Origin of the sequence: Calidifontibacillus oryziterrae, assembly GCF_000331575.1 — a bacterium.
Taxonomy (GTDB): Bacteria; Bacillota; Bacilli; order Bacillales; family Bacillaceae_J; genus Calidifontibacillus_A; species Calidifontibacillus_A oryziterrae.
The window spans coordinates 967,241-1,082,583 of sequence record NZ_KB223527.1; the positions used below are offsets into that span (position 1 = coordinate 967,241).

Genomic DNA, 115,343 nt, shown 5'->3' on the forward strand with positions numbered 1-115,343 from the left:
CTTGGCTATTAAAAAACTTTTTATTCAATTAAAAAGTTATCTAACTAGATTTTCCATTTCTTCTTTGTATTGTTTTTGTACTAACGTACGATTTACAGCGTTTATATATGCTTTTGCAGATGCTTCTAAAACATCTTGGGCTGTGCCTCTACCACTAGATGTCATCTCGTTGAAATTAATTTTCACAAATACTTCAGCAAGAGCATCTCTTCCGCCTGTATTAGCCTGAATTCGGTAATCTTCAAGGTGTACTTTTGAGCCAATGATTCTTTCTAACGTATTATAGATTGCTTCTACACTGCCAGATCCAGTACATGCCTCATGAACTTCTTCGCCGTCTGGAGTTGTCATTGAAATGGTTGATGTTGTTACTTGATGGGTAACATATTGCACTTGGAGCGACTTAAGCTCGTAAAACTTAACGGCACTTCCTAATTTTTCTTCATACAATAAAGAAAGTAGATCATCATCCGTAATTTCTTTCTTTTTGTCTGCTAATTCTTTAAAGGAAACAAATAGATTATTAATTTCTTCTGTAGTAAGAGTATATCCAAGCTCTTCCATGCGATTGCGGAAAGCATGACGGCCTGAATGTTTACCAAGTACCATATCATTCGATGGAACGCCAACTAACTCAGGTGAAATGATTTCATAAGTTGTCTTTTCTTTAAGAACACCATCCTGATGAATACCTGACTCGTGTGCAAATGCATTTTTGCCGACAACCGCTTTATTTGGTGGTACAACGACCCCCGTTAGCTTGCTTACTAAAGTGCTAGTCTTTTTAATTTGTTGTAGGTTCAATCCTGTCTTTGCTTGATAAAAATCATTACGAATATGAAGTGCAACAGAAATTTCCTCAAGTGCTGCATTACCAGCACGTTCACCGATTCCATTAATTGTACATTCCACTTGGCTTGCACCATGTTCAATTGCTGCCAATGAGTTCGCAACAGCCATTCCTAAATCATCATGGCAGTGACAAGATAATTGAGCTTGCCCGATGTTTGGGACATTATCTTTTAAATAAGTAAAGATTTGTCCATACTCTTTAGGTGTGATATAGCCGACTGTATCAGGAATATTAATGACTGTTGCTCCTGCATCAATCACTTCTTTTACAACTTTTGCAAGAAACGGCAAGTCACTTCGAGTAGCATCCTCAGCAGAAAATTGAACAATCGAAAATTTCTTCTTTGCATACTTTACTGCCTCTACAGCAGCTTCAAGCACTTGTTCTGGAGTCATTTTAAGTTTATAGGTCATATGGATAGGCGAGGTTGCAAGAAACAAATGAAGTCTTGGCTCTGCTCCACCTTTTAATGCGTCCCAGGAAGTATCTATATCTTTCATGTTAGAACGGGATAATCCTGTCACAGAACAATTTCTAATTGTATTGGCAATCTCTTGAACCGCTCGAAAATCTCCCTTTGAAGAAGCCGGAAATCCGGCCTCGATTATATCAACACCTAATCTTTCTAACTGACGTGCTACTTCCATTTTTTCTGAGTGATTTAAGTTAATCCCTGCTGATTGCTCACCATCACGAAGAGTTGTATCAAAAATATTAATTTTTCGCACTAGCGACCACTTCCTTTGGTTTTCTTGGCTTTACAAACGGCATCATTTCACGAAGCTCCGCGCCAACCTTTTCAATTAAATGTTCATTTTCGGCTCTCTTAATCGCATTATACTCTGGACGACCTAATTGGTTTTCCAAGATCCAGCCTTTTGCAAACCGACCCTTTTGAATATCTGTTAATACGTCTTTCATACGAGCTTTCACGCTTGCATCAATCACGCGTGGACCTGATACGAAGTCACCCCATTCTGCTGTGTCAGAGATTGAATAGCGCATATTTGCAAGACCGCCTTCGTACATTAAGTCAACAATCAATTTTAATTCATGCAAACACTCGAAATAAGCAACTTCTGGTTGATAACCAGCCTCAACTAATGTTTCAAACCCAGCTTTTACTAATGCTGTTGTACCACCGCAAAGAACTGCTTGCTCACCGAATAGGTCAGTTTCAGTTTCTTCTTTAAATGTTGTTTCTAGAACACCCGCGCGAGCTGCGCCAATTTGTTTTGCATAAGCTAAAGCAAGCTCTCTTGCATTACCTGTTGCATCTTGATAGATTGCGAATAAAGCTGGAACGCCTGCCCCTTCTGTGTAAGTACGACGAACTAGGTGACCTGGTCCTTTTGGTGCTACTAAAAATACGTTAACGTCTGCAGGTGGTGTGATTTGGCCAAAGTGAATGTTAAATCCATGAGCAAATACTAGTGATTTCCCTGCTGTTAAGCCCGGTTTAATTTCATTATTATAAACTTTTGGTTGGTGCTCATCTGGTAAAAGAATCATGATAATATCAGCTACTTCAGCTGCTTCTTTTACTGTCATAACTTGATGTCCGTCAGCTTTCGCTTGTTCTGCTGATTTCCCTGGACGAATACCAACAACTACATCAACACCGCTTTCTTTTAAGTTAAGAGCATGTGCATGACCTTGTGATCCATATCCGATAATAGCTACTTTCTTCCCATTTAATACTGCTTCGTTTGCATCTCCGTTATAATATACCTTTGCCATATAAAACATCTCCCTTTTTTCAATTAATAAATTTATTTAAAAATAAATTAACACCCTTGTTGATTCTTCGTTTTCGTAAGTTTAATTGTTACTATTTTGACTTTTCACAAGTCCTCTTGTAAAAGCTGTTGTTCCTGTTCTTGCAATTTCTTTTATGCCGTATGGGCGTAGTAGCTCGATTAATGCTTCTATTTTTGCACAATCCCCAGTGACTTGAATTACTAAAGAATCGCGACTTACATCAACAATTGTTGCCCTGAAAGGATTTATTAAGCCTGAAAGCTCCCCGCGCGTTTGTGGGTTGCTAATAACCTTAATTAAAGCAAGCTCCCGTTCAATTTTCGGCTGATCTGTGATGTCTTGTACCTTAATAACATCAATTTGTTTGTTAAGTTGCTTTGTTAGCTGTTCAGCTTTTGCTTCGTCATCCACAATGACTACAAATGTCATTCGAGATATAGAGGGATTATCTGTAACGCCAACAGTAATACTTTCAATATTGTAATCTCTTCTAGTAAATAATCCTGTAATTCGATTAAGTACGCCTGGATGATTATTAACAGTAGCTGTTACAATTCTTTTCATGGTTTTACCCCCACCATTTCATGAAGTCCTTTTCCTGGAGCAACCATAGGATATACCTTTTCCTTTGGTGCAACGTGGAAATCAAGAAGAACTGGACCATTATATTCCATTGCTTCTTTTAATACTGATTCGGCCTCTTCTTCATTCGTAGCTCTGTAGGCTTTCATTCCATAAGCTTCGGCCAGTTTAACAAAATCAGGTTGATTAGGAACTAAAGAATGAGAATATCGTTCTTCATAAAATAACTCCTGCCATTGTCGAACCATTCCTAATGCTTGGTTATTTACAATAACAACCTTTATATTTAGATTTTTTTCTTGTAGAACGGATAGCTCTTGTAATGTCATTTGAAAACCCGCATCACCTACAAAGCTGACAACTGTTTCATTTGGTTGTGCAAGCGCTGCACCAATTGAAGCCGGTAAACCAAAGCCCATTGTACCAAGTCCACCAGATGTAACCCATTTATTCGGATTTTCTAATGAGTAATATTGTGCTGCCCACATTTGATGCTGCCCAACATCTGTTGTTACAATTGCATTTCCGTTTGTATATTGATGCACTAGCTCAACTAAACGTTGTGGTTTTAATACATTGATTTCTTTCTTATAAGCTAGTGGATATTCTTGCTGCCAATTACGTAATTTTTTCAACCAAATTGAGAAATCTCCACGTGCTCCGTCCTCCGCAATTAAAGCCTTCAATGCCTCGCGAGCATCGGCAACTACTGGTATATGCGTTTGAACATTCTTACCGATTTCAGCCGGATCGATATCGATGTGTACGACTTTTGCATTTGGTGCAAAAGTTGATAAATTTCCTGTTACTCGGTCATCAAAGCGCGAACCAATATTGATGAGTAAATCACATTCGTAGATCGCCATGTTTGCTGTATACGTTCCATGCATTCCAGCCATACCTAGGAATAGCTCGTGATTTCCAGGAATTCCACCTAATCCTAACAAGGTACTCACTACCGGGATACTTTGTTGTTCAGCGTATACCCTTAACTCTTCATTGGCGTTGGCATGAAGAACACCGGCACCAGCCAAAATAATTGGTTTCTTAGCTGAACTAACAGCTTCAACAACTTTACGAATCTGAAAATGATTAGGAGTATAATTTGGTTGATAGCTAGGGATATTTACTTCAATTTCATCATAATTAAATTCATCTTCAGAAATAGCCATATCTTTTGGAATATCGATTAACACTGGGCCTTTGCGTCCGGAATTTGCAATATGGAATGCTTCCTTAATTATTTTCGGAAACTCCTTTGTTTCCCTAACTTGGTAGCTATACTTTGTAATTGGCATTGTGATCCCCATTACGTCAGCCTCTTGAAAGGCATCAGACCCAATCACCCCTGTTGCTACTTGGCCAGTAAACACGACAAGCGGTAGTGAATCCATCATCGCATCAGCTAATCCGGTTATAATATTTGTTGCACCAGGTCCTGATGTTGCGATTACGACACCTGGTTTACCCGAAATACGAGCATACCCTTCCGCCGCGTGAATCGCACCTTGCTCATGCCTAGTCAGAACATGATGAATTCCGGAGTCATAAATTTCATCGTAGATCGGTAATACCGATCCACCCGGATATCCAAAAATCACTTCAACTCCCTCTGCCTTTAAAGCTTCAATAAGCATTCTCCCACCGTTCATCTTATGATGAACAGACTTTGCTTCCTGCGTTTTAACATTTCCCGCCATCTCAAAGCCTCCTAATTTGTTAATTTTAAGTTAGCTCCCAATAAATTATTTTGCTATAAAGTTTGTCACTGAAATGAATATTTTTAACAGAGCCTTTATGATAAAAATAAAAAAGCCTTCACACCCCATAACAGCCCGAAGGCAAAGGGGTGAAAAGACTTGTCTTTCCACGGTACCACCCTAGTTTCAATTTTTCTTTCGAAAAATATCCTCATGAACGATAAATGATATTCAAATCCCTTTCTGGACTATTCTATCACTTTAAGCCGTTCTTTTTTATAACGAGTGATGTAAACACTCGACCAATCTTACTATCAAGGAGTTCAGATTGATACTCAGAGGGGAGTTCATCGTCAGGAGTATCACCGGCTTCCAGCAACCCGGCTCTCTGTTGATACCTTAACTGAGATTACTTATCCTCTTCATTGATTTACCTTTATTTTATTTTGGATGTGAGTTTATTAATAATTAAAAATTATCTTACTCTGGATTTCCGTTACAGTCAACCACTTTTTTTCAAATAATTAGACTATTTAAACACTTGATATACGTTGTATCCGCTTTCATGTTTGTTATATCAATGTTTTAGAAATTTGAATTATTAAAAAATTACCATTTTTAAAAAACCTACCTTGGTGTATTTCCCAAGGTAGATAACTACTAGTGAATCACATTATTAACTGAGCCACCCATCAACGGAATAAGGGCTTCTTTTGGTAAATCCTCTAATCTTCCTGACCAGTTTAACCATTGCTCCATTAATTGCTGGATTGTCATTCTTTTGCTCTTTCCGCCAACTTGTTCAAGCAAAAAATAATCATCGGCTAACTGTGCAGACCATTTTTCCTTTATTCCTTTTTGCTTAACAGAAAAAGAAACAACAGCACCAGACATCGCAAGGGAAACTAAACCTTGGATAATTTTTGCATCCTTTTGATCAACATGCTCATGCATAAACTGACCAAAGCCGATTCCCCACACCCATTGAGTTGCTGCTTCTTGAGTGAGTTCTTCAATATCCTCAATCATTCGTTGGTAATCCTCATTAGAGAATAAACGCAGAAAAAATGTATCCATAATTTCTCCAACCGTTTTTTTATGTACTTGTCCTTTATAATTAAACGAAAATTCTACATCTAATTGCACACCCTTCAAGTGTAACGCTTTTAATAAATCATCCTGATACATAAATGGTCATCCTTTCAAAGGTTATGTAAAAAATCGATTTCAACGGTTAGTTTAGCACATAATTATATTAAAAACATAAAGATATATCACACTGATACTATTTTGTCATATTTTGTGTAAAATCTAATATATCCAAATAAAAAAACACTCTTAAATATTGATAATCAATATTTCAAGAGTGTTTTGGTAGCGTCCCAGGAGAGATTCGAACTCCCGACCGACGGCTTAGAAGGCCGTTGCTCTATCCTGCTGAGCTACTGGGACACAATATTAAATTTGTTTGTTTAATAAAACCTTTGCATGAGTTTTTTACTCATGTTATCCTGTACCTTCCTCTTCAAGCATATTCATGGATGTTTATGCGTCGGTACAACTTGTAGCATACTCTTGATGATTTACTCGTTGCTGAGCTACTGGGACATAGTATTAAATTTGTTTGTTTAATAAAACCTTTGCATGAGTTTTTTACTCATGTTATCCTGTACCTTCCTCTTCAAGCATATTCATGGATGTTTATGCGTCGGTACAACTTGTAGCATACTCTTGATGATTTACTCGTTGCTGAGCTACTGGGACACAATATTAAATTTAAAATTAGACACAAAATGGAGCGGGTGATGGGAATCGAACCCACGACATCAGCTTGGAAGGCTGGAGTTTTACCATTAAACTACACCCGCATTACATAGAAAAATATTAAGTTTATTTACTAGCGACATTTTCTAATATACATTACAACAAATAAAAAGTCAATATTTACTGACCGCACTTTTTTACAAATAAAACGATAAGAAATATTATAATCTCAGGTGAGGAAAAAGAGTAAGGAGCAGGATTAGCCCACTCCATCCTACCCTATTTTACATTTTACCATCATTGACGGTAATTCAAAACCATCAACTGTATAAAATTTTACAATCGCTTCCTTGCCTTCATCATTGGCTACTATTTCTAAAAGTGCATACGTTTTCTCTTTCCGAATCCGCGGTAAACGAATGCTTCCTGGATTTAAAAATAAAACACCGTCTATTACTTCTGCACCTGAGATATGGGAATGCCCAAAGCAAACGACATCAGCTCCAATTTCGAGTGCACGATATGACAACGGCATGAGCGACATTTTTACATTATACAAATGGCCGTGCGTAATATAGTATCGAATACCTTTCACTTGTTTAAGCTGTTCAGTTGGAAACCCTTGATCAAAATCACAATTCCCACGAACAACGGTGAAATTGTCTAGTTCAGCTGCCGCCGATGCCAATTCTGAGTCGCCACAATGAAACATCGCATCAACTTCATGTATATGCCTAGTTTGAATTTCTTCAAGCTCCTTTGTCAACCCATGACTATCACTAACAACAAGAACCTTCATATTTTGGTATTCCCCATTCATATTAAAAAATTTCATTCCAAGGATCTACAAGTTTTTTCATTGCAATTGCCCGATGACTTATTTCATTTTTTTCATCCTTCGATAACTGTGCCATCGTTTTCTTTTTTTCAGGAATATAAAAGATCGGATCATAGCCAAAACCGTTTTCGCCTAATGGTTTCTCTGTAATATATCCATCACATGTACCGTCGACTAGGACTGTTTCCTGATTTGGACGAGCTATTGCTAAAACACAATGAAAACTTGCGGTTCGCTCTTCAAACGGAACTCCCTTTAACTCCTCAAGTACCTTTTCTAAGTTTGCTTGATCATCCTTCCCTTCGCCTGCGTACCTTGCCGAAAAAACACCTGGTCTTCCATCGAGGGCATCAACTATAAGTCCTGAATCATCGGCAATCACAATCTTCGAGAATTGCTTCGAAATCGCTTCTGCTTTAATTGCTGCATTTTCTGCAAACGTATGACCTGTTTCCTCGACATCTAGGTCTTCCGAAAAATCTAATAATGATTTAACCGTTATTCCCTTTTTGGCAAATAGAGCCTCGAATTCAATCACTTTACCTTTATTTTTAGTTGCAATAATAACTTCCTTCATTGCTTCTCTCTCCTATTTGCGTATGTTTGCAATAATTAGTTTTAGAAAATGTGTACTCCAACGAAATAATAAACTTAACTTCTCCTATTTCAGGTAGTTGTTTGCTTTAATATGCTCAGCCAAGCTTCCTAATGCTACTTGTTGTTTTGATATAAGCTCTTTAATCCCTTTCTCACCGAGTCCTAATAAACTCTGCAATTGCGCCTGTGAAAATGTCGCTTCTTCCCCTGTTCCTTGAAGCTCCACAAACTCGCCAGATCCAGTCATGACAATATTCATATCTACGTTTGCTTTCGAATCTTCAATATAATTTAAATCTAATATTTCACCTAATTCAGGGTCTATGCCAACAGAAGTAGCAGCAAGATAATCTTTAACTGGTAATTCCTTCAACGTTTTCTTTTCAACGATTCGCCCTAAAGCTAACGTCATTGCAATAAACGCACCAGTGATAGATGCCGTTCTTGTTCCGCCATCCGCTTGAATCACATCACAATCGATCCAAATTGTCCGTTCTCCAACTTTTTCTAGATCTACTACTGAGCGTAACGCTCGACCAATTAATCGTTGAATCTCCATCGTCCGCCCTGAAACTTTTCCTCGACTTGATTCTCGGATTGTACGTTGCTCTGTTGCCCTAGGCAACATTGAATATTCAGCCGTAATCCAGCCTTTACCCTGTCCCCGTAAAAAAGGTGGTACCTTCTCTTCTATACTAGCTGTACAAATAACCTTAGTATCCCCAACCGTAATTAATACAGAGCCTTCAGGGTGCTTCAAATAATTAGTTTCTATCATAACTGCTCTTAATTCATCATGTTTTCTTCCATCAACTCTCACCAAAACCCCTCCTAAATTATTTGCTTTTTATTCCATTTTACTTTGTTCATTTTTTACATTTGTTAAACAAAATACAAGATTAAAAAAGTGATGCCGGTGTGAATTCTCTCCACCCACTGCATGAAAAAAGGCGGCAAATTATGCCAGCCTTCCATTCGCAAGTATATTATAACAAAAATGTTGCGTTAAAAACTACCTGTATTCACCGATTTTGGTCTTGATACTGGCGCAGCAATCTCTTCCCCAAGTTCATTCATGACCTTTTCTTCACCATTAACCTTTATTGCTACACTTTCAATACCTTCTTGTTCAGTTAACGAAAATACAACTTCATTTAATAAGCTTTGGGACAAAGCTGTACCTTGTTTACTACTAAGGATAGCTTCATTAAAATTTAATGTTACAACTCCATTTTCATATGTTGGTTCTTCTAATAAACGGATATCATTATTGAACTCACTAAATAAACCAGATATAAGCATAGGACCTTTTATTAATTCATTTATAGTCGCCACAATTGAATTCTCTTCAGTTTTATCAATTCGTCTTGTCACAGGAACATAGTAAGTGTTGTCCCCATTTTGAGCTTGAAAGTAAAGCGTGACCGCTTTACTGTTCATAAAGTCTACTACTTCTCCATTTTCAAAGTTAATTCCGTGTGTACGGCTTATCCCCTCATTAATAGGGGTACCATTAACAGGCATGAAAGGCTGATCATATCCGTTGATTTTAATTTTCACCTTTTTCACAGTATCAAATTGAGTTAACGTTCTTGAAATAGCTTGGAGAATTTTCATCTCATCATCCGCATGATAATTAGCAAATTCCTTTGAAAAATCTACTACAATTGTTCCATCCTTTTGAAGATTAACTCCATTCACCATTGTTCCTTGTGGTAATACTGCTCGAAAACCGTTTGGAAGCTTTTCAGTAATGGGGCCACCATCAACTAAGTATTCCATGGCTTGTTTTGCTACCTCTACTGTTTTTGGTAATGCAATTGTTTGTGGGACAACAAACCCGTTTTTATCTAATAAATATAATTCTCTCATTACAGTTTGTTCGGCTTCTTTATCTACCACTGCCGCTTCACCAGTGTCAACAGAGGAAGTATTATGCTGGAGCTCCCCTTCCTCTACATATGTAACCTCCTGAGGCGGAGTCTCCTCCATTTGACGTATAGCCTGTTCACCACCTATTGCACACCCGGTTAACAAAGTTGTCAAAGTTAAAGCCGCTGCTAGTAACCCAGTTTTTTTATTTTTTAACATGAAAATTCCCTCCCAAGGCAGTTTGTACTACTATGTATACGAGCAGTTATACGTTTTAGACCGATTTTTTTCAAAACAAAAACCTTCCACATAAAATGGAAGGTTAGTTTACTTCTATAATACAATTGATTTAATATTATGAATCGGGTGTTCAAACCACTTAGACGCTATTTGCTGAAAAATTTCTTTTGGGCCTGTAGTTAAAAATAAGTGATTTGGACTTCTTTTTTCTGTAACTAACATAGCGGAATGATAAAGAAGCGTACTTACCTCTCTAGCTGTTTCGTCTCCGGAGCTTATTAATTTAACCTCATTCCCCATCACTTGCTGTATGACCGGACGAAGGAGAGGATAATGAGTACAACCTAAAATAAGCGTATCTATATCAAAATTTTTAAGTGGTTCTAGTGACTTTTCAACTATTTCTAATGCCTCTTCTCCTTCATAATTACCACTTTCAACAATCGGTACAAACTGAGGGCATGCAAGACTTTCCACCTTTACATTATGATTAATGCTATGAAGTGCTGTTTCATATGCTCCGCTTTGAATGGTACCAATAGTCCCAATAACGCCAACATGGTTATTTTTTGTTACTTTTAATGCTGTTCGTGCACCGGGATTAACAACACCAACAACCGGAATATCTACATTTGCTCGAATGTCTTCTAGTACAAGGGCAGTTGCTGTATTACACGCAATCACCAGCATTTTGATATTATGGTTTAATAAATATCTTGTTAATTCCCATGTAAATTGCTTGACTTCACCAACTGGTCTTGGACCATAAGGGCAGCGGGCCGTATCTCCTAAATAAATAATCTCTTCCTTTGGGAGCTGTCTCATCATTTCTTTAGCTACTGTAAGACCACCAACACCTGAATCAATTACTCCTATTGGCCTGTTCAATGGAAAATCGCCTCATTCTTTGACGTTTTAAAAAGTTTGATACCATTATATATGCCATACTTCAACTGGCGAAAATAAAATAGTAATAAAAACAGTATACACTATAACTCTTAAAAATTATTAATGTATATTTTTAGTAATCTTTTATCAAACTATTTCCTTATTGATATTATGGTTCTTATTGATATCTTTCTTTTTCCCTAATAGTTCTTTTCCGGCAATTCCTGGATGAGTCATCTCCATCGGATGTAGAATTGCATCAAGCTCTTCCACCGTCAATACTCCTTTTTCAAGAACGATTTCCCTAACTGACCGATTGGTTAAAATTGCTTCTCTTGCAATTGCTGCTGCAGTCTCATAGCCAACGTGTGGATTGATTGCAGTAATAATACCAACACTATTATTTACATATTCCAGCATTTTTTCCTTATTGGCTGTAATTCCACTTAAACAATGGATTCGGAAAACAGTAAAAACATTGGTCATGATTTTAATAGATTGTAATAAATTATAAATAATTACTGGTTCCATCACGTTTAATTCAAATTGCCCAGCTTCACAAGCCATACTTATTGTTAAATCATTCCCAGCAACTTGAAACGCGCTTTGATTTAACACTTCAGCCATAACAGGATTAACTTTACCTGGCATAATTGATGAACCCGGTTGGCGTGGTGGCAAATTAATTTCACCTAGGCCACATCTTGGTCCGGATGTCATTAGTCGCAAATCATTTGCTACTTTCGACATGTTTAGCATACAAATTTTAAGAGCAGATGATACCTCAAGATAGCAATCCGTATTTTGGGTGCCATCAACAAGATTTTGTGTACCTTTTATTGGTAGTCCACTAAATTTAGCGATATATTCGTCTGTTTTTAATATATATTCTGGATCGGCATTCAATCCAGTCCCAACGGCTGTTGCACCCATGTTTACTTCATATAAATTTTCACGAGTTTGTTTTACGCGGTTAATATCTCTTCTTAAAACACGTGCATAAGCTTCAAATTCTTGACCTAAGCGGATTGGTACTGCATCTTGAAGGTGTGTACGCCCCATTTTAATAATGCCATCAAACTCTTGTGCCTTTCTCATAAACTCTGCGTGTAACTCTTCCATTACATCAATCAATTTATTTAATGTAGTTAGTGTTGCTAAATGTATCGCAGTAGGAAAAGCGTCATTCGTGGATTGCGCCATATTTACATGTGAATTCGGGCTAATAAGTTTATAATTCCCTTTCTCTTCTCCTAATATTTCTAATGCTCGATTAGCAATTACCTCATTTGTATTCATATTTATTGAAGTTCCTGCACCACCTTGGATGGGATCTACAATAAATTGATCATGGAATTTACCCTCGATAATTTCATCGGCAGCTTGTACAATAGCCATAGTGACTTTTTCATCTAACTGCCCAATTGAAAAGTTGGCAAGTGCGGAGCTTTTTTTTACAATTGCCATTGCCCTTATTAAGGATTCATCAATTTGATACCCTGTTATCGGAAAATTTTCCACTGCTCGCAAAGTTTGAATACCATAATACGCATCTCTTGGAATTTCTTTTTCCCCAAGAAAATCCTTTTCAATTCTATGAAGATTAACTACGTTCATCTGAGCCTCTCTCCTTAAGGAATAATAATAGACATAAAAACGATTATTCATTTTAATTTTTACGTCTCTACTAATATTATCTTATTAACATTAATTATGATAGATAAATAATCACCATTTATTCTTTTAAAGCGCTTACACAGTTCGGGCTATTTACAACAGTAAAATTTTGGGATATAGTGAGTTTAATAGAAGGGTGGGATCGATTTGAAACAATTTCAAAATAAGTTAATTGAAACTTTTGTTCCAAAAGATAATGAAGCTTTCGAAAATATCGAGCAGCTAATTATGATTGACTCCCTGACTAAACTACCAAATTATTATTATTTTAAAGATGTTTTTGATCGAAAATGGAGAAGTGCTGTTCGTAAACAAGAGCCAATTTCTTTAATTATTTTTGATTTTGACCATTTAGGACTTTTTAATGACCAATATGGCTTCGCAGCAGGAGACGAAACCCTTAAGAAAATTGCCAATAAAATTAAGTCTATGTTACATCGACCAGACGACTTTCTTGCCCACTATGAAGGTGGAAAGTTTATTCTCATTCTTCCTGAAACAAATATGAATGGTGCTTTGCAAGTTGGTGAACGATTAAGATTAGGTATTGAGAATATGAAAATTCCACACAGCTTATCAAGTACTTCAAAATACGTAACATTAAGCTTTGGTATAGGAACAAAATCTCCTTATGTTTGGGAGGATCCTCAGTTATTCATAAAAGCAGTAGAACAAGCGATGCACACCGCAAAGCAAAATGGCAGAAATCAAGTAATATGGAGTAACGTGTTTATTCACCAAACTGAGAGTGATTAATATAATTTATTATTACTACATAAAGACAAGGTTCTATAAAACTCACCTTGTCTTTTTCTATTTTTCTCAAAAAGATTTTTTATCCCAGTGCACATAGCAAACTTACACAGCCTAGTTATTGAACAAATCAGACATACAACAAGACCGGCTTCCTTTTATGAAAGCCGGCAAGTATTATAGTTCTAGTTCCCCCATTCGAAGGAGTTCCACGACAGCTTGAGAACGCCCCTTTACTCCAAGCTTTTGCATGGCATTCGAAATGTGGTTTGAAAAGCACAAACTATTCATTATTCCCCTTTTAGTATATCTACATACATGAGTACCTTCTTACTTACCATTATATACAATTCATTTGGCTTCTTACACGGCTGAACTGTGTAATTCTTTTGTAATGCATACTTTTATAAAGTTGTATATAGGCATATGTTTGAAGTGAATGAAGCTTTAAACTAAAAAGTCAATCAATAAAAACAAACAGTATACAAAGGAGATGACTACAAATTGTCTAACAAATTTTTATTAACCATGTTAACCGTAATTATTTTTTGTACTTTCCTATTTCAAGCGAATTCTGCATTTGCCAAAGATTATGATGCTGATTATGATTTTGAAACATTTGTAAGTCCTAATTTATGTAGTAATCCACTTCCAATATCGAATCAAAAGAAATTGACTGATTATGATGTTGTTGCATATCAACAAGAAAAGATAGATATTGATCTTTATGTAGTAGACGTTAAAAGAAGTGATTATTATGGAAAAGAAATTTTATCATTAATTCAAGCAGATTTATTAGATACAAATCAATATAATAAATTTGCCCCAACACATTTTACAACTAGGTCTGAAGCAGCTGAAATGTTTACGCAATCTTTAAAATTAAAACCTAATCCAGATAATCCTTTTAATAAAAATGGAAAACCTTCATTTAAAGATCCAGACCTTTATCCCCAAGATTTCCTCGCTGTTGAAGCGGTAAAGGATAATTGTGTTTTTAGTGGATATAGTGAGTCAATGTTTGGACCTAATGATTATTTGACAAGGGAACAAATGGCATCTATCTTTGTTCGTGCTTTTGATTTAAAGCCAACAGAGGAAGAAGTTCCTTTAACTGATTTTGATAAAGCTGAATCTTATCATATTAATGATATTAAAACTTTGTACCAAAATGGAATTACCCGAGGGGTATCAGCAACAGAATTTGGTCCAAAAGAACGAATTAAAAGAGGGGATTTTGCGGTATTTTTATATCGTGCTTTAAAACAATCAAATCATATAAACTTGTATCATGAATCCCAGCAAATTAAACTTTTAGCGTCAGATCTTCCTATTGAATAGGGTTAATCAACCTTTAATAAATTTGAGATTATTGGAGTGAAAATAATTTGAATAAGTTCAAAATGTTCTTATTTTTATCATTATTAGTAATTGCTGTTGGTTGTTCATCAAAAGAAAGTGAGGTATCAACAGCAACCGAAAACAACGAAACCGAGCAGAAACAATCTGTTGAAACTGTAGCTACTGAAACTAGTAATAATGAAGAAAAATCAGAATTTGAAATACAATTAGAAAAAGCTGCTTCTGAAAATACAATGAGTGAAGAAGAAATGTTAACAGAAGGGCGAAAATTATTAGAATTAATGAATAAAGCATACACTGCCCCTACTGAAGAAGAATCCATAAAACTTATTGAACAAACATATGCTAATCTTGAAGTTTGGACACCAGCCGTTTTAAGTTATTATGGAACTGTAAAAGAATTAACATTTGATATAAAAAAAGAAGAAGTATCTAAAATTAACAAAGATGCTTTTTTATATATTGCCACAATAAAAGAACGAATAGTTTCATTAGATGGAAAAGAAGTATTTGAAGATAGTGTTTATCAAATAGAAATTCATAAAACCGAAATAGGATTTAGAATAATAAATATAAACGCTTATTAAGATATGCCATCTTATGAAAAACTTTATCCTAGATTTTTTTTCAATTAAACTTTCGTTTTTTAATATTCAATATTTTCCTAAAAAGTGAGAAAACAGGTAACAATAGAGTACCTGTTTTCTCACATAATTTTTTTCTTATTAAAATGGCAAAGGCTCATTATCGTACTCATATATAAAGTCTTTATTATCATACAAATAATTTATTAAACCTTTAGGATCTAAGTGGTCAAATAAGATAGTCTGCAACATTTCTTCATCAAGATATAAATGTACTGTAAGTAAGTATGGATTATTAACCTCAAAATAACCTGTATCCTTCACAATGAAACTTTCGCCATTTGAATTTGCGTAAATTCCCTTGATTACTCCATTACCATTAGCTATGGCAAATAGTTTATCGATTTCCTCTTGTGAATTAAATTCAATCTCAAGATTTAATAGGTGCCCGTCATAGATGTCTTCCATATTCACAAACTTTGTAATTTCGAAAGGAGTATAATAGTTTATATATTCGATTAGATCGTTTTCTTCTAATAATCGATTTGGTTTTAAACGACTTTCTACTGGAAGCCCGCACAAAAAATCGATTAATTGTGAAATATTCCTCAGTTCAAAAACTTTCAAAAGATTATTTTCACTGATTTCTAATGTTATTATTGATATGCTTAGCAAACCCTTTCCTAACCAATCGTCTTGATCTCTTATACACTTCCCAAAATCTCCTTGGACAAGATTAATATTTTTATCCTCAGATAGCCTTTTTTCTAGTATTGTATAACTACAGTTTTTCCAATCCGTAATATGGGCTTCCCAAAAAATATTACAATTAACTAATTCAAATAGCTTTGATAAAGTGGAATAGTCTTCGGTTTGAAAAGAAATAATTACGCCTTTCCTATAATCCCTTCCACTTAATTCACTGTCAAGCTGAACACTAAATATTTTATTATTTTCATTATAGTCCTTTAATTTCTCTCTAATTGTTAAATTCACGGCTATTTCTCCTCTCCATTTATTTTTTGTACAAAACATTTACAAATTATTATAATCCCCTTTTTAATTATTTCCCAAATTTGTCAGTTGTTTAATTAGACATCACCTTTATTATTATCACAGCTTAGCGTAAACTACTAACTATTTCCTTACTATTTTAGAAATTGACACAATTAAGTGAATTTATCGCTTTAAATTGGTATAGAAATAAATCTGAAATTTGCTAAAATTATGGTAACAATGATTAACTAGGTGATAAAATTGGCAACTATTCATAAATATAATTTAATAATTAATTACGAATATATTCCTTCTATTCATTCATCTATGGAAACTATTATACTTGCTCACGGACTAGGATTAGATATGAAGTCATGGGAATATATTATTCCGTCTCTACAAAATCAATTTAATATTTTAAGATTTGACTTCAGGGAACACGGTGGAACTACGGGGAGCTTATTAGAAACCAATTGGATTACTTTTTACGAAGATTTCACATTCCTACTTACAGAACTAAAAATAGATACTTATCATTTTATCGGACATGGTCTAGGTGGACACTTTGGAGTTGAATTGCTTTCAAGTTTTCCAAATAGCGCAAAGTCTTTTATTCTTCTTTCGACTACTTGTTATTTCCCAAAAAATATCGGATTAAAAGCTATCGATTGTCGTAAAAATTTAGTATACGAGCAAGATGGTTATCCTATAAAGGTCGCAAAAATGATGAGCAGCCAAATTTTCTACCCAAATACTAAAGAAAAAGAGGAATATTTAATCAAAGCTTTTAGCAAAGTTTCTGTGGAATCATATTTCAACATATTGCTATATATTCTTGATTCTTTATCATTAGAAAAATTAAAGAACATTAAAATACCTGTTCTGTTACTCTTTGGCGAATATGATAAAAATTACCCACCAAACTTAACCAATTTGAGTGCAAGTTATTTCCCTGATTGCAAGGCATACATAATCCCGAATTCTTCAAACATGGTTCAAGTTGACCAACCAGAATTAACTGCACAATTAATCAATGATTTTCTCATGGATATACAATCAGCAGATATTTCACATGTGGATTTACCGCCACATCGGAGTGAACTAGATAATGCAATTTTGAAAATTATTGAAACTGGACAACAAAATATTAAAAAAGGTGATTTGCTCCGCATTGACGCTTTATCTTCATTTGCAGTATTTTTAAACGGTAAGAAAATTGAAGGGAAATGGCAACAGCGTAAAGCAAAAGAAATCTTCTGTTATATTGCATTAAATAAATTTGTAAATAGAGAACGATTGTACGATGTTTTTTGGGAAGAAGTCCCTCTAAAAAAAGCACAAAACCATTTAAGGGTTGCGCTGAACCATTTGAAACAATTATTGGGGACCGAAGCGTTTGACGACATTTTTTCAATTACAAACAATACAATTGAAACTAACTGCGATGTAACCTGCGATCTAATTGACCTAGAGAATAAACTAAATGAAATTTTAGAAGAAACTAATTATATAGAAAGAAACAAAAAAAATAATATTTTAATTGCCAATCTACCTGATATAATAATGCCGAGTTTTTATTCGGACTACTTTATAGACTTAAGGAATGACATTGAAAATAAAATTGTCCAAATTCAACAATCACTTCTTGAATTTAATAAGAGCAAATTTGATTACACCAATGCAATTTTAAATTTGAAGATACTGAATAAATGTATACCTGATGATGAATCAATTATTATGCAGTTGATTTCGCTTCTTAAAAAAGTGAACAATTATCATGAAGCTCAAATTTGGGAAGAAAAATTAAAAAAAGTAATACATTAAAAACAACAGCACCTTTTATACTTATCGAGCTTTTTAATTATCAAGAAAAGAAGTCATACTTGGACTTCTTTTCTTATCTTCTAATAAAATTCGAATTGAATTAAAAGAGTTTTTTAAACGGGTTAAAACTATCAATCTTGTCTAAATTAGCAGTTACATAATCTGCACCGTAAGAAAATGCCACACTTCCCAATACAGCACCACCAGGTCCAAACAAGATACCACCTACAACACCACCGACAATTCCTGCTCCTGCACTAATAACAGTTTTTCTAAATATCTGTCTTTCCTTTATTGCTTTTTCACCTTCTGTTAAAGAAGGATTTGTTTCAACGGCAAGAATATCAACAAAACCAATTACGGCTGTAATAGCTATTGCACCATTTCCTAGTAATTTCCCAGCTTTTTTATACTTTGATAACTTCTTTAACTTGTCAGTAACATCTACTTTATATTTTTCCCCCAACTCTTCTACTTCATATATCCGAGCATTGGCAACCTCTTCTACAGCCGTATGTGATGCAAGAAAAGAAGCATTCTCACTTGTCTTTCTTAAACTAGACACATCCTTCTCTTTTTCTTTCTTTTCATGGTCTTCAACCAATTTTTTGAGTTTTCTAATTGACCTTCTTCTGCTATAACCTATTCCAGCGGCAGTTCCTACTAAAGTTAATGCAACACTTAATCCAACTCCATTAGCGTCTGTTCCATCTTGTTTATTTTCAATAAATTTATCTTTATTTATGTCTTCATTAATTGAAATATCGTTATTATTAACTGTCTGATCTTTATCAGCAATCTGGGACTCACTCTCATAAATCCCATTATTTTTTAAGAACTCAAATACAAAATCCGAAGTTACGTTACTCCCTGAATTTTGTACATCCCTCACATATTTTAACCAATTCTCACTTAAGCTATAGTTATTAACTCGATCAAGATATTTGTTAGTATCTTTGATAATCATCAAAGATAGGTTTATCTTTTCCTTTTCTATTTCTGGAACAATAGGATTTCCTGATATTCTTATTTCTCCTACGTTTGGATCCGAAACTTCTTTTCGCTTGATGTTTCTATTTGCCCAGTCCATTCCATCTAGACTATCTAACCATTCTAGATACTCTTGTGCATCATTTAATTCTTTTTTATATCTTGGGATATTTCCCTGAAATTCGAGTAATAGTCTCTGAAGTTCTAAATAATGTTGTTGTGTTACATATTGTGGCTTACCTACTACATCTAATACATTATTTCCTTGATTACTTATATATACAAGTGGTACAGAATTCTGGGTAATATCCTCACCAAAAGGAGCATAATCACCCTCATACAAAGAAATCATCAATGTTGATAACACATTTATATTCGCTGCCCATTGATAAACAGAAGCGTCAACTAAATTGTTTTTTTCTTGAAATCGTACTACTTCTTTATTTGAATTTTCTTTCCAAAAGGAAAGGGGAACCGTAGAATAATCACCATATAATTCCCAATCATCTAAGCTTCTATTTTTAGTAATATTAGCTCCATCATATTCCAAATTATCCAATATCGCTTTAATATCCCCAAATCCTTCTTGTGACCAGTCCTGTTCTAGTTCTTCCATTTTAGTGATATTGAAAGATATATCAATTGATTTTGCTAATACTACTGATGAAATGTGAAATGATAAAACAACAACAATAATTAATGGCAAGATTTTTGAAAATTTTCCTGTTATTTCAAACAAATTATATACCCCCAGACTGTTCTTTAATTACTAAAATTTCATCTATACTAGTGACATTGTTTATTTTAATAATTTTGCCATTACACACCCATTACACAAAACAGTTCTGGAATTATAACGCCTTCTCCCACCTAAAGAATAAAAATAATATTTTGATTTTACAAAAGTTGTATCCTAGCTTATACTGGGGTCCAATTTAATTAAGGGGCTGTTTTGCATGAGTTATCATGATAAAATTGGTTTGTTTTTTTCCTATTCGTCTAAAAGAGAATTTAATGTGAAGTTAAAATTGTTATTAGTGTTTTTAAAAGAGAATAGACTTACAAAATATACATTAATTGCTGAAAACCGTAATGTAACTGATAACAAAGATGTGCCAATCAAAAGATTATTACAAGAAGGAATAAATACACTGGTGATAGTAGAAGAATTGGATATAACTATAAATAGAAATATTTCTTTAGAGGAGTTTCGTGATTTATTAGCAAAATATGATATCAAACTTAAATGTTTAGAAGGTGAGAAAAATGGAGTCGTTTGAAGGTAAATTCAATTTTGAAACTGATAAAATTATTGTAAGCGGATTAAGCTTCATCACTATTATTTTTTTTACAAACTCCATTTATTCATTTATTGCATATATTTCTTTTTGGTTTTTGTTAATAATTGAAATCAAATATAGAGAGATAAGAAGTTATGTAATCATTTCTACAAAGTTTATTTATCTCGGAAAATATTATTTATTCGGTCTTATTTGTATAAAAAAGGAAACTAAACTTACTTATGATGATTATTCGGATTATTTGAATTCGATTAAAGAAGAAGATCAGCATCTCATTCTTAAACTAGGCAAAGAAACCATCCTGCTTAGCAAAAATAATTTTTAATTATTAAAAAGAGAGGACAATTTATTATGTCCTCTCAGCATATTCAACCTCATTTATATGATTTAACGGAATTCCAAAGGTAGTTAAAACATCAATATTGCCATTTTTATCAACTTCAATTACTTTAATTAATTTTCTTAATGTGAGGTTCATTTCATCGAAATTATCATAGTCCAAATCTAACAATTCATCTAAAGTGTCTTTAACCTGTTGATATAAGACTGTTAAGTCTTGTTGTTTTTGAAGTTCAACTTTAAATTCGTTTAATCTATTTTCATCGCTTTGAATATCTTGCTCAAATTTTTTCCGTTCAAACTCATACTGGTCCTCATTTATTTTACCTAGCATTTTTTCCTTTCTTAACTCGGATAAGCAGGTTCGAATCATATTAATGTTTTTTTCTATTTTTTTTATTTTTGATGCTACGTCTGTTGAGTTCACCTTAATACTATCCTTGTATCTATCCAGTAATTGTTCCGCAGAAGTAACCATTTTTAATCTGTTTGATATTTGATTTATTAAGTCATCACGAAACGAAAAATATGGCAACCAGTAGTTATTATCACAGCCTGCGTCTCCTTGTCTTCTTCTTTGAGAACAGGTTAAATATCGATACTCTCGACCATCATTGGGGTTCTTGCCATTTTTACATTTCATGCTAACCATAGACGCTCCGCAATGTTTACATTTTATCATTCCAGCAAACACGTTTATGCGATTACGAACTCCGCCACGTCGCCCCCCACCTCTTTCAAGTCGAATCTGTTGAGCTGCATTAAATATTTCTTCATCAATTATTGGTTGGTGAGTTTGTTGTTCACGTGATCGTAGCCATTCTGATTGATCTTTTTGAATCTGAACTTTTTTTCTAAGTGAAGTGTCATTACTATCTATATAAACTTTCTTTACTTCATATTTGCTAAAAACATTCCTTCCTATATAAGCCTCATTTTGTAAAATCCGTTGGATAGTTGTAATCCCCCATTTCTTCTTTTTTGGAGATTCAACTTTCTGCACATTATTTAAATAATTAACAATTTCCTTTTCGCCCAATTTATTTGAGGTGTACAACTGAAATATTTTCTGAACAATGTGCATCGTATTTTCATCTGGCTCCAACGTTTTTCTTCCATTTATAACTCTTTTTTTATAACCAAATGGTGGGATACTACCTGTAAAATTACCTTTTAAACCAGATTGGCGTTTTCCACGTTTTGAACTATAACTAATCTGTTCACTTAGTTTTTGATTCACCGCCGAGATTATCGTAAATTTAAGCTCATCTTTATCAATTTCTGAATCATATCCTTCGTCAATTGATATTAAACGAATTCCAAAAGCATCAACTAAGCGACGTTTAAGGGCAAGTGCATCACCTGTATCACGAGCAAATCGTGAAAGAGAGGCAAATAAAATACTATCAAACATCCCTTTTCTTGCATCAATCATTAATTCCTGTATAGCTGGTCTATCTGTAATTGTAGTTCCTGTGTCACTATCTCTATAAATATACTCTTCATGAACTTCTAAGCCTTCCTGATTGGCCCTATCCTTACATACTCCAATTTGGTGTTCTGGACTATCTTTCTGACTCATTTTCGTTGTACTAACACGAACATAAATTGCTGTTCTTTTTGATACATCTCTTTTGTTTCTCATTTTTATTTTCCTCCTATTATGAAAGCAATCCCCTTTGAATAAACAACTCAAAGGGGATTGACTTACAAACTATATAATTCAAACCTTACTAATCTAAGAATTGATTATTAAACTGCACGTCCATATGCTGATATTTTTTTTACACGTGTATTTCCATTCAAATTAAAATCATCAACATCTTTATTTATAACTTTCCTAGCCAAATCACCAATAATATCGTGTATATTTTGATTTCCAGAATGGAAATTAATTGTATATGATTTTGAATTATTACGCTGGCGCATATCGCATTCCCCTTTCTCCACTATGGTACTTATTATTAATTGTTATGTATTTTATTGCATGTACCATTCCTGAAAACTCCTTTTTCAGATATGTTATGTATTAATTGTAAAGCTGGATTTAAAATATTCAAAATGGGTTGGGATTAAACAACCACTTTATATGTATGTATTAAACTAATAGGTTAAAAACAGAACTGAATTATTGCTTTAATTCACTTTTTAATTCATTGTTATCACTCCTCTCAATAAATTCTTTCTTGGTGCGGCTCCCCCTTCGTAATTACCGAATTATCCCTTTAAGGATGGATTATCGCTATTGTCAGTTCACCCTTTGTTTGAACTGATTTGCCGTTCGCTACCCCTTCATCTTGAAAGGTTCATCGCAAACTGCACACCATTTATTTAAATTCTAATAACACAAAAAGGATTCTGGTTATCCAGAATCCCTTAAAAAATGAAAAACCCAAGGAATTCCAGAACCTATGATACTAGTAACAATTCTAATGCTATCCCATTTACAAATGGACACACTCCACCTACACAAATGGTCATTAATTCTTTTAGATAGAACAAATCTAAAAGATTAGCATTATATAATTGTTGATACTTTTTGTAATTAGCAAAAAGTTGCTAACTGCTGTGGTTTTACAAAAAGTAAAAGTATCACAGCGCCTCATAGGCACTGGAACTACTTGGGTATTAATATTCACAATAGATATTACTTAAATTTAATATATTACATAAATCACTCTCCAAAATAAGATATAAAAATATATAGTACTATAATATACTAGATTCGAATATTCTGTCAATATTTTTTAAAAAATTTCGAGCCACGATCGTTCATGACTCTACTTTCTGGTTCATACTATTTATCTGTATGAATTTTCATTTCTGAATTTGGAAATTTTGTTTTGCACCAATAAATCCCCATACCAATTGCATCAGATATATCGCTTGTAAAACCATCTGGCTTTCCAAGCAATTCATACAAAAATCTATTTAATGATTGTTTACTACCGTTCTTCAAGCTTAATATCTCCTTAATCCCTTTTGTTCGCCATATATGAACTTTTAGAGGTGGTTCACAAATAATTCCTTTCCGATAACACCAATATTCCAATGCATATTGTAGAACGCATAGTTTTTTAAAAGTTTGAACATTTTTTCGAAAGAAAAGTCCTCAATTACAACTTTACCAAAGTTAAAAATTTTATGAAGATCGTCTAGTCTTTTCTCAATTAGCAGTATTCTATCAAAATACGTATCTTTATTATTTAGTTTAATAACACCGTAAGTTATGAGTTCTATTCTTTTATCTGAGACATTAAAGATAGAATAACCGAATTGCACTAATGACTGATCACAAAAAAGCACTTTCATGCAGTGATTCCTTCTTTAGTTGTTTGAAAATTAAGGCTTTCAATTTGCAAATACGTTTCTTCAAATAATTCTTTAAAGGTATTAGCCGTTGGTTGCATTTCATAATTATCAATTCTTGGTTTTAGTAAAGATGGTACAAAATAATTACTCGCTCTTGGATTATAAGAATTATATGAACCAGTGCAAGTTCTTACTACAAAACCATCTTCTATTAATATCCTTAATCTTCTATCTACTGTGTTCTTACTACAGTCTGTCATTTTTGCTATTTGTCTTAATGAAAAATAAAATTCCCCGTTCTCATGGAACATACTCCCTAGTAATAGAATACACCAAATCACTTTCTTCATAAAAAAATCATCGTACATGTTAACAGCTTCAATGTCATTTTTGCTAACAACAATAATACTATTACTTTTGTGATGAAATTGTTTATTCTTTCTATATATATGTGCTATATCATTAGTTACATCCAAAATAATCTCATCTTGACTACTATTTGACCTTCCTTGTTTCAATTCATTTATTGCCCACTCAATTACTTTATCTTTTGTTTGTTCTTCACTATATCCTTGAGATTTATAGTATAATGCAACAAAAAATTGATAATAATGTCTGCGCTTACTTTCTGTCATTTCAACAGATTGCATACCCTTATCAATTAGTTTCTTACCCAAACTGTAACCAGGGCATATTTGTTCCCGAAGAGGTGGTAATTCACTTTCGGTATATTTTTTTTCGAGCTTCCTATGCTGTAATGTTTCTTCTTTTAAAAGAATTAATCTCTCCTGAATATCCCATCCAGAAATTGGTTTTATATCTAAGAAATATTGAATTGGATTTTTTAATTCTTGTAAGCTATTTGTTTTAAAGGTAGTACGAACATTAGCTTTTTTATGGATAGCAAAGGGTAACTTAATCCCTCGACTGTTAATATCGTTTTCAGGTCGCAACTCAATCTTTTTGCCTTCTTGACCTAGTTTACTAATAATAAATTTCCCAAATTCAACTAAATCATTTATCAGAATGGGTTCGTTAAAAAAAAGCCAAATATGCCAACCTTTCAAGCCGCTTAATTCGACATGAATATCATTTATGCTTATTCCCCATTCTTGAATCGCATTTATCATGCTATTTACGATGTTCTCATCACTTACATCTACATCAAAACATAAGAATTTTGAGTATTTCCCTAAATAAAAACAACCAACTGTGCGGGTTCCTTGCAAATGTGATCTAACGACAGAGTCTGTTAAACTTTTCTTTGAAGTATAATATAGTACTTCTTTTTCTTTTTTATACTGTTCAATAAAACCTTTACGTTGTCCAACTATTAAATGATTTATTTTTGAGACTAATTGCTTTTCATTTTCAGCAATCAATTGTTCTAACCTTGAATTCATTATAGCTATTCCTCCTTATTCCTTTTATCACCTTCCTTCCTTTATCAAATGTTTTGTTCCACTCTTATTTAAAAGCAAAGCTATTATATATCGAAAAAATCTTAAGTCAAATTCTATAACTAAAGGGACACAAGACGATATTTCCTTTTTAAAAAGCCCAACTATTAACAACAATAATCACAATACACCTAAAAAATAACTGTTTTAATTTAATTCCTTAAATTGAAGAGAAATTATATAATTATAATTGTATATTTATCGAGAAGATACTTAACAACAAACAACACTGTTGTTGTAGTAAATGAGGTCATTTGTTGTACAAAAAAGGATAGATGAATACAGGCATTTTCACCCTGTTCATCTATCCTCTTTTGGCTTATAAAATATGTGACATTTTATTTAGTTGCTTAATTATAAAAGTTTAACTCACTACAATTTTTATTATAAAGGGTATATCCCATACTAATCTCACAATAACATTATAGATATTACTTAGATTGTTTTGGAATCAAGTAATTATTCAACTGATTTACTAGTTCAGCTGGCATAATGACATCCGCAGATAATTTTGTTAGCTTACTATTATCGGTTCTCCATAAGTCATTAGAATAAGATTCCCAACGAGGTTTTTCAAATTGTGCCAATAATTCAAATAGAGGAACACCTCGTGTTGATGATATCTTATTATTAGTAGCAACACTATATGTTAACGGTTGATAATGAAAATAATCTCTCAAATAATCGACATCTTTTACAAAAGTGGTTGTACTTTGTTCTCCCGTTTTCACTGCATTTTTAAGAGTAAAATAATCATCAGTTTTATTCATATTTATAGTGTAAATTTTTGTGGTAACTGTAAAAGTAGCCTTACCATTTTCTACTGCAGTAGTTTTCAAATTTAGTTCGTATGCCTTATCTAAAGTTGTGTCGACTAGAATTACTTCGTTTAAATGGCTATTTTCTTCAAAATCTTCTTCAAATGTTGATACAGTTGTTTTAAACAAAACTTTATTATCCCCTAAATCATAACTAAAACCACTTCCATTGATTTTTTTTCCTATGGCAAAGTTAGAAAAACTATGACGTTGGGAATAATGTTTAGGTTCTAAAAGAACTCTAACATAGCCCTTTACACCACTTTCATCAGTATATTCTTTCTCAATAGCTAATTTTAACTTTTTTTCTTTTGCTAACTTATAACTATCTCCATTACTCTTATAAGGTATTACAGTCTCGCCTTCTTTGAATTTTAATAGTTCGTCATACTTCTCTACATTTTGAAAAATATTTTCAAAATAAGACCCTATTGTAGTTTGTGCTGCATCCGCATTGCCGACAGTACTTAACAAGAACACAACCGAAAAAAATAAAATTGTTAGCCTTTTTCTGATAATCATCAACGGTATTCCTCCCTAAATCAATCTCCACTTAACAGTGGTAATTTTACATGAATTAGCATTACAGAAAAATTACACAAAGACACAAAAAAATAGATTGAGTTCCCCCTCAATCTAAAATTGTTATCCCGATTCCAAATACCTTATTAAGTTTTTTACTTGTTTCTAACATGGTCTCACTATCCATCTTTGCTATTTGCTTTACTAGTCTCTTTTTGTCAATCGTTGATAATAGTAGACAGTTAAACTTTAATACTATAATTCCATAGCTTGTTCTCCAATTGACCGATTGAACATACTCACTTATTACTAAATTACTTTCTGCACCCATAAGACATATTGTAGTAGTTGAATATTTGTTTCCCTTATCATTTTGCACAATTAATACAGGAACTAAATCTCGATTATGTGGATCATTTCCTTTTAAGCGTGCCAACCAAATTTCTCCTCTTTTAACTTCAAATGTTCTAGTACCATTACTCTCCCTTTTGCTATTTGAAATAGTATTCATACTTCACAGCTCCTTTTTACAAAAGTTGCTGGAGTATAGCAGAGGAAAGTGATTTTTCAAAAATTTTTGTTCAACTTTTGAAACAATATTTTACCTATAACAAATTTATTAGTTGTAATCGATATTGTTGATATATCGAATGAATATAATCAACATAATCAGTTTATCTGCTGTATCTTAGCTATCTGATATATCTATTGTATATAACATATACAACACAACTCGCTTTTTTTTTGCATTATTTTATACTTTTATTAATGTTTACCCTACTTTTTCAATAGTATCTTAGTAATAAGTCTGGTCTCCGTTAAAAATTCGAATAGTAACCTATTAAACCACTTCTATTAGTCAACTACCTCTTCTTATGTATCAATACTCTTATAGATAATACATCACTAGGGTTACTCATCTTTTAATTATTATTATGCGATAAGAAATTTCTAGAATTGGAGTTTTGATTGTATAATTCAGGGAAATTTCAATAAACTCATCGCAATAAGTGATGAATAATCTGAGCGCATAATATTTCAGAAGGGGAGATTCTAATGAATTACATTGAGGACTATAAAACATATCTTGAAAACGAGGATAAAAGCGTAAACACAATAAAAAGCTATATCGATACCATTGAAAAATTCCAAGTATGGCTACAAGACAATTTTCAAATCAATAATCCGAAAATAATTGCAGTAAGAGAAATTAAACTTTACAGGGAAAATCTACTAACAAAGTTATCTCCTACATCTGTTAATCAGAAAATTTCAGCCATAAAAACATTCTATGAATTTTTGCTCGAACAAAAAGAGATTTACGAAAGTCCTGCTAAGAAAATCAAATTACAAAAGATCGAAGACCATTTTGAAAGTCAATATCTTACACGAGCTGAGGAACTAGCAATTCTCTGTACAGCTAAAGACATGGGGATAAAAATATTTGCTTTAGTGCTAACCTTAATGAAATCTGGAATCAGGGTCGGAGAAGCATCCAGATTAAAAGTGAATGATGTTTTTCTTAATGAAAATCCTACGATTTTAATTAAAAACTCTAAACGACAAAAAAGTAGATACATTCCAATTTCAGACGATGTTGCAGAAGCATTAAACGAATGGTTTAAAGAAAGAAACCGATCAGAAAAGATATACCATAAGCGTAGTGATTATGTCTTTACATCCCAAAGAAACGGAAAATTAAGCGAACGTGGAATTCAGTTAATCCTAAAAAAAATCGGGCAAAAGAATAATATTAAATTGTATCCTATTAGATTACGAGCAACTTATGCAAACAATTTATTACAAACCTCTGGTATTCCAATTAACATGCTTGCTTCACTAATGGGGCATTCAAATGTCAGTACAACACAAAGATATGCATCCCCATCCATGACAGATAAACGAAAATATATTGATAAATTAAGTGAAATATAAAAAAATGCAACGCTAAGCGTTGCATTTTTTTATAATTATATTACTTCGTAAATTCCTAGCAAACTAGCGTAGCCATCACTATTGCTCTGATTAAGTTTAAAAGAATCCCCTATGTTCTCTCCATTATAATCCCCTTCCCACTTCAAAGCATCTTCTTCGTCTGAAAAATAATAATCATACTCATAATAATTTCTTTCCCTTATTTTTTGCAAAAGCAATTCGTCATCAATATCTGCCATAAAAATTCTAATTCCTTCAAAATAACTTGGATTGTCAAGAATGTAGGTTCTAAGATTATCACCATTTTGAAAATAACAACTTCCATCATTCCTATAAATAAAAATAAACGATGTTGTTTTAGCAACAGTAAAATTTCTATGGTCCTTTACATATCTTTTTATATCATCTCTTGAAATATAATCATATAACTCCCGCTCAATAATATAATCAAATAGAGATAGATTAGGATTTTTTAACTTCATGGTACTTACCCCTTCCATATTTATAAATCGAATATCAATTTTATCTATATAAAACACCAATACTTAATAAGGCAATTCTTCGTCATCACAACTGACACTTTCTAATTCTGGTATATCGTCAATTTCCACATTTGGAATCGAAACCATATAATCCATAATCTCCGTTAGACTTTCCATATCTTTAATTGACTGTAAAACATCTAATTCAGGAAACGAACGAAAAGCAAAATAATTTTGTGGATAGTTGCTATCATCTCTGTTATCACACTTGTTTTTACGAATGATAATGGAATCCTCTTTAGAAGCAGATTTGGCAAAATTTTTATAAAATGTTACTTGGTGTTCACCATCTAAAAATCTAACCTCAATTGCCCAGCCAGTTTGTATTAATTTTGAAGCTTGCTTATAACGATCGCCAGCAAATCTACCTTCGAACATAAAACCGTCATAATATAATTCATCTTGTACATAACGATAAACATAAACTTCTTTCTTGTTAAAGTTAACCCACTTAACAGCCTCGTCTATTTCACAAACGCTAGTCGCTTGCGATTCTCCAAGATATATATGGGCAAATCTAACCAAAAACATTAATTCTATAAGTGGTACTGAATTAATATCGTAATCATATTCATATTGAACCTTACAAATTAAATCCAAAATTGATCTGCTATATTGAAACGGATTTTTATCGTCATTAATAATATCCTTGATTAGTTTCCTTCCAGTAGCTGTTAAGTCAATATCCTTAATAAACATGTCAAAATTTTCAAAGCACTTTATTCCATCAATAATTGTCATTTCATTCTGAGTTAGTTGTAAATACTTTTTTACTGTAGATAATCTAGATAGTATTGTTATTCCGTGTTGATATAATGAATCTTTTATTTGGTTTAGCGAATATTTCTCTCGCCATATTTCCCACTTGTTATATAAATCGTATTTTTCTTCACAATCGAGACAACACAATTTTTCCCAACCACCAAAGTATATATCTTCTCCGCTATTCAGGACTAAACTCTTACCACAATAATCACAGTTTTCATGGAATTCAATTTCAGGTTGTTGTTTGTCAAGTTCTTTGTTAAGCTCTTCTATAATCAAATATCTTAAACTTTCATATGCATCAATAAAACCGAGGTGATATGAAACCAATATCTCACCGTTATCTAACATGTCATTTTTATACCTCTCAGAATAATTTTTATAAATACCAACATAACGTTCAAATTCTTGGTCAATTTTACCAATTACAGCTTCTATATTCATGTTTGTTCTCTCCCTTATAATTATTTGAATTCTAAAATTCTCTCCCCTTTCGGTTCATCGAGAATTTATTTTCTATAATTCTTACTACTATATTAGTGACTATAAATTGCGGTATTCAACAGGACCATTTTTATGCCATTCCCCTTTTTCTTTATGTATTAGTGACTCATATTTATTATTATCACTAGCGGTTTCCACTATGAACCTAGCATAATAATATAAGTCATATTCAATATTCTTTAAGAATCTCTTAGCTCTAACAAATGGAAAAACATTCATTAAAACTTGATTTGGATCTTTTTTATCTGTCAACACAACTCTTACATCATTACTATCTAAAGCACCATCGGTATTCCATTTAGCTACCTTAACAGTGTTTGTAATTGTTTCACCTAGAATAAATCCAATACACAAGACCAGAATCTCATAAGGACAGAAGGCTGCTTCCATATTTATTATTTTCCCTTGTAACTTTTTAAGATTTTCCATACTATAGATTGGACTTAATCCAAGCGATTTCATAAAATCTCTTGCTATCTCTTTTCTAGCAACTTCTAAAATTTCATTAATAGTGTTCATTTTTTATTCCTCCTAGATAAATTAGAATTACTACTTTTGCCAACTTCCATTACAATCAGCCCATTAAAACTCGGTATTTGTTGATCGTAAGTTTGAAACTTAATTTCTTTGCTAGATTTTCCACAATAATACATTTAAAATCACTCCTTAAAATTTTTTAATAGAATTGGATTGTTTACGGTGCCCTTACACCGAACTAATATTTAGTTGTCAAGGAACAGCAGCTGGATTTAGCGAACGAAAAAAAGGGTCCGCTAGACGGAACCCTTTTAGAAAGCAAAAAAGGCATTCCGACAGCCGTAATCGCAAGCTAATTAAACAAAAGCAAGCTTCTTCTACAAATAGGCATAATTCACCTATTGGTAGATTCTAAATACCCATAGAACAATGGACATAATCCACCCCTCAAGGGTTACAGTAAAAGCTTGTTTAGTTATAATTAATACCATTTTGCGCAGGCGAAACCAGCCTACCAAAATAGAACACATTGCGATGTCTTTACGGACATCGGAATACCTTTTTAAATTAGTAAATAAATACTAAATATAGTCTATTAATTTTAATTTATAAGCAAGACCTACCTTTTATAAATATTTTTGGTTGTTCTCCAACCGTATTCACATTTTAGATCTAAATCATCAAAATTGTCAAGAACTTTTTTTAAAAAAATCCAATTTATTTTTTCATTGCTATTCTAGGTGCTTTTACAACTTTTTCTTATTTAATTATTTCAGATTCTTTAATCCTATCGGAAATTAAATTACTTTTAATATTCTTACTTCCTGCCAAATAAAATGGACTCTTTACATTTAGAGTCCATTTTATAACTTATTAGTATTCTATTTCTTGTTTCTTTTAAAAGCATATCCAGATTCGGCAAAAAACACCCCACCAAGTTTCCCAACATCCTTAAAGTCTCCAATTTTGATAAAAAAGTCATTATAGACGGATTCCATATTCCAAATAATTATTCCACTTTTATCGAAATTAAAGTGTTTGTGTTCTTCCAAACAAATATCCTCAAACTCTTTCATATAACATAATGGCATCGGTTTATCTTTAGGATATATTATAACTGCCTCTTGACCTGATAACTCTTTTAAAACAACTCTATACTCTGTTTCCCATCCGTACTTTTGTGGGTTCTTAAAGATTTTAATTTCATCATTAGAAATTTCTAATAAATTCTGTGACAATAGAAATGACTCGATATTTACCATGATTGGTTCCATACGTCTCACCTATTCCTTATAAGATTCTCTCAACTTATTAAAAGTTCAAAGAATTATATAAGTAAAAAGAAAATCTTACAAAAGAAGAACAAGAATTTAATGCTTGCGTTTGATTCCACTTACTTCCATTTGAGAAGCTTGCTATCCCACATTCTGAAATAGTCATCTTCTTTTAGAATAGACAAATAAATCGGATAAAGAAACTCACGTATATGTGACATCACAAGCGGAAATTCTAACGACTGGTCTGCTCCAATACGCCGCAAAAAAGCCTTCCACTGTTTAATTCTCGACAAATCATTAGCAAATTTTTCAGTAAACAAAGGATGTTCTTTTTCTAAATGTGTTCCTCGTCTTTGGAAGGTTTCTAAAACAGCTTCGTACATGACACGCCCATCAAAATTTTCGGTTGTCAATAGAGTAAAAATATCATAGAAATCCTTCATTCTACTATTCGCTACAGACAACGAAATCATAGCTTCAAATTTTTCCGAAATCACTGATTCTGTTGAATACACAAGAATTTGCGGTTGTGCCATGTTCAATAAAACTGGATATTCAATTTCCTGTGGTTTGGGAACAATAACATCACCAAAACCGATATCTAATTGTAAGACTTTTTTCATTTTTCCAAGTGAAGCTGGGATTTTAATACGAACACCTTCGTAATCAGCGTCCTCTTTAATTCGCTCAGCAGTAACACCCTCTATATCAAAACTTACTCCATCTTCTTCTACTGGGAAAGTACAAATCGTTTCGAAGGAATTCTTAATATAATTAAGGTCATTCGAAATTTGTTTCGCTAAGAAGTCAATGTCTTTTGTCGGTCTTGCTTTAAATTGCGTCAAGGAAAATAAGAACAATCCGCCTTTTAACAAGAATTTTTCACGGAAGTCTGAAATTGATAGCCGATACAAAAACCGTTCTTGGAAATATAGCAATAACAGTAAATCAAAGGATTTTCCACTTTGTTTAGATACATTCTTTAATCGTTCTGCAACCGATGCTGGTATGTTTTTTATTTCACCCATTACAAAAGCACCTCTAAATATTTTAATAGGACCGTCTTAATACGCATCTCTTCCGCACACGTAACTAACTTCGTAATATTTTTATCAGCAAGTTGCAAGTAATTTCGCAATCCCTCTTTCATAATGTCAATTCCAATTTTCTCTCTGTAGCGAATTATATCGCAAATCGTTTTTTCTCGACTATAAATTTTCACTCTATTACCGTCTATCTCAACCTCTTCAATTTCATTTTCATACTGCTTCTCTGAAAAGTAAAATATCCTCACTGGTGGATAGTCAGGCAAAACTGGTTTTTTTCCACCACGATAAATCGCAAATTGATACTCCCAAGGGTTGTGTGTGGTTAACTCATAGAAAGATAGTGCTGACAAGAGACAAATTACACCCTTTGGAACAATTTTGCTTACTTCTATAAGCTCTTCATGTTGGTTAAACTCATATTGTAAATGACGATAAAGTCCCTGTTTAATTTTAATAATATCTCCAAGTTCCTCTAATTGTCGGATATAGTAGTTACTTATACCTTCATTTGTCATGTCCCTAGTTTTTGCAAATCCTTTTTGACGGTCAAAAACTAGCTTAATTTTATTCCTAATTTCTTCATTCATCATTCTCACCCCTTACGAAAAGGTAAGCACCTCAAATTTGCAGCATACCTTTTAAATACCTATTCAACATTATATACAATATTCCTTTAAAATTCACCAAAGGATCTGCACATATTTTTAAGTGTAGAATAAAAATGAAAAACTAGATATTTTTCTTGCAAGCGAATATACAGATAATAAAATAATCAAAGGAAAAGCCACTGAATTATCAGTGACTTCAATTTATCTTTTAAACATATAAAATAATAAGGATTCAGTAAATTAGTTAGTACTATCACTGCCATTATTCTAAAATTTCAAGCGGTGGTAAGCTGTTTATCAAATCTACAGTTTGAATCGAAACGTTTATAACACGTAATAGCAAATCAAAAATGTAGCGTTCATCAGAGTAGAGATTAGGATCATCAACTATTCCAGACTTCTTATCTATTTTAACTTGGTACTGGTCGATTATCCATTCGATTGCTGATCGACCATTTACAACGTATTCATACGCCTTTTCAGGAATATTTGTAATAGTAATGTCCTCATTAAACACAATCTTGTCCAACACGCCATTCTTAGGGTGTTTCATCTTCTTAATTTTGTATGAAGGGCTGCTTTTACCTTCAATCAAAACGTCTGAATATGGTTCAATCGTTTCATAGTTTAGGTGTAAGTCAGCTAGTTTTCGTCCTATCTTAACGTATTGCTCTTTGTTTTTCAGTAAAGGAATACGTGGTAAAGCCTTCTTTAAATCACTAGCATATCTTTGTTTATACTCACTAGAATGAAGTACGCCATATACATAGTAAAACAAGTCCTCCTGCGACATATCAAAATAATGAATTGATTTATCGGAAATATTCGTGATATCAACAAACATTTCTGATTTAGTTTCAAAGTTATCAAATAAAAACCCTTGTCCTTTTTCCATTAAGTCAAAGCATGGTATTGAATCCAGTATTATTGCAGAAAATTCACGTTTAGCACCATTTCCTGTAATATAAATTATTAGATTATTTTCCCCCAGTTTTTCTTTGTATCTGCGAGTCATTTCTACAACAGCATCATTGTAGTAAAGCCACTTTTTTGTAAATGGACGATACAAACTTCGAACAGCACTTTTACTATAACTGACTTTTTCACCACGTTGCAAATAACGCTTCAGTCCATCACTCCATTTAATAAAATTATCATTCTTGTTAGCTTTATCATACCTTTTGTTCATATCAGCTATACTTTTTAACCGTTCAATTTCAGAATTTAAATTATCAATCATAAATTTGGCATTTTTTTCAACATTATCTTTAGAGTAATTATATACCCAACTGTCCCTGTGAGTTTTAACCCCTGGGTTCTTCTCAAGAAAAATTCCTTTTCCTTTATCATCAAAAGTTGGATAGAAATCTTGATATCTTGCATCTCGTTGATTGATCCAATCATTGTTCTTATCAGGAACAATATTATTCCATTTAATCCCTTCAATAGAAACACTTTGTTCAATTATTGAAAGTTTCTCCTCACGACTTAAATATTCTCCAATGTCATGATAATGTAGTTCATGATTACCTGAACCATCTTTTACTAATAATGTTATTGCAATAGGTGTTCTACTACCTGAACCAAAAATCTTTCCACCTTCTCTTCGGGAGGTTTCCCCTTGAGTACGCTGGTCACCACGGAGATTAAAAACATAAATGTGATTAAATTCATCATACCAAGACTTACGAAGGCTATCCGTACTTGAACTATCAATAAACGAACCATTAGTTACAAAGCCAATCACGCCTTTATCACCTATTCTGTCAGAAGCCCATCTAAAAGCACGTATATATGAATCGTACAATAATTTCTTATTGCCACCTTTAGAATCCTTTGCATAAGTTTCATTTATCGCTTGGTCTAATCGAGGATACTTTACGCTCTCAGCATTATCATTACCATCTGTTTGTCCTACGTTATATGGTGGATTGCCAATTATTGCAAAAATAGGCTCTCTTAGTTGCTTTTCAAGTCGTTCATTATTTTCACCAAACAGCTCGTCCTCGAAAGAATCCACTTTCTCAGTGCTTTCAAACGTATCGGTTAAAACAATTCCCTCAAACGGCTTGTAGTCACTTTCCATTATGGAATGGAAAGTTTCTTCAATATTGATAGCTGCAATGTAGTAGCTCAAAAGTACAATCTCATTCGAGTGAAGTTCCTGCGTATACTTACGCAACAAATCTTTTTTAGAAATCAAACCACTTTGCAACAACCGAACGATAAATGTACCTGTACCTGTAAATGGATCTAAAATATGAACTCCTTCATCACTAATCGATTTGCCAAAGTATTTCTTCAACGCATCATTAACCGAGTGAATAATAAAATCTACTACTTCAACAGGTGTAAACACAATTCCCAATCGTTCAGTTGTTTCTTTAAACCCAACTTTAAAGAACTTATCGTACAACTGGATGATAATGTCCTGTTTTGCTTTAAGATTATCGATTCCCTGTGCACGAACCCGTACACTATCATAGAAATCTTTTAAGCGTTCTTGTTCTTTCACGAGCCCCTGATCATCCATAATCTTTAACACAGCATCCATAGCTCTTGATACAGGGTTATCATTCGCAAAACTGTAAGAATCAAACAACGCTTCAAATACTGGTTTTGTAATTAAGTGTTGTGCCAACATTTCAATCGCTTGTTGGTCAGAAATAGCGCCATTAATGTTATGACGTAGTCCTGAAATGAATTTTTGGAATGCCTTATATGCCTCACTATTCCTATCTTCCAACATCACACGAATACGCATCTTGTGCTGTTGAGCAATTTCAGCAACGTCTTTCGACCAATCTTCCCAATAGCGTACATTTCCAACTTTCTTTACAATTTTCCCATATATCGCACGTTCAATGTCCGAAAATTCCGCTTCATCAAGACCAAGAGCCAGCTGTTCTGTTACTGGTTCAGCAATAGTAAATCCACCTTCGCTTTCATTAGGCGCAGAACCAACTCCAATAACTTGTAACTGTTCAGGTTTCTTCTTATTCAATTCCAATTTATTGATGGTTGCATCAAAGCGTTCATCTAGCGAACGTAAAGCATTAAGAACATCCCAAACTACTTGATATTTCTCATTCTTATCTAAAGCCGTATTTTCATCAATACCAGCTGGAATACCAATGGGAAGAATAACATAACCATAATCTTTCCCTTCCGCTTTCCTCATTACACGCCCAACAGCCTGTGCAATATCTATCCGTGATTTACGAGGTTTTAAGAACATTACAGCGTCCAAATCAGGCACGTCTACACCTTCTGTAAGGAATCGGGCATTAGAAAGGATACGACATGTGCTTGGTGGAACTTCCGCTTTTAACCAAGAAATTTTCTCATTTTTCTGCAACGCATTCATTGAACCATCAGCATGATCTATTTCAACTCGAACTGGTTCTGCTTGGTCGCCTGACCCATTAATATACATATCTACAACTTCCGTAAACATTTCTTTAATCAATTTAGATTCCCGAATTGTTCCAGCAAAAGCAATCGCACGTTTCATAGGATTGGCTGAAATCACATTAGAATTACTCCTACGTTTAATTAACCCATTCCAACAACCAATAATCTTAGTTACATCATCAAATTCAAGTTCCGTGTCTCGTTTATTCGCCAACAGTGTTTGAAAACGACGTGCAATTACCTCTTCATCAACAGCAAGAACCATTACCTTATAGTCAGTTAAAATTCCCTTATTTACTGCATCACCAAAGCCAATACGGTAAAACTCTTCACCATAAATATCTTTATCATTCATATCAGCAATAACAACTGACATTTCATCCGCTTTCTGCTTTGCATCTTCACCATAAATACGAGGAGTTGCAGTTTGATACAAACGTTTCTTAGCCTTAATATTGTTATTGCTATGAACTTTAACAAAAGCACTAGCTTCTTTGCCTGTTTCTGTAGCACCAGTTGTACGGTGTGCTTCATCACAGATAACCAAATCAAATTCATAGAAGCCTTTCTTCTGAGCCTCAATGATTACATCAATCGACTGATACGTTGAAAATACCACTAAGAACTTGCTTTGACTATCAGCTGTGTCAATATCTTTCTGACGTTGCAATAATTTTTGATAATCTGTAGTTGCAGGATAACCCAAGTCTGCTGCTGCAATATCCTCAAACTCATTTTCACCTTTTACCTTCTTCGTAACTTTTCTATCAGAACATACAGCAAAAGTATCCATATTTTCTCGATAGTTAGAATCAGCAGTCCAACCTCTCAAAGATTGAGAAAGCAACTGAATACTAGGAACAAAATACAATACCCTAAATGTACCATCTTTCTTCTCTGCCATCTTCTCAGCAATCACCATAGAAGTATAGGTTTTCCCCGTACCAGGAGCCATAATCAACTTCCCTCGGTCAGCTGTCTCAAATCCATTAACTACTGCTTCAATCGCTGGAATCTGATGGCTTCGTGGTTGCTTAGGGGACTTTAATTTAATTGTATGTGGTTTATCAAAGGAAAACTGTGACCAATCAATCTCGCTATCTCGTAATTGAGATAACCCAATACGAGCAATGTTTTTATCACGATATAATAAAGCATCATCCGCATTACTACTCCACTTATCCGTTGAAGTTACAATAATTCCTTCACCATAATAACTCTTTCCTACTTCGTTTAAGAAAGAATCAATATGGGACTTCTGTATTGTCGTTTCCTTCGCATAATACTTACATTGGATAGCAACTAATTCACCAGTTTCCCTATTTCTTGCAACTAGATCTACCCCCGTATCCTTCTTAGGAATACCATATTCTTCAGGAACATCTTTTAACATCCATACCTCATCAAATAGACGTGCATACATTGGCTCTTTTTTTAAATATGCTGTAACTAATAACTCAAAAAGTGTTCCTCGATCACGCTGAGACATGTCTTCACGTTCAAAATCATGTATAATCTTATCAAATGCATTGCTTACCACTTGATAATCTATCTTTTCTTCCATATTCTAAATCCCTCCAAACCACTCTACTAAAACACTATATCAATTATGCTAATACCTAATATTTTACTTCCCCAATTACATTTGAAAAACAACTTCAGTTCAAAAAACTTTTCGTGCTTTTCTGTAATATTTTAACATGAGTTCATTAAAAAAGTATTAGTAAATTACAGGAGAGCATCCATATCTAATAATGCTTTTCAGAACACATTGTATTTTTGACGGTCAAAGACAGCTTTTTTCTCTAATTTCTTCATTCATTTTTTTCTCACCCTTAACGAAGAGGTTAACTCATGGAATTAGAAGCATCTTTTTATTTACCTATTTAGCATTATGTACAATATTCCTTTTAAAATTTACCAAAAGGTCTGTACTTATTTTCAAATGCAATCTAAACATAAAGAGCGCTAACAATATTAATTTGCTAGCGCTCTTTATTGGATATTTTATTTTTGAATAGCACTATTAGATTCTACCTAACACCTTTTCCCATTTATCGTGATTAGGATTCAAACACGAATGCCATACTTTGGTTCACGTCCATTTCAGCTAACAAGTATAGGTCTTTTTTCGCCTTTTGCTTGTTCTACGATTATTGTAATTTCTTACTGTTAGTAATCCTGTTATTACTTCCAATAATTAATTATTAGGTACAAGTATTTAGTAGTTCATTTATACGCAATAAAAATTGTTCTTTCTTACGGTTCCAAATTTCTATTTTTAAAGATAAATCAAGTTCTCCAAAAAGTTGTGTGATAAATCCATCAAGTTCATTAGATTTATTAATAACTAGTGATTGGGTTTGAGAAGAAATAACACCTTTCATGTTTGCATAAGTAAGCGGTGGAATTAAGATTGGGAAATGTTTTGCTGATTTTATCCAAGTTGCTCCCATTTCACACATACAAATTGGACTATTGTAAAAGTTTTCCGAGAGTAAAAATAGAACAATGGTATTTTCACTCAATTCTTTTTTTATAAAACCTAGGAAGTCCTCACCATAAGGAATCTTATAACCTTCAAAGGAAGAACAAAAAATAGAATCACTTCTTAATCCTAAACCTTCCAATAGGTCTATAAGCGGTTCCACTATTAATTTATCCTCTGTTGAATGGCTAATAAATATTTTCCTATCATTAACTTCATGATTCGCATACTTACTACCTTGTGATTCAAATCCTAACCTCTGCCTATTAATATTATGTTGTTCAGACGATATTTTCTCTATATTTGTTTTTTGGGTAACATGTTGACCAACTGTAAAATTAGCACCTTGTTGAGCAGTTACATTACCATAGAAAATATTTAAAACGCTTGAAGAAACATCATCATTGCTTTCTATTTCGTCTTCAATAAAATCATCTAATTTAACAAATAAGTCTCTAATAACAGGGGCAATAATACCTTGATTAAAAATAGCTAGCAATCGTGGAAGGCTCTTCTCACGTGGGTTCATTCTAGAACTTATATTTTCAAATGAAATTTTCCTTTTATTCTCCATTTCCATAAGTTGAAGCACTGTAGCAATTCTTTCATTCTTATCTATCGGTAAATTCGCATGACGTATCCAATAACCATTTGATGTCACAAAAAGGTTGTCAATATCAACTTTCATATTCATTAAAGGTTCAGTAATTTGCTTGATCACTTCGTTTTCATAAATAAATGCAAAAAATCGGGACAAATTATTTTGATGTGAATCATAATGAGATTGTAAATAATCGTTAGCAATTTGTTTAAAATCACGAATCGCCCTCTTTATTTCAACGGATTTCAAGAATCTTATCCTCCCAATCATTAGAACTTTTACTTCAAATTACCCCACTACAAATTGGGTTGTCCACCCAAACTCCACTTTTCAAATCAGTTGAGATACGCTTCAGTAACGATAGTAAGTGAGGGTTATAGGTTTTTACTAATCACGAATATAAATGCTTTAGAGTTCATTATTAACCACTACTTTTACAAATTATCTTGACCCATTGAATTTATTAAATTTAATATTATTAATCCATATAAATCTTTGCTATTAACATTAGTTAACGCCCTTATTTTTCCAATTTAGGATAAAAAGAGTTTTATCTTTTGATAAATTAAGGAATCTATTCTTTTCAATTATTTTAACGGTTTCCTCATTGTAAGTGTGTATTTTATCAATTGCAATAAAAATCTGTTTAACATAAGAATCATATAACATGATTATGTTTTCGGTTGCCTCGTTTTCAATATTTTTAAGTAGTGGTAAGTCATGGATTAAAGCAGGTAAATCAGTCAAATCTAATAAACTCAAATCAAATGTTATTAAGTTTGCATATGCAGTGCCTGTTCCAGTATCCCCAAAAGTTGAAAAAACATAGTTATTACCATTTATACTGAATGATGGTGCTCTACGATTGTCTTTATAAATTTGCTTGTTTAATTCATTCATTTTTGTGTTAATTTGACTTGAAATATCAGCGTATATATCAATTTTTATTTCTTCTAAATCACCTTTTGCTGAAGTTAAATTATTCTCTATATTCTTTCTCTTTGTGTAATAACTGTTTTCATTGTTTAATTCTTGAATCTTCGCTGAGATATCGACTACTCTATCTAATGCATACTGTGGACTATTTTTAATATTCAACTTTTCTGCAATCTTTTCATCGATACTTGTTATATCTGCAACAATAGTTTTAATTTGCTTATTTAGCTCTCTTTCGGATTTTTGGAGCTCTTCCTTCAGGATTTTACTTATTGAATTATGAAATTCATCAACTTCTTTAATTCTTTCAATATCCATATTAGGGAATATTTCAATCAATCTTGATAGCTCTGTATCAATCTTTAATCTTTCATTTGAAATATTACTTTGAGTTCTTCTCAGTTTAGAATCAAAGATACTTTTTTGACGGAGTAATTGACTTTTAACAGTACTTAGCTCTAAAATTTCTTTGGTAAGCAATGCTTCGATATCTGCTGAAGCTCCTATAATTTCTTTCTTCATCCTTTCTAGTTCATTTTTTAGTTCAAAAATTCTTTTTTCATTTTTATCAAAAATAGCCTTTGTCATTTTAGGGATAAACTCGTTTTTAACTGCTTTTAACAGAGTGCTTTTTTCATCAGTTAATCTATTAATTTGATCTTCGTAATCCTTAATTATTTTATATTTGCCAAAAAGTTTAATTAACGCCAGTAATGAAGCCTTCTTTGTTTCTTTTTCAAAGTATTGTAGTGGCTTTTTTTCATTTAGGTTTTCTTTTCCATATACTCTAGAATATCTTCCAATAATGTTTCTAAAACTTAAATCGGGAAGAGTAATATCATATTTTTCTTTTAGAAAAGCTGTAAATTCATCTGTTTTAATTACTTTACTAACATTGTAGTCACTATCGCATATATTTGTAAATTTATAGTCCTTAGTATTCCTGCTGAAAAAGTATTCCTTCTCAAACAAAAAAGAAAACCTAAATTCATGTTGACCTAGTTCTTCAATTGCATCTTTATTAGCAGTAATGTAAGTATCACCTCCAAAGACAAAATCAATTATCATTAATATTGTAGATTTCCCTATAGAATTGGAAGCTATCGAATCGCCAACAACGACATTTAGACCATCCTTAAATGTCAATAATGGTTCTCTAAATTTATCGCAAAATATTTTATATAACATAAATTAATTCCTCACTATCTTCAAGATACTCTAAAGCACTGAGAACAAAAGCGACATCTAAAGTTAAAATAAACTCATTTATATCTTCAAAGTGACTTTGTACTTTTTCCCACAAATCAACTGGATTTTCATTTTGCTGTTGAAGTACATTTAGTACGTATGGAATTTTACTTATTATACTTTCTTTAAATGGCGTAATTTTATTTGGAATTATCATGAAAACACCTCGCAATCCTGTATAAAAAAGGAAGCTATAATTTCACAAGCTCTTAAAGAATATTTTCCAGTTTTATTATGAATCCAATCTACAATACTCCTAAAAATCTCTTCTTGATTTCGAGTTGTTTGTTTACACTTGAAGTAAAATCCTTTGATTTGCATTGCTAAGGTATTAAACTTATCTGGCGTTTCCTTATCAATCTCTTTAAATATATCTTTAATAAAATTGAAGTATTCAATAATATCATTTTTTATTTGTTTTTTTAGCAATGGTGGAAGAGAAACATCTGACTTTTCATCGACTTTTAAGGCTGAATATTCTAATCTAATTAATTCCCCAGTATCTAAATCTAATCTATATAGTACTTCTCTAATTTCTTCTTCAATATTAAATAAGGAATATGAATTCATAATATTGCTTTTCTTTATCAAGGATTCCTTTATCTGGAATAATTTACGATACTCTTCAACAGTTCGTGGTTTATCAAACTTTTCATGACAATCTAGACATAAAGGAATAATGTTATCAAGACTATTCACATCTATGCTAAGTTTCTTTTCAGTCTTTAAAAGTAATTCTTCACTAGAATTGGGATTTAATGGATAGATATGAGCCAACTCGAACTTTTTATATATCTTCCCAATTTTTTCATAATAAAGAGGTTTAGTACAAAGTGGACATATACCCTCAACTTGCGAATACAAAAGCAATTGCTCATTCTGCGTATATATTTTCCTGACATTTGCCAATTAAGCTCACCCTATCACTTTTCGACTTCTCATCTATTATTTATACTTTATTTAAATCAATTATCCTCTTTTTTTACAAATTTCTCAATATTTGCCTTTGTACTTACTTTTTCTCTCGAATTTTGGAAATATTCATTGGAAAAAATATTACCATTTTAATTTCTTTATGCTATTCAATATTTTAAATATTTATTTACAGAGAAAACCTCATTTACAATGATACGTTCATCATGAAAATGATAAAAGGTAAACCGAAGCTTTTAATATAAAAAAGTGTTTAAGTTTATTTCACTTAATAACCCGTTTTAGCTAACGTGTACAAACCATCAAAAAAAAGCCCACAGTCGTTGTATCTGAAGGCTTCTTGATCACTTTATTATTTTGTGTTTCAAACCACATTGTATTCGAAATGTGATTGCGAACTGTTTTTTCACTGATAAAAAGTTCCTCAGCAATTTCTTTTGTTGTTTTGTCCTGTACTAACAATTCAAATACTTCTTTTTCTCTCTTCGTTAGTAGTGGCTTCGGTTGGTAGTTGTTTTCCTTCAATCAGTTTTTCCCTCCTTACTAGGGCATGAACTGCGGATTTTGAAGGGAATATATTTAGTCACGATATCATATGAAAGTTCCACCTACTCTGTGACATAATGAAATTGTGAAATATTTGTAACTTTATGCAAAACCCTGTAACTTATTGTAGTAAAAATATAGTATAATAAATCTAAAAAATGAATCTTAAAAATTTTTAAATATTTTATAAAAAGTCGTGTAATTTATTGGGGAGGACGTTGTATGTATAACGTAAAGTTGGTCGGATTAGATGCTGGCGCATACGAAAAGATTTCTGATTGGGTGAAAGAAGCGCTAAATGTTCCATGCAATATTATCCAAGGAGATGATCAACGAAATATTCAAATCGATATTATCGTTGCCCAAATTAATTCCTTTTTTGACTGGGTCATTATTAATCGTTTACGTAAAAAGCATTTACAAAGTAAACTAATTGTCATGATGGATGAAGCTTACTTAAAAACTGCACCTATTGCTGTAAACTTTAACGCACATGCACTATTGTTAACACCTATTAGAAAAAACGCTTTTGTTAATGCAGTCAAAACCTCCGTTGAAGATTTAGCAGACTTACCAATTGTTCGAGAGATGTTTTTACGACGTTTACTATATGGTGAAATAAAAACTAATGAGGAATTAGAGCAGTATAAATCATTTGCTAAAATGGATGAGCTTCCAAATATCGTTTGTCTTGTTCAAGGTACATCAGAAGGAACAGATTTTATTGAAAACGAGGAAGGCAGACGTGTTTTACGGTCTCACGTTCGCTCAGTCATTAAAAACCACCTTTCCCATTGGGTTAAGGATGTTTACTACGTTTCATTTAGACGGTACCTCGCTGTATTATTTCATATTCCGTATGTTTATAAATCAATCCGCGAGTGGGATCAAATTCGTTATTATTTATTAAAATTAATAGATGAAGTCCAAAAGGAATATGGAATTACGCTCCATGTTGGTGTTGGATCTGTTTACAATGATCCGTTGAATTTGTATCAACCTTATCGTGAAGCACGTAAAGCACTTGGCCAATCGCTTAGCGAAGGCAGTTTACTTAACTTCTACGAGGAATTGACAAAGGATCAAAATTTACAGAAATGCATAGAGTTCATTTCAAATTATTATCACGAGGATTTATCAATTAAAAAAGTTGCGAATAAAGTTCATTTGAGTCATACGTATTTTAGTCGCCTCTTTAAAAAGGAACTAGGTGTATCGTTTGTTGAGTATGTAACAAATATTAGAATTAAGCGCGCAAAGTGGCTTCTTGCCAATACGAATGACACAATCGAATCAATTGCTGCGCAAGTTGGGTTTAACACACCAAATTACTTTAGTTCAATTTTCAAAAAGCATGTTGGACAGTCCCCTAGTGAATATCGAGAAGAGCACATCATTACTGTTAATGAATAAATATACAGTCAAAGGCAGACATGGAATATTTTCCTTGCTGCTTTTTTATTTGGCAAATTAAAATGCAATTATAGCCATAGCATAATTTTATCAATATAGTTTATTTTTTTTGTCCTTTTGATAAAGGTTGTTTGTTGTTACGCTATTTATTTATAATTCGCTTTCATTTTTGTGTCATCGTTTCGTCGTAATTATTATACTAGACATAATTTTATATGGATTTAGCAATATATTATAAGGTGTTATATAACTCCCTCGGGTATAATGTAGCCGTGATATATAACACGATTCAATATTGGAGGGAGATTAGAACATGGTTAGATCAGAAACAGTGGGTACTGAAACAAAGATTGTAATGTCAGATCCTACAGCATTAGGAGTATTTGGGCTTTCAATGGTTACTTTTGTGGCAGCCTCACAAAAAATGGGATGGACAACAGGGACAGAGTATATTCTTCCATGGGCAATATTTCTAGGAGCAATTGCACAAATATGGGCATCAACAATTGATTTTAAGAAAAACAATTATTTTGGAGCCGTTGTTTTAGGTGCATATGGTCTTTTTTGGCTTGGAGTAGCTGGCCATTGGGCTATAGCTTTAGGGTGGTTTGGCGAACTAAGTGCAGCAGCTGATCCTCGACAGCTTGCATTCGGATTTTTTGGTTATTTTATATTTTCATTATTCATTATGGTTGCTGCCTTTGAAGCAAACAAAGCATTCGCTGCAATTTTGGTACTTATAAATATTTTATTATTTTCGCTTGGCATGGCAACACTAGGAATAAATAAAGAGTTATTTTCAATGTTAGCTGCTTACTCTGAATTTTCAATTTCATTAATCGGGTTTTATGCCGCGGGGGCTGTATTCTTAAACAACTTCTTCGGGAGAGAGGTATTACCATTAGGTAAGCCGCTAGGAATTATTCAAAAAGGTCCAGTTGAAGTAAGACAAAAACTTGTTAAATCAACAGCATAAAAGAAATGTAGATTAGTAGTACTCTATGAGTAAATTCAAACGAATGGTGCTTTAATACTGAAAGCCGGTAAAATTTCTACCGGCTTTCTCTTAATTTATTCTCTAAAATTTCTTTCCATTCAGCAGACCACGGTGCTGCTTTCCCAGTTTTCTTTGAAATTTGCACAATGCTTCCCCGTCCAACAAAACAAGTTGTATCCTTTTCATTTTTACCCATATAGTGAATGTCTACTGAAGAGTTTCCAATTTTCCCAGCCTTTACATAGATCCGCAATTGTTCATTAAAATACACTTGTTTCAAAAAGTCACATTGTAAGTCTGCCACAACAATCATATTTTCACTTGAAGGTTTAATCCATTCATCCATAAACCCTAAATCCCGAAAAAATTCAATTCTCGCTTGTTCGAAATAAATAAACGGTATCGTATTGTTTAGGTGACCAAACATATCAGTCTCTGAAAATCGAACCTTTACAGGACAGAAAAAAGAAAATTCTTCTTCCCAGCTTACTTGATCCTCAATATACGAAATTCGACTCATTCATAATCCCCCCAAATATCGAATATTAAAAAAAGGTCTCCTCTAGGAAGAGACCTTGTCCAAATATGCTAATCTATTTATTTATCACTTCCGAAGAAGTTTTTAAACATTTGAATAGCTGTATCTCTATTTAATGCAGCAATCGATGTTGTTAATGGAATCCCTTTTGGACATGATTGTACACAGTTTTGCGAGTTCCCGCAGTTTGCTAACCCGCCATCACCCATGATTGCTTCTAAACGTTCTTCTTTATTCATATCACCTGTTGGATGAGCATTAAACAGTCGAACCTGTGAAAGTGGCTGCGGTCCAATAAAATCAGACTTTTCATTTACGTTCGGACATGCCTCTAAACAAACGCCGCAAGTCATACATTTTGATAACTCATATGCCCATTGTCGCTTTTTCTCAGGCATTCTTGGACCAGGTCCAAGGTCATACGTTCCATCAATTGGAATCCAAGCCTTAACTTTCTTCAACGCATCGAACATACGACTGCGATCAATTTGCAAGTCACGAACGACAGGGAATGTCCGCATTGGCTCTAAACGAATTGGTTGCTCTAGCTGATCAATTAACGCTGTACATGATTGACGCGGTTTCCCGTTGACAATCATTGAACATGCACCACAAACCTCTTCTAAACAGTTCATGTCCCATGTAATTGGTGCCGTTTTTTCCCCTTTTACATTAACTGGATTTCGGCGGATTTCCATTAGCGCAGAAATAACGTTCATATTAGGGCGATATGGAACATCATATTCCTCTTGGTAAGAGGCAGATTCTGGTGAATCTTGTCGTGTTATAATAAATCGGATCATTTTCTCACTCATGATTTAGCTGCCTCCTTGTTCGTCTCATCTTTCTTTTTAGAGTAATCACGCTTACGTGGCGCAATTAACGAAACATCAACCTCTTTATAAGAGAATTCAGGTGAATTCGTTTCGGCATTGTAAGTTGCGAGCGTGTGCTTCAAGAAGTCTTGGTCATTACGATCTGGATAATCTGGCTTGTAGTGAGCACCACGGCTTTCATTACGATGATACGCACCAAGTGTAATGACACGAGCAAGATTCAACATTCCTTTTAACTGACGTGTAAACATAACACCTTGGTTACTCCACTTAGCTGTATCATTAATATTAATGTTATTCCAGCGCTCCTGTAGCTCTTGAATTTTTTCATCTGTCTTAAGAAGCTTGTCATTATAACGAACTACAGTCACATTGTCTGTCATCCACTCACCAAGCTCTTTATGAATCACATACGCATTTTCTGTACCATTCATCGCAGATAAATTGCTAAACTTCTCTTCTTCAACCTTTACTTGTCGTTCAAACACAGATTCAGTAATAGCATCAGTTGCTTTTGCACGGTTTTTCGCAAAACGAACTGCATTTGGACCTGCAACACTACCACCATAAACTGCTGACAATAAAGAGTTAGCACCTAAGCGGTTTGCTCCATGTTGCGAGAAGTCACATTCACCTGCAGCGAATAATCCAGGAATATTTGTCATTTGATCATAATCAACCCACATGCCGCCCATTGAATAGTGAACAGCTGGGAAGATCTGCATTGGTATCTTACGTGGATCGTCACCAGTAAATTTCTCATAAATTTCAATAATTCCACCAAGTTTTACATCCAACTCATGTGGATCTTTATGCGAAAGGTCAAGGTATACTTTATTCTCACCATTAATACCAAGCTTTTGATTTACACACACATCGAATATTTCGCGTGTCGCAATATCACGAGGTACAAGGTTTCCATAAGCAGGATATTTCTCTTCAAGGAAATACCATGGTTTACCGTCCTTATATGTCCAAACACGTCCACCTTCACCACGAGCAGATTCACTCATTAAGCGATTTTTATCATCGCCAGGTATTGCAGTCGGATGAATTTGAATCATCTCACCGTTTGCATAAATAACACCTTGTTCGTAAGCGGCTGCAGCAGCAGAACCCGTATTAATAACAGAGTTTGTTGTTCTACCAAAGATGATCCCTGGTCCACCGGTAGCAAGAATGACTGCATCACTCTTAAACGCTTTGATTTCATGTGTTTTCATGTCTTGGGCAACTACACCGCGACATTCATTGTCATCATCAAGGATTAATGACAGCAAGTCCCAACCTTCATACTTCGTTACAAGACCTGCAACTTCATGACGGCGTACCTGCTCGTCAAGTGCATATAATAATTGTTGACCAGTAGTAGCACCAGCGAAGGCTGTACGATGGTGTTGTGTACCACCAAAACGACGGAAGTCTAATAATCCTTCCGGTGTACGGTTAAACATAACACCCATTCGATCAAATAAATGAATAATACCAGGTGCAGCTTCACACATCGCTTTAACTGGTGGTTGATCAGCAAGGAAGTCCCCACCATAAACAGTATCATCAAAATGTATCCAAGGTGAGTCCCCTTCACCTTTTGTATTAACAGCCCCGTTTATTCCACCCTGAGCACATACAGAGTGAGAACGCTTAACAGGAACTAATGATAATAAATCAACATGAACGCCAGCCTCAGCAGCTTTAATCGTAGCCATTAAACCAGCTAAGCCGCCACCGACTATAACAAGATTAACATTACTCAAAATAACTCACTCCCCAATTTTAAATAATTTGTTTTATTCGAAGTTAATAAAACAATGAAATTACATGTTGGCTAATTGTGGATCCATAAATGCAAAAATAATTCTTACAAAGCCAATTGATAACACCACAAATAAGGCCATTGTCACATATGATGAAATCTGTTGAGAGCGAGGAGTTATTGTAATGCCCCAGCTAACAAGGAAAGACCAAATTCCATTTGCTAAATGGAATGATGCTGAAATCACACCAACAATGTAAAATACCATCATTGCTGGATTGCTAAAAATAGTAGCCATCATGTTAAAGTCAACATGCTGACCAAATAGAGCAGCAACACGCGTTTCCCAAACATGCCACACAATAAATATTAATGTAATAACTCCAGTATAGCGCTGTAGTAAGAACATCCAGTTTCTAAAAAATCCAAATCTACTCACATTATTTTTCGCCGTATAAGCAATATAAAGGCCGTAAACTGCATGATAAACTAATGGAAGAAAGATAACAATTAATTCTAGTAAAAACAGAAATGGTAAATTCCCCATAAAATTTACTGCAGCATTAAATGACTCTGCGCCACGAGTCGCAAAATTATTAACAACAAGATGATTGAGTAAAAATACTCCTACTGGGATTACGCCCAATAACGAATGAAGTCTTCGATTTAAAAATTCACGATCTTTTGCCATTTTTGCCCCCCCTTTAGTTTCCTTTACTTATTTTTGAATAAATTGGATTTAATAGAACGATAGCATCCTACCTCCCTATATGTAAAAAACATGCAAAGAAGCATCAAATGTGACGCTTCTTTGAATAATCTGTGACATGTCCATTTTACTCTCATCGACAAGGTCAGTCAAGAACGCCCGGCTATAAACATTCGAAAAATTCATTTTATTACACATATTTAGGAAGATACTTCTAAGCGAACAACGTCGCTAATAAATTTTAACGAACTGATAGTTGCTAATGAAAATGAAAAAGATAATAATAAGTTTATAGAAAGAGGGGATTTATTTGTTTACTAAAAAACAAAAGGAAGACTATAATGAGACGCTTTCACATCTAACGATTCCAGCGTTTGGATATGAATTAATTCGTGAAGCATTATTAAAAGATCTTTTGGGGAAGGATTATAGTTCCATTCTTTATTGGAGTGGAAAAAATCTTGCTCGCCAAATGCCACTTCAATCACTAGATGAAATTATCTCTTTTTACAAAAAGTCAGGATGGGGAAATTTAGAAATAATTAAAGAACGTAAAGGTGAAATGATTTTCAGCTTAAAAAGTGATTGGATTCATAATCGTCTGCAACGTGAAGGTGAAATCTCATTTCATATTGAAGCTGGTTTTTTAGCTGAACAGATAAGAAATGCTTTTGGCCATGAAGCAGAAGCTATGGAAGAACAAAAGAAAAAGACTTCTGAGGTTATTATTACTGTGAAGTGGGATTAATTGATAAAAAATGGTTCTTTCAATATTATAAAAAGGTGTCAGTGAAATTACTCCTCTGACACCTCTAAAAACCGTAAAATAGTTTCGGCAACATTCGTCGGTATGCGAAGAGATGATAACTCCTCAACACTCGCCTCCCTTAATTTCTTAACAGAGCCAAAATGCTTCAACAGTCTTTTTTTACGTTGCTCTCCTACGCCCGGTATTTCATCTAGCACTGAGTTGAATACAGATTTACCTCGAAGCTGACGATGAAATGTAATGGCAAAGCGGTGCACTTCATCCTGAATTCTTTGTAATAAATAAAACTCTTGGCTATTCCGGGGAAGCTTCACAAGCTGAGGCGGGTCCCCAAACAATAGTTCAGATGTGCGATGTTTTTCATCTTTTGCAAGACCACAAATTGGAAGATCTAATCCTAATTCATTTTCCAATACATCCTTTACAGTTTGAATATGACCCTTCCCACCATCAATAATAATTAAATCTGGTAGTGGTAAATTTTCCTTTAACAGTCTCGTATACCTTCTTCTTGTTACCTCACGCATTGATGCATAGTCATCCGGACCATCTACACCTTTAATTTTATATTTTCTGTATTCTTTTTTTTCCGGTTTACCGTCAACAAAAACAATCATTGCCGATACTGGGTCCGTGCCTTGAATATTAGAATTATCAAATGCCTCAATTCGGTGGAGTGTTCCAAGACCTAATTTTATCCCTAGATTTTCCACTGCTTTTATTGTTCTTTCTTCATCGCGCTCAATGAGTGCAAATTTTTCCTTTAAAGCAATTTTCGCATTCTTTTTCGCTAAATTTACTAACTCCTTTTTCTTCCCTATCTTTGGTTGCACAACTTTCACTTCAACTAGCTTCTCCGCATAGTTCCCGTTAACTTCCTCTGGTAAAAAGATTTCCTTTGGTTTAATATTGTTTGATTTTAAGTAAAATTGGCCCAAAAACGTTAAGAAATCCTCCTCAGGCTCATTATAAAAAGGAAAAAATGAAACTTCGCGCTCAATCAGCTTACCTTGACGAACAAAAAACACTTGAACACACATCCAGCCTTTATCATACGTATACCCAAATACATCTCGATCAGTTAATTCATTCAAATTCATTTTTTGTTTTTCCATGACGATTTCAATATGGGCGATTTGATCTCTATATTCCTTTGCTCGTTCGAAATCTAATTGCTCTGATGCCCTATACATTTTTTCATTAAGCTCTTTTTTAATCTCCTGATACCCACCGTTTAAAAATTTCACTATTTCATCCACTATTTTTTTGTTTTCCGATACGTCGACATCATTTACACAAGGGGCTAAACATTGATTCATATGATAATAGAGACATACACGGTCAGGAATTGTAGAACATTTTCGTAATGGATAAAGGCGATCCAACAGCTTTTTCGTTTCATTTGCAGCTTGAACGTTTGCGTATGGTCCAAAGTACTTCCCTTTGTCCTTTTTCACATTTCGCGTTGTAATTAGTCGAGGATGCTTGTCCGCGGTTATTTTTATATAAGGATAGCTCTTATCATCCTTGAGCATGACATTATACTTCGGATCATATTTTTTTATTAAGTTCATTTCTAAGATTAATGCTTCTAAATCGGATGACGTCACGATATATTCAAAATCTGTTATTTCAGAGACTAACCTCTGTGTTTTCCCATCATGGGATCCGGTAAAATAAGATCTAACACGATTTTTTAGGACCTTCGCTTTACCGACATAAATAATCGTCCCGTTCCGATCCTTCATTAAGTAACAGCCTGGTTGGTCGGGAAGCAGCCCAAGCTTTTCTTTTAAATGATTGTACAATGCAACCACCTCCCATTTTTACGTTCCTTTTCATTATAGTATTTTCTCATAAAAAAAATAAGCCCAGAAAAATCTGGGCTATTTTAACTAAATTAGATTGCATTCAAAAAAATACATCACATAGTAAATTAAATGTGCTTTTCTAATAACGCAACAAGCGCTTCCTTCGGTTGGAACCCAACAACTTGGTCTACAACTTCCCCATTTTTAAATACGAGTAATGTTGGGATACTCATAACACCAAATTTTGCTGCTGTTTCTGGATTCTCATCTACATCAATTTTAACAATTTTTACCTTTTCCCCTAGGTCAGCAGCTAAATCCTCTAACACAGGCGCAATCATTTTGCAAGGTCCACACCATGGAGCCCAAAAATCCGTTAATACAACGCCTTGTCCAGTTTCAGTTGCAAAGTTTTGATCAGTTGCATGTACAATTGCCATTAAAAAATCCCCCTCATAAATAGGTTTTTTATAAACTATAAAAAAAGTATACCATCAGCCGTATCTTGAAGCGAATTATTTGCTCAGTATTAAATATACCCTAATTGATTGTGAAAAACACTTTTTTTTTAATACAAAGCCCATCATATAAAAAAGCGGTAGTTCTTACACTACGCGCTTCTTTTTGAATTTATGCATTTACTTTAGCATTTTTAAATTCTTCAATTAACAGTGGTACAACATCAAATAAATCGCCGACAATTCCATAATCAGCTACATTGAAGATGTTTGCTTCTGGATCCTTATTTACCGCAACAATTACTTTTGAATTAGACATACCAGCAAGATGCTGGATAGCCCCAGAAATACCTAGAGCAATATAAAGATCAGGCGTTACAACCTTACCTGTTTGCCCAATTTGTAATGAGTAATCACAGTATTCCGCATCACAAGCACCACGTGAAGCACCTACTGCTCCACCCAATACATTCGCAAGCTCCTGTAACATTTTAAAGCCTTCGGCACTCTTAACACCACGTCCGCCGGCAACGACTATTTTTGCTTCAGAAAGATCTACACCTTCAGACGCTTTGCGTACGACTTCTTTAATTACTGTTCTTAGATCCTTAATTTCAACGTCTAATGATGCAACGTTTCCAGAACGTGACTCATCCTTTTCCAGTGGAGCAATGTTGTTCGGACGAACCGTTGCAAAAATAATACCGTCTGTAACAATCTTCTTTTCGAATGCCTTCCCTGAATAGATTGGACGCGTAAATATAATATTCCCGCCTGCTTCCTCAACATTAACACAGTCAGAAATCAAACCAGACCCAAGCTTTGCTGCAATTTTAGGTGATAAGTCTTTTCCAAGTGCTGTATGACCCATGATCATTCCCTCAGGATTTTCAGATGCAACAACAGCCAGCAATGCCTGCGCATAGCCATCTGGAGTATAATTTTTCAATTGAGGATTTTCAACAACTACGACACGGTCTGCGCCGTGTTGAATCATTGCATTTCCTTGAGATTGAACAGACTCTCCCATTAAGACAGCAACAACTTCTCCACCTTCTGCAACAAGCTTCCCTGCTGCAATGGCTTCAAATGATACATTACGTAAATTTCCGTCGCGAACTTCCCCTACTACTAAAACTTTTCTAGCCATCTTTTTCTCCCCCCGCCTATATTACTTTTGCTTCAGTTTGAAGTAATTTTACTAATTCTTTGACTTGATCATTAAGCTCACCAGACAATACTTTCCCTGCAGCTTTTTGTGGTGGCAAATAGATTTCAAGTGTTTTCGTTTTCGCAGCCACGTCATCTTCATCAATATCTAAATCATCAAGCTCCAACTCATCTAAAGGCTTTTTCTTCGCCTTCATGATGCCTGGTAAAGATGGATATCGTGGTTCGTTTAAGCCTTGTTGTGCAGTAACAAGCAGTGGTAGTGATGCTTCCACCACTTCACTATCTCCTTCCACATCACGGCCAATTACCGCAGTATTGCCATTAATATCGAGCTTTGTGATCGTTGTTACATAATTGATTTGTAATGCTTCTGCAAGGCGAGGTCCAACCTGACCGGAACCACCGTCAATCGCCACATTTCCGCCTAGGATGATATCATACTCTTGTCCTTTGAAATACTCTCCAAGTACACTTGCCGTTGTAAATTGATCCCCATCTTCAATATCATCTTCAATATTGATAAGAACAGCCTTGTCTGCTCCCATAGCTAGCGCAGTACGTAGCTCTTTCTCACTGTCTTCATTACCAATTGTTACAACAGTCACTTCCCCGCCATGTTTATCCTTTAGCTGAATCGCCTCTTCAATTGCATACTCATCATATGGGTTAATGATAAATTCAGCACCATCTTCACTAATCTTGCCATTGTTTATTACAATTTTTTCTTCTGTGTCAAATGTTCGTTTCATGATAACAAAAATTTTCATAACTTTTCCCTCCCAATTTGTTTTAGTCAATCAATTCTGAGCGGCCGCTCAGTCAATAGCTATACTTATCCTTTACTTGCCTTTAAATTCAGGTGTGCGTTTTTCAAGAAATGCACTTATCCCTTCTTTTGCGTCCTCAGAAACAAAAACCTTTCCAAATAAGCTAGCTTCTTTTTCAACCCCTTGTTCATGTAAAGATCCTTTTGCATATTGTAGCAACTCAATTACTGCGTTAATTGCAATCGGGCCTTTTGCTGCAATTTTCTTAGCGAGATTGTAGGCTTCCTCAAAAAGTATTTCTTCGGAAAATGCATGGTTAACTAATCCTAAGCTTGCCGCTTCTTTCCCTGTAATGGGCTCACTTGTGAACATCATTTCAGCTGCTTTTGGGGCACCGACTAAACGCGGCAAGCGTTGTGTTCCCGCGAAGCCAGGAATAATCCCTAGCTGAAGCTCAGGTAATCCTAATTTAGCAGTTTCACTAGCAAATCGAATATGACAACTCATCGCTAGCTCCAATCCACCACCAAGTGCTGCGCCATGAATGACCGCTATAATTGGTTTTGGAAAGCTCTCGATTCGATCAAAAAGCTTTTGACCTCTTTGAGCTAATTCTGTAAAACCTTGATCAGATTGAATTTCAGTGAATTCTTTAATATCAGCACCGGCTGAGAAAAATCTCCCCTCACCTCTGATTAATAGAACTCGCACATCTCCATTAGACTCTAAATCGTCTAAAACTACTGAGAGCTCATCCAATACCCCTCTTGCTAGGGCATTTGCAGGCGGTCTGTTTAATTTAATTGTAGCAATTTTCTGATCAATTTCTACGGTAAAAAATTCCATCTGTCCCCATACCTCCCCAGTCTGTAAAAATTAATATGCAACTACTTTCATAAAAAGACTACAGAAAGTTGCAGTCTTTAAACACTAATGCCATCAATTAGCAGTTGATGAACTGGTTCAACGATTTCCCTTAAATCATATTTTTGCTCATTCATAACCCAGTTCGTGACAACCTCATCTAATGTTCCAAAAATCATTTGACGAGCCAGTTTGACGTTAAGATTTTCTTTAAACAAGCCTTCTTCAATTCCTTGACGTAATACTTGATCGATAATCTTAATATAATCTTTTAATACTTCGTTAATCTTTACCCTTAATTCTGTGTTTGACTGTCTCAATTCTATTTGGGTTACAATTGCAAGATTTGGATCGTCTGCTAATTGATAAAGGTGCATTTTTACCAATGCTAATAACTTCTCTACAGAATTCGATTTTCCTGCTATCACTTCTTCAATTTTTTCAGTAAACTGTCCCATTTTGTCTTCAAACAGAGAAATAAGAATGTCTTCTTTGTTTTTAAAATACAAGTAAATGGTCCCATCAGCCACGCCTGCCTTTTTTGCTATCTTAGACACTTGGGCTTGATGGAAACCATTATCAGCAATAACTACAACGGCTGCATCAATTATTTGTCGATATTTTGGTTTATTCCTTTTCATAACAGGCACTCCTTTAACAAAAGGCGCAAGCGCCCCGCTTAGCGACATAAAAACTGAGCACATCAACTGAGATAAAGGAAACACGACGAGGGACGAGTCGATGTTGACTTATCGCAAAAGAGATGAGCGAAGTTTACTAGTCGCTGGGCGCTGGAGCTGGATTCCAAAGCGCAAAATTATATACTATCTTATTTTTAAAAAAAGAAATGAATGAATCGTCATTCATTTCTTTTTATTCTAAAATAAAACTAAAATCCTGTCAATGCACTTTACGTTTGTAATGTACCATAAGTTGTATCAATATTCAAAAAGAAATTATGTATCTGAACAAACGCGTTGTGCGTTTAGTTCAGGTATTACGAGTTTACATTTATACTTGTTTCTTCTCTTCCTCAATTAATACACGTCTTAATATTTTCCCAACCGCTGTCTTTGGTAACTCTTTTCTAAATTCATAAATTCGTGGAACTTTATATGCAGCTAGGTATTCTCGGCAATGCTTTTCTAAATCCTCTTCCGCTACCTTTGCATTTTCCTTCAACACTATATATGCCTTTACTGTCTCTCCTCGATAAGGGTCAGGTACACCAGCTACAACTGCTTCTTGAACAGCCTCATGCTCATACAGAACCTCTTCTATTTCACGAGGATAAATATTAAATCCACCTGCTATTATCATATCCTTTTTCCGATCTGCGATATAAAAGTAACCATTTTCATCCATATAACCTAGATCTCCAGTTAATAACCACTCACCATCATAAAAGGTTGCTGCTGTTTCATCCTCCCGATTCCAATAGCCCTTCATTACTTGTGGTCCCCTTACAACAATTTCACCAATTTCATGAACTTCAGCTGGTCCATTTTTTTCTAACGAAAGCACGAAGGATTCTGTATCCGGCCATGGTACTCCAATACTTCCCTTTACACGCTCAATATCCCATAAAAAGTTTGCGTGAGTTACTGGTGAAGCTTCTGTTAATCCATATCCTTCTACTAATTTTCCACCAGTTATTTTTTCAAATTTTTCCTGAACCTCAACTGGAAGTGGTGCAGATCCACTAATGCACGAATCAATTGACGATAAATCATAGTTTGCTAAATTCGGATGGTTAAGTAAAGCTATAAAAATGGTCGGTGCGCCTGGGAACATTGTTGGTTTTTGTTTTTCGATTGTTTTAAGTGTTTCCTCCGCATCAAACTTCGGTAAAAGGATCATTTCAGATAAAAACATAATCGATAGATTCATAACACAAGTCATTCCAAAGACGTGAAAAAATGGTAATATACCCAATATTTTCTCTTCACCTTTTTTTAACTTATACATCCAATGTAAGCACATTGTTGTATTTGCAACTAAATTGTAGTGTGTTAACATAACCCCTTTTGCCTGCCCGGTTGTACCGCCAGTATATTGAAGCAAGGCAATATCCTCTTTAGGATGTATCTCAACTTCTATTTTTTCGGTATTGCTATTTACTAATGCTTTTTTAAATAAGTGTGTTGTACCTCCATGATTGACTTGAACCTTGATTCCGGTTTGTTTCCTTTGAATGAATGGATAAATGATGTTTTTTGGGAAGGGTAAATAGTCACTGATGCTAGTTACAATTACATGTTCAAGTTTTGTAACCGCTTTCACTTTTGAGACTCTTGGATATAGCAAATCGAGACAAACTATCCACCTGGCTCCAGAATCATCCAATTGAAATTGCAGCTCCCGTTCCGTATACATAGGATTGGTTTGGACAACGATCCCACCAGCTAGCAACACACCATAATAGCTTATAACTGCTTGTGGACAGTTCGGAAGCATTATGGAAACGCGGTCGCCTTTATTTACCCCCAATGACCTTAGGTAGTTTGCAAATTTTAATGATGAATCATACACCTCTTGATACGTAAGTTGTTTACCTAAAAAATGAATTGCAATTTTCTCTGGCGCTGTTTTGGCCGCTTCCTCCAAAAATGAAAACAACGGCTTTTCTTCATACTCAATACGATGTGGAATCTCCTTTGGGTATTTAGACAACCATTGCTTTTCAAGTAAAACATCCATTATGGACAACCCCCTTTTTTTGGTACTTAATTCTTATTATAATAGATATTCATGCTATATTGATATTATTTTTTAAATTTTCTATAAATTTTTTATAAAATTTTGCTTTGTTTTCAATCCGATATAGCTTTTTGTTAAATCCAATATAACTTTTCATTGAATCAAATATAACTTTTTGTCGAATCAAATATAAAAGGTGATTTTGAAATCCATCTCGGCAGACGCGGACCTTAAGCAACGCTTCAGCATCCTCGCTTGCATAAATGCAAAACTAGTTGGGTCTTTAGCTATTGCCAGATATCCCGCCAGAATCGCCGCCACCGTTCTTCAAAATCACCATTCATAGTCTTTGATAACATAGCTTATCGAGATATTCCTAGTACATACCTATGCATTAAATAACCAATAAAAAATTCCTATTACTAAAAAAACTCCACAGACAATCATTAATAATTTAGCCAATTTTTCCATATGTGTAATCACCTCTATCTCTATACAATGATTCCTGCTCCTATGACAAATGATAAGCTTATAGAAATGATCATAGAAATAAAGCCAACCGCCCGATTCCCTTTCTCTATCTCATCATCTACTTTAAAACTTGGTGTTAAAAATTCAAAAATAAAATATCCGATTAAAAGTAAAATAAATCCATATAGACCCCAACCGAGCATTGTTAATAACGAATCGTTATGTTGAATTGAGTAGCGAAAAATATTAGCAATTCCAAATATCTTTCCACTTGTCGCCATCGCAACAGCAACATTCCCTTTCTGAATTTGTTCCCAATTCCTATACTTAGAAACAAGCTCAAAAATAGCTAAAAATACGATCAAGGATAAAACAACGACACTATAATTTGCAGCCGTCTGGACGAAAGTATTTTCCCAAAAGTTAGTAATATCGATCCTCTCCCCTCACTATCTATTTTAATTCAACAACCGTCATACCACTTCCACCTTCAGTCATTCCACCAAGACGATATTCTTTTACATGGCGATGAGTTTTAAGAAAATCATGGACACCCTTTCGTAGAGCACCTGTTCCTTTCCCGTGGATAATAGAAACACTTGGGTAGCCTGCTAGTAAGGCATCATCAATATACTTTTCAACTTTTAGAACAGCATCTTCGAATCTTTCACCGCGAAGATCTAATTCAGGCTTAACGTGATGGCTTGTCCCTCTTATTGTTGCAAGCGGCTTAGTTTCAACTGGCAACGGACGACTAATATATTGTAAATCTTCGACTTTAACCTTCATCTTTAAGATTCCAATTTGAACGAGGAATTCCTCAGCATTTACTTTTTCAACAATGTGCCCTCTTTGATCTAAGCTTAATATCTTTACTTCATCCCCTGGTAAAAGCTGTTGCTTAACTTGTTCTTTCTCAATAAACTTTTTACTTTTTTGTATAGTTGGTGCAGTATCCTCAAGCCGTTTTCTAGCTTCAATTAATTCATGCTCTTTTACGGTAACATGGGCATCATTTTTTAACTTTCGTAAGTAGCGAATAATTTCCTCAGCTTCACTTTTGGCTTTTTCAACAGCATCTCTTCCTTTTTTTTCTGCTGTAGCCAAAATCCGATCCCGCTCTTCATTCAATGCAATAATTTGGTTTTGTAATTCTTCATGAAGCTGCTTAGCATCCTTGCGAATTGATTCGGCCTCATTCCATTCTTCTTCAGCTTTCTTCTTTGTTTCTTCAAGTGAAGCGATCATATTTTCAACTTTATTTGTTTCCTTACTAACAAAACTTTTAGCTTTTGTAATTACGTGTTCGGCTAATCCTAATCGTTTTGATATTTCAAATGCGTTACTTCTACCAGGTACCCCTAATAGTAACCGATACGTTGGGCTCAACGTTTCAATGTCAAATTCAACACTTGCATTAATTACTCCTGAACGGTTATATCCATAAGCCTTTAACTCAGGATAATGGGTCGTTGCTACGACCTTTGCACCTCGATTATAAACATCATCTAAAATGGCAATTGCTAGTGCTGCCCCCTCCTGTGGATCCGTCCCTGCTCCAAGTTCATCAAATAACACAAGGCTATTTTCATCAACGCGTTTTAATATTTGTACAATGTTCGTCATATGGGATGAGAACGTACTTAAACTTTGTTCAATCGATTGTTCATCACCAATATCAGCATACACGGAAGAAAAAACAGCCATTTCTGAACCATCAAGTGCGGGGATTGCTAATCCAGATTGTGCCATTAACGTGAGTAATCCTAATGTCTTTAATGTTACTGTTTTACCACCCGTATTTGGACCAGTAATAACTATCGTTGAATATTCTTCACCGAGAATAATATCATTTGGTACCACTTCATTACTTGCAATCAATGGATGACGCGCTTTAAATAAACGTATTCGGCCTTCGCTATTCATGTTAGGCTTTGATGCTTTTATGCTTCGAGCATACAGTGCCTTCGCAAACATGAAATCAATTTGTGCTAATACTTTTACATTATGTAAAGCAGGTTCGGCTTCTGTTGCAACTGCAATTGTAAGCTCTTGTAATATTCTCTCAATCTCTTGCTTTTCCTTCACTCTTGCCTCTTGAAGCTGGTTATTCAGTGCAACAACGGCTTGCGGTTCAATAAAAAGTGTTGCCCCTGATGCGGATTGATCGTGAACAATACCACCATAAGAATGGCGATATTCTTGTTTAACAGGTATGACAAAGCGATCGTTACGGATTGTTATGATCGCATCTGACAACATTTTTTGACCAGCCGTCGATTTTGTCATGCTATCAAGTTTTTCACGTATTCTCGATTCAGCTGTTCTTAGCGTTTGCCGAATCCCTCGAAGTTTTTCAGTTGCACTATCCATAACATGTCCATAATCATCAATGCACGATTTAATTTTTCTTTCTAATTCCGTTAAGGGTGTAAGTTGCTCCACATAAGTTTTCAAAATAGGAAGCTCCCATTCATCCTCAACGAGATTCTCGATAAAGCTTTTTATTTGCCTACCACCATATATCGTACTTGCTATATCAAGCAATTCGCTCGCACTTAAAATGCCACCAATTTGTGCCCGTTTAATGCTAGGGCGGACATCAAATATCCCACCCAGTGGAATTTGTCCCTTAAGCCGTAATACTTTTGCAGCTTCATCTGTCTCCTCTTGAAGTTTCACTACCTCATCATATTCATAGGATGGTACAAGCATCTCTACCTTTTCTTTTCCTAATGATGAAGCTGTATGCTTTATTAATGATTCTTTAATTTTTCCAAACTCTAGTACACGTAATACACGCTCTAACAAAGGCTTAGCCTCCTTCTACCTAATCATGACGCTTTAAAAAAGCCATCAAGTCTGCAATCGTCCAAGTATTCAATACCGTTTCCTTCGTAACCCAACCTCGTCTTGCTGTAGCAACACCTATCTCCATATAATCTAGCGTATCGATTTGATGGGCATCGGTATTGATCACTAATTTGACTCCTGCTTCTACCGCCTTCCTTAACCACTCGGATGACAAATCTAAGCGATGTGGGTTGGCATTACATTCTAGTGCCGTATTCGTTCGTTTCGCAATTTCTATTAACATCTCCACATCAACATTATAGCCCTTCCTTTTCCCAATAAGTCTTCCGGTTGGATGAGCAATAATATCAACATGGTTATTTTCGAGTGCTGTTATGAGTCTTTTCATGATTTGATTACGATCCTGTGAAAAACTGGAATGAATAGCTCCAATGACGAGGTCCAATTCTTCTAGTACCTCATCATCAAAGTCAAGTGTTGCATCTGGTAATATATCCATCTCGATCCCAGCCAAAATCGTAATATCATCGTAAAGTTTATTTAAGCGTTCGATTTCTTTGCGTTGTTCTCGCAGCCGATCAGCCGTTAGGCCATTAGCAACTCTTAAATACTTTGAATGATCTGTAATTGCTATATAGGAATAGCCTTTACGTCTAGCCGCTTCAACCATTTCTTGAATTGAGTTAGCTCCATCACTCCAAGTTGTATGCATATGTAAATCACCTTTTATATCGGAGAGCAGCATAGGCTTTATTGGTTTTAATTTTTTCTTTAAAACCTCAATTTCACCTTTATCCTCTCTCATCTCAGGCGGGATATAATTTAATTCAAAATGATTGAAAAATGCCTTTTCCGTAGCAAACGTTAGTAACTCGCCAGTATCAACAATTTCCACACCATATTCACTAATCTTTTCACCACGTTCCTTTGCGAGCTGTCTCATTTTTACATTGTGTTCTTTTGAGCCTGTGAAATGATGAAGTGTTGTTGCAAAACTCTCTAGATCAACAATGCGAAAGTCAATTGAAATATCATATTCATCTCTGACAACGAGAGATACTTTCGTATCTCCATTTGCCATGACATCTGAAATGCCTTCAAGCTGTAAAAGCTGTTCACGGACTGACGCTGGATTTGTAGTTGCAATAATAAAATCCAAATCCTTTATCGTTTCTTTCATTCTTCTCATACTGCCGGCCCGGGAAAATTTAATGATATCCTTCATAGTTGAAAGCTGTTGCTCTATTTTTGTTGCAATCGGTAACATAATCCAAATAGGTAAACGATCAGGTCGTTTCCCAACTTCTTCAATTGCTTCAAGAATTTTTTCCTCTGTTTTCTCCCCAAATCCAGCTAATTGTTGAACTTTATTTTCCAAACAGCATTTTTTTAATGAAGCTATATCTGTTATGTTCAATTCTTTGTATAGCTTTCCTATTTTTTTACCGCCGAGCCCTGGTAATTTTAATAACGGAATTAGCCCTTCGGGTACTTGCCTCGCTAACTCGTCTAAAACCGTTGATTTCCCGGTTTCCAGAAGCTCTTTAATAACTGCTGCTGTTCCTCTTCCTATCCCATTTAGCTTTGAAACATCATCTATTGCAGTTATACTACGGTCATCAGCTTCTAATGCTGATGCGGCTTTTCGATATGCAGAAATTTTAAAGGGATTCTCTCCCTTTATTTCTAAATAAATAGCAATTGTCTCTAACGTTCTTATTATATCTTTCTTATTCATTTCGATAAACAACCCCTTTTGATTGTTTTTCAAAAAACACAAACCCCCATGGATGGGTTTCACATGGAGGAAGATAGCATTATTAAATAGGTTGGCCAAACCATAATTCTTTTAACTTAACAGAAACAACTGGTGTATTTTCAACGATACCTTTTGCAACAATCGACTCATTCATCCATGATTGAATAGCTTCAATCGGCGTTAACGCTCCTAAATAAAGTACAATAAATAATAGCAAATACACCTCGACAAATCCAAGAGCACCACCCAACCATCCGTTTACCGTACGTAAAAGTGGAAGATCTGCTAAAAAATCTAGCATAGATCCAATAATATGTAGACTAATCTTCGTTCCAAAAAAAAGTGTAACAAATGCAATAGCCCGGTAATAAACCGTTTCAATATCAAATGTATTCATTAATAATGACATGGCACTATCGTCAGATAACGGCGGGAATGGTACCCATAGCTTTAAAAATGGCGCTACATCATCAAAGAATAAATAAGCAACAACATATGCCGCAATAAAACCGACAAAATATACAACTTGTAAAACAAAGCCGCGCCGAAACCCGATGAAGAAACCTATTAGTAAGAGTGACAGCAAAATTATATCAATCATGATTAATCTTTCCCTTTTTCAATTTTTTCCAACAATCGTTGATAGTCCCTCAATAAAGCCTCATGTTCATTTTTTATATTCAAATAATCATTTACAATATTAATAGCTGTAAGTACTGCTAACTTTTGAGTATCCAAATTGGGATTCATCTCATGAATTTCTCTCATCTTGTCATCAACTATGCTTGAGACGACACGAATATGACTTGAGTTTTCATCCCCAACTATTGTATATTGGTGACCATAAATATCTACGGAAATTCGTTTACTGTTTTGCCTTGTCACCGGAAAGGCCTCCTATCGAATAATTTCGAAAAAAATCAAAAAGTCACAAATAATCTAATGTTACTATAACATGAAAGAATACTGTTTCAAAATTTTAACTGGAAAGAGTGAGGATTTATTATGTCTAATTGTGTAATAACGGTATCACCCGAAATTCTAAATGAGATGATCACTCATTATAAACCTACTTTTTGTAGCCAACATCCTCCTGGAAGTGTGTTTGTTGCAAAATCGCCCGGCTGTACAATAACAGCCTATAAATCTGGCAAAGTACTATTCCAGGGAAAAGATACCGAGAACGAGGTTAGGAAATGGGAAACTACGATAAAAAGAAACCCTACCAATCATTCGCCAAATAAGTCTTTAATTCGAAAGCAGAAAATAAAATTCGAGCCACCTGAAAATATTGGTGAGCTTTCAATTATTGGATCAGATGAGGTAGGTACTGGAGACTACTTTGGACCAATGACCGTTGTTGCAGCTTACGTGCCAATAGATAAAATTGCGTTATTAAAACAATTAGGAGTAAAGGATTCAAAAGCATTAAATGATAATCACATTACAGCAATAGCTAAAGAAATAATTCCATTAATCCCCCACAGTTTACTAATTTTAAGAAATGAAAAATATAATGATCTTGAAAAAAACGGTATGAATCAAGGGAAAATGAAAGCAGAATTGCATAATCAAGCCATTCAGCATGTAATTCATAAATTGGAGCCGTCCGACCATGTTGATGGAATCTTAATCGATCAGTTTTGTGAACCCGGGGTCTTTTTTAATTACTTAAAAGGAAAAGAAATCAGCTGGATGAATGAGAATGTATATTTTAGCACAAAAGCAGAATCCGTTCACATAGCAGTCGCTGCTGCGTCTATCATAGCGAGATATGCTTTCATTACTGAGTTTGAAAATCTTAGTAACAAAGCTGGCTTTGTACTACCTAAGGGAGCAGGAATGAAAGTAGACGAAGCTGCCGCAAAGTTAATTCGAAAATACGGAGAAAAGTCATTATTTGAGTTCACAAAAATTCATTTTGCAAATACTGAAAAAGCAAGGAACCTATCAAAATCTCAAAATTAAATCGATTGTCCGAATTAGCATCTTTATTGTCCAATTTTAGACTTTTATTGTCCGAATTTGCATCTTTATTGTCCGACTACCATTTTATAGAAAAAGTCAGGATCCTCGTAATTGTTTCGAGCGAGAATCCTGACACTATCTTTAAATCGGACAGTAATGTTTATGGAGAAAGTAATATTTTTCCTTCGTCATACTTAGTAATTTTATGGCAATTGTTATCCTCTTAAAGTCGCCCCTAATTGTTCCTCCACCGCCTTCAAAACTCGGTCATGTGCTTTAGTTACTTCTTCGTCTGTTAATGTTTTTTCCGGATCGAAATAACGCAATGAGAAAGCGATCGATTTTTTGCCTTTTTCTAAATGCTCCCCTTGATAAAGATCAAAAATTGAAACTTCTTTTAACAATTTGCCACCAGCTTCTTTAATCGCTGCCTGAACTGTTCCCGCAACTACTTGTTGATCTACAACAAGTGCAATATCACGTGTTACTGAAGGGTACCGTGGAATTGCTTCATATTTCACACCTTCAACGTTTACATGTAAAAGCTTTTCTAGGTTTAGTTCGAATACATAAGTTGCATGTATATCAAGTGCTTTTTGCTGATCTGGATGAACTTGACCAATGAAGCCAACATATTCATCCTCTAGCTTAATGATCGCAGTTCGGCCAGGGTGAAGTCCTTCCTTCTTCCCTTGTTCAAATGCCACAACGTTTTCTAACCCCAGTACCGCAAATAGCCCTTCTATGATTCCCTTAACAACGTAGAAATCTACAGGTTTCTTTTCGCCTTGCCATAAATGAGAGTGCCATAAACCAGTAACAGCTCCAGCTAAGTTTTCTCTTTCTATTGGCAATTGGGTGTCAATTTCATTCTCTGATAAATACACCTTGCTAATTTCATATAAGGCTAAGTTATCTAATTGCCGTGCACTATTATGAGCAATCGCCTCCAATAAGTGTGGAATTAGACTTAATCTTAATGTACCGCGTTCCTCACTCATCGGCATTGCTAAGCGGATTGGAGTCGCTTCCGTTGCTTCATCCCAATATGACACTGCTTTTTCAGAGCTTGTTAACGAATAGGTGACTGCCTCAAATAATCCTGCCCCTTCAAGATAACGACGAACCTTCCGACGTTTTTCTTGATATGGTGAAAGTTTGCCTGGTGTTGAATCTCCTATCGGTAATGTTGTTGGAATATAATCATAGCCATAAAGACGGGCTACCTCTTCAATTAAATCCTCCGAAATCACGATATCCCGTCTTCTTGATGGAGCAGTCACTGTGAACGAACCATTGTCTTCAGTAAAATCAAATTGTAGCCTTGTAAAAATTTGTGCTACTTCATTAGTTGTAATATTTGTTCCTAATACATTATTAATCCGATCCGTTGTTACTGACACGTTAATTGATGTTCGATCAAGGTAGTCAGCCTCAACAACACCTGCTAAAATTTCTCCCCCTGCAAGTTCCACCATTAGTGCAGCTGCACGATCTGCTGCTTGTTTTGCACGTAGTGGGTCAACTCCTTTTTCAAAGCGAGCACTCGCTTCGCTTCGTAAGCCGTGATCCTTTGATGCTGTCCGTATCGTTTGACCATTAAATACAGCCGACTCAATTAATACATTTACAGTATCGTTGTGTACTTCAGAATTTGCACCGCCCATTACACCTGCCAATGCTACAGGTTCTATACCATTCGTAATAACAAGGTGGTCGTTCTTTAATGTACGCTCTTGGTTATCGAGTGTTACGAAATTTTCGCCTTCTTTAGCACGTCGAACGAGAATTTCTTTCGAGCCTAAACGGTCATAATCAAACGCATGTAGAGGCTGGCCATATTCAATTAAAATATAATTGGTAATGTCAACAACATTACTAATTGGGCGAATTCCTGCTGCCATTAGCCTCATTTGCATCCATAGTGGCGATGGCCCAATTTTTACACCCTTCACAACACGTGCTGCATAATAAGGATTATCTTCTTTTGCATCGATTGTTAGTTTTATATAATCTGCTGCTTTTTGATTTGATTCGTTGACAACAGGGGTTGGAAGTTTGACGTCACGTCCTAAAATTGCCGCAACTTCATAAGCTACCCCTATCATACTTAATGCATCTGCACGATTCGGTGTTAAGCTTAACTCTAACACTTTATCAGTTAAATTAAGATGCTCTAACGGGTCTGAGCCAATCTCTACGTTATCTGGGAAAACAAAAATTCCTTCTGCAAATTCCTTTGGAACGAATTTCGTCTCAATTCCTAACTCCTGCAACGAGCAAATCATTCCATTTGATGCTTCGCCTCGAAGCTTTGCCTTTTTAATTTTGAAATTCCCAGGGAGAACGGCACCTACCTTTGCAACAATAACCTTTTGACCAGCAGCGATATTTGGTGCCCCGCAAATAATTTGCTGTGGCTCTCCTTCACCAATGTCAACTTGGCAAATATTCAACTTGTCTGCTGCAGGATGTTTTTGACATTCCAGCACATGTCCAACCACGATACCCGAAATTCCTTTATTTAATAGTTCGACTGCTTCAACTTCAATTCCACTTTTTGTAATTTTGTCAGCTAATTCCTCTGCAGAAACATCATTTATATCAACATAATCTTTTAACCAGTTATAAGATACTAACACTTTTTTCCCTCCTAATTAATCCTGTTTTTCTTCCAGCAATCTAGGTCTACTTATGCCCGCTTAAATTGCTTTAAAAAACGAATATCATTTGTGTAAAAATGGCGAATATCATCAATTCCATATTTCAACATTGCGATTCGTTCAGGTCCCATACCAAAGGCAAAGCCTGTATATTTTTTCGAATCAAAGCCAGCCATTTCAAGTACATTTGGATGTACCATTCCAGCTCCTAAAATTTCAATCCAGCCTGTTTTTTTACAAATTGAGCATCCATCGCCACCACACATACATGAAACATCTACTTCAACTGATGGTTCTGTAAATGGGAAGAAACTCGGACGGAGACGAATACGACGGTCTTCACCAAACATCTTTTTCGCAAAAACCTCGAGTGTTCCTTTCAGGTCACTCATCCGAATATTTTCATCAACAACAAGTCCTTCAATTTGCATAAATTGATGAGAATGTGTCGCATCATCATTGTCGCGACGATATACTTTACCTGGACAAATAATTTTTACAGGTCCTTTCCCTTCGTGCTTTAGCATCGTTCTTGCTTGAACAGGTGATGTGTGAGTACGTAGAAGAATTTCCTCTGTTATGTAGAAAGAATCCTGCATATCTCGCGCTGGATGACCTTTCGGGAGATTTAGCGCCTCAAAGTTATAATAATCCTGTTCAACTTCAGGTCCTTCAGCAATTTGATAGCCCATGCCGATAAATAAATCCTCTATTTCCTCAATGACTGCTGTTAATGGATGATGATTTCCTGCTTGAATGGGTCGACCTGGAAGGGTTACATCAATTGTTTCTGACGCTAGCTTCTGTTCAACAGCTAACTTTTCAAATCGTTCTTGCTTTTCTTCAAGCTTTTCTTGGATGGCTGCACGGACGTCGTTAACTAATTGACCCATAACTGGACGTTCCTCAGCAGATAATTTACCCATCCCTCTCAATACTTCTGTAATCGGACCTTTCTTCCCTAAATACGCAATCCGAATATCATTTAACGCTTTTAAATCTTCCGCTTGCTCAACTTTTAGTAAAGCTTCTGTTTGTAATACTTTTAATTGCTCCTGCATATCGATTCCTCCTTAAATATTTAATAAAATAAAGCTTAGTTAAACAATAGTGTTGATACCTTCTTCGCCTGCTGGTACGCGTTTCGCTAAAGTTATTCTTACGAATAAAAGTCGCTCACCGCGCACGCACACAGCAGGCTATTAACAATATTTAATATTAACTCAGCCAAAAGAACAAAAGCTATAAGCGCCCTGCTTAGCGACGTATAAACTAAGAGCGCATCGACTGAGATAAACAAAACACGACGAGGGACGAGTCGAAGTTGACTTATCGCAAAAGTGATGAACGAAGTTTACTAGTCGCTGGGCGCTGGAGCTGGACGACTACTTTCTGTGATATAATATTTATCCACAGGATCAAATTTTATATTTCCTAAACAATAAAAAAGCCTTCGCTCCCACAAAAGGGACGAAGACTTTGATTCGCGGTACCACCCTAATTAACAATAGAATTATTCCTACTGTTCACCTTAGTTTACATAACGGTTTAACAACCGGAACACCTTTACTCAAACTTTTATTGGTTGTATTCACCAACTCAAATTCAAGGTCCAAGTGTCAGCTCCAGAGTGAATTCGGCTACTTCATTCATAAAGATGCTTTCAGTCTATGGCATCTTCTCCCTAACATGATGAGAGGTAACGTACTATGTTCCTTCCTAGCTTTTTCTATAAAATTTCCCTTACTATTATAGTATATGTTTCGATCGGTGGCAAACGTTAATCAAATTTTTCCCAACATTAACCTCGTAAGTGATATAACAATATTCCTGTTGCAATTGATACATTGAGGGATTCTGCTTCACCGAATATTGGAATATAGATATTTTCATCAGTCATTTTCAATAGCTCACGATTTACACCATTTCCTTCGTTACCTACTAAAAGGGCAAACCGTTGTTGTTGAGATGGAACTTCCTTGTAGTCCCTTGCATTATCAAGAGCCGTTCCAAAAACCTTGATATTTTCTCTCGTTAGCTCATCTATCCATGTAGTTAAATTGCCTTTAATAATTGGGATATGAAATAACGAACCTTGAGTGGAGCGGATTGTTTTTCCATTATATAAATCCACACAACCATCACCTAAAATAACCGCATCAATCCCTACTGCATCAGATGTACGAATCATCGTACCTAGATTCCCTGGATCTTGAACATTGTCAATCAGCAATAGCCTTAATGGAGAGGACGATAGTTCTATTTTACATGGCTTTGGCATCTCACAAACAGCGATTATTCCTTGAGGCGTTTCCGTATCTGTGAGTAATTTCATAACTTCCTTCGTCACTTCGGTTACATTCGCCTCACCTATATTTATAGCAGAAAATTCCTCGCCTTCACGAACAATTATTTCTTTAACGACTGTTTTATATTTTAACGCTTCTTCCACTAGGTGCCTACCTTCAATAAGAAATAATCCTGTTTTTTCTCTTTCCTTTTTTGTATGTAGTTTTTTCCACTGCTTAACACGGGAATTTTGAGCCGATTCTATTCTTTTTATCATTTTTGACACTCCATTCTATATACCTTTCCATTATATCTATTCGTCATTACATAATCCAATCAGAATTGATGAAAACTAGTAATGTCTGCAAGTGCAGGAATAAAACGATCAAGGAGTGTTTGCAAATGAATATAAATCTACGTCATGCTGTTATCCACAATGTTGTAGACAACTCAAAGGAACAGCTAGAGGATACAATCATTGATGCGATCCGCAGCCAAGAAGAGAAAATGCTTCCAGGTCTCGGCGTTTTGTTTGAGGTAATTTGGCAAAACTCAAATGAAGAAGAAAAGGAAGAAATGTTAACAAACCTTCGAAATGGGCTTCAAAAGCAATAGGTGCCATAGAGGTGTCCATAGAGGTGTCCATAGAGGTTCCTGACCCCTCCAAATGATGGAAAAACGGGGCCGTCTTTAATTGAAGATTGCCCCGTTTTTTGTTCATTTTTCTTTGTTTAATCGAAAATTATTTCTTTCACCTTGTTGGCATCTAATCGTTTGATAACCTCTACAATGAGCTTTACAGCATTTTCATAGTCATCACGATGTAGCATCGCAGCATGTGAATGAATGTACCTTGTTGCAATCGTAATTGCTAAAGCAGGTACCCCATTTGCCGTAAGATGAATCGCACCCGCGTCTGTTCCACCACCAGCCATTGAATCAAATTGATATGGAATATTGTTTTCATCTGCCACACTAACAACAAAATCCCGAAGACCTTTATGAGACACTATAGATGCATCGTAAAGAATAATTTGCGGACCTTCTCCCATTTTACTAATTGATTCCTTCTCTGATATTCCAGGAGTATCACCTGCAATCCCGACATCAACAGCGAAGCCGATATCTGGTTTAATTTGCGCTGCCGCTGTTTTTGCACCTCTTAAGCCAACTTCTTCTTGAACGGTTGCTGCCCCATAAACAATATTTGGATGATCAACACCTTTTAAATGTTTTAACACGTCGATTGCAATTGCACAACCTATGCGATTATCCCAAGCTTTTGCAAGTAACATTTTTTCATTATTCATTACTGTAAATTCAAAATATGGAACAGCCGAGTCACCAGGCAGGACGCCCCACTCCATTGCTTCTTCTTTGCTTGCTGCCCCAATGTCAATAAACATATCTTTGATATCCACTGGTTTTTTACGAGCTTCCGGAGTAAGGACATGTGGAGGCTTTGAACCAATAATCCCTACGATATCGCCTTTTTTCGTCATGATCGTTACACGTTGAGCAAGCATGACCTGTGACCACCAACCACCAACGGTTTGAAATTTAATAAAGCCCTTTTCAGTAATTTGTGTAACCATAAAACCCACTTCATCAAGGTGCCCCGCAACCATTATTTTCGGCCCGTCAGCTTTTCCAACCTTTTTTGCTATCAGACTACCTAAGTTATCCGTCGTAATTTCATCCGCATATGGAGCTATGTATTTTTTCATTATTTCGCGAACTTCCCGCTCATCCCCAGGAATTCCTTTCGCATCTGTTAAATCCTTTAACATTGTTAAAGTTTCATCCAATTGTTTTCCCATGTATTCTATATTCCTCCTTGCCAATTAGTTTTTATTTCAACCACTGTTACATAATTATAGCGATTGTAACTTATTATTACAAAAAAATAGGATGTTCTCACACCCTATTAGTATCCCTGATCCTGACGCTGATGATTCACTTCATTTTTCAAAATATATGCTTTTTCAATATCTTTAGAGGAAAATCCTAACAATCTTCCTAATAACAAGTATTCGTTAAAAATAGTATGGTAGTTTTCGAGACTGGTATTTTCACGAAACATGGAAATACTGTAAAATACTCGATGGAACTGGTTTACTAAATCACGTGATTCTTCATATAGTTCAAGATTAAGTAAATCCTCTATATCAAGTTCAATTCCAATTGATAAAATAAAATGAATCCCATCTACATACTCTTCCAAAATAACTTCACGTTCTGCTGGCGGCTTTTTACTCCAAAATTTAAAACAACGTGTTTCATTTGCAAGCTCGCCTAACTCAACAAGTAACGCCATGACTTTCTTATCCATCAAGTCCACTTGCTCTAGTCCATGTTCTTTTGCAATTCTCTCATCTAATTGCCGTTGAAGCTTAAATAATTGCTCGATCATAGCTTATCCTCCTACAGTATTTTTCACTGCTTTTATTATAACAAACTCGAAAAAAAATATGATTTGAAACTTACCACTATACTCATTCGTATTGTATTATATAATATAGAAACAATTTGGAGGTTACTATATGTTTGTCATTTTGTTTAGACTTGTCATTTTTGCACTAATTTTCTTTTTAATATATGCAACAATTAAATATATAACAAATCCAAAAAGAAAGCTTGCCGTTGCTCATGAGAAAAAAGATTTCTACATGTGGGATGATTATGAAAATGTACGAAAAAACTTTTTAGTAACATACGAAGGAGTACTTTTTGAGGGCGAAAAATACCTTGGAACAACTACACAAGCCTTTGATGTTGTATCAATTGTTTTATGGGTGAAAGATACGGATAAACTACAGGGACTTGAAAAAAGTGACTTTTTAAATATAGAAGCGGAAGTAAAGAGAAGATATCCGAGTGCAGAGATTGGCTGGAAAAGCCCAATTCGAGAGTTTTTAAAAAAGCCGTGATGACTTTTGATCTCACGGCTTAACTAATAAGTAAATAACATATCCATACGTTATTACATTTAATACAATGATAACAGGCATACCGAATTTAAAGGAAATGTGCTTCGTTTTGTGGTGATAGGTTTTCATTCCCCAATATAAACCAATGCCCCCACCGAGAATTCCTACAAACCAAAGCCTTCTTTCTGGGATTCTCCATTTTCCTTTTTGGGCTCTCTTCTTGTCAGAAGACATTAACAGTAGTCCAATTAAATTTAATAAAAAAATATACGATATTAATATATACATTTCTGCTTTCTCCTAAATATAAACCATGCAATTACCTTAATATTGAAAACTCAGCATATATTTACAAATTGCCCGTAGAACCTCTCATTTCCAATCTGCAAAATTGAACAGAGCCAATTCATTAGAAAAAGGCCATCCCAATCACGGATGACCTTTATAAATTAGATTACTGTAAACTAGCTTTTGCTTTTGCCGCTAATTCTGAAAATGCTTTTTCATCACTTACAGCAAGCTCAGCAAGCATTTTACGATTAATTTCGATACCAGCAACCTTTAAACCATGCATCATACGGCTATATGAAAGTCCATTCATACGTGCTGCTGCGTTAATACGAGTAATCCAAAGCTTACGGAAGTCGCGCTTTGTTTGGCGACGGTCACGATAAGCGTACATTAATGATTTCATTACTTGTTGTTTTGCAACTTTAAATAATGTATGTTTTGAACCGAAATAACCTTTTGCTAATTTTAATACGCGTTTACGACGACGACGCGTAACTGTACCACCTTTTACTCTTGGCATTGTGATTCCCTCCTAAGATCTATATGCGAAATTCAATTGTTATTACAGGTTTGTGATCATTTGTTTGATGCGCTTGTAGTCACCAGCACTTACTAAAGTTCCTTTACGAAGCTTACGCTTTTGCTTTTGGTCTTTATTTGCAAATAAGTGACTTGTATAAGCGTGAGAACGCTTCACTTTACCGCTTCCTGTCTTTTTAAAACGCTTTGCTGAACCCCTATGAGTTTTCATTTTTGGCATTTGGGTATCCTCCTTAAAAAATAATTCTTACGTAAAGTAGTTTATCTCAATTCTTTACTTATCAGCCTTAGGTGCTAATACGATAAACATACTGCGGCCTTCCATTTTTGGCTTTTGTTCGATCGTTGCTATATCTCCACATTGTTCTGATAAACGATCTAAAACTTTTTGCCCAATTTCTTTGTGAGTAATCGCACGACCTTTAAAGCGAATACTTGCTTTAACCTTATCACCTTTTTCAAGGAATTTGCGTGCATTTCTAAGCTTAGTATTGAAATCATGCTCTTCAATCGTTGGGCTTAAGCGAACTTCCTTGATATTGATAATCTTTTGGTTTTTTCGTGCTTCTTTCTCTTTTTTCTGTTGCTCGTAACGGAATTTACCATAGTCCATTATCCGACAAACAGGTGGTTTTGCATTTGGTGCAACCATCACTAGATCTAAGTTGGCGTTTTGCGCCATCTCTAAAGCTTCGCTTTTCGACTTTATCCCGATTTGATCACCATTAGCACCAATAAGGCGAACTTCGCGTGCACGAATTGCCTCATTAATAAATAATTCCTTACTAATAATTAGCCACCTCCAAGGTTTTTTCACTGAATCCTTCGTTTGGACGACGTTTTATTTACAACAAAAAAACATCGGCATACATAGTACACCCACGTTTCACGACCTTTAATATATTAGGATTTCGCAAACCTGTCAACAACAATTATGCGTCAAGCAGGTGAGAAGCGGGTGCCTCTACTTTACTCAAACAAATATTCAATTCTACCTAGTGAAGATTAACATAAAAAAGTTTTACTGTCAACATATACATGACTAGTTATTAGCAACGTTATTTATATTACCTGAAGTAAAAACAAGTTGCAAGTATTTTAATTTTTTTGCTTTGTTCTCGTTTTCAATTAATAAAACTTTACTTTATATGCATCGAATTGTTAAAGGCAGGGAAAGAATGCCCCACCTTTTCAACAAAATTCTTATTCATTTATTATTTCACTTGGCTTTTACGCTGAACTTCGTCCTTTAATTCCTCAATAAATTTTTCGAAAGCAACCGTCTCGGAAGCTTTTTCACCGTATTTACGTACATTTACACTGTTTTCCTTCAATTCATTGTCACCAACAACTAGCATGTACGGTATTTTTTGCATTTGTGCTTCTCGGATTTTATAGCCGATTTTTTCATCGCGCTCATCTATTTCAACACGGAAGCCTTCAAACTGTAATTTTTCTTGTACTTCTTTAGCATAGTCTAGATGAACTTCACTTGATACTGGTATAACCTTCGCTTGAACTGGTGCTAACCATGTTGGGAATGCACCTTTATATTCTTCAATTAGGAAAGCTACAAATCGTTCCATCGTCGATACTACACCGCGATGAATCACGACTGGGCGATGATGCTTTCCATCTTCACCGATATATGTTAAATCAAAACGCTCTGGTAATAAAAAGTCTAATTGAACGGTTGATAATGTTTCTTCTTTTCCAAGGGCTGTCTTCACTTGAACATCAAGCTTCGGACCATAGAAGGCCGCTTCCCCTTCTGCTTCATAATAATCAAGACCTAGGTCATCCATCGCATCCTTTAACATTGATTGTGCTTTTTCCCACATTGCATCATCATCATAATATTTCTCTGTGTCCTGTGGATCACGATAGGATAAACGGAATGTGTAATCGTTAAAATTAAAGTCTTTATAAACGGCTAAAATTAAATTCACTACCCGCTTAAATTCGTCTTTAATTTGATCGGGGCGAACGAAAATATGAGCGTCATTTAAAGTCATGCCGCGGACACGTTGTAGACCAGATAATGCGCCTGACATTTCAAAGCGATGCATTGTGCCAAGCTCTGCGATCCGAATTGGCAGCTCACGATAGCTGTGCATATCATTTTTGTAAACCATCATATGATGCGGACAGTTCATTGGTCGAAGTACTAATGATTCAGTGCTATCCATTTCCATTGGCGGGTACATATCTTCTTGGTAATGGTCCCAATGCCCAGATGTTTTATAAAGATCTACATTCGCAAGAACCGGCGTGTAAACATGGTAATACCCTAGTCTTATTTCCAAATCAACTATATATCTCTCAATGATCCGACGGATGGTTGCCCCTTTTGGTAGCCATAATGGTAGACCTTGGCCGACAAGCTGTGAAATAGCGAATAAATCTAATTCCTTGCCAAGCTTACGATGATCACGTTCTTTCGCTTCCTCCAATATTCGTAAATGCTCGTCCAATTGTGATTTCTTCGGAAAAGCTGTTCCATAAATACGCTGTAGCATTTTATTGTTACTATCACCACGCCAATAAGCACCAGCAATACTCATTAACTTAAATGTTTTTAATTTTCCAGTAGATGGGACATGAACACCACGGCATAAGTCAAAAAATTCACCTTGTGTATAAATTGTAATATCGTCACCTTCTGGAATAGCTTCAACTAATTCTACTTTTAATGGATCCCCAATTTCTTCATACATTTTAATGGCTTCTGAACGTGTAACCTCTGAACGTTCAATCGGAAGGTTCGAATCAATAATTCGTTGCATTTCTTTTTCTATTTTTGGTAGGTCTTCTGGTGTTAGTGACTGTTCCATATCAATATCATAGTAAAAACCATTTTCAATGACAGGCCCTACACCTAATTTTACGTCTCCATATAATCGCTTAATTGCTTGCGCCATCAAGTGTGCTGTACTGTGTCGTAAAATTTCAAGACCATCATTTGTATCGTACGTTATGATCTCGATAGAGCCATCTTCATGTATTGGAGTTCGCAAATCAATCGGTTTCCCGTTTAATTTACCAGCCAATGCGTTTTTCTTTAATCCACTACTTATTGATCCTGCCACATCTTCAGTTGTTGTTCCTTTTGGAAACTCCTTCATCGCACCATCAGGAAATGAAAGCTTAATTACGTCTGTCATTTTTGTCTACACTCCTTTTATAAAATAAAAAACACTCATCCCTATATAATAATAAGGGACGAGTGTTGGGCTCGTGGTTCCACCCTTCTTCCCACATTACGGAAAATTATTAGCGGCGCATCTCTTTGTCAGCTTGTTCTTGCGCTCATCATTCGCTGGTTGTGGCTCGAAGTCCTAGTAACGGTTGGTGCCGTCAACGGTTGTTTCCCGTTGAAGTTTAAAGGTGGTAAGCTATGATCCGTGTATAGAAAGCTTTCAGCCATGGCTTTCCTCTCTTACATACCGTAATAATAACCCATATCCTCATCATAACTGATTTGGTAATTCGATTTTACTATGTACGTATTATATGCATACTCATTTGGAAAAATCAAGCTATGGATTAGTTGCTTTTTGAAATCGTTCTTTTTGGATGCAAAAATGCTTGTTTTGCCAAGATAGCCACTCGTTCTAAAAAGACATTTTGAATTGTTTGAATAAATCCGTGATCGAGGTGATCTGTATAAATAAACACTTTTCTTGGTGCTATTGATATTAAAGGGGCAAGGACTTCGGAATCAACATCGATATCTTCTATTTTTAACAGCTGTTCATCAATAATATGAGTGAGCTGTTCAGAGCATAATTCATTCTTATTTTTATCAAAAAAGCAAAAAGTCCCATCATAAACCAAGTGAATCGTATCCATTAATGGTTCCTTATTATATAAATATGTACGGAGATTCTCAATAAAATTCTGATACTCCTGTTCAAGCTTATACTCATCAATGGCAGCTTCTATATATTTTAAAAGCCTATACCGATACTCCTTTAAACGAAATTGTAAAAACGATTCAAACGAGAACGAAACACTACTGGTTAAAAAGTCCTTTAGAGAACTTTCTATCATTTGATTTCTCGTGAGTTCTTTATTTACCCCTATCACTGCAGGTACATCTTGTCTTTCACCATCAATAATTGAACGGGCGATTGACATGATTTGGCGTTGCTCCTCCTCATCAGTAAAATAAAACATATTCCGTATCATTTCCTTCATCCAATTGACTTCAACAATTTTTATTATGTATTGTATTAAAACAGGAATAAGAATAGATGAAATTAGTGATTTAATCGATTTTCTAAAATCAATTTTTACTAGCACCTCAGGCTCATAAATAATATGGACTTGAATATCATTTATATTTGGATGATCGAATTCCTGTAATTGATGAAAAAATAAAATAGCGTCTTTCTTTTCACGAAACTGAATCGTGACCATAAATTATCGTCCCCCCATGCTGATATAGTCAGCAAATACCTGTTACATTTATATGGGGACAAATCTAAAAAAATGTATAAATTAACAAAACTTGAAAACTAACAAAAAACAAGAGGTGGTCTCATGTAATCACGAGAACATCCCCTTGTTTTCTCTTCGTCAAAGCCATTCTTCAAGATTTACATCTTTTTTTCGATAATCTTCGCCATCAACTTTAGTAATGATGGTATTCTTTAGAATTCTAGATGTATTTCGTTTACCAAATGTTTCAGAAAACTCATTATAATTTAAATTAGTCGTAAAAATCGTCGGTTTCCCAAGACGGCTATCCAATAATTCAAAAATCTTTTGGATGTCGTGATTCGAACCAGCCTCAGCCCCAAGATCATCGATAACTAATAAATCAATATCCTTCATCTTCTTTAATATATCAACTACAGTTAAGCCACTGTCATCGTGTTTCGAATACGTATTTTTTATCATTGTTAATAAGATTGGTAAACTTATAAATAAACCGCTATATTGTTTTTTTAAAACAACCTTTAAAATAGCGATGGCCAAATGTGTTTTGCCTATGCCAGTATCACCGTGTAAAAGCAAATTTTTCGGAAGCTGCCCTGCATCTAATGTAAATTTTTCTGCATATAGCATACAAAATTCTTTTACATCCTCTTGTAAACTAGTAGTAGGCTTATAGTTTTCAAAGGTAGCATCTTTTATGTCATTATTCATGAGCGAATTTTGATCAAAATAGCGAAAATAACGTTGTTTTTTTAAGCGCTCTACATCTTCTTCAATTTCAAGTGCTAAGGCTTTATCAGGGCATTTACAGCCAATTTTAAATTCCTGTAATTGCCCTTTATTTGCCCCCCCTAGTATCGGTAAAAGCTGAACTTTAACATGATTTTGACAGCCTTCGCAAAAATATTCAGCAATTGTTTGCGGCCGCTTAAACTCAGTTCCGTAGAGACTAGCAAGAATAGACCCCACTTTTCTCAATGTTGTTCATCTCCTTTACCTTCTAATAAATCAAGCATTTTCTGTTTCCTCTTCATTCTTTCTTCCTCAGTCATCTCTTGAGAAATTGAATTTCGACTCATTTCAGATTCATCCAATCCAAGCATTAAGAGCCGTCTTTTCTGTTCTGGAGTTGCATTACTTTTTGCAGTCTGCTTCTTTGTTTTACTTGAATTCTTTTTACTTTCTGCCCATTCTTGATATTGGCGATGTTCATCCCTCGCTAATTCCATCGCCTCTTTGACAGTTTTGATTTGTTTCCGAGCCCAGTGACTTGCAAGCTTTTCCATATAATTTTTTGATAACTTCATATCACTTCTTAGCATAACATAGTAGATTAATACATTCACAACGCCTGCATTAAGCTTTTGGTTTATCATTATATTTTCAATAATTTTCAAATCACTTAATGCCGGTTCTACACCACCTGATATATCCACTAACAACTGGTATGGAGAAATTTGTTCAAGCTGCTTCGTCAATTGCTCTTCTTTATTTATCGGCTCTGCAGTATTCATTGTACGAAGATGTATAGGCTGTACCTTTTCTACTAGTTTTGGTAATGCATCACCATTCTCTAATTGGTAATAATCCCTAGCAGCTTTTCGCAATGCTTCTATATTTATTTGATCATTTTCATCCAAAGCTTGAATAACAACCTTTTTCATCTCGATTGGATCAATATGATAAACAAACGCGAGCTTTGTGATTACTTCCTTTACTTCCTTTGAAAATGCCTCATGAGGGATTAATACTTCAGAAATTCCCGCAAAAAACAATGAAAAATCAAATTGTTGTTCCGAAAGTAGGATTCCATACGTTTTTTCACGGTTCGCATACTGCTCATCGTCTTTTATATTTAAAGCTTCTGCCATTTCTTCATTTGAAGTATATAATTCTGAAGGATTCACCGAAGAAAATGTTTCACTAAATGTGCTCGTAACATCCTTAAATGTATTCGTGTCGACTTTTGTATCAGAAAAAAACTGCTTCATTTTATTAAAGCTTTTTTTCCCAAGTCTATTATATAAATAAATATTCAAAACACCATCATCAAAAAAATTCTTAGGGGATAACGGGGGCTGCAGTTCATAAATATACGTACGCATTGCATCGTCGTTATTAACGTATGTTTTCAAAAGCCCAATCCCTTCAAGCTTTTTACGTTCTTCAAAAATCTGCTGTAAATTTAACTGAAGCATGCTCATTAAGTGTAGATGTTTTTTCTCCTCACTCCAAAAACGGTTTGCTTCGACTTCACTCCAAAGGGCCATATATAAACTGTAGCAGGTCGATCCAATTAATGGCAAATAAAGCATGGTTAACACTTTACGGTCATATTCATGAAGAATACCATTTGTACGCACCATATATTCGTCTATAGGCAAAAGCTCTTTCCAATGCACAGTCATTATGAAGCCCCCTTTTATGACGTATTATTGCCACTTCCTAAAAATCGAAGGTCATTAAGTAGAAAAAGAGCTTTCTACTATAGAAGCCCTTTCGTAAACATTTACTCTCGTTTAATTAGTTCCTTTAATTCATCCAGAAATACGTTAATATCTTTAAATTGTCTATATACCGAAGCAAAACGAACATATGCAACCTCATCAACCTTAGCTAACTGGTCCATAACCATTTCGCCAATTTCTACACTCTTAATTTCAGATATTCCTTGGTTTCTTAATTCTTTCTCAATGTCAATAACTATATCCTCAAGAGTTTGTAGAGGAACAGGTCTTTTTTCACATGCTTTTATAAGCCCTCTTAGCATCTTCTCTCTGCTAAATTCCTCTCTCGTTCCGCCTTTTTTTACAACTATAAGTGGTATTTCCTCTACCTTTTCAAACGTTGTAAAACGGTAATGGCATTCTTCACATTCTCTTCTTCTTCGAATGGAACGGCTATCTTCTACAGGGCGTGAATCTAAAACTCTTGTTCCATTATATTGGCATTGTGGACATCGCATTTAATCAACTCCGTAATAGACAAAATCCGCCTTTTAACTACTTATTATGATATATAAAAACGAGAGGATTCTCAAGTTTTTTCTAAAAATAGGATTTGTTATATTTTTCACAAACTAATAAAAAAGGCGCAAGCGCCCTGATTAGCGACGTATAAACTAAGAGCGCATCGACTGAGATAAACAAAGCACGACGAGGGATGAGTCGATGTTGACTTATCGCAAAAGAGATGAGCGAAACTTACTAGTCGCTGGGCGCTTGCGCTGGATGACTACTCTCTGTGCTATAGTATTTATCCACAGGATCAAATTTTTTAATTTCCTAAACAAAAATAAAAGAGAGGTACGAATACCTCTCTTTACAGTTTTATAGTTTGATTATGAAACAACTACTTCTTTAGCTTTTGCTGCTGCTTCTTCCTCAATGCCTTTTGCAACAATTTTCGCTAAATCGATAACTCGGCTTGAATAACCCCACTCATTATCATACCAAGTTAACACTTTTACTTTTGATTTACCGATAACCATTGTTGATAGCGCATCAACAATTGCTGAACGATCATCTGTATTGAAATCAATTGATACTAAAGGCTCGTCTGTTACTCCTAAAATTCCCTTTAGCGGACCTTCAGCTGCTGTACGGAACGCTTGGTTTACTTCTTCTACTGTAACTTCACGTTCTAGATCGACAACTAAATCAACTAAAGAAACATTTGGAGTCGGAACACGTAATGCCATTCCGTGTAATTTACCTGCCATCTCCGGTAATACTAAAGATAACGCCTTCGCAGCACCTGTTGATGTTGGGATAATCGATTGAGCACAAGCGCGGGCACGACGTAAATCTTTTTTATGAGGATTATCCACATTTTTTTGATCATTTGTATAAGCATGAACTGTCGTCATTAACCCGTTCACAATCCCAAATTGCTCGTTTAATACTTTTACAACTGGAGCTAAGCAATTTGTTGTGCAAGAAGCATTCGAAATAATATGATGCTTATTATGATCGTAGTCCTTATCATTGACACCAACAACTATTGTAATATCCTCCTCTTTTGCTGGTGCAGTAATAATAACTTTTTTTGCTCCTGCCTTGATATGAGCACTTGCTTGTTCTTTTGTTTTAAATTTACCTGTTGCTTCTATAACGATATCTATATTTAGTTCCTTCCAAGGAAGTAGTTGTGGATCACGTTGATTTAACAATTGAACACGTTTGCCATTAACAATTAACGCATCCTCTTCAACTTCAACAGTACCCGCAAATTTCCCATGAACACTATCATATTTCAACATGTGAGCCAAATTATCGGCTGGATAACTTGCATTAACTGCAACAATTTCAAAAGTATCATCTAAAATTGCACTTCTAAAAAACATTCTCCCTATACGCCCAAAACTATTAATCGCTACTCTAGTCCCCACTGAATAGTCTCCTTTCGGAATATGTTATACTTAATACCCTTTAAGTAAAATTAGTATAACATAAATAAAGAGAAAATGGTTAGATAATTACCCAAATTATTGTAAATTATTATAAATTAATATTTATGAACTATTTTTAGTCTAAATAATGTTATAACAATTTCCATATTTGCAGTATCTGTTTTAGTTGCTCAAATGTTTCAGATATTGTTCCATTGTTGTTAATGACAGCATCTGCTAATGGAATTTTGTCTTCTAATGGCATTTGCGAACGTATTCTCGCCATGGCAGCATCTGTAGTTAATCCATTTCTTTTCATTAACCGGCTTTTTTGAACATCAGGATCTACATATACTAAAATTATTTTATCGACTAAATGGGTTAGCTTACTTTCGAATAATAACGGAATATCTAATACAATAGTTTTTTCTCCATTTTCTATATAATTATTTTTTAAATCATTCATTCTATTACGCACTGCAGGATGAACAATAGTATTTAGCTTTTCTCTTTTCACTTCATCCTTAAAAATAATAGAGCCTAATTTTTCCCGATTTATTGTACGATCCTCGTGTATGATCTCATTACCGAATACCTCAACAATTTTGTTATAAGCTTCCTCTCCAACCTCAACCACTTCCCTTGCAACCATATCTGCATCAATTACGACGATTCGAAGCTCTTTAAACATTTTGGAAACGGTGCTTTTCCCACTAGCAATGCCCCCCGTCAAACCTATAATCGTTGCCATAGCTTACCACCTTTTTTTAGCTTTTGTAATTACCAAGTAAAAACCGCTCGTTCATACCCTTTGACAGTTTGGACAGAAATGGGTTCCGCGACCACCTACTATCATTTTTTCAATGATCGAACCACAATTTTTACATACATCCCCATTACGACCATATACGTAAAGACGGAGCTGAAACATCCCCATTTCCCCTTGTGTATTTACATACGACCGAATTGTGCTACCGCCTTTTTCCACAGCCTCACATAGCGTATTTACTATTTCTCTACGCAACTCTATTAATTCGTTTTTAGTTAACGTTTTGGCAGGTCGAAGTGGGTGAATTTTTGAGCGAAAGAGCGCTTCGTCAACATAAATATTTCCTAATCCGACAACAATCTTTTGATCTAAAAGCACCACTTTTATTTTACGATCAGTGTTTTTAAGGTTTTTCTGTAAATATTCTACAGTAAAAAGCTCTGAAAAAGGCTCTACCCCTAACTGTGCTAACGGCAGCTCCTTCTCCTCACATCCTTTATCAAATAAATGCATCGTACCAAATTTTCGCACATCACGATAACGAAGCTCAGTACCATCAGTAAAATAAAAAAATACATGTGTATGTTTATCATAATTTTCTTCTTTGCGGTAAAGACCATAGCGGCCTTCCATTCTTAAATGCGATACTAGTATATAATCATTAAGGACAAACTTAATAAACTTACCTCTTCTTTGAATATCTTGAATTGTTTGTCCCTGCAATAAAAATTGAAACTGTTTGACATCATCTGGTTTTTTTATAATCTTTGGCCACAAAACCTTCACACCATTTATCGTTTTGCCCTTCACTAAATGGTTAAGTGTACGACAAATGGTCTCGACCTCTGGTAACTCAGGCATTTTATCTCCCCTTGTATATCTAGTCAATTTAGTAATAGTCTATTTGGCATCAAACCAAGTCGGTCCATAGCAGTAATCCACCTTAAGCGGAACATCCAGTTCCACAGCATGTTCCATCACGTCTGGAACAATTTGTTTCAAGATTTCTATTTCTTCCTCGGGAACTTCAAATATTAGTTCGTCGTGAACTTGTAATAATAGGCGAGCTTTCAAATTTTCTTGTTTTAATCTGCCCACCATATCAATCATTGCCTTTTTTATAATGTCAGCAGCACTACCTTGTATCGGGGTATTCATCGCAGTTCGCTCTGCAAAACTACGGATATTAAAATTTCGACTTGTAATATCGGGTAAATAACGACGACGATGTAATAAAGTTGTGACATACCCTTTTTCTTTTGCTATCCGGACACTATCCTCCATATATTGCTTTACATTAGGAAAACTCTTTAAATAGCGATCAATAAACTCCCCTGCCTCTTTCCTCGTAATTCCAAGATTTTGTGATAGGCCAAAATCGCTAATTCCATATATGATACCGAAATTAACTGCCTTTGCTTGACGACGCATTGTCGCCGTAACATCGGCCTCGTTCACATGAAAGACGTCCATCGCAGTTTGAGTATGAATATCTTTGTCGTTTTTAAATGCTGTTACTAGTTTCTCATCTTGGGCAATATGAGCTAAGACTCTTAACTCAATTTGTGAATAATCCGCTGCAAAAATAAGCCATCCTTCCTCAGATGGAATAAACGCTTGACGAATTTTCCGCCCTTCATCCATACGTATTGGAATATTCTGTAGGTTTGGCTCTGTTGAGCTTAATCGCCCTGTTTGAGTCAAAGCTTGATTAAAGCGCGTATGAATTTTATGTGTATCTTTGTGAACTACTTTTAATAACCCTTCAATGTATGTTGACTTCAATTTCCCAAGCTGCCTGAAATGTAACAAAAGTGGGATTATTTCATGCTTATCTGCCAACTTTTCGAGAACATCTGCTGAGGTTGAATATCCTGTTTTTGTCTTTTTGATCGCCGGCAGTTTTAGTTTTTCGTATAAAATTACTCCTAACTGTTTTGGCGAGTTAATATTAAAAGACTCACCCGCTAGATCATAAATTTTTGCTTCAATATCGCTAAGTAGAACGTCAAGCTCTTTCCCCATTTTTGTTAATCGATTAACATCAACCTTGATACCTGTTGATTCCATATCACTTAAAATGAAGGAAAGGGGTAGCTCTAGCTCCTTAAATAGGTGGTATTGGTCATTCTCCTTTAATTCATTGACTATTTTTTCTTTTAGTTGAAAAATTGCGTCAGCCTTTCTTACAAGATGTTCTGCTAATTGCTCAACTACCGGAATCTTTCGTTTCGCACCTTTACCATATACTGTTTCATCTTTATTGATGTTTAAATATTGATTACGTGTAGCTACATCTGCTATTTCAAGATTCGTGTCGGCAGGATTTAAAATGTATGCTGCTATTAAAAGATCAAATTCCACACCTTTTAACGTTATTCCACGCCAATGCAGTAGTGTCATTGCTTGTTTAGCATCAAAAACATATTTTTTTGCATTTTCATCTGCCAGCCATCGTTTAAAAGTCACAGATGTCAACGCAATTTCTGTAGGGATAAAATACTTCCCTTTGTCATTGACAACAGAAATCCCAATAATATCTGCTTCATGGTAGTTTTCTTCAATTGATTCAATCACGAGGGAAGCTTCTCTTGTTAAAACATCATCGGTAATTTCTTTTAAAATTGAATACGAAATCGATGCCATTTCTTGTTGTAAAGCTTCAGATTCAGAATCTACACTGTTAAGACGATCTAATAATGAATTGAACTCTAATTCTTTAAAAAGACTGATAACCTTTTCGCTATTCATATCTTTCTTACTAAGATCAGCTAACGTTATCGTAATTGGCGCTTGACAATTAATTGTCGCCAATTCTTTTGACATTAACGCTTGCTCCTTATTTTCCGCAAGCTTTTCCTGTAGCTTTTTCCCACTTACTTCAGAAATGGATTCTAATGTTTTTTCTAATGTTCCAAATTGGTTTAAAAGCTTTATTGCTGTTTTTTCACCAACTCCTGGTACACCTGGGATATTATCTGATGAATCACCCATTAAGCCCTTCATATCAATAATTTGCTGTGGCGATAAATTATATTTTGCTCTCAATTGGTCAATATCGTATGTATCAACCTCGGTAATCCCTTTTCTAGTATGAATAACCGTTACATGATCAGAAACTAGTTGAAGTAAATCCTTATCACCGGATATAACTTTGACTTCTATTTGTTCGTCTTCTGCCTTTTTTGCCAAAGTGCCGATAATATCATCAGCTTCATACTCGTCTAATTCATATCTAGCTATATTAAAAGCATCTAGCAATTCTCTAATAAACGGGAATTGTTCGGAAAGCTCTGGTGGTGTTTTTTGGCGCCCACCTTTATAGTCTGAATATGTTTTATGACGAAATGTTGTTTTCCCAGCATCAAATGCGACTAATATATGGGTAGGGTTTTCCTCTTCTAATACCTTCATCAAGATCATGGCAAAGCCGTAAACTGCGTTTGTAAAAATCCCTTTTTTATTATTTAAAAGCGGTAGGGCAAAAAACGCACGATAAGCGATACTGTTCCCATCAATTAAAACGATCTTCTGTTTGCTCACTATTCTTCCTCCCTCGTATTACCCTCTAAGTTAATAAATAAAAAACGCCCAGTAATCCATTATCTCACTATATTTTACCATGTTCATGAGATAAAAAGAAAACGGGCGCTTCCTACTATAGTTTATTATTGGGTGTACCCCATTAACAGCTTCGCATATGGAGAATTATTTGGAAGAATGATGACTGTCTCTCCATCAATCGTTCGTTTATATGATTCTAATGTTCTATATAGGTTATAAAATTCCGGATCTTGGCTAAATGCACTATTATACGTTTGGGCTGCTATTTGTTCACCTTCTGCCCGGATTTGTTCAGCATCTGCTTGTGCTTTTGCTAAAAGCTCCTTGACTTCGCGATCCGTTTTAGCAATGGTTCTATTTTTTTCGGCGTCACCCATCGATAAATATTCCTGAGCCTTTGATTCACGCTCGGATATCATCCGTTTATAAACGGACTCCTCATTTTCTGCTGGCAGATCCGTTCTTTTCATTCTTATATCAATAACAGTGACTCCGTAGTTATCTCTTTTTAAAAACTCGTTTACTTTGGCAGTTACAGTTTCATTTAAACTACCACGGCTTGAATTTTCCTCATCAATAATTTCATCATAATTTAACTGACCAAGCTCTGTTCTTACAACTGAAAAAATAAACTCTCCCATTTTTGCTTCAGCATTTTCTACTGAACGTAAATTTGAGATCATCATCTTCGGATCAGAAATCCGCCAAATTGCATAGTTATCAATCATAATTCGTTTTTTATCTTTTGTATTAATCTCTGCTTTTTCAACATCAAAAACCTTTTGATACTTCGGTAGTGTTGAAACTGTTTGTATAAATGGGATTTTGTAATTTAGCCCTGGTTGGTCGATGATTTTAACAACTTCTCCAAACTGGCGTATAACTTTATATTCCCCTTCTTTAACAATAAAAAGATTACTCAAGACAAAGCCAACAAGTACAAAAAAGGCAACGATCGTGATGCCAAGCCTTGTGTATTTTCTCCACTCAATATTTTTATTTTTAAGATCATTCATGTTAATAATTTTTTCATCGGCCATTTGTGCTTCCCCCTTCCTGTTCAGCTTTCGATGTAGTCGGAGGTGTCGGACTGTTTGATTCAATAGGTCGAATAGGTAGATATTTCAGAGTACCACCATCGTCATTCATAATATAGATATCTGCATTAGGTAATACTTGGTCCAACGTTTCAAGCACTAAACGCTTCCTTGTAATATCCGGCTGCTTTTTATATTCATTGTATAAAGCGTTAAAAATAGCGACATCACCTCTTGCGGTTTCAATACGAGCTGCTCTATCTCCTTCTGCTTTCGAAATAATAGCATCCTTTTCCCCTTCAGCTTCTTGCGTCCGCTTATTAGCATATTTGTTGGCTTCATTTATTTTTGTATTCATCATTTCCCGGGCATCTGTAACCTGAGTAAATGCTTTGCGAACATCTTCATTTGGAAGTTCAACATCTTGAAGCTTTACATCAAGAATTGAAATGCCAATGTTATATTGGTCCATTAATGTTGTTAGTACATCTCTTACTTTTGCTTCAATTTCTGCTTTCCCTGATGTTAAAACATCATCTATTTTCGAGCTACCAATCGTTCCCCTTAACGATGCTGATGTTGCATTATATAAAATATTGCGGGGATTATCTGAATTAAATAAATATTTCCCGGGATCGGTTATTTTCCATTGAACGACTAGATCAGCAAGAACAATGTTCTCGTCACCCGTAATCATTTTTGTATCCTGTGGAAATTCCTCAACAACTTCGCCATTTTCTTCTACATAGCCAAACTGTAAACTGAATGTTTCCTTAGAAAGCTTCCTAACCTCTTGAATTGGCCATGGCATTTTAAATTGCAGGCCTGGTTCAATAATTCCTTCATCAACTTTACCAAAAGTCAAAATAACTGCCTGTTCGGATTCATCAACCGTATACCAACTAGTCATTGCAACTATACCTAATATTAAGATTAAGATGATCAATCCAATAGTCGTGTAAATACGCTTTAAGCTTACCATCGTCTACCCCCTTTTTTACCTTTATACACAGTAATACGTTTCTACAGAAGAGAAAGTTTCGATTTTTTCAATTGTATTCATTTCCATTTAAAACTTCCTTATTTAAAGTTATTGAAAATACTGTACCACTATTTAGCTCACTCATTACATCTATTTTCCCATGATGAGCCTCAACCAAGTGCTTTACAATTGCCAATCCTAGTCCGGTACCACCCGAATTTCGACTTCTAGCCTTGTCTACTCGATAAAACCGTTCGAAAATTCGCGGGATTTCCTCAGCTTTTATACCGATTCCACTGTCCTTTATTTCAACTTTAATTTTATCTTTGGCAGATTTACAGCTTATTTGAACTTTGCCACCGTCCATCGTATAATTTAGGGCATTATCAATTAAATTAATGAATATTTGTTTTAGACGGTATGAATCACCTTGTGTGATTAAATGTTCGTTATTATTCATTTCCATAATTACTTGTATATTTTTCGCTTGTGCTTTATTTTCTAACATCACAACAATCTCGTTAAGGATTTCCTTAATATTAACTGAACTTTGGTTTAAACGAAAACTATCTTGTTCAATCTTTGATAAATCAAGCAGATCATTAATTAAACTTTGCATTCGTTCCGTTTCTTTCAAAATGATCGTAAGGAAATACTCCCTTGACTCTATATCGTTAATTGCACCATCTAGCAACGTCTCCGAAAAACCTTTTAATGATGTTAATGGAGTTTTTAATTCATGAGATACATTCGCAACAAAATCTCTCCTCATTTGCTCAAGCCTTTTGAAGGTTGTTATATCATGGAAGACTAATACTACTCCCTTCCATTCTTCATTTGTACCAATGATCGGTGTTCCAAATACCTCAAAATATCTTCTTTCGATCTTTAATGGTAATAGAAATTCCTTCCGCACATCTTTTTCAGTCATAAAGATTTGCTCAACTAATCGAATAATTTCTTCATGCTTGAAAACATCATAATATAAATGATCTACATAATCTTCCTCTTCAACATCAAAGGTTTCTTTATATATCCGATTTGCTAGATTTATATAACCTTTATCATCAATTAAAATTAGTCCACTTCCCATACTTTCAATTAATGTTCTCAGTCTATCTTGTTGCATTTGTTGTACTGCCATTAAGTTCTCAAGGTTACGTGCTAATATATTAATTGATCTATTTAACATTCTAGTATCACTTATCGGGTTTTCTGTAGAGCGGGCATGGTAATTTCCTTTTGCAAGTTCATTTGCAACCCGAATAACTTCGTCAATCGATCTTGTATATTGGCTGGATATTTTATACCCAATCATTAATATTAGTACCCCAGCAACAGTAAAACTGGCAATTAATAGTGCCCATATTTTATGATTATCGTTATCAATAGATAATGATAAAATTACAGTTCCTACAAAATAAGCTAGACAACTAAACACTATAAATACTAGCAGTAGTAAGGAAAAAAAGATTTTTACTTGAATTCTATTCATTTACTTTTGGGGCCTCCATTTTATATCCAAGTCCTCTAATTGTTTTTATATATATTGGTTTTTTTGTATTATCCTCTACTTTTTCTCTTAAATGGCTAATGTGAACATCAACAATTCTAGTATCTCCAGCAAAATCATAATTCCAAACAGCGCTTAATAATTGATCCCTTGTTAATACACGCCCTTTATTTCTTACAAGGTATAACAACAGTTCAAATTCTTTAGGAGTTAACTCTAACAATTCACCTTTAAAATAAGCTTCGTACAGTTCAGGTAAAACCTTTAGATCGCCGATTACTAATTCCTCTGAGGATTGATTATCACTTGTTACTTCACTTTTTATAAATTCAGTTCTTCTTAAAATAGCCTTAATTCTTGCAAGAACCTCACGAGGACTAAAAGGCTTTGTCATATAGTCATCAGCACCTAGTTCTAGACCCATCACCTTATCAAATTCATCGTCCTTTGCAGTTAACATTAAGATTGGCATCATTATTTTTTGGCGACGTAGCTCTTTACAAATCTCTATGCCATCGATTTTTGGTAGCATTAAATCCAGAACTATTAAATCTGGCGGGTTTAAGATGGCACCATTAAGTCCGGTTTCTCCGTCCATAGCTGTTTCAACATGATACCCTGCCTGCTCCAAATTGTACTTTAACAAAGTAATAATCGATTGTTCATCATCTACAACTAATATCTTTTTCTTCATGATAAACCTCCAGCGAGATACTATTTGTCATAATTCGAAAACTTATTTTCTTTTAAGGTTATCATACTATTATTTACGCTCAAAGAGATAATTAAAATAAAAAAATGCCCCTTACGGAGCATTTTCTAAAAATTTTATGCTAATACATTCATTACGCTACGAACTGATTCAACTGATTTATCTAATGCTGCTTTTTCTTCTGGAGTTAGTTCTAATTCAATAATTTTTTCGATACCATTTCCACCAAGTATAGTTGGTACACCTAGGTACAGACCTTCATAGCCGTATTCACCTTCTAAGTATGCAATTGAAGGTAATACTCGACGTTGGTCTTTAAGAATAGCTTCTGCCATTTCAATTAGTGAAGCGGCTGGAGCATAATAAGCACTTCCATTACCAAGTAGGTTAACGATTTCGCCGCCGCCTTTACGAGTGCGCTCTACAATTGCATCTAAGCGGTCTTGTGGAATTAACTTTTCCAAAGGAATTCCACCAGCATAAGAGTAACGCACTAATGGAACCATATCATCACCATGGCCTCCAAGTACAAATCCAGTAATATCCTTTACAGAAAGATTCAGCTCTTCAGCAACAAACGTACGGAAACGTGCTGTATCAAGAACCCCTGATTGACCAATTACACGGTTTTTAGGGAAACCTGTTTCTTTAAACACCGTATAAGTCATTGCATCCACTGGGTTTGTCAATACAATTATGAAGCAGTCCGGAGAATATTTAGCAACCTCTTGAGCTACTGACTTCATAATTTTCGCATTTGTTGCAACTAAATCATCACGGCTCATTCCTGGTTTACGAGCAATACCAGCTGTAATAATAACAACATCGGAATTCGCAGTGTCTTCATAGTTTGAAGTACCTTTAATTTTTGAATCAAACATTTGAACTGGAGATGCTTCTAACATATCTAATGCCTTTCCTTTAGTTGGATTTTCCATTTGCGGAATATCCACTAATACAACATCTCCTAACTCTTTTTGCGCTGCTAAGAAAGCCGCAGTTGCACCTGTAAAGCCTCCACCAATTACGGAAATTTTTCGACGATTAATTTTCATTTTAAATCCCCCTGGTTATATAATGTAGCCCCGTCCGGAGACAGGGCAGCTTACCTTTTTAATGTCCAGTTCGCCTTTAAGGGCTTCTGCCTTTTCCTATTATGCCATATTTTTAATTAACTCGTCACCAAATTCAGAACATTTTACTTCCTTTGCACCATCCATTAGACGTGCGAAGTCATATGTTACAACCTTGCTAGCTATTGTTTTTTCCATTGATTCAATCACTAGTTTGGCAGCTTCACCCCACCCTAGATGTTCAAGCATTAATACACCTGAAAGGATGACTGAAGATGGATTTACTTTATCTAATCCTGCGTATTTAGGGGCTGTACCATGTGTAGCTTCGAAGATTGCATGCCCTGTTTCATAGTTTATATTTGCTCCTGGAGCAATACCAATACCTCCTACTTGAGCAGCAAGTGCATCAGAAATAAAGTCGCCGTTTAAGTTCATTGTTGCAACAACACTAAACTCACGTGGGCGAGTTAAAATTTGTTGAAGGAAAATATCAGCAATAGTATCTTTAACAATAATCTTGCCTGCCGCCTCTGCTTCAGCCTGTGCTTTATTCGCAGCATCTTTGCCTTCTGTTTCAACAATGCGATCATATTGTGCCCAAGTGAATACTTTGTCAGCAAATTCTTCCTCTGCAACCTCGTATCCCCAATTTTTGAATGCACCTTCCGTAAACTTCATAATGTTACCTTTATGAACAAGTGTTACACTCTTGCGATTATCATCAATTGCATATTGAATTGCAGCACGTACTAAACGCTTTGTGCCTTCTTTTGATACTGGCTTGATACCAATACCAGAGGTTTCAGGGAAACGAATCTTCTTGACACCCATTTCATTTTGAAGGAAATCAATTACTTTTTGAGCTTCTGGAGTACCTTGCTGCCATTCGATTCCTGCATAAATATCTTCCGTGTTTTCGCGGAAAATAACCATATCAGTATCTTCTGGGCGCTTTACAGGTGATGGTACACCATTGAAGTAGCGAACTGGTCGAAGACAAGTAAATAAATCTAGCTCTTGACGAAGAGCAACGTTTAAAGAACGAATGCCGCCGCCGATTGGTGTCGTTAACGGCCCTTTAATTGCAATTATGTATTCCTTAATCACATCTAACGTTTCCTCTGGTAGCCATTCTCCTGTTTGTTTAAAAGCCTTTTCACCAGCTAATACTTCCTTCCAAATGAGCTTCTTTTCCCCATTGTATGCTTTATCTACTGCAGCTTGTAAAACACGAGATGCAGCTGCCCAAATATCTGGACCGATTCCATCACCTTCAATAAAAGGAATGATTACATGGTTAGGTACGTTTAATACCCCATTATCAACAGTTATTTTTTGTCCTTGCGTCACGTTAATTACCTCCTGATCATTTGTTTGGTCTTCTCTATATTTTAGTGACCATTTTTCTATTTTTAATCATGAGTAGAAGAGAGAGGCGATATTCTCCTCCCTCTAGCATGATTATTAGCAATAAATTATCGTTTTTCGATTGGTATCCACTGTTGCTTTTGTGGGCCAATGTAATCTGCACGTGGGCGAATTAAGCGATTATTGTCATATTGTTCTAGAATATGTGCCAACCAGCCTGATACACGACTAATTGCAAAAATAGGTGTAAACAAATCATGGTCAATACCTAGACAATGATAAGTAGAGGCTGAATAGAAATCAACATTTGGCGGAAGATCCTTTTTAGAAGTAACCATCTCTTCTAATTTCACCGACATTTCATACCATTTTCTATCGCCGGTAATATCTGCCAATTGTTTTGACATTTTCTTCAAATGTTTCGCACGCGGGTCACCCGAACGGTATACTCGGTGCCCAAAGCCCATAATTTTTTGTTTATTTGCAAATGCATTTTCTACATATTTTTCAACATTTTCAAGTGAACCAATCTCTGTAAGCATTTTCATAACAGCTTCATTAGCACCACCATGTAACGGCCCTTTTAATGCGCCAATTGCTGCTGTAATCCCAGAATATACGTCAGATAATGTTGCCACACATACACGAGCTGTGAATGTTGATGCATTAAGCTCATGGTCTGCATGTAAAACAAGCGCTTTATCAATTGCTTCTACAGAAATTTCATTTGGTTCTTTGCCGCTAAGCATGTACAAGAAATTTGCTGCCAAATTTAAGTCCTTACGTGGTGCAATTGGCTCTTGACCTTTGCGAATTCGTTGAAATGCAGCAACAATTGTTGGAAATTTAGCTTGAAGGCGAATTGCTTTGCGATAATTAGCATCTTTATCCATCACATCTGCTTCTTCATCAAACAACCCTAGCATTGAAATAGCAGTGCGTAATGCTGCCATCGGGTGAACCTTATCAATTGGGTATGATTTAAAATGATCAATTACAGCTTGAGGAATACTGGCATTATCAACTAATTGCTGTTTTAATGTTGATAACTCTTCACTATTTGGAAGTTTAGAATGCCATAATAGATAGATTATTTCTTCAAAACTTGCATTTTCAGCTAAATCATCAATTCCATAACCAACGTAAGTTAATTGATCATCGATAATAGAGCTTACTTTCGATTGCGTAGCTACAATCCCTTCTAGACCGCGAGTCACTGTCATACTCTCCCTCTCCTTTACAATTAAAATTCCCCTGTTTAAAGACTGTTTTTTCTGAAAAAAGAAAATGCTTACATTTTCACAAATCAGATAATAATGGGTTTATACGCTTTCAGAATCCTAACCCATTATAAACAATTATCAGACTTTTGTGAATGAAAAGTGATTATTTAATTTTATGAAAAGTCTATAATCCTAAAAGATTATATAATTTCATAAATAAATAAGCTATCCCTGCCGCTATTAATGGTCCAACAGCTATCCCTTTAAACAAAACAACAGCTAAAATGGTACCAATCACTAATGCAGCTGTTATATGAGGATCATCGCTTAATAAATCTAATCCGTATTTCGCAATAATTGCAACAAAGATACCAGATCCTAGCGCAATCCATGCATACGGTGATTTGATCGCCTCTGAAAGCTGTTTAAAACCAATATCACCTGTTGCAATCGGTACTAATACCGCAATTGTAATAACAATTACCCCAATATTAATACCTTTAGCTTGTAAAAGAGGATATAATCTTTCATCAAGTCCAGTCACTTTCATCCCTAAAAGAACTGAAACTGCTATGACTAATGATTGATTTTTCGCTAAAAAACCAATAATTAGTAATAACAATAAAAATAAAGTCGGTTGTGAAATCATGAAGTCATCCTTCCTTGTAACCAACTACAAGTTACATAGTATCATATTCGACAAAATTTCGCCACAATTTTCAACAGTGGAACTATTTACTTTTTTATTCTTTTTTATTCTTTCTTTCTATAAGCATACCATGTAAAATATTACAATAAGAATGAGTAAGCAAATGATGAAATGAAGAAAGGGCGTTTCCTTTGAATCAACATTATTTATATTCGTCGTTAAGGTTTTTGTTAGTACTTTCTATAGTAGTTATTATACCGCTACTAATTTTTTATTTGTCTTCACTTACTTATCCTTTTATCATTGCATTTCTTTTAGCCTTCTTGATCAATCCAATTGTGGATTTTTTTGAAGCAAAGGTAAAAATGCCTCGTGGCTTAGCTGTAATTATTGTTCTATTATTAATTATTGCCGTAGTTGCCGGGTTACTTACATTGTTAATTGCAGAAATCATTTCAGGTTCTAACTACTTAGCAAGGGTCGTTCCAGGCCATTTCGAAAAACTAGTCGGTTATTTTGAAGATTATTTCACAAACCAAATTATACCGTTTTATAATCAAATTTTATTATTTTTTAACAATTTAGATGCTGGTCAGCAGGATACTATTATAAATAATATCCAAAATGTTGGCTCTACAATCGCGACAAAGGTTAGTGCAGGTATAGAAGCATTTTTAAGAGCTATTCCAAATATTCTTGGCGCACTTCCTAATATTGCGACAGTCTTAATTTTTTCGCTTTTAGCCACTTTCTTTATCAGTAAAGATTGGCATCGTATATCAAATTATAGTAAAAAGCTTTTCCCGCAAAAAATTCAAACTAGTGGTAGAACTGTTTTTACAGATTTAAAAAAAGCGTTATTTGGATTTATTAAAGCTCAATTTACCTTAATTTCAATTACAGCAGTCATTGTTTTAATTGGGTTACTTGTTTTCAAAGTAAAATATGCAATTACAATTGCACTAATTATAGGGATTGTTGATGTATTACCATACTTAGGTACTGGAGCTGTTTTCGTACCATGGATTCTATTTTCTATCTTTTCAAATGATATTTCTTTAGCAATAAAGCTAGGAATATTATACGTTATTGTCCTGATCGTTCGACAAATCATGGAACCAAGAGTGTTATCATCAAGTATTGGACTAGATCCTTTAGCGACATTAATCGCTCTGTTTGTTGGTTTTAAGCTATTCGGATTTTTAGGACTGATTATTGGCCCTGTAACACTTGTTATTTTCAATACACTTAATCATGCAAACGTCTTTAAAGATATTTGGGCATATATAATTGAAAAAAAAGAAGCTTAGAAAGCTCTTTATTGAGCCTTCTAAGCTTTTAACGTCTCAATATTATAAATTGCCCATTTCGGATTGCATATTCAAGCCACTTTTTCACCCATCTTTTCACGAATTTTCGTGAAGAAGGGAACAGAAATATAAAGCCAACAGCATCAGTTACAAATCCCGGAGTTAAAAGTAAGACTCCCCCAATTAAAATGCAAAGACCGTCTACTATTGATTCACCAGGTATTTGACCAATAGACATTTGTGCTTGTGCAGCTGTTATTGCTTTCAATCCTTGACTTTTTGCAAGCCATGCTCCTAGTACCCCAGTTGTTATGATTAATACTATAGTAGGCCAGACCCCAATAGTATTCCCTGATAGAATTAGTAGACTAATTTCTAATGCTGGAACAATAATTAATAATAAAATGATATACCGCAACTTAGTTTACTCCTTTATATAAAATGAGAGAAGAGCACGAACTCTCTTCTCTTATCATACACATAGGCTCTAATATAGTTCAATATTTTAAATAACCTACTGTTGTACTGAGCAGAACAATAACTTAAATAACACTGGTTATACCATTATAAATATCTCCCCGTGTTGCATCGACTGTAAGCTCTTGACCATCTTTAAAAATTGTTGTTGCGTTTGCAACACCGACAATTACTGGGATTCCGAGGCTCAAGCCGATAACAGCAGCATGACTAGTTAAGCCACCTTCTTCAGTTATTATTGCTGCAGCCTTCTCCAATATCTGCATCATATCACGGTCTGTTGATGTTGTAATGATTATTGCTCCGTTCTTTACTTCCTTTGCTGCTTGTTCCGACGTTTTTATAATAACCGCCTCACCTGTTGCTGTTTTCCGGCCAATTCCTTGTCCCTTTGCAATAACATCACCGATGATATGAACCTTCATTAAATTTGTTGTTCCCGGTGTTCCTACAGGAACACCAGCTGTAATGACAACTAAATCACCATGTGAAACAATATTAGAATTTAACGCTGTTTGCACTGCACTTTCTAGCATTTCGTCAGTAGTTGTTGCATCATTCCCAACCTCTGTAAAAACACCCCATACGAGCGCTAGCTTCCTTGATACTTCTTCGGATGATGTTACAGCAATTATTGGTGCCTCAGGACGATATTTCGAAATACTACGTGCCGTCGAGCCACTTTCTGTAGGTGTAATTATAGCTTTCGCATTTAAGTTTAAAGCAGTATGGGCAACTGATTGACTGATTGCATCCGTTATTGTGATCTCACTTTGCCGTCTTCGACTAATTAATAATTCACGATATGGCAAAGCAGTTTCTGCTTTCGAAGCAATTCGAGCCATTGTTTGTACTGCTTCTACGGGATATTGGCCTGCGGCCGTTTCTCCGGAAAGCATTATCGCATCAGTACCATCAAAAATAGCGTTTGCAACATCACTTGCTTCTGCCCTAGTTGGTCGAGGATTCCTTTGCATTGAATCAAGCATCTGTGTCGCAGTAATTACCGGCTTCCCAGACATATTACATTTTTCAATTAGCATTTTTTGGACAAGGGGAACTTCCTCTGCTGGAATCTCTACCCCTAAGTCGCCACGTGCAACCATCAAGCCGTCTGACACTTCAAGGATTTCGTCTATATTGTCTACACCTTGCTGATTTTCAATTTTGGGTATAATTTGTATATGATTGGCGTTATTCACTTCTAACAGTTCACGTATTTCTAGTACATCTTGGGCTTTTCTAACAAATGAAGCTGCGATAAAATCAACATTTTGCTCAATGCCAAACTGAATGTCTTGAACGTCCTTCTCGGTCATAGCAGGGAGTTTTATAATTACATTAGGAACATTTACACCTTTTTTATTTTTCAATATACCACTATTTAAAATCTTTGTACGAATCTCGCCATTTTCTTTTCCTAATACAAGTAATTCAATTAACCCATCGTCTAATAATATTTTCGATCCTATCTCGACATCATTAATTAGACCAGGATACGTAATAGAAAATATTCTTTCATTACCTAGTACCTCATTCATAGTAATATTTATTTCATTTCCGGATTTTAGATGAACTTCTCCATTTTCCATATTATGCGTGCGTATCTCAGGACCTTTTGTATCTAAAAGAATGGCAACGGTTTTCCCTACTTTTTCGGCTGCCTCTCGTATTTTCCGAATACGTAAGCCGTGCTCCTCATAGTTACCATGCGAGAAATTCAAACGGGCAACATTCATACCCGCTTTTATTAAATCAATTAAAACCTCAGGTGATTCGCTCGCTGGTCCAATTGTACAAACTATTTTTGTCTTTCGCATTGCTGTCAAGCCTCCTGGTTACATTTATTAGATCGATAATTCTTGTGATAGTTTATACATTTCAACATCAATAGTATGCTTTCTAGCTATGATCTCACTAATATCATGGTCAACAATTTGATTGTTTTCGATCCCAACCATCCTGCCGCCTTTCCCATCTATTAATAATTCAACTGCTCTTGCTCCTAATCTACTCGCCAAAGCTCTGTCAAATGCAGTTGGGGATCCACCACGTTGGATGTAGCCTAAAACACTTACCCTTGTCTCTAGGTTCGTTGCTTCCTGAATTCTTCTACCAAACTCAACGCCGCTTCCAATTCCTTCAGCTACAATGATAATACTGTGCTTTTTCCCGCGCTCATTTCCGCGTATAATCCGTTTGACGATTGAATCCATATCATACTCTACCTCAGGAATAATAATTGACTCTGCTCCACCGGCTAAACCCGCCCATAGAGCAAGATCTCCAGCGTTTCTTCCCATCGTTTCAATTACGTATGTTCGTTCATGAGATGTAGCAGTATCCCTAATTTTATCAATGGCATCTAGGACGGTATTTAAAGATGTATTAAAACCAATCGTAAAATCTGTCCCTGGTATATCATTATCAATTGTTCCTGGCACCCCTATACATGGAAACCCCTTATCTGTTAATTTCTTAGCACCACGAAATGAACCGTCACCGCCAATTACTACTAATCCTTCTATTCCATACTTTTTAAGCTGTTCAATTCCTAGTTGTTGCCCTTCCTCCGTTTTAAATTCTTCACTACGAGCAGTATAAAGAATTGTACCACCTCGGTGGATAATATCGCCAACTGAACCTAACTCAAGTTTTCTTATAGAACCAGCTATTAATCCTGAATATCCTTGGTTAATTCCATATACTTCAATATTATGATAAATAGCCTTCCTTACTACTGCACGAATCGCGGCATTCATTCCTGGGGCATCGCCACCACTAGTTAATACACCAATTTTCTTTATACTCATTCAAACACCTCGTCTTATTATTTTAATTTTTATTAGTATTTATTAAATTTACCTTGTATTTAAACGTTAAAAAACGCGCTTCCTTTTTTTGAAAGCACGCTGATGTTAGAGTCATTTATTAATTTGCTCCGATATATTCGTCTACAAAGGAAATTTTTCCAATTCGTTTATATTTTTCATATCTATCCGAGATGATCTCGTCTTTATTTAAAGTCATCAATTTCTCTAAGGATTTCTTTAGTACTTCATTAATATTTTGTGCTTGTTGGGCAACATCCCTGTGCGCTCCCCCTCTAATTTCTGGGATTATGTCTTCAATGACACCAAGTTTTTTTAGGTCAGGGGCTGTGATCATCATCGTTTCAGCTGCTCTCTGTGCTAAGTTCGCATCCTTCCATAAAAGTGCAGCTGCACCCTCAGGTGAAATAACTGAATATGTAGAGTTTTCTAACATATGAACATGATTACCAATTCCTATTCCAAGAGCTCCACCACTTCCGCCTTCACCAATGACGATACTAATTATCGGTACTGTAAGACCTGCCATTTCAAATAGATTTTTTGCAATCGCTTCACTTTGTCCTCGTTCCTCTGCTGCCTTACCTGGATAAGCACCCTTTGTATCAATAAAAGTAATAATAGGACGGTTGAACTTTTCTGCCTGCTTCATAAGTCGTAACGCTTTCCGATACCCTTCAGGATGAGGCATTCCGAAATTTCGGCGAATATTTTCCTTTGTATCTTTTCCACGTTGGTGGCCAATAACGGTAATTGGTATTCCATTATATTTAGCAATGCCACCAACAATGGCTTCATCATCTCCGTAATAACGGTCACCATGAAGTTCTAAAAAGTCTGTAAAAAGATAACCTATATAATCCAGAGTTGTAGGCCTATTAGCATGTCGGGCAATTTGAACACGATCCCAAGGTTTTAAATTACCATACACTTCATTTTCTAAATTTTCCAGTCTGCTTTCTAGCTTAGAAATTTCGTCAGAAAGATTAATATCCTTTTCTTCAGTAAACTTTTTAAGCTCGGTAATTTTTTTCCTTAGTTCGATCACCGGTCGTTCAAAATCTAATTCTCCTGCCACGTTCGCAACACCCCCAGTTTTCAGATTAGTTTGCATGTATTTCAAGAACCGTAGTAAGCGTTTCTTTCAAATCTAGTCTACTTACCACCTTATCTAATTGGCCATGCTTAAGAAGAAATTCAGCCGTTTGAAAGTCCTCAGGTAGCTCCTCACGAATTGTTTGTTCAATGATCCTTCTTCCTGCAAACCCGATTAATGCTCCTGGCTCTGCAAAATTATAATCACCTAATGAGGCAAAACTAGCTGATACACCACCTGTTGTTGGATGGGTCATCACTGATATAATTAAACCACCATTGTTACTTAACGCTTTAAGAGCAGCACTTGTTTTTGCCATTTGCATCAAGCTCAATACACCTTCCTGCATCCGTGCCCCTCCGGAGGCAGTAAAAATAATGAATGGAAACTTTCGATCAATTGCTCTTTCAATGGCTCGAGTTATTTTTTCACCTACAACCGAGCCCATACTGCCCATACGAAAGCTAGCATCCATTACAGCGACCACTGCATCAAAGCCATTAATTTTCCCTTCTCCTGTTACAATCGCTTCATTTAATCCCGTTTTCCGGCGATCCTGCTCAAGCTTTTCAATATAATCCGGAAAATTAAGAGGATTAACGGAAATCATTTCTTTATCATACTCGTTAAACGTATCCGTATCAATTAAACTTGCAATTCTTTCACGTGAATTCATTTGAAAGTGATGACCACAGCTTTGACAAACCATTAAGCTTTTTTTCAGCTCTTTCGAATACATAATTTTTTTGCAACCAGGGCATTTCGTCATGATACCTTCTGGTACATCCTGCTTTATTTGTTCAGTTGGAATCGAGGCATACTTTTTCTTTTTTATAAAAAATTCCTTGAGCAAATGCAAAACCTCCTAAGCCCTCTACCCTTTAAATATATATGTCCTACAATACTTTATTCGATTTATAATTATTGTAGAATTCCGAGGACATAACAATAAAAATATTTACTACTTTTCATCAATTATTGCTAACCTTCTTGTTTTTTCTTTAATATCTTCTGGATTGATTCTCAATCTTGCTACTCCCGTTTCAATCGCTGCCTTTGCAACTGCTGCTGCTACTTCAGGCGCTACGCGTTTATCAAATGGGCCAGGAATAACATAGTCTGATGACAATTCTTCCTCAGAAACTAGATTAGCAATGGCATTAACAGCCGCAACCTTCATCTCTTCATTTATATGTGTTGCGCGAACATCGAGTGCGCCTCTAAAAATACCTGGGAATGCTAGTACGTTATTAACTTGATTAGGAAAATCAGAACGTCCTGTTCCTACAACCTTTGCGCCTGATTCTCTTGCAATACTTGGCATAATTTCTGGGTTTGGGTTTGCCATCGCAAAAATAATCGAATCCTTATTCATTGATTTGATCATATCTGCAGTTAATGCACCCTCAACCGACACCCCTATAAAAACATCTGCTCCTTTAATTACATCGGATAATGTTCCTTCTAATTTATGAAGGTTTGTCATTTTGGCAACCTGATCTTTTACGTCATTCATGCCGAAAGGACGACCTTCAAAAATAGCTCCCTTCGTGTCACACATAATGATGTCCCGTACACCAAATTGATATAAAAGCTTCATGATCGCAATCCCTGCGGCACCTGCACCATTCATGACAACTCTTATTTCAGACATAGATTTGCCAACTAATTTTAACGCATTAATTAGACCAGCAACCGTTACAATCGCTGTTCCGTGCTGATCGTCATGAAAAACGGGAATGCTTGCTTCTTTTTTTAATCTTTCTTCAATAATAAAGCAATTTGGAGCTGAAATATCCTCTAAATTTACGCCACCGAAATTAGGCTCTAATAGCTTCACAGTTTCAATAATTTTCTCAACATCCGTTGTATTTAAGCAAATTGGAAATGCATCCACACCTGCAAAGCTTTTAAATAATACTGCCTTTCCTTCCATTACAGGCAATGCGGCTTCAGGTCCAATATTCCCTAAACCAAGTACTGCTGTCCCATCCGAAACAACGGCCACCATATTACCTTTCATTGTATATTCGTATACCTTTGTTTTATCCTCATAAATATCTTTGCATGGCTCAGCTACACCTGGTGAGTATGCTAGGCTTAAATCATGCGCATTCCGTACCGGCACCTTTGATTTAGATTCAAGTTTTCCTTTATTAATACTATGAATGTGTAGTGCTTCCTCACGTGTAACGGACATACCTGTTCACTCCTTTAAGTTTACCCCGATGATATTATATCTTTTTATTTATGACCTAGTCCTAAATATTAATACTAACTTCTTTATTATATCAGAAGGCAATAGCGTGTAAAGATGATTACTTTTGAATCACAACATTTTTTGCACCTAGGGCAATTCTTAATTTCTTTAAGCATTCATCCGTTAGCTTTACTGACCATTCTTTCGGAAGTCGCACAGTTTTTTGATCATGCGCATAATGGATATAAACCTCCGTAGTGCCTGGATATTGCTTTAAAATTGCTTTTACTTGGTGGAGCTTCCCTACTTGCTGTTGCTCGATATCTACCTTCAAATATAATTTCTCGAATGCATTTGCCTTTAAGCTTGTAATAGAGGAAAGTTGATTAATAATTAGCTGTAACTGACCAGCTCTTTCCTCAACTTTGCCGTTTATAAACAAAATTTCACCTTTTTTGATTGACTTTACATATTTTTTATAAGTATTTGGAAAAACAACGGCATCTATTTCTCCAGTTTCATCACTTAATTGTAAAAATGCCATTTGTTCACCTTTTTTCGTTTTAATCAATCTTTCATCGACAATTAATGCTCCTATATGAACAATTGAACCAACCATTCCTTTTAAAGCTCCAATCGTTTGAGCATTCATACGGTTTAATAAATCTTTATAAGGTTCAAGAGGATGACTAGACAAATAAAATCCAAGAACCTCTTTTTCGAATTGAAGCTTATCCTTCGTCGATAAAGGTTCAACAACAACATACTGTGGTTTCGGTACGATATCGTCAGTTAAAAAAAGCCCATCCTCTCCCTCGTTAACTAACTCAGCATAATCAATAGCTGCATCTAAGCTCGCTAATAGTACTGCACGATCTTTCCCAAATTCATCAAAGCATCCAGATAAAATTAACGATTCCATTACTCTGCGATTGACTATTTTCATTGATACTCGTGAACAAAAGTCAAATAAATCCGTATATAATCCTTTTTTGCGTTTAAGCAATATTTCTTTAATTGCTGTATAGCCGATACTTTTGATTGGTGCTAAGCTAAATCTAATTTTATCCTCATCAACCGTAAAATAAAACGTACTATGATTGATTGACGGTGGTAGGACTATAATATTTTTTTGCTTCGCTTCTCCAACGTACTGGGTAATTTTGTCCTCGTTACCGTTCACGCTGGAAAGCAAAGAACATGAAAAATATAATGGAAAATTTGCTTTTAAGTATGCAAGCCAATAGGCAATAATACTATAAGCAACAGCATGGCTTCGATTGAAACCATAATCTGCAAATCTGACAATTAAATCATAAATTTGTTCAGCAACAGCTCGCTCGTACCCCTTATTTAAGCACCCATTTACAAAATGCTCCCGTTCCTCCTCTAGTACGTCCCGCTTTTTTTTGCTAACCGCTCTTCTTAGTAAATCAGCCTCACCTAATGTAAAGCCAGCCATTTTAGAAGCGATTTGCATTATTTGTTCTTGGTAGACAATAACCCCATATGTTGGCTCAAGTATTTCTTTCAAGTCATGGTGCGGATAGGAAATTGTTTTATTCCCATGTTTACGGTCAATAAAAATTGAAATATTTTCCATTGGACCAGGGCGATATAGAGCATTAACTGCGACTATGTCCTCGAAGCATGTAGGCTTAAGACGAGCTAATACTTTTCGCATACCTGCTGATTCGAGCTGAAATACACCTGAAGTATCTCCATCACCAAGAAGGGTAAAGGTCTTCTTATCATCCATGGGGATTTCATTTAATATAATCGTTTTGCCGGTGTGATGATTAATTAACTTTTGGATATTTTCTAATAATGTTAAATTTCTAAGGCCTAGAAAATCCATTTTTAATAACCCTATTTCTTCAAGTATTTCCATTGAATATTGGGTTAATAACACACCACCGTGTCCTTCTTGCAAAGGTACAACATCTGTTAATGGATACTCACTAATAACTACCCCTGCAGCATGTGTAGACGTATGTCTTGGTAGACCTTCAATTTTTAAGGCAATTTCATATAGTCTTTTTGCATCATGATTATTTGCTAATTCGCTTTTTAAAGGAGCTGATTCAGTAACAGCCTCCTTTAACGTAATACCAATACGAGCAGGGATCATTTTAGCCAGGCGATCAACCTCAGTGATCGACAAACCAAGAACTCGTCCGACATCACGAATTGAAGCACGTGCAGCTAATGTACCAAAGGTAACAATTTGAGCAACATGCTCTTTCCCATATTTTGTCGATACATATTGAATCATTTCATCACGACGGTTGTCGGGAAAATCAATATCTATATCAGGCATTGAAATTCGTTCCGGATTTAAAAATCTCTCAAATAATAAATTATATTTAAGGGGATCAACATTTGTAATCCCTAGTACGTATGCAACTAAAGAGCCTGCTGCTGAGCCTCTTCCTGGTCCGGTAATAATTTTATTTTTATGAGCATAACTCATAAAATCCCAAACAATTAAAAAATAGTCACTAAACTTCATTTTTTCAATGATCGTAAGCTCATATTCCAATCTTTCATTTGCTACTGAAGAAGGCTTGTTATGATAACGTTTATGGAGACCTCGCCGACATAAGCTTTTTAAAAAATGATCTGATGAAGTATTTTCTGGTAGTGGATATTTTGGAAGAACAATATCACCTAGACTTATCGTCAGTTCACATTCGTCTGCAATTTTTACAGTATTTGCTATTGCTTCGGGAAGATACGAATACTGCGTTAATATTTCATTAGAATCTTTAAAATAATGTTCATTTGAGTCGTTTATCGTAAATCTTTCATCATTTAACTTCGTTCCATTTTTAATTGCTTGTAAGCATTCATGAATAATCGCATCATCTTTTTCTAAGTAATGAACTGGATTTGTAATCACAGGTCGTACTTGGTAGTCTTTGCATATGTCCATTACTAATTTTTCTAGTTTTTTCTCGTGTTTTACAGCACTTGCCTCAATTGCAATGTAAAAATTTCCCAAAAAAAGCTGGCTGTACTTGTCAATTAATAGCTTAACTGATTCTAAATCATCCTTCAGTAAATACCGGTTCAACTCCCCTTTGCTTGGTGAGATCGCTATAATTCCTTCCGAAAAATTGGTTACTACAGAAAAGGGAACACCATCTTTATATTCTGTTTGCGCAAAGGTTGATAGCTTTAAGAGATGACGATAACCAACATGACTTTTTGCAAGTAAAATAAGCGGATAATTGTTTGAATCCGTTTGATCTACCACTGCTTTTATTGAAAGCGATAACCCGATAATTGGTTTAATGTTATAACGCTGACAAGCTTTATAAAATGTAATTGCCCCATACATAACATTTTCATCTGTTAATGCTAATGCCCGATAACCTTTTCTAGCAGCAGCCTCAATAAGCTCCTCAATTTGAATGGAGCTATTTAGCAAGCTATATGCACTATGAACATGCAGATGGACAAAACTCATTATTTTCACATCCTAAATAACCGTATACTACTTGATACTCCCATTATAGTACAAAACAAACATAGTCGTCCTCTTTTGTCCATATTATGTAGTAAACACTTTTTTAAAATTGAGGGAGTTGGCATCATGGTAGAAGAACGCTTTATGGCTACAATGATTAATTGTTATTTCATTGCTCTTGGCGTGTTATTGGGTGGTTCGTTAATAGGTGGAATCGGCGCTTTTTTAATAGGAGAACCACCGATTACAATCATCGGTAGAATCGCAAAAAGCTTAAAGATATGGGCAATTGTTGCAGCTATTGGTGGAACCTTTGATGCAATTACAAATTTTCAACGCGGATTGTTTGATGGAGTACCCCTTGATATTTTTAAGCAATTGCTCCTTATCGTATCTGCAATGGGTGGTACGCAAACTGCCACAAAAATCATTAGCTGGTTAATTCAGGAGAATATTTAAAATGAGAATACCACCTTATTATCAAAATCGTGCTTGGCAGCGTTTTTTAGCGGGTGTCTTTATTGGCGCAATCATTGGCTGGCTTACTTTTCTATTTATGTTTGGACAGCTGCAAAATGAACAAGTAAGTTTGATTGTCGAACAACAATTAAAAATTCGAGATCTTGAAAATGCAAAAGAAATTTGGCAGAAGGATTACGAAAAATGGAATGAGGAAAATAAAAAGAAATTAACAATTGAAGAAATTAATATTTATTTTACAAATGATAAAAGATTATTGTTGGATGAGTATATAAAATATCAATTGCAGGAAGCGATTAAAGCGGATATTAAGTCCCTCATTAAAATGGATATTGAAACAGTTGCGAAAAACAACGAACTTATTATTAATACGATTGAAAACAAAGTCATATCCATTGAAGGGCAAAAATATCAAATGAAGGTTCACCAATTCCATTTGTTTACGAGGTTAGATTTGTATTTAAAGGTTGAATTATTAAATTAAACGAATGGATGTACGGGGCTATGGGGGTCTCCTTGACCCCGCTTTACCCGCTGGAATCTCGTGCCTTTGCTTCAACCAACATAGTGATTATAATCAAATTAAAAATTAAGCATAGACATAGTTCAATTGTTATTTTTGTTTATTATTTTTGTTGATATTCGCGGCAGGCCTCCATTAAATCTTGAATAATTGGCTCTGTTTCATCCCATTTATATATGGTCGCTCCCGATGCTAATGGATGGCCACCGCCATTATATTTTTGCGCAACAGTATTTACTACTGGTCCTCGTGAACGAAGTCTTACTCGAATTTGATCGTCTTCCTCTACAAATATTACCCATGCCAATACTTCATCAATATTTCCAAGAGCACTAACTAGTTGAGAAGCATCTGTTGGCGTAACATTGTATTTTTCAAGCAATTCTTTACGTAAAGATATATGAGCTACACCCGATTCAAGAACTTTAAAATTTTGCAGGATATATCCTTGAAGATGGGCCACGTTAACCTTTGTATTATATAGCTGGTCATAAAGCTTTGTGCTATCAAAGCGATATTCTAATAAATCTGCAGCATAACGAAAGGTTTTCACATTTGTACTTGGAAATAAGAATCGCCCTGTATCTCCAACTATTCCTGCAAACAGTAATTGTGCAGCTTTTTTGTTTAACGTTAAGCCATTGTTTTTTCCAAATAAATAAAACTCATAAATTAGTTCACATGTAGAACTGGCTGTCGTGTCTACCCAAACAATATCACCATATTTATCATGGTTAGGATGATGATCAATCTTAATTAACTTTTCACCAAGGCGATATCGGCTATCACTGATTCTTTCTTGATTCGCAGTATCACAGACGATAACTAAAGAGCCAGCATATAATTCATCTGATACATCTTCCATTTTATTAAGGAACACTAAGGATTCATAGTCTTCCCCGACAACATAAACTTCTTTTTCAGGAAATGACGTTTTTATCATTTCAGCTAATCCACCTTGTGACCCAATTGCATCCGGATCAGGACGAACATGGCGATGGATAATAATTCGTCCGTAATTTTTAATAGCTTCTAATATTTCACCTTTCATTTTGATCTCCTTTTCACACATAATTTAACACTTACAATTATTAAACCACAGTATTACAATTAATGTTACAATAAACTAGAGATGAATAGAAATTGGGGGTATGATCGATGCCAATCTTTGGAATCCTTTCAGTAATTTGCATTGGCTTCTATATATTTTATCGTGTCCAATATTTTCGAATCAAACAACCTTATCATAGACAATGGCTTTCTAGCAAGGCTACAATTGCTTTAGGACTATTTATGCTATTTTTCGGAGTCGATCAGCTTCTCCTTTGGCATACGACAACTGCAAAAGTAGTAGGAAGTGTATTTGCGTTAGTAGGAACGGTTTATGCAGTACAAGGCTTTCGAACATACCGTTTTTATCAACCAAAAGCAATTGAAGAGGCTGAGCAAAAACACAAAGCTTAGAATTGGTTTAATGACCGCGTTGATTTATACACAGGATCAAATTTTATAATTTCCTAGCCAAGCAAAAAAAGGGCCCCCAAAAATACTAGGGAGAGCCCCTTTTTCATTACCGATCAATTAGCTGTGCCATCAATAATGCTTTCCCTACTGTCTTTCCTTCATTGTAGACTTCGACATCTACCTTACCAAACTTTCTACCAACCTCTAATACTTTTGGATATACTTTTAATGTTGTATCGATTTGCACCGGTTTCATAAAATATATTGTTAAATTTTCAATTACTAAATCACCTTTTTTATAACTGCGTAAAACTCTACTTCCTGCTTCCGTTACAATCGTAGTAAATACACCATAAGAAATAGTTCCTAAATGGTTAGTCATTTGTGGTGTTACTCGGCACTCATAAACATGATCGTTGTTTTCATCAATCGACTCAATAAATTGATTTGTAACAATATCATCGATCGTATCACCAACTTGTGGTTGCCTTTGGATCATCTGTAATGCCTTCAATACGTCTTGCCGACTAATCATTCCTAACAGGCGATGATATTCATCTATTACAGGCAATACTTCAATCCCCTCCCAAACCATTATATGTGCAGAGTTAGCTACAGAGGTTCTTGCATTAACTGTAAGAGGATTTTTCGTCATTACCTTTTCAATAGGTAAATTTCGATCTGCGTTCATAATATCTTTTGATGTAACCATTCCTTGAACCTTCATATTTTCATCTACAACAGGATAGCGACTATGCTTTGTTTCTAGATTTAACTCATACCATTTTTCGACTAAATCCGTTGTTTTCATAAAAAAGGTCCGATCTACAGGCGTTAAAATATCTTCAACAACAACAATCTCTTTTTTTATAAGCTGGTCATAGATTGCCCGATTAATCATTGTCGCTGTTGTAAATGTATCATAGCTTGTTGAAATAATCGGCAGCTTATACTCGTCTGCTAACACCTTAACATGATCATCTGTATCAAATCCACCTGTAATTAAGACCGCAGCACCAGCTTTAATCGCCTCTTGATGCGCCTGATTTCTATTACCAACAATTAGCAAATCACCCGAGCCGGTATATCGCATCATTGCCTCAAGCTTCATCGCACCAATTACAAAACGATTTAATGTCTTATGAAGACCCTCCCTACCGCCTAATACTTGTCCGTCAACAATATTTACAATTTCAGCATATGTAAGCTTTTCAATATTTTCTTTTTTCTTTTTCTCAATCCGTATTGTCCCCACACGTTCAATTGTGCTAACTAATCCTTTATTTTCCGCATCCTTAATTGCGCGATAGGCTGTTCCTTCACTAACGTTTAAATCTTTCGCAACTTGTCTAACAGAAATTTTGTTACCAATTTCTAAAGATTCAATATGTTGTATTATTTGTTCATGTTTTGTCGCCAACACTCTCACCATACCTTTTTATCGCCACTCACCAGCGACGAATCAATACGTTCTAAGCTATTTTCTTTATTATACTTGTTGTTACAGGCGACTTCAATGAATTCCCAATTTTAGTGCTAGAATTTTCATAGTTTGAAAATATATTTATAATTCAATAGATTCTCCAGGATGTAGCAATTTTCCCTTTATATTTTCTTTTTCTGAAAGGGTATTAATAAACATTTGCGCATCTTGTTTAATAACCGGGAATGTATCAAAGTGTATAGGCACAACAAGATCAGCATTGAGCCACCTTGCAGCTAAAATTGCATCCTCTGGCCCCATTGTATAATTGTCTCCAATCGGCAAAAAAGCTACGTCGATATTGTTTAATTCACCAATTAATTTCAAATCTGAAAACAACGCTGTATCACCGGCATGATATATTGTTTTCCCTTCATTTGTGAAAAGAATTCCTGAAGGCATCCCAGTATATGTTATTTCTTTAGTATCATCATTAATAATAGAAGAACCATGAAAGGCTTGCGTAAATTTAACTTTTCCGAATTCAAATTGTCTTGACCCACCTATATGCATTGGGTGAGTTTTTAATCCTTGCCAGCTTAAGTAAACTGCTAATTCATTAGGTGCAACTACTAATGCCTTATTTTTCTTAGCTAATTCGATCGTATCCCCTAGATGGTCACCATGGCCATGTGTTAAAAGAATGGCATCGACTGTTATCTCATCAAATCTCAAGTCACATAAGCTATTTCCTTTAATAAACGGATCAATAATTACTTTTTTCCCTTCCGTTTCAATTAATACAACCGCATGTCCATGAAATGATACTTTCATAAGCCATTCACTCCTTAATAAATTTAGTCTATTAATTACTTACTACTACATATTTATAGTAAATCCTTGCTACATATTCATTTTATCGACATTCCATTTATTTATACTGATAATTCTGTTACAGTTAACATACAATTACTATATTAAGAAAATTTAGAGGATGTGTTGCAATGAAAAACCGATTAGAACAACTTTCACAGTGGTTGAAACATGAGAATATTGACTTCGCACTAATTACTTCTACAGAAAATATATTTTATTTAAGTAAATATTATTCAAATCCACATGAACGTATTATTGCTCTAGGAGTTTTTCAAAACGATGAACCATTTTTGATTTGCCCAAAAATGGAAATGGCTGACGCTAAAAGTGCTGGCTGGGATTTTGAACTGCTTGGTTATAGCGACATAGAAAATCCATGGGAGTTCATTAGAAATGCAATAGCAAAAAGGACGACTACCATAAATACAATCGCGATTGAAAAAGAGCAACTTTCTATTGAACGTGGGGAAATGCTGCAAAAGCTTTACCCGAATATAGCCTTTAGAAGTATTGAAGCGATCCTTAATCAACTTAGATTAATTAAAGATGAAGCAGAAATTTCTATCTTAAAAGAAGCAGCAAGACTAGCAGACTTTGGAGTTGAAATCGGTACCCAAGCAATTAAAGAAGGAAAATCGGAATTAGAAATTGTTGCGACAATTGAGTTTGAATTAAAGAAAAAAGGTGTTAGAGACATGTCGTTTGCAACAATGGTTCTAACTGGTAGTAAAACCGCGTCTCCTCATGGTACACCTAGTGTAGATGAAGTTCAAAAGGGTGACCTTGTATTATTTGATCTCGGTGTTATTTTTGAAGGGTACTGTTCAGATATTACTAGAACCGTTGCTTTTGATCATATAAATGAAGAGCAAAAAACAATTTATGAAACGGTTTTAAAAGCACAGAAATCTGCTATACGTGCATGTAAGCCAGGTATAGAAATAGGGTCCATTGATAAAACAGCGCGAGATATTATAGCTGAAGCTGGATATGGTGATTATTTTACACATCGCATCGGCCACGGACTTGGAATTGGGATTCATGAATTTCCTTCTATGAATGCAACAAATACCGATACTCTACAACCAGGTATGGTTTTTACAATTGAACCTGGCATCTATGTACCTACTACAGGCGGAGTGCGAATTGAGGATGATCTTCTTATTACAGAGAGTGGCGTAGAGTCTTTAACAAAATTCCCAAAAGAACTTATGATTATTAAATAACTCTCGAATTATCCTAATTTACAAGACACGACTTCACGCCCATAGAGGCGGAAGTCGTTGCCTTTAGATGATGTGAAGGTAGAATAATAAAATCAACAATACTATTTCATATAGCCTATAGATTTTGAAGAACCTGCACAGCATTTGTATACTCCAAACCTAGTGCTTCAGCAACAGCTTCATAAGTTACATATCCGTTAATTACGTTTACCCCTTTTAAGAGAACCTCGTTATCTAGACATGCTTGAACATAGCCTTTATTTGCAATTTGTAAAGCATAAGGAACCGTTACGTTTGTTAATGCAATTGTTGAGGTTCTTGGTACAGCTCCAGGCATATTCGCAACTGCATAATGAACAACTCCATGCTTTTCAAAGGTTGGATTTGAATGGGTTGTAATCCGATCAATTGTTTCAACAATTCCTCCTTGATCTATTGCAACATCAACAATGACTGAGCCTTTACTCATTGTTGTTACCATTTCTTCTGTAACAAGCTGTGGCGCTTTTGCTCCGTGAATCAAGACTGCGCCTATGAGTAGGTCAGATTCTTTTACAGATTCTGCGATATTATACGGATTAGACATTAATGTTTTAATTTTCGTACCAAATATATCATCTAATTGCCTTAGCCGCTCAGGACTTACATCAATAATGGTGACATCTGCTCCAAGACCGATTGCAATCTTTGCTGCATTCGTTCCAACAACGCCGCCACCTATAATTGTAACCTTCCCACGCTTCACGCCGGGAACACCTGCTAATAATATACCTTTACCACCGTTCGGTTTTTCTAAGAAGTTCGCTCCAATTTGCGCAGCCATTCGACCTGCAACTTCACTCATTGGAGTTAAAAGTGGGAGAGTATGATTTGGGAGCTCAACTGTTTCATATGCAATTGCAACAACTTTTGTTTTCATTAACGCTTTAGTAAGTTCTGGTTCTGCCGCTAAATGCAAATATGTAAATAATAGTAATCCTTCTCGAAAATATTGGTATTCTTCGGGTAATGGTTCCTTTACCTTCATAACCATATCCATCGACCATGCTTCTTGTGCTGAAGAAACAATTTTTGCTCCTGCCTTTACATATTGCTCATCAGAAAAACCCGAGCCTAGCCCAGCATTACTTTGAACAAAAACCTCATGTCCAGAACTGACTAAATGTACTACACCTGCAGGAGTCATTGCAACACGGTTTTCACTGTTTTTTATTTCAGTGGGTACTCCAATACGCATACATTATTCCCCCAAACTTAGAAATTTTTTGTACAAATATAATTTTATCATAACAAGAAAATCAATGACTATTTGTATGCTTCTTAATCTTGGCAAAATTTCAATTTGTCAAACAATCATCAATACTTTT

At 35.1% G+C, this 115,343-nt stretch carries 103 protein-coding genes, 2 tRNA genes, 1 pseudogene and 3 other annotated features; of the genes and pseudogenes, 18 read left to right on the forward strand and 88 right to left on the reverse strand.

From position 1 onward, the window contains the following. Positions 1-36: 36 nt before the first annotated feature. From D612_RS0113430 to aspA, 13 genes are all read right to left on the reverse strand, one after another. Positions 37-1,581 carry a 2-isopropylmalate synthase gene (locus tag D612_RS0113430; RefSeq protein ID WP_017756002.1) on the reverse strand — a complete coding sequence of 515 codons (1,545 nt, stop codon included), beginning with the start codon at positions 1,579-1,581 and terminating at the stop codon, positions 37-39. Continuing rightward, entirely contained in the window at positions 1,568-2,593 is a 1,026-nt protein-coding gene (gene ilvC, locus D612_RS0113435; RefSeq protein ID WP_017756003.1) for a ketol-acid reductoisomerase, read from the reverse strand. The genes D612_RS0113430 and ilvC overlap by 14 nt, the downstream gene beginning before the upstream one ends. Before the next feature lie 81 nt (positions 2,594-2,674). Next, positions 2,675-3,178, reverse strand: coding sequence for an acetolactate synthase small subunit (ilvN, locus tag D612_RS0113440; protein ID WP_017756004.1), 504 nt, complete (start codon positions 3,176-3,178; stop codon positions 2,675-2,677). Further along, positions 3,175-4,896, reverse strand: coding sequence for an acetolactate synthase large subunit (gene ilvB, locus D612_RS0113445; RefSeq protein ID WP_017756005.1), 1,722 nt, complete (start codon positions 4,894-4,896; stop codon positions 3,175-3,177). The genes ilvN and ilvB overlap by 4 nt, the downstream gene beginning before the upstream one ends. Before the next feature lie 142 nt (positions 4,897-5,038). Next, positions 5,039-5,331, reverse strand: a binding site (T-box leader). Positions 5,332-5,556: 225 nt separating this feature from the next. Next, a complete protein-coding gene (locus D612_RS0113450; protein WP_017756006.1) occupies positions 5,557-6,084 on the reverse strand; it encodes a hypothetical protein in 528 nt (175 codons plus the stop codon). 190 nt (positions 6,085-6,274) lie between these two features. Continuing rightward, a tRNA-Arg gene (locus D612_RS0113455) sits at positions 6,275-6,348 on the reverse strand. A gap of 342 nt (positions 6,349-6,690) precedes the next feature. Next, positions 6,691-6,764, reverse strand: a tRNA-Gly gene (locus tag D612_RS0113460). Positions 6,765-6,934: 170 nt separating this feature from the next. After that, entirely contained in the window at positions 6,935-7,459 is a 525-nt protein-coding gene (locus D612_RS0113465) for a metallophosphoesterase family protein (protein ID WP_017756007.1), read from the reverse strand. Positions 7,460-7,481: 22 nt separating this feature from the next. Next, complete coding sequence (locus D612_RS0113470) at positions 7,482-8,075, reverse strand: XTP/dITP diphosphatase (protein ID WP_017756008.1); 594 nt, start codon at positions 8,073-8,075, stop codon at positions 7,482-7,484. An 84-nt stretch (positions 8,076-8,159) separates the two neighbouring features. Beyond that, complete coding sequence (gene rph, locus D612_RS0113475) at positions 8,160-8,915, reverse strand: ribonuclease PH (protein WP_017756009.1); 756 nt, start codon at positions 8,913-8,915, stop codon at positions 8,160-8,162. A gap of 185 nt (positions 8,916-9,100) precedes the next feature. Next, positions 9,101-10,186: a GerMN domain-containing protein gene (locus D612_RS0113480; RefSeq protein WP_017756010.1), complete on the reverse strand. Its 1,086-nt coding sequence runs from the start codon at positions 10,184-10,186 to the stop codon at positions 9,101-9,103. Positions 10,187-10,300: 114 nt separating this feature from the next. Beyond that, complete coding sequence (gene racE, locus D612_RS0113485; RefSeq protein ID WP_017756011.1) at positions 10,301-11,095, reverse strand: glutamate racemase; 795 nt, start codon at positions 11,093-11,095, stop codon at positions 10,301-10,303. A 147-nt stretch (positions 11,096-11,242) separates the two neighbouring features. Then, positions 11,243-12,712 carry an aspartate ammonia-lyase gene (gene aspA / locus D612_RS0113490; protein ID WP_017756012.1) on the reverse strand — a complete coding sequence of 490 codons (1,470 nt, stop codon included), beginning with the start codon at positions 12,710-12,712 and terminating at the stop codon, positions 11,243-11,245. A 207-nt stretch (positions 12,713-12,919) separates the two neighbouring features. On the opposite strand from aspA, the gene D612_RS0113495 reads away from it, so the two are divergent. Then, entirely contained in the window at positions 12,920-13,528 is a 609-nt protein-coding gene (locus D612_RS0113495) for a diguanylate cyclase (RefSeq protein ID WP_017756013.1), read from the forward strand. Between the two features lie 174 nt (positions 13,529-13,702). On the opposite strand, the pseudogene gerE reads toward D612_RS0113495, so the two are convergent. Next, positions 13,703-13,795, reverse strand: a pseudogene (gerE, locus tag D612_RS19510) (spore germination transcription factor GerE); the annotation flags it as partial. A 234-nt stretch (positions 13,796-14,029) separates the two neighbouring features. On the opposite strand from gerE, the gene D612_RS0113500 reads away from it, so the two are divergent. Both D612_RS0113500 and D612_RS0113505 read left to right on the forward strand, forming a co-directional pair. Then, positions 14,030-14,866, forward strand: a complete 837-nt coding sequence (locus D612_RS0113500) for an S-layer homology domain-containing protein (RefSeq protein WP_017756014.1) — start codon at positions 14,030-14,032, stop codon at positions 14,864-14,866. Between the two features lie 47 nt (positions 14,867-14,913). Continuing rightward, the gene (locus D612_RS0113505) at positions 14,914-15,474 is read left to right on the forward strand and encodes a hypothetical protein (RefSeq protein ID WP_017756015.1); all 561 of its coding nucleotides are present in this window, start codon (positions 14,914-14,916) and stop codon (positions 15,472-15,474) included. A gap of 138 nt (positions 15,475-15,612) precedes the next feature. Here D612_RS0113505 and D612_RS0113510 read toward each other — a convergent pair whose 3' ends face one another. Continuing rightward, positions 15,613-16,467 carry a hypothetical protein gene (locus tag D612_RS0113510; protein ID WP_017756016.1) on the reverse strand — a complete coding sequence of 285 codons (855 nt, stop codon included), beginning with the start codon at positions 16,465-16,467 and terminating at the stop codon, positions 15,613-15,615. A 261-nt stretch (positions 16,468-16,728) separates the two neighbouring features. Between D612_RS0113510 and D612_RS0113515 the strand changes: the two genes are divergently transcribed. Further along, positions 16,729-18,291, forward strand: a complete 1,563-nt coding sequence (locus tag D612_RS0113515; protein ID WP_017756017.1) for an alpha/beta hydrolase — start codon at positions 16,729-16,731, stop codon at positions 18,289-18,291. Between the two features lie 100 nt (positions 18,292-18,391). Here the strand turns inward: D612_RS0113515 and D612_RS0113520 are convergent, their stop codons facing one another. Continuing rightward, complete coding sequence (locus tag D612_RS0113520) at positions 18,392-20,020, reverse strand: hypothetical protein (RefSeq protein ID WP_017756018.1); 1,629 nt, start codon at positions 20,018-20,020, stop codon at positions 18,392-18,394. Positions 20,021-20,237: 217 nt separating this feature from the next. Here D612_RS0113520 and D612_RS0113525 point away from each other — a divergent pair, with 217 nt between their 5' ends. Both D612_RS0113525 and D612_RS0113530 read left to right on the forward strand, forming a co-directional pair. Further along, on the forward strand, positions 20,238-20,561 hold the full coding sequence (locus D612_RS0113525; protein ID WP_017756019.1) for a hypothetical protein: 324 nt from the start codon (positions 20,238-20,240) through the stop codon (positions 20,559-20,561). Continuing rightward, entirely contained in the window at positions 20,548-20,907 is a 360-nt protein-coding gene (locus D612_RS0113530) for a hypothetical protein (protein ID WP_017756020.1), read from the forward strand. Before D612_RS0113525 ends, D612_RS0113530 begins: the two co-directional genes overlap by 14 nt. 24 nt (positions 20,908-20,931) lie before the next feature. Here D612_RS0113530 and D612_RS0113535 read toward each other — a convergent pair whose 3' ends face one another. The 7 genes from D612_RS0113535 to D612_RS0113565 all read right to left on the reverse strand — a co-directional run bounded on the left by D612_RS0113535 (position 20,932) and on the right by D612_RS0113565 (position 27,544). Next, positions 20,932-22,566: a recombinase family protein gene (locus D612_RS0113535; RefSeq protein ID WP_017756021.1), complete on the reverse strand. Its 1,635-nt coding sequence runs from the start codon at positions 22,564-22,566 to the stop codon at positions 20,932-20,934. A 107-nt stretch (positions 22,567-22,673) separates the two neighbouring features. After that, positions 22,674-22,850: a hypothetical protein gene (locus tag D612_RS19515; protein WP_017756022.1), complete on the reverse strand. Its 177-nt coding sequence runs from the start codon at positions 22,848-22,850 to the stop codon at positions 22,674-22,676. Between the two features lie 868 nt (positions 22,851-23,718). Continuing rightward, positions 23,719-23,880: a hypothetical protein gene (locus D612_RS19520; protein WP_017756023.1), complete on the reverse strand. Its 162-nt coding sequence runs from the start codon at positions 23,878-23,880 to the stop codon at positions 23,719-23,721. A gap of 44 nt (positions 23,881-23,924) precedes the next feature. Next, positions 23,925-24,233 carry a RuvC family protein gene (locus D612_RS0113550; RefSeq protein ID WP_017756024.1) on the reverse strand — a complete coding sequence of 103 codons (309 nt, stop codon included), beginning with the start codon at positions 24,231-24,233 and terminating at the stop codon, positions 23,925-23,927. After that, positions 24,230-25,636 (reverse strand): TOTE conflict system archaeo-eukaryotic primase domain-containing protein, encoded by a 1,407-nt coding sequence (locus D612_RS0113555; protein ID WP_017756025.1) that lies wholly within the window; start codon positions 25,634-25,636, stop codon positions 24,230-24,232. Before D612_RS0113555 ends, D612_RS0113550 begins: the two co-directional genes overlap by 4 nt. Positions 25,637-26,124: 488 nt before the next feature. Beyond that, positions 26,125-27,036: a hypothetical protein gene (locus D612_RS0113560; protein ID WP_154649490.1), complete on the reverse strand. Its 912-nt coding sequence runs from the start codon at positions 27,034-27,036 to the stop codon at positions 26,125-26,127. 106 nt (positions 27,037-27,142) lie between these two features. Beyond that, positions 27,143-27,544: a type II toxin-antitoxin system PemK/MazF family toxin gene (locus D612_RS0113565; protein WP_017756027.1), complete on the reverse strand. Its 402-nt coding sequence runs from the start codon at positions 27,542-27,544 to the stop codon at positions 27,143-27,145. 545 nt (positions 27,545-28,089) lie between these two features. Between D612_RS0113565 and D612_RS0113570 the strand changes: the two genes are divergently transcribed. After that, on the forward strand, positions 28,090-28,968 hold the full coding sequence (locus tag D612_RS0113570) for a tyrosine-type recombinase/integrase (protein ID WP_017756028.1): 879 nt from the start codon (positions 28,090-28,092) through the stop codon (positions 28,966-28,968). A gap of 35 nt (positions 28,969-29,003) precedes the next feature. Here the strand turns inward: D612_RS0113570 and D612_RS0113575 are convergent, their stop codons facing one another. From D612_RS0113575 to D612_RS19995, 12 genes are all read right to left on the reverse strand, one after another. Then, positions 29,004-29,450 (reverse strand): hypothetical protein, encoded by a 447-nt coding sequence (locus tag D612_RS0113575; protein ID WP_017756029.1) that lies wholly within the window; start codon positions 29,448-29,450, stop codon positions 29,004-29,006. 63 nt (positions 29,451-29,513) lie between these two features. Next, positions 29,514-30,719 carry an alpha/beta hydrolase family protein gene (locus D612_RS0113580; RefSeq protein ID WP_017756030.1) on the reverse strand — a complete coding sequence of 402 codons (1,206 nt, stop codon included), beginning with the start codon at positions 30,717-30,719 and terminating at the stop codon, positions 29,514-29,516. A 99-nt stretch (positions 30,720-30,818) separates the two neighbouring features. After that, a complete protein-coding gene (locus D612_RS0113585) occupies positions 30,819-31,298 on the reverse strand; it encodes a hypothetical protein (protein ID WP_017756031.1) in 480 nt (159 codons plus the stop codon). Positions 31,299-32,137: 839 nt separating this feature from the next. Continuing rightward, complete coding sequence (locus D612_RS0113595) at positions 32,138-32,530, reverse strand: hypothetical protein (protein WP_017756033.1); 393 nt, start codon at positions 32,528-32,530, stop codon at positions 32,138-32,140. A gap of 119 nt (positions 32,531-32,649) precedes the next feature. Further along, a complete protein-coding gene (locus D612_RS0113600) occupies positions 32,650-33,561 on the reverse strand; it encodes a nucleotidyl transferase AbiEii/AbiGii toxin family protein (RefSeq protein WP_017756034.1) in 912 nt (303 codons plus the stop codon). Then, a complete protein-coding gene (locus D612_RS0113605; protein WP_017756035.1) occupies positions 33,561-34,169 on the reverse strand; it encodes a type IV toxin-antitoxin system AbiEi family antitoxin domain-containing protein in 609 nt (202 codons plus the stop codon). The genes D612_RS0113600 and D612_RS0113605 overlap by 1 nt, the downstream gene beginning before the upstream one ends. Positions 34,170-34,452: 283 nt before the next feature. Continuing rightward, positions 34,453-39,168, reverse strand: a complete 4,716-nt coding sequence (locus D612_RS0113610) for a DEAD/DEAH box helicase (RefSeq protein ID WP_017756036.1) — start codon at positions 39,166-39,168, stop codon at positions 34,453-34,455. Positions 39,169-39,811: 643 nt separating this feature from the next. Further along, positions 39,812-40,942, reverse strand: a complete 1,131-nt coding sequence (locus tag D612_RS18805; protein WP_017756037.1) for a toll/interleukin-1 receptor domain-containing protein — start codon at positions 40,940-40,942, stop codon at positions 39,812-39,814. Between the two features lie 258 nt (positions 40,943-41,200). Continuing rightward, the gene (locus D612_RS0113620) at positions 41,201-42,817 is read right to left on the reverse strand and encodes a DUF2326 domain-containing protein (protein WP_017756038.1); all 1,617 of its coding nucleotides are present in this window, start codon (positions 42,815-42,817) and stop codon (positions 41,201-41,203) included. Next, complete coding sequence (locus D612_RS18390; protein WP_017756039.1) at positions 42,807-43,034, reverse strand: ABC-three component system middle component 7; 228 nt, start codon at positions 43,032-43,034, stop codon at positions 42,807-42,809. Before D612_RS18390 ends, D612_RS0113620 begins: the two co-directional genes overlap by 11 nt. Then, on the reverse strand, positions 43,031-43,786 hold the full coding sequence (locus tag D612_RS0113630) for an ABC-three component system protein (protein WP_017756040.1): 756 nt from the start codon (positions 43,784-43,786) through the stop codon (positions 43,031-43,033). Before D612_RS0113630 ends, D612_RS18390 begins: the two co-directional genes overlap by 4 nt. A gap of 309 nt (positions 43,787-44,095) precedes the next feature. Further along, a complete protein-coding gene (locus D612_RS19995; protein ID WP_017756041.1) occupies positions 44,096-44,335 on the reverse strand; it encodes a helix-turn-helix domain-containing protein in 240 nt (79 codons plus the stop codon). 243 nt (positions 44,336-44,578) lie between these two features. Between D612_RS19995 and D612_RS0113640 the strand changes: the two genes are divergently transcribed. Together D612_RS0113640 and D612_RS0113645 are read left to right on the forward strand one after the other, a co-directional pair. After that, the gene (locus D612_RS0113640; protein WP_017756042.1) at positions 44,579-45,769 is read left to right on the forward strand and encodes a helix-turn-helix transcriptional regulator; all 1,191 of its coding nucleotides are present in this window, start codon (positions 44,579-44,581) and stop codon (positions 45,767-45,769) included. Positions 45,770-46,082: 313 nt separating this feature from the next. Further along, a complete protein-coding gene (locus tag D612_RS0113645; protein WP_017756043.1) occupies positions 46,083-46,745 on the forward strand; it encodes an acetate uptake transporter in 663 nt (220 codons plus the stop codon). 76 nt (positions 46,746-46,821) lie between these two features. Here D612_RS0113645 and D612_RS0113650 read toward each other — a convergent pair whose 3' ends face one another. The 4 genes from D612_RS0113650 to D612_RS0113665 all read right to left on the reverse strand — a co-directional run bounded on the left by D612_RS0113650 (position 46,822) and on the right by D612_RS0113665 (position 50,587). After that, entirely contained in the window at positions 46,822-47,286 is a 465-nt protein-coding gene (locus D612_RS0113650) for an acyl-CoA thioesterase (protein WP_017756044.1), read from the reverse strand. Positions 47,287-47,363: 77 nt separating this feature from the next. Then, positions 47,364-48,119 carry a succinate dehydrogenase iron-sulfur subunit gene (gene sdhB, locus D612_RS0113655; protein WP_017756045.1) on the reverse strand — a complete coding sequence of 252 codons (756 nt, stop codon included), beginning with the start codon at positions 48,117-48,119 and terminating at the stop codon, positions 47,364-47,366. Beyond that, positions 48,116-49,897 carry a succinate dehydrogenase flavoprotein subunit gene (gene sdhA / locus D612_RS0113660; protein ID WP_017756046.1) on the reverse strand — a complete coding sequence of 594 codons (1,782 nt, stop codon included), beginning with the start codon at positions 49,895-49,897 and terminating at the stop codon, positions 48,116-48,118. The genes sdhB and sdhA overlap by 4 nt, the downstream gene beginning before the upstream one ends. Before the next feature lie 60 nt (positions 49,898-49,957). Next, complete coding sequence (locus D612_RS0113665) at positions 49,958-50,587, reverse strand: succinate dehydrogenase cytochrome b558 subunit (RefSeq protein WP_017756047.1); 630 nt, start codon at positions 50,585-50,587, stop codon at positions 49,958-49,960. A 328-nt stretch (positions 50,588-50,915) separates the two neighbouring features. Between D612_RS0113665 and D612_RS0113670 the strand changes: the two genes are divergently transcribed. Beyond that, positions 50,916-51,353 carry a YslB family protein gene (locus D612_RS0113670; protein WP_017756048.1) on the forward strand — a complete coding sequence of 146 codons (438 nt, stop codon included), beginning with the start codon at positions 50,916-50,918 and terminating at the stop codon, positions 51,351-51,353. A 47-nt stretch (positions 51,354-51,400) separates the two neighbouring features. On the opposite strand, the gene uvrC is transcribed toward D612_RS0113670, so the two are convergent. The 12 genes from uvrC to zapA all read right to left on the reverse strand — a co-directional run bounded on the left by uvrC (position 51,401) and on the right by zapA (position 65,076). Then, entirely contained in the window at positions 51,401-53,182 is a 1,782-nt protein-coding gene (uvrC, locus tag D612_RS0113675; RefSeq protein WP_017756049.1) for an excinuclease ABC subunit UvrC, read from the reverse strand. Positions 53,183-53,310: 128 nt separating this feature from the next. Then, positions 53,311-53,625 carry a thioredoxin gene (gene trxA, locus D612_RS0113680; protein WP_017756050.1) on the reverse strand — a complete coding sequence of 105 codons (315 nt, stop codon included), beginning with the start codon at positions 53,623-53,625 and terminating at the stop codon, positions 53,311-53,313. A gap of 190 nt (positions 53,626-53,815) precedes the next feature. Beyond that, positions 53,816-54,793: an electron transfer flavoprotein subunit alpha/FixB family protein gene (locus D612_RS0113685; protein ID WP_017756051.1), complete on the reverse strand. Its 978-nt coding sequence runs from the start codon at positions 54,791-54,793 to the stop codon at positions 53,816-53,818. A gap of 16 nt (positions 54,794-54,809) precedes the next feature. Further along, entirely contained in the window at positions 54,810-55,583 is a 774-nt protein-coding gene (locus D612_RS0113690; protein WP_017755015.1) for an electron transfer flavoprotein subunit beta/FixA family protein, read from the reverse strand. 72 nt (positions 55,584-55,655) lie between these two features. Next, positions 55,656-56,429, reverse strand: a complete 774-nt coding sequence (locus D612_RS0113695) for an enoyl-CoA hydratase (RefSeq protein WP_017756052.1) — start codon at positions 56,427-56,429, stop codon at positions 55,656-55,658. 77 nt (positions 56,430-56,506) lie between these two features. Further along, positions 56,507-57,088, reverse strand: coding sequence for a TetR/AcrR family transcriptional regulator (locus tag D612_RS0113700; protein ID WP_017756053.1), 582 nt, complete (start codon positions 57,086-57,088; stop codon positions 56,507-56,509). 370 nt (positions 57,089-57,458) lie between these two features. Next, entirely contained in the window at positions 57,459-59,147 is a 1,689-nt protein-coding gene (locus tag D612_RS0113710; protein WP_017756054.1) for a long-chain-fatty-acid--CoA ligase, read from the reverse strand. A 491-nt stretch (positions 59,148-59,638) separates the two neighbouring features. Then, the gene (locus tag D612_RS0113725) at positions 59,639-60,049 is read right to left on the reverse strand and encodes a DUF350 domain-containing protein (RefSeq protein ID WP_026092510.1); all 411 of its coding nucleotides are present in this window, start codon (positions 60,047-60,049) and stop codon (positions 59,639-59,641) included. Positions 60,050-60,071: 22 nt separating this feature from the next. Next, a complete protein-coding gene (locus D612_RS0113730) occupies positions 60,072-62,429 on the reverse strand; it encodes an endonuclease MutS2 (RefSeq protein WP_017756057.1) in 2,358 nt (785 codons plus the stop codon). Positions 62,430-62,448: 19 nt separating this feature from the next. Further along, positions 62,449-64,176, reverse strand: a complete 1,728-nt coding sequence (gene polX, locus D612_RS0113735) for a DNA polymerase/3'-5' exonuclease PolX (protein ID WP_026092511.1) — start codon at positions 64,174-64,176, stop codon at positions 62,449-62,451. A gap of 76 nt (positions 64,177-64,252) precedes the next feature. After that, positions 64,253-64,792, reverse strand: a complete 540-nt coding sequence (locus D612_RS0113740) for a CvpA family protein (RefSeq protein WP_017756059.1) — start codon at positions 64,790-64,792, stop codon at positions 64,253-64,255. A 2-nt stretch (positions 64,793-64,794) separates the two neighbouring features. Next, positions 64,795-65,076 carry a cell division protein ZapA gene (gene zapA, locus D612_RS0113745; RefSeq protein WP_017756060.1) on the reverse strand — a complete coding sequence of 94 codons (282 nt, stop codon included), beginning with the start codon at positions 65,074-65,076 and terminating at the stop codon, positions 64,795-64,797. Positions 65,077-65,196: 120 nt separating this feature from the next. On the opposite strand from zapA, the gene rnhC reads away from it, so the two are divergent. Further along, positions 65,197-66,159: a ribonuclease HIII gene (gene rnhC, locus D612_RS0113750; protein WP_017756061.1), complete on the forward strand. Its 963-nt coding sequence runs from the start codon at positions 65,197-65,199 to the stop codon at positions 66,157-66,159. A gap of 215 nt (positions 66,160-66,374) precedes the next feature. Here the strand turns inward: rnhC and pheT are convergent, their stop codons facing one another. The 3 genes from pheT to D612_RS0113765 all read right to left on the reverse strand — a co-directional run bounded on the left by pheT (position 66,375) and on the right by D612_RS0113765 (position 71,388). Further along, positions 66,375-68,801, reverse strand: a complete 2,427-nt coding sequence (gene pheT / locus D612_RS0113755; RefSeq protein ID WP_017756062.1) for a phenylalanine--tRNA ligase subunit beta — start codon at positions 68,799-68,801, stop codon at positions 66,375-66,377. Between the two features lie 50 nt (positions 68,802-68,851). After that, complete coding sequence (gene pheS, locus D612_RS0113760) at positions 68,852-69,883, reverse strand: phenylalanine--tRNA ligase subunit alpha (RefSeq protein WP_017756063.1); 1,032 nt, start codon at positions 69,881-69,883, stop codon at positions 68,852-68,854. A 402-nt stretch (positions 69,884-70,285) separates the two neighbouring features. Continuing rightward, positions 70,286-70,552: a binding site (T-box leader), on the reverse strand. Positions 70,553-70,623: 71 nt separating this feature from the next. Then, positions 70,624-71,388: a TrmH family RNA methyltransferase gene (locus tag D612_RS0113765; RefSeq protein WP_017756064.1), complete on the reverse strand. Its 765-nt coding sequence runs from the start codon at positions 71,386-71,388 to the stop codon at positions 70,624-70,626. A 125-nt stretch (positions 71,389-71,513) separates the two neighbouring features. Here D612_RS0113765 and sspI point away from each other — a divergent pair, with 125 nt between their 5' ends. Then, positions 71,514-71,726, forward strand: a complete 213-nt coding sequence (gene sspI, locus D612_RS0113770) for a small acid-soluble spore protein SspI (protein WP_017756065.1) — start codon at positions 71,514-71,516, stop codon at positions 71,724-71,726. Between the two features lie 116 nt (positions 71,727-71,842). Here the strand turns inward: sspI and D612_RS0113775 are convergent, their stop codons facing one another. Further along, positions 71,843-72,931, reverse strand: a complete 1,089-nt coding sequence (locus tag D612_RS0113775; RefSeq protein WP_017756066.1) for a M42 family metallopeptidase — start codon at positions 72,929-72,931, stop codon at positions 71,843-71,845. A gap of 107 nt (positions 72,932-73,038) precedes the next feature. Then, positions 73,039-73,524 carry a dUTP diphosphatase gene (locus D612_RS0113780; protein ID WP_017756067.1) on the reverse strand — a complete coding sequence of 162 codons (486 nt, stop codon included), beginning with the start codon at positions 73,522-73,524 and terminating at the stop codon, positions 73,039-73,041. A 130-nt stretch (positions 73,525-73,654) separates the two neighbouring features. Between D612_RS0113780 and D612_RS0113785 the strand changes: the two genes are divergently transcribed. Beyond that, positions 73,655-74,041 carry a hypothetical protein gene (locus D612_RS0113785; RefSeq protein ID WP_017756068.1) on the forward strand — a complete coding sequence of 129 codons (387 nt, stop codon included), beginning with the start codon at positions 73,655-73,657 and terminating at the stop codon, positions 74,039-74,041. A gap of 12 nt (positions 74,042-74,053) precedes the next feature. Here the strand turns inward: D612_RS0113785 and D612_RS0113790 are convergent, their stop codons facing one another. From D612_RS0113790 to D612_RS0113890, 21 genes are all read right to left on the reverse strand, one after another. Further along, positions 74,054-74,329 (reverse strand): DUF1294 domain-containing protein, encoded by a 276-nt coding sequence (locus D612_RS0113790; protein ID WP_017756069.1) that lies wholly within the window; start codon positions 74,327-74,329, stop codon positions 74,054-74,056. Positions 74,330-74,495: 166 nt separating this feature from the next. Beyond that, complete coding sequence (gene rplT / locus D612_RS0113795) at positions 74,496-74,852, reverse strand: 50S ribosomal protein L20 (RefSeq protein ID WP_017756070.1); 357 nt, start codon at positions 74,850-74,852, stop codon at positions 74,496-74,498. Positions 74,853-74,894: 42 nt separating this feature from the next. Continuing rightward, entirely contained in the window at positions 74,895-75,092 is a 198-nt protein-coding gene (rpmI, locus tag D612_RS0113800; protein ID WP_017756071.1) for a 50S ribosomal protein L35, read from the reverse strand. A 54-nt stretch (positions 75,093-75,146) separates the two neighbouring features. Next, entirely contained in the window at positions 75,147-75,689 is a 543-nt protein-coding gene (gene infC / locus D612_RS0113805; RefSeq protein ID WP_017756072.1) for a translation initiation factor IF-3, read from the reverse strand. A 29-nt stretch (positions 75,690-75,718) separates the two neighbouring features. Continuing rightward, positions 75,719-75,848: a sequence feature (ribosomal protein L20 leader region), on the reverse strand. A 238-nt stretch (positions 75,849-76,086) separates the two neighbouring features. After that, positions 76,087-78,036 (reverse strand): threonine--tRNA ligase, encoded by a 1,950-nt coding sequence (gene thrS, locus D612_RS0113810; RefSeq protein WP_017756073.1) that lies wholly within the window; start codon positions 78,034-78,036, stop codon positions 76,087-76,089. Positions 78,037-78,418: 382 nt separating this feature from the next. After that, a complete protein-coding gene (gene ytxC, locus D612_RS0113815; protein ID WP_017756074.1) occupies positions 78,419-79,294 on the reverse strand; it encodes a putative sporulation protein YtxC in 876 nt (291 codons plus the stop codon). Positions 79,295-79,453: 159 nt separating this feature from the next. Then, entirely contained in the window at positions 79,454-80,284 is an 831-nt protein-coding gene (locus D612_RS18400; protein ID WP_233275024.1) for an ATP-binding protein, read from the reverse strand. A 5-nt stretch (positions 80,285-80,289) separates the two neighbouring features. Next, complete coding sequence (locus D612_RS0113825; protein ID WP_017756076.1) at positions 80,290-81,723, reverse strand: replication initiation and membrane attachment family protein; 1,434 nt, start codon at positions 81,721-81,723, stop codon at positions 80,290-80,292. Positions 81,724-81,824: 101 nt separating this feature from the next. Beyond that, entirely contained in the window at positions 81,825-82,280 is a 456-nt protein-coding gene (nrdR, locus tag D612_RS0113830) for a transcriptional regulator NrdR (protein ID WP_017756077.1), read from the reverse strand. 375 nt (positions 82,281-82,655) lie between these two features. Continuing rightward, positions 82,656-83,705, reverse strand: coding sequence for a glyceraldehyde-3-phosphate dehydrogenase (locus D612_RS0113835; RefSeq protein ID WP_017756078.1), 1,050 nt, complete (start codon positions 83,703-83,705; stop codon positions 82,656-82,658). Between the two features lie 151 nt (positions 83,706-83,856). Next, entirely contained in the window at positions 83,857-84,456 is a 600-nt protein-coding gene (coaE, locus tag D612_RS0113840) for a dephospho-CoA kinase (RefSeq protein WP_017756079.1), read from the reverse strand. 51 nt (positions 84,457-84,507) lie between these two features. Then, a complete protein-coding gene (gene mutM, locus D612_RS0113845; RefSeq protein WP_017756080.1) occupies positions 84,508-85,335 on the reverse strand; it encodes a DNA-formamidopyrimidine glycosylase in 828 nt (275 codons plus the stop codon). Between the two features lie 39 nt (positions 85,336-85,374). Continuing rightward, positions 85,375-88,020 (reverse strand): DNA polymerase I, encoded by a 2,646-nt coding sequence (gene polA, locus D612_RS0113850; RefSeq protein WP_169330977.1) that lies wholly within the window; start codon positions 88,018-88,020, stop codon positions 85,375-85,377. Positions 88,021-88,142: 122 nt separating this feature from the next. After that, the gene (gene hflC, locus D612_RS0113855; RefSeq protein ID WP_017756082.1) at positions 88,143-89,078 is read right to left on the reverse strand and encodes a protease modulator HflC; all 936 of its coding nucleotides are present in this window, start codon (positions 89,076-89,078) and stop codon (positions 88,143-88,145) included. Continuing rightward, positions 89,068-90,057 carry an FtsH protease activity modulator HflK gene (gene hflK / locus D612_RS0113860; protein ID WP_017756083.1) on the reverse strand — a complete coding sequence of 330 codons (990 nt, stop codon included), beginning with the start codon at positions 90,055-90,057 and terminating at the stop codon, positions 89,068-89,070. Before hflK ends, hflC begins: the two co-directional genes overlap by 11 nt. A gap of 67 nt (positions 90,058-90,124) precedes the next feature. Continuing rightward, complete coding sequence (gene pnpS / locus D612_RS0113865) at positions 90,125-91,552, reverse strand: two-component system histidine kinase PnpS (RefSeq protein WP_017756084.1); 1,428 nt, start codon at positions 91,550-91,552, stop codon at positions 90,125-90,127. Further along, positions 91,545-92,264 (reverse strand): response regulator transcription factor, encoded by a 720-nt coding sequence (locus D612_RS0113870; protein ID WP_017756085.1) that lies wholly within the window; start codon positions 92,262-92,264, stop codon positions 91,545-91,547. The genes pnpS and D612_RS0113870 overlap by 8 nt, the downstream gene beginning before the upstream one ends. 134 nt (positions 92,265-92,398) lie before the next feature. Next, complete coding sequence (mdh, locus tag D612_RS0113875) at positions 92,399-93,337, reverse strand: malate dehydrogenase (RefSeq protein ID WP_017756086.1); 939 nt, start codon at positions 93,335-93,337, stop codon at positions 92,399-92,401. 99 nt (positions 93,338-93,436) lie between these two features. Beyond that, positions 93,437-94,714, reverse strand: a complete 1,278-nt coding sequence (gene icd, locus D612_RS0113880; protein WP_267879079.1) for an NADP-dependent isocitrate dehydrogenase — start codon at positions 94,712-94,714, stop codon at positions 93,437-93,439. Positions 94,715-94,833: 119 nt separating this feature from the next. Then, a complete protein-coding gene (citZ, locus tag D612_RS0113885) occupies positions 94,834-95,949 on the reverse strand; it encodes a citrate synthase (RefSeq protein ID WP_017756088.1) in 1,116 nt (371 codons plus the stop codon). A gap of 184 nt (positions 95,950-96,133) precedes the next feature. Beyond that, positions 96,134-96,598 carry a DUF441 domain-containing protein gene (locus D612_RS0113890; RefSeq protein ID WP_017756089.1) on the reverse strand — a complete coding sequence of 155 codons (465 nt, stop codon included), beginning with the start codon at positions 96,596-96,598 and terminating at the stop codon, positions 96,134-96,136. A 191-nt stretch (positions 96,599-96,789) separates the two neighbouring features. Here D612_RS0113890 and ytvI point away from each other — a divergent pair, with 191 nt between their 5' ends. Then, positions 96,790-97,908: a sporulation integral membrane protein YtvI gene (ytvI, locus tag D612_RS0113895; protein WP_017756090.1), complete on the forward strand. Its 1,119-nt coding sequence runs from the start codon at positions 96,790-96,792 to the stop codon at positions 97,906-97,908. 28 nt (positions 97,909-97,936) lie between these two features. On the opposite strand, the gene D612_RS0113900 is transcribed toward ytvI, so the two are convergent. From D612_RS0113900 to dnaE, 7 genes are all read right to left on the reverse strand, one after another. Further along, a complete protein-coding gene (locus D612_RS0113900) occupies positions 97,937-98,326 on the reverse strand; it encodes an FxsA family protein (protein ID WP_017756091.1) in 390 nt (129 codons plus the stop codon). A 124-nt stretch (positions 98,327-98,450) separates the two neighbouring features. Beyond that, positions 98,451-100,205, reverse strand: a complete 1,755-nt coding sequence (pyk, locus tag D612_RS0113905; protein WP_017756092.1) for a pyruvate kinase — start codon at positions 100,203-100,205, stop codon at positions 98,451-98,453. A 27-nt stretch (positions 100,206-100,232) separates the two neighbouring features. Then, on the reverse strand, positions 100,233-101,192 hold the full coding sequence (gene pfkA, locus D612_RS0113910; protein ID WP_026092514.1) for a 6-phosphofructokinase: 960 nt from the start codon (positions 101,190-101,192) through the stop codon (positions 100,233-100,235). Positions 101,193-101,316: 124 nt separating this feature from the next. Next, positions 101,317-102,294 (reverse strand): acetyl-CoA carboxylase carboxyl transferase subunit alpha, encoded by a 978-nt coding sequence (accA, locus tag D612_RS0113915; protein ID WP_017756094.1) that lies wholly within the window; start codon positions 102,292-102,294, stop codon positions 101,317-101,319. 25 nt (positions 102,295-102,319) lie between these two features. After that, a complete protein-coding gene (gene accD, locus D612_RS0113920; RefSeq protein WP_017756095.1) occupies positions 102,320-103,165 on the reverse strand; it encodes an acetyl-CoA carboxylase, carboxyltransferase subunit beta in 846 nt (281 codons plus the stop codon). A gap of 108 nt (positions 103,166-103,273) precedes the next feature. Further along, positions 103,274-104,512, reverse strand: coding sequence for an NAD(P)-dependent malic enzyme (locus D612_RS0113925; protein WP_017756096.1), 1,239 nt, complete (start codon positions 104,510-104,512; stop codon positions 103,274-103,276). Between the two features lie 118 nt (positions 104,513-104,630). Further along, the gene (dnaE, locus tag D612_RS0113930) at positions 104,631-107,984 is read right to left on the reverse strand and encodes a DNA polymerase III subunit alpha (protein ID WP_017756097.1); all 3,354 of its coding nucleotides are present in this window, start codon (positions 107,982-107,984) and stop codon (positions 104,631-104,633) included. Between the two features lie 126 nt (positions 107,985-108,110). Between dnaE and D612_RS0113935 the strand changes: the two genes are divergently transcribed. Further along, positions 108,111-108,443 carry a YtrH family sporulation protein gene (locus D612_RS0113935; RefSeq protein WP_017756098.1) on the forward strand — a complete coding sequence of 111 codons (333 nt, stop codon included), beginning with the start codon at positions 108,111-108,113 and terminating at the stop codon, positions 108,441-108,443. A 1-nt stretch (position 108,444) separates the two neighbouring features. Continuing rightward, positions 108,445-108,948 carry a sporulation membrane protein YtrI gene (ytrI, locus tag D612_RS0113940; RefSeq protein WP_017756099.1) on the forward strand — a complete coding sequence of 168 codons (504 nt, stop codon included), beginning with the start codon at positions 108,445-108,447 and terminating at the stop codon, positions 108,946-108,948. Positions 108,949-109,090: 142 nt separating this feature from the next. Here the strand turns inward: ytrI and D612_RS0113945 are convergent, their stop codons facing one another. Beyond that, a complete protein-coding gene (locus D612_RS0113945) occupies positions 109,091-110,038 on the reverse strand; it encodes a DHH family phosphoesterase (RefSeq protein ID WP_017756100.1) in 948 nt (315 codons plus the stop codon). A gap of 107 nt (positions 110,039-110,145) precedes the next feature. Here D612_RS0113945 and D612_RS0113950 point away from each other — a divergent pair, with 107 nt between their 5' ends. Then, positions 110,146-110,451 (forward strand): YtpI family protein, encoded by a 306-nt coding sequence (locus tag D612_RS0113950; RefSeq protein WP_017756101.1) that lies wholly within the window; start codon positions 110,146-110,148, stop codon positions 110,449-110,451. A gap of 106 nt (positions 110,452-110,557) precedes the next feature. Here the strand turns inward: D612_RS0113950 and D612_RS0113955 are convergent, their stop codons facing one another. Continuing rightward, positions 110,558-111,871 carry a DRTGG domain-containing protein gene (locus D612_RS0113955; RefSeq protein ID WP_017756102.1) on the reverse strand — a complete coding sequence of 438 codons (1,314 nt, stop codon included), beginning with the start codon at positions 111,869-111,871 and terminating at the stop codon, positions 110,558-110,560. Positions 111,872-112,015: 144 nt separating this feature from the next. Beyond that, positions 112,016-112,708: a metal-dependent hydrolase gene (locus tag D612_RS0113960; protein ID WP_017756103.1), complete on the reverse strand. Its 693-nt coding sequence runs from the start codon at positions 112,706-112,708 to the stop codon at positions 112,016-112,018. A 170-nt stretch (positions 112,709-112,878) separates the two neighbouring features. Between D612_RS0113960 and D612_RS0113965 the strand changes: the two genes are divergently transcribed. After that, a complete protein-coding gene (locus D612_RS0113965) occupies positions 112,879-113,976 on the forward strand; it encodes a M24 family metallopeptidase (protein ID WP_017756104.1) in 1,098 nt (365 codons plus the stop codon). A 115-nt stretch (positions 113,977-114,091) separates the two neighbouring features. Here the strand turns inward: D612_RS0113965 and ald are convergent, their stop codons facing one another. After that, positions 114,092-115,213, reverse strand: coding sequence for an alanine dehydrogenase (gene ald, locus D612_RS0113970; protein ID WP_017756105.1), 1,122 nt, complete (start codon positions 115,211-115,213; stop codon positions 114,092-114,094). Positions 115,214-115,343 lie beyond the last annotated feature (130 nt).

What these genes read in the sequence shown, in the direction of transcription:
- ilvC (WP_017756003.1), bottom strand. Translation starts at nt 2,593, where the DNA reads ATGGCAAAGGTATATTATAACGGAGATGCAAACGAAGCAGTATTAAAT.
- ilvN (WP_017756004.1), bottom strand. Translation starts at nt 3,178, where the DNA reads ATGAAAAGAATTGTAACAGCTACTGTTAATAATCATCCAGGCGTACTT.
- ilvB (WP_017756005.1), bottom strand. Translation starts at nt 4,896, where the DNA reads ATGGCGGGAAATGTTAAAACGCAGGAAGCAAAGTCTGTTCATCATAAG.
- D612_RS0113450 (WP_017756006.1), bottom strand. Translation starts at nt 6,084, where the DNA reads ATGTATCAGGATGATTTATTAAAAGCGTTACACTTGAAGGGTGTGCAA.
- D612_RS0113465 (WP_017756007.1), bottom strand. Translation starts at nt 7,459, where the DNA reads ATGAAGGTTCTTGTTGTTAGTGATAGTCATGGGTTGACAAAGGAGCTT.
- D612_RS0113470 (WP_017756008.1), bottom strand. Translation starts at nt 8,075, where the DNA reads ATGAAGGAAGTTATTATTGCAACTAAAAATAAAGGTAAAGTGATTGAA.
- D612_RS0113480 (WP_017756010.1), bottom strand. Translation starts at nt 10,186, where the DNA reads ATGTTAAAAAATAAAAAAACTGGGTTACTAGCAGCGGCTTTAACTTTG.
- aspA (WP_017756012.1), bottom strand. Translation starts at nt 12,712, where the DNA reads ATGAACGTAGTTAATCTTCATAGAATTGAAAAGGATTTTCTTGGGGAA.
- D612_RS0113525 (WP_017756019.1), top strand. Translation starts at nt 20,238, where the DNA reads ATGAGTTATCATGATAAAATTGGTTTGTTTTTTTCCTATTCGTCTAAA.
- D612_RS0113530 (WP_017756020.1), top strand. Translation starts at nt 20,548, where the DNA reads ATGGAGTCGTTTGAAGGTAAATTCAATTTTGAAACTGATAAAATTATT.
- D612_RS0113535 (WP_017756021.1), bottom strand. Translation starts at nt 22,566, where the DNA reads ATGAGAAACAAAAGAGATGTATCAAAAAGAACAGCAATTTATGTTCGT.
- D612_RS19515 (WP_017756022.1), bottom strand. Translation starts at nt 22,850, where the DNA reads ATGCGCCAGCGTAATAATTCAAAATCATATACAATTAATTTCCATTCT.
- D612_RS0113550 (WP_017756024.1), bottom strand. Translation starts at nt 24,233, where the DNA reads ATGAAAGTGCTTTTTTGTGATCAGTCATTAGTGCAATTCGGTTATTCT.
- D612_RS0113555 (WP_017756025.1), bottom strand. Translation starts at nt 25,636, where the DNA reads ATGAATTCAAGGTTAGAACAATTGATTGCTGAAAATGAAAAGCAATTA.
- D612_RS0113565 (WP_017756027.1), bottom strand. Translation starts at nt 27,544, where the DNA reads ATGAATACTATTTCAAATAGCAAAAGGGAGAGTAATGGTACTAGAACA.
- D612_RS0113570 (WP_017756028.1), top strand. Translation starts at nt 28,090, where the DNA reads ATGAATTACATTGAGGACTATAAAACATATCTTGAAAACGAGGATAAA.
- D612_RS0113575 (WP_017756029.1), bottom strand. Translation starts at nt 29,450, where the DNA reads ATGAAGTTAAAAAATCCTAATCTATCTCTATTTGATTATATTATTGAG.
- D612_RS0113580 (WP_017756030.1), bottom strand. Translation starts at nt 30,719, where the DNA reads ATGAATATAGAAGCTGTAATTGGTAAAATTGACCAAGAATTTGAACGT.
- D612_RS0113585 (WP_017756031.1), bottom strand. Translation starts at nt 31,298, where the DNA reads ATGAACACTATTAATGAAATTTTAGAAGTTGCTAGAAAAGAGATAGCA.
- D612_RS0113595 (WP_017756033.1), bottom strand. Translation starts at nt 32,530, where the DNA reads ATGGAACCAATCATGGTAAATATCGAGTCATTTCTATTGTCACAGAAT.
- D612_RS0113600 (WP_017756034.1), bottom strand. Translation starts at nt 33,561, where the DNA reads ATGGGTGAAATAAAAAACATACCAGCATCGGTTGCAGAACGATTAAAG.
- D612_RS0113605 (WP_017756035.1), bottom strand. Translation starts at nt 34,169, where the DNA reads ATGAATGAAGAAATTAGGAATAAAATTAAGCTAGTTTTTGACCGTCAA.
- D612_RS0113610 (WP_017756036.1), bottom strand. Translation starts at nt 39,168, where the DNA reads ATGGAAGAAAAGATAGATTATCAAGTGGTAAGCAATGCATTTGATAAG.
- D612_RS0113620 (WP_017756038.1), bottom strand. Translation starts at nt 42,817, where the DNA reads ATGTTATATAAAATATTTTGCGATAAATTTAGAGAACCATTATTGACA.
- D612_RS18390 (WP_017756039.1), bottom strand. Translation starts at nt 43,034, where the DNA reads ATGATAATTCCAAATAAAATTACGCCATTTAAAGAAAGTATAATAAGT.
- D612_RS0113640 (WP_017756042.1), top strand. Translation starts at nt 44,579, where the DNA reads ATGTATAACGTAAAGTTGGTCGGATTAGATGCTGGCGCATACGAAAAG.
- D612_RS0113645 (WP_017756043.1), top strand. Translation starts at nt 46,083, where the DNA reads ATGGTTAGATCAGAAACAGTGGGTACTGAAACAAAGATTGTAATGTCA.
- D612_RS0113650 (WP_017756044.1), bottom strand. Translation starts at nt 47,286, where the DNA reads ATGAGTCGAATTTCGTATATTGAGGATCAAGTAAGCTGGGAAGAAGAA.
- sdhB (WP_017756045.1), bottom strand. Translation starts at nt 48,119, where the DNA reads ATGAGTGAGAAAATGATCCGATTTATTATAACACGACAAGATTCACCA.
- D612_RS0113665 (WP_017756047.1), bottom strand. Translation starts at nt 50,587, where the DNA reads ATGGCAAAAGATCGTGAATTTTTAAATCGAAGACTTCATTCGTTATTG.
- trxA (WP_017756050.1), bottom strand. Translation starts at nt 53,625, where the DNA reads ATGGCAATTGTACATGCAACTGATCAAAACTTTGCAACTGAAACTGGA.
- D612_RS0113685 (WP_017756051.1), bottom strand. Translation starts at nt 54,793, where the DNA reads ATGGCTAGAAAAGTTTTAGTAGTAGGGGAAGTTCGCGACGGAAATTTA.
- D612_RS0113690 (WP_017755015.1), bottom strand. Translation starts at nt 55,583, where the DNA reads ATGAAAATTTTTGTTATCATGAAACGAACATTTGACACAGAAGAAAAA.
- D612_RS0113695 (WP_017756052.1), bottom strand. Translation starts at nt 56,429, where the DNA reads ATGGAATTTTTTACCGTAGAAATTGATCAGAAAATTGCTACAATTAAA.
- D612_RS0113700 (WP_017756053.1), bottom strand. Translation starts at nt 57,088, where the DNA reads ATGAAAAGGAATAAACCAAAATATCGACAAATAATTGATGCAGCCGTT.
- D612_RS0113710 (WP_017756054.1), bottom strand. Translation starts at nt 59,147, where the DNA reads ATGGATGTTTTACTTGAAAAGCAATGGTTGTCTAAATACCCAAAGGAG.
- D612_RS0113740 (WP_017756059.1), bottom strand. Translation starts at nt 64,792, where the DNA reads ATGATTGATATAATTTTGCTGTCACTCTTACTAATAGGTTTCTTCATC.
- rnhC (WP_017756061.1), top strand. Translation starts at nt 65,197, where the DNA reads ATGTCTAATTGTGTAATAACGGTATCACCCGAAATTCTAAATGAGATG.
- pheS (WP_017756063.1), bottom strand. Translation starts at nt 69,883, where the DNA reads ATGCAGGAGCAATTAAAAGTATTACAAACAGAAGCTTTACTAAAAGTT.
- D612_RS0113765 (WP_017756064.1), bottom strand. Translation starts at nt 71,388, where the DNA reads ATGATAAAAAGAATAGAATCGGCTCAAAATTCCCGTGTTAAGCAGTGG.
- sspI (WP_017756065.1), top strand. Translation starts at nt 71,514, where the DNA reads ATGAATATAAATCTACGTCATGCTGTTATCCACAATGTTGTAGACAAC.
- D612_RS0113775 (WP_017756066.1), bottom strand. Translation starts at nt 72,931, where the DNA reads ATGGGAAAACAATTGGATGAAACTTTAACAATGTTAAAGGATTTAACA.
- D612_RS0113780 (WP_017756067.1), bottom strand. Translation starts at nt 73,524, where the DNA reads ATGATCGAGCAATTATTTAAGCTTCAACGGCAATTAGATGAGAGAATT.
- D612_RS0113785 (WP_017756068.1), top strand. Translation starts at nt 73,655, where the DNA reads ATGTTTGTCATTTTGTTTAGACTTGTCATTTTTGCACTAATTTTCTTT.
- D612_RS0113790 (WP_017756069.1), bottom strand. Translation starts at nt 74,329, where the DNA reads ATGTATATATTAATATCGTATATTTTTTTATTAAATTTAATTGGACTA.
- rplT (WP_017756070.1), bottom strand. Translation starts at nt 74,852, where the DNA reads ATGCCAAGAGTAAAAGGTGGTACAGTTACGCGTCGTCGTCGTAAACGC.
- rpmI (WP_017756071.1), bottom strand. Translation starts at nt 75,092, where the DNA reads ATGCCAAAAATGAAAACTCATAGGGGTTCAGCAAAGCGTTTTAAAAAG.
- thrS (WP_017756073.1), bottom strand. Translation starts at nt 78,036, where the DNA reads ATGACAGACGTAATTAAGCTTTCATTTCCTGATGGTGCGATGAAGGAG.
- ytxC (WP_017756074.1), bottom strand. Translation starts at nt 79,294, where the DNA reads ATGGTCACGATTCAGTTTCGTGAAAAGAAAGACGCTATTTTATTTTTT.
- D612_RS0113825 (WP_017756076.1), bottom strand. Translation starts at nt 81,723, where the DNA reads ATGACTGTGCATTGGAAAGAGCTTTTGCCTATAGACGAATATATGGTG.
- nrdR (WP_017756077.1), bottom strand. Translation starts at nt 82,280, where the DNA reads ATGCGATGTCCACAATGCCAATATAATGGAACAAGAGTTTTAGATTCA.
- coaE (WP_017756079.1), bottom strand. Translation starts at nt 84,456, where the DNA reads ATGGCAACGATTATAGGTTTGACGGGGGGCATTGCTAGTGGGAAAAGC.
- mutM (WP_017756080.1), bottom strand. Translation starts at nt 85,335, where the DNA reads ATGCCTGAGTTACCAGAGGTCGAGACCATTTGTCGTACACTTAACCAT.
- hflC (WP_017756082.1), bottom strand. Translation starts at nt 89,078, where the DNA reads ATGGCCGATGAAAAAATTATTAACATGAATGATCTTAAAAATAAAAAT.
- hflK (WP_017756083.1), bottom strand. Translation starts at nt 90,057, where the DNA reads ATGGTAAGCTTAAAGCGTATTTACACGACTATTGGATTGATCATCTTA.
- pnpS (WP_017756084.1), bottom strand. Translation starts at nt 91,552, where the DNA reads ATGAATAGAATTCAAGTAAAAATCTTTTTTTCCTTACTACTGCTAGTA.
- D612_RS0113870 (WP_017756085.1), bottom strand. Translation starts at nt 92,264, where the DNA reads ATGAAGAAAAAGATATTAGTTGTAGATGATGAACAATCGATTATTACT.
- mdh (WP_017756086.1), bottom strand. Translation starts at nt 93,337, where the DNA reads ATGAAAATTAATCGTCGAAAAATTTCCGTAATTGGTGGAGGCTTTACA.
- citZ (WP_017756088.1), bottom strand. Translation starts at nt 95,949, where the DNA reads ATGACAGTGACTCGCGGTCTAGAAGGGATTGTAGCTACGCAATCGAAA.
- D612_RS0113890 (WP_017756089.1), bottom strand. Translation starts at nt 96,598, where the DNA reads ATGATTTCACAACCGACTTTATTTTTATTGTTATTACTAATTATTGGT.
- pyk (WP_017756092.1), bottom strand. Translation starts at nt 100,205, where the DNA reads ATGCGAAAGACAAAAATAGTTTGTACAATTGGACCAGCGAGCGAATCA.
- D612_RS0113925 (WP_017756096.1), bottom strand. Translation starts at nt 104,512, where the DNA reads ATGTCCGTTACACGTGAGGAAGCACTACACATTCATAGTATTAATAAA.
- dnaE (WP_017756097.1), bottom strand. Translation starts at nt 107,984, where the DNA reads ATGAGTTTTGTCCATCTGCATGTTCATAGTGCATATAGCTTGCTAAAT.
- D612_RS0113935 (WP_017756098.1), top strand. Translation starts at nt 108,111, where the DNA reads ATGGTAGAAGAACGCTTTATGGCTACAATGATTAATTGTTATTTCATT.
- ytrI (WP_017756099.1), top strand. Translation starts at nt 108,445, where the DNA reads ATGAGAATACCACCTTATTATCAAAATCGTGCTTGGCAGCGTTTTTTA.
- D612_RS0113945 (WP_017756100.1), bottom strand. Translation starts at nt 110,038, where the DNA reads ATGAAAGGTGAAATATTAGAAGCTATTAAAAATTACGGACGAATTATT.
- D612_RS0113950 (WP_017756101.1), top strand. Translation starts at nt 110,146, where the DNA reads ATGCCAATCTTTGGAATCCTTTCAGTAATTTGCATTGGCTTCTATATA.
- D612_RS0113960 (WP_017756103.1), bottom strand. Translation starts at nt 112,708, where the DNA reads ATGAAAGTATCATTTCATGGACATGCGGTTGTATTAATTGAAACGGAA.
- D612_RS0113965 (WP_017756104.1), top strand. Translation starts at nt 112,879, where the DNA reads ATGAAAAACCGATTAGAACAACTTTCACAGTGGTTGAAACATGAGAAT.
- ald (WP_017756105.1), bottom strand. Translation starts at nt 115,213, where the DNA reads ATGCGTATTGGAGTACCCACTGAAATAAAAAACAGTGAAAACCGTGTT.